Below are 93,803 nucleotides of genomic sequence, written 5' to 3'. Positions count from 1 at the left end.
GTAACGCCGACTACTTCTTCCTCAAAATCAAAGCCGCGTTTCCCGGTAAAGTGCGATGAACCTGAAAAAAGCCCCCGCCGTGGCGGCGAGGGCTTTTTCAATCGACAACGACGAGCGACGGCTCAGGCCAGCTTGCGGTGCTTGGCCTTGGCCGAGCCTTCCGAGGCGCTGCCGAGCCGGCGTTTACGATCGGCTTCATAGTCCTGATAGTTGCCTTCGAGGAAGACCACGTCGTCGTCCTCGAACGCCAGGATATGCGTGGCGATACGATCCAGGAACCAGCGATCATGCGAGATCACCAGTACGGCGCCGGGGAATTCCAGCAGGGCTTCTTCCAGCGCGCGCAGGGTTTCGACGTCCAGGTCGTTGGTGGGCTCGTCGAGCAGCAGGGTGTTGCCGCCTTTCTGCAACAGCTTGGCCAGCTGCAGCCGGTTGCGCTCACCGCCCGACAGTTCGGACACGCGTTTCTGCTGGTCCGACCCCTTGAAGTTGAAGCGGCCGATGTAAGCGCGCGACGGGATCTCGTAGTTGCCGATGGTCAGGATGTCCTGTTCGTTGGAGACTTCCTGCCAGACGGTCTTGTCCGAGTTGAGTTCCTCGCGTGACTGCGTGACGTAGGCCAGGTCGACCGTATCGCCAACGCGAATTTCGCCGGAATCCGGCTCTTCCTCGCCGTTGAGCATGCGGAACAGCGTGGTCTTGCCGGCGCCGTTCGGGCCGATGATGCCGACGATCGCGCCCTGCGGCACCTTCAGCGAGACGTTCTCGTAGAGCGTGCGGTCGCCGTACGACTTGGTCACGTCGTTCATCTCGAACACGAGATCGCCCAGGCGCGGGCCCGGCGGGATGTAGATCTCGTTGGTTTCGCTGCGTTTCTGGTATTCGCGCGACTGGAGTTCCTCGAACTGGCGCAGGCGCGCCTTGGACTTGGACTGCCGCCCCTTGGCGTTCGAGCGCACCCATTCCAGCTCGGACTTGATCGCCTTCTGGTGGGCGTCTTCGGATTTCTGCTCCTGTTCGAGGCGTTTTTCCTTCTGTTCCAGCCACGAGGAGTAGTTGCCCTGCCAGGGGATGCCGTGACCGCGGTCGAGCTCGAGAATCCAGCCGGCGACGTTATCCAGGAAGTAGCGATCATGGGTGACCGCGACGACGGTGCCGTCGAAATCCTTGAGGAAGCGCTCGAGCCAGGCGACCGATTCCGCGTCCAGATGGTTGGTCGGCTCGTCGAGCAGCAGCATGTCGGGCTTGGACAGCAGCAGGCGACACAGCGCCACGCGGCGGCGCTCGCCGCCCGACAGGTTGTCGACGTGGGCATCCCACGGCGGCAGGTTCAGGGCTTCGCCGGCCCGATCCAGCGTGTTGTTGATCTCCCAGCCGTCGACCGCGTCGATGGCTTCCTGCAGTTCGGCCTGTTCGGCCAGCAGGGCTTCGAAGTCGGCGTCGGGCTCGGCGAACGCTTCGCTGATCTCGTTGAAGCGCGCGAGCTGTCCAGCGACGTCGCCCAGGCCTTCCATGACGTTGCCGCGCACGTCCTTGGAGGAATCCAGCTCCGGCTCCTGCGGCAGATAGCCGATGTTGATGCCGGGCATGGGGCGGGCCTCGCCCTCATATTCCTTGTCGACCCCGGCCATGATCCGCAGCAGCGTCGATTTGCCCGCACCGTTGTAGCCCAGCACGCCGATCTTGGCGCCGGGGAAGAACGATAGCGAGATATCGCGCAGGATGTGCTTTTTCGGCGGGACGACTTTGCCCACGCCATTCATGGTGTAGATGTACTGGGCCATAGGATGCGCGTGCAGTGAAAACAAGTAGACCGGCAAGTGTAGCCAAGTTTGGCGGCCGATACACGGATCGTGATTCGCACGCGGGCGTGATGCTAAGAATATAACCAAATGGTCTTGAAACTGCTCTTCAAAATAACCGAATAGCTTTTAAAATCTCCGGCAAGTCATTCATGGCCGACGCAACGGCTGCTACTTCACCCCGTGAGGTTTTGTCTTATGGATATCGATACCGCCAAGGTCAACGCCGAGCTCGCCGGTCGGCATCCGCAGGAAATCGTGAACTGGGCTGCCGGCCTGGACGGTCGCACCATCGTGACCACCAACTTCGGTCCGTACGAGGCGGTGATCCTGCACATGGCCGTGCAGGCGCAGCCGGACATGGACGTGGTCTGGATCGATTCCGGTTATGCCACGCGCAAGACCTATCTGTTCGCCGAGAAGCTGATCAACGATCTCGAGCTGAACGTGCACGTGTTCAATCCGCTGATGTCGGCGGCCCGTCGGGATGCGCTCATGGGCATTCCGGACGTCGACGATCCGCAGCATGAAGAGTTCACCCATCAGGTCAAGCTCGAGCCGTTCGGCCGTGCCATGCGCGAGATGAGCCCGGACGTCTGGCTGACCGCGGTGCGCCGCGATCAGACCGCCTTCCGCCAGGGCATGGACATCGTGTCGCAGGATAAGGCCGGCGGCGTGATCAAGGTCGCCCCGGTGCTGGAATGGACCGAGATCGACATGGAGCGCTATCTCATCGAGCACGGTCTGCCGAACGAAACCAACTACTACGACCCGACCAAGGTGCTGGGCAACCGCGAGTGCGGCCTGCATAACCGCTTCTCGGCCTGATCCGGGCCCGTTTCGGACTCAAAGAGCGCATGGGGGCGACCCATGCGCTCTTTTTTTGCCCAGCGTTTATAGCGTGCGGGGTTTGGAACATCCGCTCCACGATTGGCGGAATGGATTAGCGGCATCCGTGGCATCGAGGCGTAGCAGTATGGCTCTCTTCGTTCCCCAAGGCGTTTATCCGCAGATTGCGCTGATGACACAGATAGCGGTTAACCGTTCGAGACAAGAGGTCTATCGTGGCGTCGTATGACGCTGCGCTTCGTTCCTCAAGGCATTTGTCCGCAGACCTGCACAGATCTACGCAGATGGCGGTTAATCGTTAGGGACGCCAGCTCGGCCGGGGCGCGAAAGACGGTATGCGCTTCGTTCTTTAACGCGTTATTCGAGTCGCAAGCTTCGTTCGATTCCGCTGCTTGTTCGCGCCTCGAATCGGCTATGCCGCGAAAGCAAAACCGAATCTGTGTTGATTTGCGGACAGTTCTCTTCGATGAACGAAGCCGAAAATGCGACGGCGCCCCGCCACAGACGTAGGTCGGCTTAGGCCGCAGGCCGTAAGCCGACATGACCGATCGGGCCATCACTTCTGGAATGGCATCCATGTCGGATTACGCCTCGCTAATCCCGCCTACAAGACTTTGAGCCCGATCGACTCTACAGCTCGTTCGCGCCTCGAATCCTGCTACGTCGCAAAAGCACAACCGCATCTGCGTGAATCTGTGTCGATCTGCGGACCGTGTTCTTGAGGGAACTGCAGCGAGGACGAGGCGTTCAATCCCCAGACTAATGTCAGAAAGCGGGCGACGTGATGCTGATGTCCGGGGGCGTGTTCTTGTCGTCGCCTTCATCGGCGCCGCTGGCCGAGGGTTGTTCGTCGAGTGCGGCCGGCTTTTTATGCCGTTTCTTGTTGGTCATCCAGGTGAGGATGTCGTAGTACGCTCGAATATTGCTGACGTACGCTGCGGCCTGTTTGCCTTGGGCGTAGCCATAACGGGTGTGGGCGAGATAGCGTTTTTCCGTGAGCCAGCCCAGGGCCTCACGTAGATTCACCCAGACGTTCGGGTTACGCCCGGCCCGCTTGAGTAGTCGACGTGCATCGAGGACGTGGCCCAGGCCCAGGTTGTAGGCCGCGAGCGCGAACCAGGTGCGGTCCGGTGGTTTGACGGCCTTGGGGAGTCGCTTGCGCAGCTGCAACAGATAGCGCGTGCCGCCATCGATGGATTGCTGCGGGTTGCTGCGATTGTCGATATCCATGCGCTGGGCGGTGTCGCGGGTCAGCATCATGATGCCGCGGACATTCGTGGGGCTGGCCGCTTTGGCGTTCCAGCGCGACTCTTGATACCCGATGGCGGCGAGTAGCCGCCAGTCGACGCCGTACTGCTGGCCGGCCGCTTTGAAATAGGATTTCCAGTGCCCCAGCCTGTTCTTGACCTGACGCGCGAACTCGGCGCCGCCGACGAAGCCGAGCTGGGCGGCGTGCCCGAAATAGCGGTCGTGCAGGATCTTGATCTGACCCCTGGACTTGGCCTGTTCGAGATAAGCGATCGCTTTGTTGTACAGCCCGTCAGGCCGTCTGCCGCGATCGAGCCCGCGAAACGCCCAGGCCATCTGCTGGCGGATGTGCTGCAGCGTGAAGCCGACGCGCAGTTTCGGATAATAGCGCTGATTCATGGCCACGACGTCGGCGTTGGCCACGGTCGCATCGATATCGCCATGCGCGATGCGCGCCATTAATTCTTCGGTATTGGCCGTGTGATCGACCGTGAAGTGCAGATCGGGATGGCGCTGGCGCAGCCAGTCCGCCAGGGCGGTGTCGTCGGGTAGCACCAGATGCCCCGAGAGATCGGCCAGTTTCTTCGGTTTGTTTTCGTGTTGCCGATAGACCGCGTCGAGCTTGCTGCTGAGATAGGGCGGCGTGAAGCGAACACGCGCGTCGCGTGCCGGGCTGATCGCGAGCCCGGCGCCGATCTGGGCACGGCCGGTTTCCACGGCGTGCATGATGGCCGCCCGATCGGGCACGACCACCATCTTGAGTTTTACACCCAGCGATTTCGCGAAGCCGCGGGCCAGATCGTACTCGAAGCCCTTGGGACCGTGCGGGCCCAGGTAATAAGTGGTGGCGGAGTTGATGGTGGCCACGCGCAGTACGCCGCTGCGTTGAACCTGGGTCAGCGCGTCGGGCCGATGCACGCAGGTGGTCAACAGCGCGCCGCCGCCGATCAGTACGATCAGCGCGAACAGGTGGACGAGACGACGTCCTCGATTTTGATTGGTGGCCGCGCGCCGCGGTCCGGCGCCCGGCCCGCGGGTTGTATCGGGCACGTTCTGAAAATAATTATCGAATCAAGTGTTGGGAAAGCGATCCGGATCGTTTAAGATACGCGACTTCGCAGCCGGGGTCAGTGTTGATACCGACAGCGAAGGAACAACGGAGAGGTACCGAAGCGGTCATAACGGCACCGACTCGAAATCGGTTGGGGGCTAACCGCCCCACGTGGGTTCGAATCCCACCCTCTCCGCCATTTCTCTATCCGATCATCGATCGACTCGCCCCATGGCCAACGCCGATTCCCATCGCCGGTTGTATCGCGTGGCGTTCTACAATCAAGGCGAAGTCTACGAGGTTTATGCGCGCTCGGTATCCCAGGGCGGGCTGTTCGGTTTCGTCGAGATCGAGGCGCTGGTCTTCGGCGAACGCACCACGCTCGTGATCGACCCGGCTGAAGAGAAGCTGGCCGAGGAGTTCTCCGAGGTCAAGCGCAGCTATATTCCCATGCATTCGATCATCCGCATCGACGAAGTCGAGCGGCGCGGCACGGCCAAGATCACCCCGGCCGACAGCGATTCGAAGGTGCGTCCGTTTCCGGTCTATACCCGACAGGGGCCCGGCTCGGGAGGCCACGGCTCCGGCTCGAACACCTAGATGACGGCCATGCGCTTCGCCCTGTTGGGCAGTGGCAGCAAGGGCAACGCGCTGGTGGTCGAGCAGGGCGCCACGCGGCTTCTGATCGATTGTGGCTTTTCCGCGCGCGAAATCGAAAAGCGTCTGGCCCGGCTGGAACTGACGCCTGGCGATATCGACGCCATCGTGATCACCCACGAACACGATGATCACTGGAAGGGCGTATCGCGTTTCTCGCGCGCCCACGATCTGCCGGTCTGGCTGACACCCGGCACCCAGGCGGCCAAACCGGGCAGCGAACTCGCGGCCACCGAGCTGTATTCGCCGCACGAACCGTTCGCCATCGGCGATCTGGAGCTTTTCCCCTATCCGGTGCCACACGACGCGCGCGAACCCGCGCAGCTCGTGATCGGCAACGGCGAGCATCGACTGGGGGTGCTGTCCGATATCGGCCACGTTACGCCGCATGTGCGTGCCATGGTCGACGCCTGCGATGCACTCATCATTGAATCCAATCACGATCCGGACATGCTGGCGGGCGGACCGTATCCGCCCAGCCTCAAGGCACGCGTGGGTGGTCGTCTCGGCCACCTGAGCAATGCCGAGGCCGCCGCGCTGGTATCGGAAATCGATACCGGCGCGCTCCAGCATGTCGTGGTCGCGCATCTGTCCGAATCCAACAATCGCCCGGACCTGGCCCGGGCCGCGCTTGCCGAAGCGCTGGCCTGTACGCCGGACTGGGTGCATGTCGCCAACCAAAACGAGGGTCTGTCGTGGCGGAGTCTGGTCAATCGATAACTGCGGTCGAAATCTATGCCGGCGAGGCCGCGCTGGCGGACTTCGAACGCGAGCGCCTGGTCGCGGGTCTGCGCCGTGCCGGTCTCGATGTGGCCGACGTGGACGCGCGCGCGATCTATATCGCCGCGTTTTCCGAAGAGCCGGACGACAAGACGCATGAGCGGCTGAACCGCCTGCTGGCAGTCGACGGCGATGCACCGCGCGCCGAAGGCGTGGTGGTCGTGCCGCGTCTGGGCACCGTCTCGGCCTGGTCGAGCAAGGCCGAGGACATTGCGCACAATAGCGGCATCAAGACGCTGGTGCGGCTGGAACGCGCGCTGGTCTATCGCTTTGGCGGCGAGGCGCCGAGCACGGCCGCGCTGACCGAGTCCGGTGCGCTGCATGATCCGATGACCGAATCGCTGGTCGACGACTGGGCGCTGCTGAATACGCTGTTCACTGTCCCGGAACGCCGCCGTCTTCGGCGCGTGCCGCTGGCGCGCAAGGGCATCGAGGCCTTGCGCAGCGCCAACCGCGACTGGGGCCTGGCGCTGGCCGAGGAAGAACTCGAGTATCTCGCCGAACAGTACGCCGCGCTCGATCGCGATCCGACCGACGTCGAGCTCATGATGTTCGGCCAGATCAACTCCGAGCACTGCCGGCACAAGATTTTCAACGCGGAATTCACCATCGACGGCGAAACCCAGACCGCCTCGTTGTTCGACATGATCCGCAGTTCCTACAAGGCGGCCCCCGAGGGCGTCTTGTCGGCCTATCGGGACAATGCGGCGGTCGTGGCCGGGCCGGCCGCGACCCGCATGACGGTCGGCCGGGACCGGACCTATCGCCTGGTCGAGGAAGACGTCCATCTGTTGATGAAGGTGGAAACCCATAATCATCCGACCGCGATCGCGCCAGCGCCGGGTGCCGCGACCGGCTCGGGCGGAGAGATCCGCGACGAGGCCGCGACCGGCCGCGGTGGCAAGCCGAAGGCCGGGCTGGCCGGTTTCTCGGTTGCGGATCTGCGGCTGCCGGGCGATATCAAGCCCTGGGAAACCGACGCCGACGCGCCGGGCCATCTCGCCAGCGCGCTCGACATCATGCTCGAAGGGCCGATCGGCGCCGCGCGCTATAACAACGAATTCGGCCGGCCGGCGCTGGGCGGTTATTTCCGCACCTTCCAGTACGAATCCGAGGCCACCGGCCTGCGCGGCTTCGCCAAGCCGATCATGATTGCCGGCGGCATGGGCAACGTACGCCCCGGCCATGTGGAAAAACACGAAGTGCCGGTCGAAGCCTGTCTGATCGTGCTCGGCGGCCCGGCCATGCTGATTGGCCTCGGCGGCGGAGCGGCCTCGTCGATGGCCAGCGGCACGGGCTCGGAAGCGCTCGATTTCGCCTCCGTGCAGCGCGCGAATCCGGAAATGCAGCGCCGTGCGCAGGAAGTGATCGAGGGTTGCATCGCGCTCGGCGAGGACAACCCGATCGCCTCGGTCCACGATGTTGGCGCAGGGGGGTTGTCCAACGCGTTGCCGGAGATCATCGACGCCGACGATCGCGGCGGCTCCATCCGCCTGCGCGATATTCAGTCGGCCGATCCGAGCCTGTCGCCGATGGAAATCTGGTGCAACGAATCGCAGGAACGCTATGTGATTGCGATTCCGGCCGATGCCATCGAGGTGTTCGAGAAACTGGCCGCGCGCGAACGCTGCCCGTATGCGATCGTGGGCCGGGCGACGGCCGAGCCCAATCTCGTGGTCGAGGACGGCGAGGCCGCCACGGCGGAAACCGCGCGTCCGGTCGACATGCCGATGGGCGTGCTGCTGGGGCGTACGCCGCGCATGCAGCGCGAGGCGCAACACGCCACGCCGGCGCTGGCCGCCTGGGATCGCAGCGGCGTGAATATCGCCGAGGCCTTCGAACGCGTGCTCCAGCTGCCGACGGTGGCGAGCAAGTCCTTTCTGATCACGATTGGCGATCGCAGCGTGGGCGGCATGACCGCGCGCGACCAGATGGTCGGGCCCTGGCAGGTGCCGGTGGCCGACGTCGCCGTGACCACCACGGCCTTCACCGGCGATACCGGCGAAGCCATGGCCATGGGCGAGCGCAGCCCGGTGGCGCTGATCGATGCGCCAGCCTCCGGCCGCATGGCGGTGGGTGAAGCGATCACCAATCTGGCGGCCGCCCGGATCGACAAGCTCACCGACGTCCGCTTATCGGCCAACTGGATGGCCGCCTGCGGCGATCCGGCCGAAGACGCCCGGCTGTACGACACGGTGCGTGCGGTCGGCGAAGAACTCTGTAGCGAACTCGGCCTGGCAATTCCGGTAGGTAAGGATTCGTTGTCCATGCGCGCAAGCTGGGACGGCGAGAACGGGCCGCGCACGATGAGCGCGCCGGTCTCGCTCGTGGTCTCGGCGTTCGCACCGACGGTCTCGGCCCGCGCGACGCTCACGCCCCAACTCGTGTCGCCCGAGCGCACCGAAAGCCGGCTGATCCTGGCCGATCTCGGCGCCGGCCGGAACCGACTCGGCGGTTCGGCCGTGGCCCAGGTCTATGGCGCGCTCGGCAATCGTGCGCCGGATCTGGATTCGGCCGCCACGCTCGGCGGGTTCTTTCGTGCCGTGCAGACGCTCGCCGCGGACGGCCGGATTCTGGCGTATCACGACCGCAGCGACGGCGGTCTCGCGGCCTGCCTGGCCGAAATGTGTTTTGCCTCGCGCCTGGGCGTGGATGTCGGGCTTGACGAGCTCGACGGCGATCCGCTCGCGGCCTTGTTCGCCGAAGAACTGGGGGCCGTGCTTCAGGTTGCGGCGAGCGATGTCGATGTCGCGCTCATCACCCTGCGCGATGCGGGTGTGGCAGCGACGGACATTGGCAGTGTGACCTCGACCGACCGCATCGTGGCGCGCCAAGGCGACGCCGAAGTATTGTCGGTGTCGCGGGTCGATGCCCAGCGTCATTGGGCGGCGACCAGCCATGCGATGGCCGCGCTGCGCGACGATCCGGCCTGCGCGGATGCCGAATACGACACGCTGCTGGATACCGCCGATCCCGGATTGCCGGGTAAGCCAAGCTTCGATCCGGCCGAGGATGTCGCCGCGCCGTATATCAACACCGAGCGGCCGAAGGTGGCGATCCTGCGCGAGCAGGGCGTGAACGGGCATAACGAGATGGCGTTTGCGTTCACGCGCGCCGGGTTCGATGCGATCGACGTGCATATGTCGGAGATCGTATCGGGCAAGGTGCGGCTTGCCGACGTGCAGGGCGTGGCGGCCTGTGGCGGTTTCTCTTATGGCGACGTGCTCGGCGCCGGCCAGGGCTGGGCCAAGTCGATCCTGTTCAATCGCAATGCGCGTAAGGCGTTCGCCGATTTCTTCGCCCGTGACGAGACGTTCGCGCTGGGCGTATGCAACGGCTGCCAGATGCTGGCGGCGCTGTCCGAGCTCATTCCGGGCACTGACGGCTGGCCGTCGTTCGTGGCCAATGCCTCGCGCCAGTTCGAGGCCCGCACCAGCGGCGTCGAAATCCTCGATTCCAATGCCGTGCTGCTGGATGGCATGGCCGGCTCGCGCATGCCGGTCGCGGTGGCGCATGGCGAAGGGCATGCCCGTTTCGCCGAGGCCGGCGACCTCGAGCGGCTCGTCGCGGCCGGCCAGGTGGGCATGCGCTACACCGCCAATGCCGGCGGCGCGGCCGAATCCTATCCGGCCAACCCGAACGGCTCGCCGGGTGGGGTCACCGGGCTGTCGAACGCCGACGGCCGTGTATTCATCTGCATGCCGCATCCGGAGCGGGTGACGCGCACGGTCAATCTTTCCTGGGCACCGGAATCTTGGGGCGAGGCCAGCCCCTGGGCGCGTCTGTTCGCCAACGCGCGTCGATTCGTCGGGTAGAAAACGGGCGTCAGGGCCGAGCGGTGCCTCGCCGCTCGGCCCTGACGTTTGACGTGCCCGGCGATCGCCGCGATGAGCCGTGCGCCGATGAGTAACGGCGCGTGGCGTGCTGGGGCGACGCACGAGGCCAGCTCGGAGACGAGCGCGCCCCGGGCCGCGAACGATCGTGCTTGGGCGGCGGCTGTCGCGTGATCTACGATAAAGCGTGAGTCGCGGCGGTGCCGCCTGGGCCCCGTTGGTTGCGTTGTATCGAGGAAACGTAGATGTCCCGTCGATCGAAGATGAAGTGGATCGGTTCGTGTCTGGCCATGGTTGCGGCGCTATGGCTGGCCAGCGCATCGGCGGCCGGTTTGTCGATCCAGTCGTCGGCGTTCAAGAACGGACAGCCGATTCCCAAGCGTTTCAGTTGCAGTGGCGACAACCAGTCGCCGCCTTTGACGTTTGCCGGTGTGCCGCGTAACGCCAAAAGTCTTGCGCTGATCGTAGACGACCCGGACGCGCCGTCGGGCCTGTTCACGCACTGGGTGTTGTACAACATGGCGCCGGATCTGGTGGTGCTGGCGCCCGGCGCCAGCGACCAGCCGCTGCCGGGGCCGGCCGTGACGGCGAAAAACAGCACGCATCACGCGAATTATCACGGTATGTGTCCGCCGCCGGGTGACGGAATCCATCACTATCACTTCAAGTTGTTCGCGCTGGATACGCGCCTGCCGTCGGATCTGGCCAATCGCGCGGCGCTCGTGAAAGCCATGAAGGGCCATGTCATTGCCCATGCCCAGATCGTCGGCACCTTCAAACGACCGTAGCGACCCATCGACGGTAAGCCCGGGCGCGGTGGTGACGCCCGAGCGATGCTGCAGGTTTCCGGACAAGAGCCCCGTATGAGCGTAGACGCCGAACATCCGATCGTTTTCCAGCCGTCGCAAGACGCGATCGAACACAGCCGCCTGGCCGACTATGTCCGCTGGCTGGCCCGGCGCGATGGCATGCCGCGTTTCGCAGTCGACGATTATGCCGGGCTGCATGCCTGGTCGATCGCGGAGCCGGCGTCGTTCTGGGCTAGCCTCTGGGATTATTTCGGCATCGTCGGCGACCGCGGCGAGGGCGACGTGCTGGATACGCTCGAGATGCCCGGCGCACGCTGGTTCACAGGCGCGCGGCTGAACTTCGCCGAAAATCTGCTGCGCGAAGCCATTGCCGGCGATCCGGATCGCACCGCGATCACCGCGCTGTCGGAGGCGCGGGCGCCGATCACGCTGAGCTACGGCGAGCTGTATCGCCAGGTCGGCGCGTTCGAGGCATTCCTGCGGGCCTGCGGCGTACGGGCCGGCGATCGCGTAGCCGGTGTGGTTGCGCATACGCACGAACCAATCGTCGCCTTGCTGGCCTGTGCCAGCCTGGGGGCAATCTGGTCGTCGGCGTCGCCGGACTTCGGCGTGTCCGGCATCGTCGACCGGTTTGCGCAGATCGAGCCTCGCGTGCTCGTGACGGTCGACGGCTACAGCTATGGCGGCAAGATATTCGATCGCGCCGATCGCATTGTCGAATTGCGCGAGCGTATCCCCTCGATCGAACACGTCGTCGTTACCGACAACACGGGCCGCGGGCAGGCGTTGCCGGATGACGCCGATGTCACCCGCTGGGACGACGCGCTGGCCGCGTACGCCGGTGCCGAGCCGAGTTTCGATCGCGGCGCGTTCGATCGGCCGGTTTATATCCTGTTCTCCTCGGGCACCACGGGCGTGCCCAAGTGCATCGTGCACGGCGCGGGCGGCGCGTTGATTCAGCACGTCAAAGAGCAGGTGCTGCACGGCGATCTGGGCCGCGACGATGTCTTTTTCTACTTCACCACCTGTGGCTGGATGATGTGGAACTGGCATGTCTCCGGGCTGTTTACCGGCGCCGAGCTGATCACCTACGACGGCAATCCCGGCTTTCCCGATCTGAACATGCTGTGGGCCATGGCGGCGACGCGCGGCGTGACCCATTTCGGTACCAGTGCGAAATGGCTCGGCGCCTGTCGCAACGCCGGGTTGGCGCCGGGGGGGAGGCATGATTTGTCGGCGCTGCGCGTGATCTTCTCGACCGGGTCGCCGTTGCTCGATGCGGACTACGACTGGGTGTACGCCGAGGTGAAACCCGACGTACTGCTGGGCTCGATTTCCGGCGGTACCGACATCGTGGCCTGTTTCGTCGGCTCCTGTCCGACGCTGCAGGTACGCCGCGGCGAGATTCAGTGTCGCCTGCTGGGCGTGGCCGCCGAGGCGTACAACGAAGCGGGTGAAGCGGTCATCGACGAATGCGGCGAGTTGGTCTGTACTCAGCCGATCCCGTCGATGCCGGTTGCATTCTGGAACGATCCCGATGGTGCGCGCTATCGGGCCGCGTATTTCGAGCGCTTCCCCGGCGTCTGGGCGCACGGCGATTTCATTGCCTTCAGTCAATCGGGCGGGGCGGTAATCTATGGTCGCAGCGATGCCACGCTGAATGTGGGCGGCGTCCGCATCGGCACCGCCGAGATCTATCGTCAGATCGAGCCCATGCCCGAAATCGCGGACTGCCTGGTCGCGGCGCAGGCAACCGGGGAGGACGATCGTATCGTCATGCTCGTGGTGCCGGCCGAAGGCCATGTCGTCGACGATGCACTGCGCGATGCGATCCGCCGCCGCCTGCGCGAACAGGCCAGCCCGCGGCACGTGCCGAAGCTCATCGTCGGTGTCGAGGCCTTGCCCTACACGCGCAGTGGCAAGAAGGTCGAGGTTGCCGTGGCACGCCTGCTTAACGGGCGCGAGGTCGAGCAATCCAGCGCGATCGCCAATCCGGAATCGTTGGTCGCCATCGCCGAACACCCGGAGCTACGTCGTTCGTAAAAAAAGCCGGGCCGTGATTCGGCCCGGCTTCCCGGCGACATGGGCAACGCCGCGGGCGCTCACCGCAGCGGGATAACGTCGTCGAGTGCGCAGAAGTCGATGATCGCCCGCATCTGGGTCGGCGCGTTGGCGAAAACCAGGGGCGAGCCGGCCTGGTCGGCGTCGCGGATCCATTCCAGCAACAACGCCACGCCAGCGCTGTCGGCCCGGGTGACGCCGCTCAGATCGATTACCGTGTCGCGGCCCTGCTCGAACCAGCCGGCCGAATTACGCAGGCGGGTCGGTACGCTCTCGGCATCCAGCTGGCCTTCGACCTGAACGGTGTGCACGTCGCTTTCGCGGGTCTCGCTCACGATGGGTAGCCTAGGAATTACCGTCGTAGCGGTTTTCCAACTGCTCGATGAACTTTTCGAGGCCTTCGCGACGAATGGCCGAATTGAACTGGCCGCGATAGTTGGTCACGAACGACAGGTTGCCGACGCTGCCATCGTAGACTTTCCACTGATCGTCGACTTCGTGCAGCTGTAGGCTCACCGGGGTGTCCTGCCCGTTGGGCGAATGGATCACGGCGTTGAAGGTCACGTTCTTGGCATTGTCCGCCGCGCGCACGGGTTTGTACTCGATCTTCACATTGTCGTTGAAGCCGAGCAGGGCGCTGCCATAGGTCCGGATCAGCATGTTCTTGAACGCGGTCTGGAAGCGCTTGCGCTGCTCCGGCGAGGCCTGACGCCAATAGCGGCCGAGCACCAGTTGCGACATATAGGGCAGATCGATCAGCGGTACCAGGTCGCGGTTGATCAGCGCATGCAGTTCCTGCGGATTGTTGCGCAGCTCGGCGCGACGGCCGTCGAGGTCGTTGAGCACCTTCTGCACGGTTTGCCGGGCGAGTTGTTCCGGCGGCGTCGGGCTGGCGCTGGCCAGAGCCGGCGCCATGAGCGCGACCGTGATAAAGGGGATGAGAACGCGAGTCCAACGCATAGCGGGAGTCCCTAGGCTGATAGATCGTCTAATTTCAAGGAGTTTGTTTCATCGCCCTGAATCTGTCCTGAAGGCCGCCCTGGCGCCGATCGATCGTCGAGGCCGCAGACTCCAGCATAAAGGCGGCCCATCGGCTCAACCACCGGCGCCTTGGGCGGCCGGCGAGCTGGAACCCCCCGCGCCTGGACCGCCGCCCGAACCGCCGCCTCCACTATCGGAGGAGTCGCCGCCGGACATCCGGGTCATGAACTGGCCGATCAGGTTTTCGAGCACGATGGCGGACTGGGTGATGATGAACTTGTCGCCGTTCTTCATGTTCTGTGTCGAGCCACCGGGTCCGACGCCAATGTACTGATCGCCGAGCAGACCGGAAGTGAGGATGGAGGCATCGGAATCCTTCGGGATCTTGTACTGATCCTGGATACGCAGGGTCGCGACCGCGCGATACGTCGTCTGGTCCAGTTTGATATCGGTCACGCGGCCGATGCGCACGCCGGCCAGCTCGACGGGCGCGCCCACCTTCAGGCCGCCGATGTCGTTGAACGCCGCGGTGACGGTATAACCCTCGGCGCTGCCGGTATTGGCCAGATCGCTCACCCGCAGGGTCAGGATGAAGATCGCGGCGATTCCGAGACAGACGAATAACCCGACCAGAAGCTCGACGGCTCTTGATTGCATAGCGTCTTTCCTTCAGCTAACCGCTGAACATTACGGCGGTGAGCATGAGATTGGCGGCCAGAATGGCCAGCGAGGCGATGACCACCGTATTGGTGGTGGCCCGCGAGACCCCTTCCGAGGTTGGCGGCGCGTGATAGCCCTGGAATACAGCAACCCAGGTGATGATGGCGCCGAACACGCCGCTCTTGATGAAGACGTTGAGAATATCGCGGTTGAATTCGACGCTCGACTGGATGCCATTCCAGTAGGCGCCGGCGTCGACGCCCAGCATGTCCACGCCGACGAAATAGCCGCCACCGGCGCCGATGGCCATGACACAGAAGATACAGGTCAGCAGCGGCATGGCTATGACACCGGCGAGAAAACGCGGCGCGACGATACGACGCACCGGGTCGACCGCCATCATTTCCATGCCGGAGAGCTGATCGGTGGCCTTCATCAGGCCGATCTCCGCAGCCAGCGCGCTGCCGGCACGCCCGGCGAACAACAGGCCAGTCACCACAGGTCCGAGTTCGCGGACCACGACCAGTGCCACGGAGGTGCCGAGCGCGTTTTCGGCGCCGAAATCGGCCAGCGCGCGATAGCCCGATAGCGCCAGCACCATCCCAACGAATATACCGGCCACGACCACGATCAGCAGCGACAGTACACCGACCGAATAGATCTGCTCGATCACCAGCCGGGGCTTGGCCAGCAGAGCCGGGAGCGAGGCGATGATGCGGCCGAGAAACAGGGCGCTTCGGCCCAGATCGGCCAGCCAGCCGAATAGCGTGTTGAAAACACGCGTGAGCCGATTCATGTGCGGTCTCCGCCCAGCAGGTCTTCGGCATACGGTGTATCGGCATAATGGAACGGCACCGGGCCGTCCGGGGAGGCCGTGATGAACTGCTGCACCCAGGCCGAGTCGGAATGCCGAATATGCTCCGGATCGCCGTGGTCGATGACGTGTCCGTCCGAAATCACGTAAACATAGTCGGCGATGCCGAGTGTTTCCTTGACGTCGTGACTGACCACGATCGAGGTCAGCCCGAGCACATCGTTGAGGCGACGAATCAGGCGTAGCAGAACGCCCATGGAGATCGGGTCCTGCCCGGCGAAGGGCTCGTCGTACATGATCATTTCGGGGTCGAGCGCGATCGCGCGGGCCAGCGCCACGCGCCGGGCCATGCCGCCCGACAGCTGCGCCGGGGCGAGATCGCGCGCACCGCGCAGCCCCACGGCCTCGAGCTTCATCAGCACGATATCGCGGATCAGACGCTCGGGCAGTTTCGTGTGCTCGCGTATGGGAAAGGCCACGTTGTCGAACACCGAAAGATCGGTCAGCAGGGCGCCGGACTGGAACAGCATGCCCATGCGCTTGCGCTGTTCGAACAAGGTTTTCTGCGACATTCCGGTGACCGACTGGCCGTCGAAATGCACGCTGCCGGAATCCGCGCGCCACTGTCCGCTGATCAGGCGCAACAACGTCGTTTTGCCGGTGCCCGACGGCCCCATGATCGCGGTGATTCGCCCGCGCGCGATGTCGATATCGACGCCTTGATAGATGACGCGGGAGCCGAGCCGGAAATGCAGGTCGCGCACTTCCACCAGATTGTCGGTGGTGCTCGTCGTCGCGGTAGAGTCGGTCATGGGCGAGATTGGGACTCGGATGCGCGCCAGCCTATCAGATCGGCTCGCGTATCCGACGAATCTATGCGGGCCAGCCCGAGTTCGGTGCACAACTGCGCGCCGAGATCATCGGCGACGCGGTCGAGATCGCTCGGCCCGCCCAGATCGGCGATCTGGGTCATGGCCAGACCGTGATAACCACAGGGATCGATACGCGAGAACGGCTCCAGGTCCATATCCACGTTCAACGCCAGCCCGTGATAGCTGTTCGAGCGCGATACGCGCAGGCCGATCGAGCCGATCTTTGCAGCGCCTACATACACGCCGGGCGCATCGCGTTTCGCATAGGCTTCGATATCGTAGCCGGCCAGCGTCGCGATCATGGCGTTTTCCAGCGCCGTGACCAGACTGCGGATGCCGATGCCCAGCCGTTTGAGGTCGAGCATGACATAGGCCATCAGCTGGCCCGGCCCGTGATACGTGACCTGGCCGCCGCGATCGATCGGCACGACTTCGATGTCGCCCGGGGCCAGCACATGTTCGGCGCGGCCGTTGCGGCCCTGCGTGAAAACTGGGGCGTGGTTGAGCAGCCACAACGCATCCGGATCTTCCGAGCCACGCTCGGCGGTAAAGCGTTGCATGGCCTGCCAGACGGGACGATAGGGTTGCGGTTGCCAGCCGAAACGGCGAAGGACGACGGGCGCGGCGCTCACAGCGACATCAGCACCTGCTCGTGATCGCTCAGGTCCTTGTAGATGGCGTCGAGCTGCGCCTTGCTTTTGGCATTGATCGAGGCCGTCACCGCAATATAGCGGCCGCCGCTGGATTCGCGGCTGGATAGATCGCCCGTGGTCAACTCCGGCGCGTGCGCCTTGATCAGGGTGTACACCGTCTGTTCGAAAGCGGTGCCGTGGCGGCCGAAGGCCTTGATGGCGAATTCGCAAGGGAATTCGAGCAGGGTTTCATCGTGGGTATCGGACATGGCTTTACTGTGCCCCGGGGCCAGCGTAGTCGTCCAGCCGCCCGCGACGGGGCGGGCGGCCGGGCGGCGACTTACTGGAACATCATCAGAATGTCGTCGATGAATTGCGTGACATAACCGCCCTCGGCGATCGACTTGCCGGCATACAGCGGCTCTTCCTTGAGCGTTTTGTCGTTGTACTTGATCAACAGCGTGCCCAGACGCTCGCCTTTCTTGATCGGCGCCGTCAGATGGCTCGGCAGCTTGGCGCTGGTCGACAACGAGTCGCGCTGGCCGCGTGGGTAGGCCACGTAGACCGGCCCGTCGGCGACGACCGGCAGTTCACTCTCCGCACCTTTCCAGACGCGGATCTGGGAAATTTCCTTGCCCTTGTCGAACAGCTTGCCGTCGTCGAAGAAACGGAAGCCATAGCTGATCAGCGCCTCGCACTGGCTCTTACGCGCGTTTTCCGAGTTGGTGCCGGTGACCACGGCGATCACACGCATGCCGTGATCCTTGGCCGAGGCCGCCAGGTTGTAGCCGGCCGATTCGGTATGGCCCGTCTTGCCGCCGTCCACCCGCGGATCGGACCACAACAGGGTGTTGCGGTTGTACTGCTTGATGCCGGCGTAGGTGAACGATTTCTCGTGGAAGTACTGGTCGTACAGCTTGGGGAACTTCCGCACGATAGCCGCGTACAGCGTCGCGATGTCGCGCGCGCTCATATAGTGATCCGGATGCGGCAGCCCGTTCACATCCATGAAATGACTGTTCGTCATGCCCAGCTGCTTGGCGTACTGGTTCATGTAGTCGGCAAACGTCGACGTCGTGCCGGCAATGTACTGGGCGAGGGCGACGGCTGCATCGTTACCCGACTGCGTGATCAGACCTTGTAGCAGGTCATCCACCGACACCTTGTCGCCGACCTTGAGAAACATCTGCGAACCGTGGATCTCCCAGGCTTTTTTGGAGACCGTGACCATGTCCGAGGGCTTGAGATTACCCTTCTTGATCTCGTCGAAGACGATATAGCAGGTCATCAGCTTCGTGATGCTGGCCGGTTCGATCCGTTTGTCGGGATTCTTGGCCGCCAGAACCTGGCCCGAATTGTAGTCGACCAGAATATAGCTCTTCGCGCCCAGGGAGGGGGCGCTCGGAATCGGCAGACTATTATTGTCGGCCGCCGACGCGGCGACGCTGACCAGCAGGGCCGCGACGAACAAGAACAGGCGTTGGGCGTGATGCATCAGGCTCGAACTCTTGGCGGACATGTAATGCAGGGGTAACGGCAAAGTTTAGCGTCTTGCTGGCGACGCAGCTAACGTTTGATCTCGCGCACGGGGAACCCGGCGTCGGCGAGCTGCTGTTTCGCTCGCTGCTGCGCAGCCAGCGAATTGAAAGGCCCGACGCGGACACGATACAGCCTCATGCCGGCTGAAGGGGGAATGACCGCTACCGGGCCGGCGCCAGTCGCCCTGGCTTTGGCCTTGGCGCGGCTGGCGTGCCCGGCCGATGAGAAGGCGCCGATCTGCAATGGCGCGGCGTTGGCGACGCGCCGGGAGGATGCGACCGATCCGCTCGTGCGTGGCGTCGCGGCGGGCGCGTTCCGGGCGATAGGCGCGCCGGATGTCGTGTGGCCGGTATCCGCATCCTCGGGCGGATTCTCCGCCCGGCGCAATGGCACCGCAGGGCCGCTCGACGGTTGGCTATCCGGGTCCGGCTGGTTGATCGTGGCCGGTGTCACCGTGCGGATACGAACCGGCGCGCTACCTTCCCCGACGATGCCCAGACGGCGCGCGGCGACATACGACAGGTCGATGATCCGCCCTTTATGGAATGGCCCGCGATCGTTGATCTTGACCACCACCTGTTTGTGGTTGTCCAGGTTGGTGACGCGGACCCAGGTCGGTATCGGCAGGCGTTTATGGGCCGCGGTCATAGCGAACATGTTGTACGGCTCGCCCGAGGACGTACGACCACCGTCGAACTGGCGGCCGTACCAGCTGGCCAACCCGGTCTGGGTAAAGCCCTTGGCACTCTTGAGCACGTAGTAACGCTTGCCGAGCGCGGTGTAGCTGGTCGGGTTGCCGTATTTCGAAGGTGGCACGTTCTTCGGTACCGCGTCGTGGACCTTCGACCAATCAATGTGCGTATCGTCGGGCGGGCCGTCGTTTTGGTAATACCCGCCGCCGCGTGATTTATGCGCTGGCGGGCCGCTGGCGCAGCCGGCCAGCGCCAGCAGTCCGCCAAGAACCACCAGCCCGCTAATTCGGCGCATGGTGCTCACGAGCCCACCGCCGGATGGGTGAAGGCCTCGATCTCGCGGCCGAGCTGATACACCGCCATCGCGTAGAGCGGGCTCGTATTATAAGTCGTGATCACGAAGAAATTATGCTCGGCGAGCCAGTATTCCGGCCCGTGCGGTCCGGTGAACTTGAGCAGGCCGACCCGGGTATTGGCGGTCGGCGAATTCGAGACCTGTACGCCCTGGGCTCGCAACTGGGCCCAACTGTACTTCGGCTTACGCGTACTGGTCTGGATGCCGTCGATGACCTTCGGATCGGATAACTCGGCGGGCTGGGCAATCGGTTCGCCGCGTTGCCAACCGTTCTTGGCTAGATAATTGGCGACCGAGTCGATGATGTCGGCCGGCTCGTGCCACAGATCGCGCTTGCCGTCGCCGTTGCCGTCCACAGCATAGGCCGCATAGCTCGAGGGCATGAACTGACCGAGGCCCATGGCGCCGGCATACGAGCCAACATCGTACGTGCAGTCGAGCTTCTCATCGACGCACAGCGTGATGAATTCGCCCAGTTCCTTGGTGAAGAACGCCGACCGTTCCGGATAGTCGAACGCCAGAGTGGACAAGGCATCGAGCACACGATCCTTGCCGATATAACGACCGTAGCGTGTCTCAACCCCGAGGATGGCGGCGATCATGTAGGCCGGCACGCCGTACTTGGCTTGCGCTTTTTCGAATAATTTGCGGTGGGCGTTGATATAGGCCGCGCCCTGGCGCGCGCGTTTGGGTTGGACGAAGATCGGGCGGTAATCGGCCCAGGTCAGCGTTTTTTCCGCCGGCTTGCGCATCTTGGCGATGATGTCGGGCTTGTACTTCGCCTGTTCGAGCAGTTTCCGCGTGGTGGCCTTCGGAATCCCCTTGTCGCGATGCAGACGATCGATCAGCTTGCGGCCGGCAGCCGACTGCGCGTAGTGGCCGTGCGGCGTATCGGCCAGCGCCGGGGGCGCGGTCAGCGCGAGCGCGATAAGCGGCACCAGGGCCGCGCCCAGCGCTCGTTCGATCGTGGGAATCGTCATGTCGCGAGCAACTTCCGGTGGGTGTGAATCGACATCAGAATGCCGAACGAAGCCAGCAGCATGACCATCGAGGTGCCGCCGAAGGAAATCAGGGGCAACGGAACCCCGACCACGGGCAGCAGCCCGGCGACCATACCCATGTTCACGAACGCGTAGAAGAAGAACGTGAGCGACAGGCTGGCAGCGGTCAGCCGCTGGAATGTGTCCTGGCTCTTGATCGCGATGAACAGCCCGCGCGCCACAATGAAACCGTAGATTGCCATCAGGCCGAGAACGCCAAACAGGCCGGTCTCCTCGGCGTAGACAGCGAATACGAAATCGGTGTCGGATTCCGGCAGGAAGTCGAGATGGGCCTGGCTCCCATTGAGCCAGCCCTTGCCGAACACGCCGCCCGAGCCGATCGCGATCTTGGACTGGGTGATGTGATAACCAGCGCCGAGGGGATCGCGCGCAGGGTTGAGGAACGTCAGCACGCGCTGTTGCTGATAATCATGCAGGTTGAACCACACCAACGGCGCGGCGGCGGCAGCGAGAACCAGCAGCAACAAGATGATGCGCCAGCGCAGTCCGGCAAAGAACAGCGCGAACCCGCCGCCCGCGATGATCAGCAGGGCGGTGCCCAGATCCGGCTGTCGCACGACGAGCGCGACGGGTATGGCCATGATGACGCCGGCGACCAGGATGTCGGTCAACTTGGGTGGCAGGCTGCGATGATGAAAATACGCTGCGATCGTCAGGGGGACGACCAGTTTCGAGATCTCCGACGGCTGAAAACGCACCACGCCGAAGTCGAGCCAGCGCTTGGCTCCCATGGCCGCGTCGCCGAGCACGAGGGTGGCGACCAGCAGAATCACGCCCAAAATGTATACCCAAGGCGCGGCCACCCGATACCAATGCGGTGGCACCTGGGCCAGAGCGATCATCGCGAACAAGCCGATACCCACGCGAACGGCCTGATCGATCACGACGTCCTCGGAACGTCCCGAGGCGCTGTACAACACGAACAGCCCGAGCAAGGCGCAGCACAGCAGCGCGGCGAATAGCTGGACGTCGATGCGCCAGTGCGCCAGCCAGGCGGATAGCGTCGCAGGACGTTCGTGGGCGGTCGTGCTCATGAGTCGGTCTTGGATTTGTTCCCGGAGTAATTGACCTGAAGCGTCTTGCTATCCGGCAGGCTGTCGAGATAACTGTCGATCACACGGCGCGCGATCGGGCCGGCTACGCTCGACCCGCCGCCGCCGTGTTCGACCAGCACCGCGATCGCGATCTTGGGGTGCTGGATCGGGGCGAAGGCGATGAACAGGGCATGCTCGCGCAGCCGATGTGGAATGCTGTCGAGATCGGGCGCGACTTCGTTCTGCGGCAGGCCGGCGACCTGGGCGCTGCCCGACTTGCCCGCGATCGGATACTTGAGATGCTGGCCGACATAGTAGTGGGCCGTGCCGTGGGGATTGTCGACTACGCCTTTCATTGCGTTGATGACGATATCCCAGTGGCGCTTATCTTTGAGTTCGATCGGCGGTAGCGCCTTCGGTTTGTAGTCGGTCGTGGTGTGAGTCTGTGGATCCTTCCAGGCCTTGAGCACATGCGGTTTGTAGGCGTGGCCGCGCTCGGCGATCTCGCTCACCGCCTGGGCCAGCTGCAGCGGCGTGGCGGTCATGAACCCCTGGCCGATCACGGTGATCAGCGTCTCGCCCGGATACCACGGCAGATGTCGATTGCCATGCTTCCATTCGCGTGACGGCATGATGCCGGCGTTCTCGCGCGGCAGGTCGATGCCGGTTTTCTGGCCGAAGCCGAACATCGAGCCGTAGCGGTAGATGTTGTCGATGCCGAGCTTCATGCCGAGCTTGTAGAAATAGACGTCGGAGCTGCGTTCGATCGCCTGGGTCAGATCAATCCAGCCCTGCCCGGAGCGTTTCCAATCGCGGTAGCGGTGATTCGAGCCGGGCAGCGTGATGTAGCCGGGGCACCAAACCTTTTTGTTCGGATCGATGACGCCGGTTTCCAGCGCGCCGATGGCCATGAACGGTTTGACCGTCGAGCCGGGCGGATACTGGCCCTGGAGCGCGCGGTTGTACAACGGCTTGTGCGGATTGTTGAGTAGCCGCGTGTAGTTCGCGTGGCTGATGCCGTCGACGAAAAGGTCCGGGTTGTAGCCGGGCTTGCTCACCATCGCCAGCACGCCGCCGGTGTTGGGGTTGAGCGCGACCACGGCGCCATCCTGGTCGCCCAGCGCGTTGTAAGCCACTTTTTGTAGCGCGGAATCCAGGGTCAGCACGATACTGTCGCCGGCGGTGGCCGGATGCATGTCGAGTTGGCGCAGCGCCCGGCCGGCCGCGTTGGTCTCGACCACGCGCGAGCCCGGGTATCCGTGCAGGCGCGACTCGTAGGACAGTTCGACGCCCGCCTTGCCGATATGCGAAGAGCCGCGGTAGCGTTTTTTGTTGACGTCGGCCAGATCGGATTCGGTGATGCCGCCAACGTAGCCGACTAGATGCGAGGCGTACTTGCCGAGCGGATAGTTGCGCGTAAGACCGGCGCGGATATCCACACCGGGGAAACGATCACGATTGACCTCAAACCGGGCGACCTCGCTCTGCGTCAGGCTTAGCCGGATCGGCGTGCCGCGAAACGAGGGGGTCTGCTTCTCGCGCGAATAGAAGCGCTGCTTGTCGGCCTCGCTGATGTTCACGATCTTCGACAACCGCGCGATGGTCGACTTGACGCTGTCGCTGACCTGTTCGGGCACGATTTCCAGCCGATAGGCCGGTTCGTTATTGGCCAGGAGGTTGCCGTGTCGGTCGTAGATCAGGCCGCGCACCGGGGGCACGACTTCCACGCGCATGCGGTTATCCTGCGAGCGCGTCTCGTAATAGCCGTGCTTGTAGACCTGCAGATAGACCACGCGCGCGATCAGCATGCCGATCAGTATCAGCAGCAACAGACTGGCCGCGACCGTGCGAATAAGAAACAGGCGCCGCTCGGCCGCGTGGTTTTTGATTGCGTCGTCCGCGGCCATATCCGCTCGTCGTTACCCTGATGTTCGGCATGAGACCGTCGTGGCACGATCCACTGCGTGCCTGCGTCGGTTCTGATGTAACCCCTTGTCGACTATCCGACCTCTAATTCGGCGATCCGTTCCAGCAAGAACGCCCAGATCGGCCAGAGCAGTGCCGACGAGAATACCGGAAGCCAGCGCCACCACTGGTTAACGTCCAGCCCGGCGACCCCGTCGATCCAGAACAGCATGAACTCATAAACCGCGAATACGGGCAGCATCAACAGGCTCTGCTGGATCAGCGGAAAGCTCCACAGCAGCTCTCGGCCCTTGACCACAACATAGGCGGCGACGGCCATGGCCAAACCATGCTCGGCGAACGGCGTACCGTACAGAACATCGATGGCGATGCCGGCCAGCCAGGCCGCGATCGGCCCGAATCGCTGGGGCTGATTGGCGGTCCAGAACAGCACCGTCATGGTATAGAACGCGGGCCGGGCTGCGGACATGGTGGCGGGCATGGGCAATAGCGTAATCACCAGCGACACCGCCAGCGTGACCACGATCAGCAGGCTGCTGACGCGCTGGCTGATGATCATTGCGCGGCCTTGTTGTCGCTGGCGCCGCTCGCGTCGTCCTTCGCAGCGGCCGGCGGTTGCCCGGACTTGCCGGCATTGTCCGGCGCCGGCGGATCATCGTTGCTGTTGCTGTTCCATACGAGCAGCGCCTCGCGGCCGCGGTCGAGATCCGCGGTCGGCTTGGCGGTGACGTCCAGGAACTCTTCGCCCGGCCGATGCACCACCTTCGTGACGCGCGCCACCGGGTAATTCGGCGGGTAGCGCCCGCCAAGCCCCGACGACACCAGCAGATCGCCAACCTTGATATCGGCGTTGTTGGGCAGAAAGGGCAGCGTGAGCGCGTTCGAGCGGCCGGTCCCTTGGGCGATGGTCTGTAGTCCCGTACGATTGACCTCGACCGGAATCCCGTTGTTCGGATCGCTGATCAGAATCGCGCGCGAGTCCAGCGGTGTGACGTTGGTGACCTGACCCATGATGCCGTGGGCGTCGATCAGGGCCTGGCCGACGAAGACGCCGTCGGAGCTGCCCTTGTTGAGCTTGACGTACTGGCGATAAGGGTCCGGGCTGACCGCGAGGATACGCGCGATCAGCACGTTCTGGTTAATCGAGCTGGCCGAGGCCAGTAGCGCGCGGATACGTTCGTTCTCGGCCTGGAGCGCGGCCAGCTGCTGCAAGCGGCCCTGAAGCAGCAATACCTTCTGCGACAGCTGCTCGTTTTCCTGGATGAGGTTGCCGCGGTCGAAATAATTCTTGAGGTAATTGGCGGCATCGCCCGGCATTTCGGCGGCCATTTGCACCGGTTCGAGTGCGACCGCGAGGGCACCACGGACCGTGGACAGGCTGTCGTGGGCGTTGTCCACCATCATCAGCACGATCGAAATGATCGCCAGCGCCACGAGTTTCAGCCCGGGCGCAATCCGTCGGCCGAGAAAGCGGGGTTTGTCGTCGTCCGATAGTCCGAGCACTAGCGCCGTCCCGCGTGCACAGGCCGGCGCCGAGCGTCCCCGGTCCGGCGCGCGATAGCGCGGACGGGGCGATCAAACAGGGCAGCAACGCGTAACAGTGGGCTCATCGAGTGAAGACGGGCGTCCCAGAGGAGCGAATATCGAGACGACCGGTCACCCCGATCGTCGCATCAAGTTAGGCTCGCGGCACGGGCCTTGCAACGTCGCCTATTCCAGGGCGAACAGCGCGCCGGACTTGCGATCGATCATTTCCAGCAGAATGCCGCCGCCGCGCGCCACGCAGGTGAGCGGATCGTCGGCGACGATCACCGGCAGGCCGGTTTCTTCGGACAGCAGTTTGTCGAGATCGGCCAGTAGCGCGCCGCCGCCGGTGAGCACGATGCCGCGTTCGGCGACGTCCGAGCCCAGTTCCGGTGGGGTGGATTCGAGCGCCAGCTTGACCGCGGAGACGATGTTGGACAGCGGCTCCTGCAGCGCATCCAGCACTTCGTTGGAATTGAGCGTGAACGAGCGCGGCACGCCGGCGGACATATGCCGGCCGACGACCTCGATCTCCTTGATCTCGTGGCCGGGGAAGGCAGTGCCGATCTGGTGCTTGATCGATTCCGCGGTGGTCTCGCCGATCAGCATGTTGTACTGCCGGCGGACGTAGTTGACGATCGCCTCGTCGAGTTTGTCGCCGCCGGTGCGCACCGATTCGGCATAGACGATGCCGTTGAGCGAGATCACCGCGACTTCCGAGGTGCCGCCGCCGATATCGAGCACCATCGAGCCGCGCGCTTCGCCGATCGGGATGCCGGCGCCGATCGCAGCCGCCACCGGCTCCTCGACCAGATAAACACGGCGCGCGCCGGCGTTGGAGGCCGATTCACGGATCGCGCGGCGTTCGACCTGGGTCGAGCCGTAAGGCACGCACACCAGCACGCGGGTCATCGGGCGCAGGAAGCGTTTGTGGTGCACCTTGCGGATGAAGTGCTGGAGCATCTTCTCGGTGACCGTGAAATCCGCAATCACCCCATCCTTGAGCGGGCGGATCGTGCTGATATGCGCCGGTGTGCGCCCGAGCATGCGCTTGGCATCGGAGCCCACGGCTTCGATGCGCTTGCCGCCGCGCGCATCCGTGCGCACCGCGACGACGGACGGTTCATTGAGCACAATGCCTTGATCGCGCGCATAAACCAGCGTGTTGGCCGTACCGAGATCGATCGAAAGATCGTTGACGAACAGGCCGCGAAAGTTTTCCAGCATGAAGCTCACCGAGCACAGCAAATATGACGCGCGTGGGGCGCACCGGCTATCGACGGGCGTCGACGCGAACTGCCTTCGATGCGCGGTTCGAGCGCGCATGAGACGAAGGCCCCTTTAAAGGTGCGCAATGCTAGCAACGGGGGGCGAGCGCGGCAACGCTCGACTTGTCGAATGCCGTCAACCGGGGGCGCACGATCGTGGCATCTTTTATGCTACGTTCTGCCGCCGCGCGGGTATGGCGCCCGTGTGTTCGAATCCAAAACACGAGATCACCACCGTGAGTCTGACCGCCGATGACGTGCGCAAGGTCGCCCGCCTGGCCCGACTGGGGCTGGACGAAGGCGCCATCGCCGAATATGCGACCCAGTTGTCCAGTATTCTGGACGTGGTCGATCATCTGGAAACCGCCGATACCGACAACGTGGAACCGATGTCGCATCCGCTGGATCTGACGGCGCGTCTGCGCCCCGACGTGGCTCAGGCCACGGTCGATCGCGAGGCGTTCCAGGCGATCGCGCCGGATACCGCCGAAGGCCTGTATCGCGTGCCGAAGGTGATCGAATGATGCACGAGCGTTCCATTGCCGAGTTGATCGCCGCGCGCGCGGCCGGCGAGTTCAGCGCGGCGGATATTACCGCGGCCTATCTCGACCGGATCGATACCCACGCCGATACGCTCAACGCGCTGATCACACGCACCGACGCGGCTGCCCGCGAACGCGCGGCCGCACTCGATGCGCGTGCCGACGGCGCGCTGGCCGGGCTGCCGATCATCCACAAGGACATCTTCTGTACCAAGGGCGTGAAGACGAGCTGTGCGTCGCGCATGCTCGACAACTTCATCGCGCCTTACAACGCGACCGTGGTCGAGCGCCTGCACGCCGCCGGTACCGTGACGCTGGGCAAGGCGAACATGGACGAGTTCGCCATGGGCTCATCCAACGAGAACAGTTTCTACGGGGCGGTGAAAAACCCCTGGAACCTGGACTTCGTGCCGGGCGGCTCTTCGGGTGGCTCGGCGGCGGCGGTGGCCGCGGGCCTGGCGCCGGCGGCGACCGGGACCGATACCGGTGGCTCGATCCGCCAGCCGGCGGCGTTCTGCGGCGTGACCGGCATCAAGCCGACTTACGGCCGGGTATCGCGCTACGGCATGATCGCGTTTGCCTCCAGCCTCGACCAGGGCGGCTGCTTCGCGCGCTCGGCCGAGGATTGTGCGCATGTGCTCACGGCCATGGCCGGCTTCGACGAGCGCGACTCCACCAGCGTCGAACGCGACGTGCCGGACTATGCCAGCCAGCTGACCGGCGATATCTCGGGTCTGACCATCGGCTTGCCGCGCGAATACTTCGCCGAGGGGCTGGAAGCGGGCAGCCGCGAGGTGATCGATGCGGCGATCGACCAGATGAAGGCACTGGGCGCGAATGTCGTCGAAATCGACATGCCGCATACCGATCTGGCGGTCTCGACCTACTACGTGATCGCGCCGGCCGAGGCTTCGTCCAATCTGGCGCGCTTCGACGGCGTGCGCTATGGCTATCGCTGTGCCGACCCGGTCGATCTGGACGATCTGTATACCCGTTCGCGCGCCGAGGGCTTTGGGCCCGAGGTTCAGCGCCGCATCATGATGGGCGCCTATGTGCTCTCGGCCGGCTATTACGATGCCTACTACCTGAAGGCCCAGAAGACGCGCCGCCTGATCGCGGGCGACTTCCACGACGCTTTCGCGAAAGTGGATCTGATCGCCGCGCCGGTCACGCAGGCGCCGGCGTTCCCGATCGGCGAAAAAGCCGACGATCCGGTCGCGATGTATCTCAACGATGTCTACACGCTGCCGGCCAGCCTGGCCGGGGTGCCGGGCATGTCGGTACCGGCCGGCTTCGTGGATGGTCTGCCGGTGGGGCTGCAGCTGATCGCGCCGTGGTTCGAGGAAGGCCGTCTGCTCAACGCCGCCCATAGCTATCAGCAAGCCACGGACTGGCATACCCGCCGTCCGCCGGGCTTTGAATAAAGCTGGCCCAGCCGAGGAATACGCCATGAACTGGGAAGCCGTGATCGGGCTGGAAGTGCATATCCAGCTCGCGACACAGAGCAAGATTTTCTCTTCCGCGCCGACGGCCTACGGGGCCGAGCCGAACACCCAGGCCAACGCGGTCGACGTGGCCATGCCGGGCGTGCTGCCGGTGATCAACGAACAGGTGATTCGCATGGCGACCCTGTTCGGCCTGGCCATCAATGCCGATATCGCGCCGCGATCCGTGTTCGCGCGCAAGCATTATTTCTATCCCGATCTGCCCAAGGGCTACCAGATCAGCCAGTTCGAGCTGCCGATCGTGGCCAACGGCCATCTGGATATCACCGTGGGCGAGGGCGCGACCAAGCGCATCGGTATTACCCGCGCGCATCTGGAAGAAGACGCCGGCAAGTCGTTGCACGACGTGTTCGATCGCGCTACCGGCATCGATCTCAACCGTGCCGGCACGCCGCTGGTGGAGTGTGTCTCGGAGCCGGAGATCTCCAGCGCGGCCGAGGCGGCGGCCTATGCCCGCAAGCTGCACTCGCTGGTGACCTATCTCGGCATCTGCGACGGCAACATGCAGGAAGGCTCGTTTCGCGTGGATGCCAACGTCTCCGTGCGCCCGGTCGGCTCGGCCGAGTTCGGCACCCGCACCGAGACCAAGAACGTCAACTCGTTTCGGTTCCTGGAAAAAGCGATCGAGTACGAGATCGAGCGCCAGATCGACGTGATCGAGGGCGGCGGCAAGATCGTGCAGGAAACCCGCCTGTTCGATCCCACGACGGGCGAAACCCGTTCGATGCGGAGCAAGGAAGAAGCCCACGACTATCGCTACTTCCCCGATCCGGATCTGCTGCCGGTGGCGATCGACGCGGCGTTCATCGAAGCGGCACGCGCCGAGCTGCCGGAATTGCCCGGCGCCAAGGCAGAGCGGTTCGAGGCCGAATACGGCCTGTCCACGGCCGATGCCGCAGCACTCACCGCGTCGCGCGTCTGGGCCGATTATTTCGAGGCGACCGTGGCCGCAGCCGGGGCCGACAAGGCCAAACTCGGCAAGCCGGCCTCGAACTGGATCAATACCGAACTGGCCGGCGTGCTCAACCGCGACGGGCTGTCGATTGGCGAGGCGCCGGTCAGCGCCGCCCAGCTCGGCGGATTGATTGCGCGGGTCGACGACAACACCATCTCCGGCAAGATCGCCAAGCAGGTCTTCGACGCCCTGGTGGCCGGCGAGGGCGAATCCGCCGATGCGATCATCGAAGCCAAGGGGCTGAAGCAGATCACCGACAGCGGCGCGATCGAGTCGTTCGTCGACGAGGCGATCGCCAACAACCCGGATCAGGTCCAGCAGTATCTGGACGGCAAGACCAAGGTCGTCGGCTTCCTCGTCGGCCAGGTGATGAAAGCCTCCAAGGGCAAGGCCAATCCCAAGGAAGTCAACCAGATGATGGTCGAGAAGCTCAACGCGATGGCTTAGGACGGTCTGTTTGCAGTCCGCAAATGAACGCGAATGAGCGCAAATAAAACATTGAACGAAGCGGTTCGGTGAACGAAAGTTCATATCTAAAAATTATGACTTCATTTGCGTTTTTAGCGTTCATTTGCGGACTTGTCTTACGGAAATTGCACTTTCCAGCGACATTTTCTGCGCGGGAGATAAGAGAGTCGATCCGGCACACAGGATTTGCCGAGCGCGTTAGCCTGTAGTGCAGTATTCTGGAGTCCCTTGAAGCCATGCAACAGACGCTGACCTACGACACGCCCGGCCGTTCGACCCGGGACATCACGCGCGATATCGATGCCGTGGTGCGCGATGCCGGCATCGAGACCGGGCTGGCGCATGTGTTCATCAAGCACACCTCGGCCAGTCTGATGATCTGCGAGAACGCGGATCCGACCGTGCGTGAGGACGTCGAGACCTGGATGAGCCGCACGGTGCCGGACGGCGATCCGATGTATGTGCATACCATGGAAGGCCCGGACGACATGCCCGGCCATATCCGTTCGATCCTCACCGGCATGGACGTGACCGTACCGATCACCGACGGCCGACTGAATCTCGGCACCTGGCAGGGTATTTATCTCTACGAACACCGCAGTTCGCGGCATACGCGTCAGGTCGTGGTGACGCTCACCTCGGCCAGTTAGCGCGTTTCAAGCTAGGGCCATTGGACGCCGGTCTGGGCCACGTAGATCGCGTACAGCGAGCTACTGGCGGTGATAAACAAGCGATTTCGCCGCGGCCCGCCGAAGGTGAGATTGGAGACGGCCTCGGGTACGTGGATCTTGCCGAGCAGCGTGCCCTCGGGCGCGAAGCACTGGACGCCGTCGCCCGCGCTGGTCCAGATATTGCCGTCGGTATCCACGCGAAAGCCATCGGACACGCCGGGCTCGACCACGGCGAAGACGCGCGAATTCTCCAGCCGGCCACCGTCGACGACATCGAAGGCCCGGATATGATGATGACCGTTCGGATCGTGCGAGCGGGCGGTGTCGGAGATATACAGCGTTCGTTCGTCCGGTGAGAACGCCAGCCCGTTAGGTCGCACGAAATCGTCGGCGACGACCGTCAGCTCGCCAGAATGCGGGTCGAGACGAAACACGAAACAACCGGCCTGTTCCGATTCGGCCTTGTGGCCTTCGTAGTCGCTCAGGATGCCGTAGGGCGGGTCGGTGAACCAGACGCTGTCGTCCGAGGCCACGACCACGTCGTTGGGCGAATTCAGCCGACCGCCGTTATAGCGGTCGGCCAGTACCGTGACGCGACCGTCGTGCTCGGTCCGGGTGACCTGCCGGCCGCCGTGCTCGCAGCTGATCAGTCGGCCCTGTCGATCGCGGGTATGGCCGTTGGCGTGCCGGCTGGGCTGGCGGAACACGCCGACGTCGCCGGCCGGCGTCCAGCGCAGGATGCGGTCGTTGGGAATATCGCTCCAGAGCACGACGTCCGCATCGGCGATATAAACCGGTCCCTCGCACCATAGCGAGCCGGTATGCAGTTGTTCCAGATGCGCATTCGGCTGCGTCAGATCGTAGAAACGCGGATCGAGATATTCGATCGTGTCGCTCATCGCGCGACTCCCTCGGTTTGGATCAGTGGGTGCTGAGTTTCTCGCGACCGTATAGCAGCAACAGCACGATGATGATCGAGCCGAAGATGATGTTCTTCCCCGCTTCCTGGATCTGGACGGTCGAGAGGACCGACTGCAGCAGCACGACGATCATCGCGCCGGAAATCGAACCCAGATAGCCGCCGGACCCGCCCATGATATTGGTCCCGCCGATGATCACCGCGGCCACCGGCACCAGCAGATAGTCGCTACCCATGCCGAGATAGGTCTGCGACGAATAGCCGGTGAGCATGATGCCGGCAAGCGCGGCACAGAAGCCGGAGATCGCATAGGCGCCGAGATAGACCTTGCGACTGTCCACGCCGGACAGGAACAGGGCCGATTCGTTGTTACCGATGGCATACAGATAACGGCCGAAGCGCGTCTGATGGAGGATCACCAGCGCGAATATCGCAGCCACGATCCACACCATGAGCGGCACCGGAATACCCCAAAGATTGCCGGCGCCCAGCGCCCGGATGAACGGAGGCACATCGACCTTGGGCGGTTGCGCATGGGTATAGACCAGCGTCGCGCCCTGCATCAGCGCATTGGTGCCCAGCGTCCAGACCAGCGAATGGATACGGAATATCGCCGTGCCGATCGAATTGAACATGCCCACCAGCGTGCCCGAGGCCAGCGCGGCGGCGATGGCGACCGGCGTGCTGGTTCCATGGCTGATCAGGGTCGCCATCAGGATCGCCGAGAAGGTCAGATTCCACGGCACCGACAGATCGATCTGGCCGGTGATGATGACCAGCGTCTGGCCGACCGCGATCACGCCGATGAAAGCGCCGATCTGTAGCAGATTGCGGATATTGTCCCACGAGGCGTAGTGCGGATTGATCGCTGCGGCGAGCGCGAACAGCACGACCAGCAGGATATAGGAGATGGTCACGCCCTGGAGCAGCCAGGACGGTAGTGCCACCGCACGTTTGGATTCGGATACGTTGTTCATATCTAGTTGGACATCACGTTGAGCCAGTGCCGCGTGCGCAGCCGCCAGACGTTGGCGGCGGCCAGCACGATCACGAGAATCGCGCCCTGCAGCAGGTTCTGATAGAAGGGCGATACGCCGCTGGCGAACAACACGCTGATCAGCAGCGACAGGAAATAGGCGCCGCAGATCGGGCCGAGCGCCACGCCTCGCCCGCCGCCGAGCACCGCGCCGCCGAATACCACGGCGGCCACCGAGTTCAGCGTATAGCTGGTGCCGATGGTCGGATCGCCGGAGGTCGTCTGGGCGGTCAGGAAGATGCCGGCGCAGGCCGCAAAGAAACCGCCGGCGGTATAGGCCCAGAGCTCGGTCCGGGCGACCGAGATGCCGGACACACGCGCGCCGTTGCGGTTATCGCCGACCGCCTTGATCGCCCGGCCGAGCCGCGAACGCATCAGGGGCACCCAGGCGACACCGACCACCACGAGCAGAAAGATCAGCCCGTACGGCAGATAGCCCCAGGAGCCGGTCAGCGCGTTGGCGAACCCGCTGGGCACGCTCCCGCCTGGCTGTGGACGCACGACCAGGCCGATGCCGGTATAGATATAGAGCGTGGCCAGCGTGACGATGATCGGCTGAATACGCCCGTAGGCCACGATCAGCCCGTTGACGAATCCGGCCAGGGTGCCGGCGAACAGGGTGCCGATGATCACCAGGGTGGCGATCGCCGGGTGGGTACCCATATAAGTGGCCGCGATCGCATTGGTCAGGCCGACCATCGCACCGACCGACAGATCCACGCCGCCCGTCAGCACCACTACGAGCTGCGCGAGGGCGGCCAGCGCCAGCGTGGTGCCCTGGTTGGCCGACATGGTGACGCCGAACGGCGAGAGAATCATCGGCTGGATGTAGGCGAATAGGATCGCCAGCAGCACGAGGCCGATGACGGCGGTCAGGGAACTGTAATAGCGTTCGATGATCACGAGGCGGCTCCGATGTTCCGAGTGGCGGCCGGCTCGGCGTCGGCGCCGGCACGCTCGCGCACGCCCAGCGAGGCGGCGAGGATGGCGTTTTCCGTAATGTCCGTATCCTCGAGGGTTTCGGCGATGCGGCGGTCGTTCATGACCAGCACGCGATGACAAACGCCGACCAGTTCGGACAGTTCGGTGCTGTAGAGCATCACCGCCTTGCCGGCCCGCGCGAGTTCGCCGATCAGTTCGTAGAAGGCACGCTTGGTGCCCACGTCGACGCCGCGGGTGGGGTCGTAAAACAGAAAGATATCGCCGCCGGTCTCCAGCCACTTGGCAATGACCACCTTCTGCTGGTTACCGCCGGACAGCGCGGCGACCGGCGTTTCCATGCTCGCCGCCTTGATCTCCATGCGCTTCATGCCTTCGTCGGCGGTACGGCGTTCGCGCGCGCGGTCAATCAGCCCGCCGCGGCTCAGGTTCTTCAGGCTGGCAAGCGCGATGTTCTCGCGCAGCGACTGGGGCTGGAGCAGACCCTGCGTTTTCCGGTCTTCCGGAATGAGCGCGAATCCGGCCCGGATCGCCTTCCAGGGCGAGCCCAGATTCACGGGCTTGCCGGCAACACGAACGTCGCCGGACAGGCGACGGACCATGCCGAACAACGCCAGCAGCAGATCCCCCTGGCCCTGGCCCTCGAGGCCGGCGATACCCAGGACTTCACCACGCCGCAGCTGAAAACTGATGTCATGCAACAGCTCGCCTGCGCTCAGATGGTCTACGTCGAGCAGAATGTCGTTATCGGTCGGTCGCGGCGCGCGCTCGGGAAACGATTGCTCGATGCGTTCACCGAGCATCAGTTCGACGAGATGACTCTCGTCCATGTCCGCAGCGTCGACCGTACCGACGTTGGTGCCATTGCGGAACACCGTCAGCCGGTCGGCGATTTCGCGGACTTCGGCCATGCGGTGCGAAATGAAGATGATGGCCGTGCCGCGCTCACGCAGCCGGCCCAGCAGATCGAACAGCCGCCGGACCTCTTCCTGGCCGAGCGCCGACGTGCCTTCGTCGACGATCAGCGTCTTCGGGTCGTGGGAGAGTGCCTTGGCGATCTCGACGAGCTGCTGATCGGCCAGCGTCAGCCGCCCGGTTAGCGTGTTCGGTTTGATGTGATCGATGCCGATCTGCTCGAACAGCTCGGTTACCCGGCGGCGGAGTTCGCGACCGCGGATCTGGCCGAGCGGCCCGGTCGGTTCGTGCGCGAGCATGATGTTCTCGGCCACCGTCAGATGCGGCGCCAGGGACAGCTCCTGAAATACGGCGGCCACGCCGAGTTCGGCGGCCCGGATCGGATTCTCGAGCTTGACTGGCTCGCCCGCCAAGCGAATCGTACCCGCGTCCGGCGGCTGCACGCCGCAGAGAATCTTGACCAGGGTGCTCTTACCCGCGCCGTTGGCGCCGAGGAGCACGTGGACCTCGCCGCGACGACAACTGAAATCGGCGTCGTCGAGGGCGATGGTGCCGGCGAAGTGTTTGGCGATGCCGCTCGCTTCGAGGGCCGGCGCATCGTTGAACGCGCCGGATTCGGATGAATCGGCCATGGGAGGGCTCATAGTCGGTTACACAAAAGGCCTCGAAGGGCGGGTGCTTGTCGGCACCCGCCCGTCGTACGGACGGTCGCCGGATCAGTCGATGCCGTGGTAGACCTGTTTGGCGTCGAAGTGCAGACCGCAATCGGGCACGCTCACCCCGTCGAAGAAACTGTCCGGCACGCCGGTGAAGTAATTCTTCCCTTTTTCGAGGTTGTCGTTGGTCACGATATTCAGCGGCGACTGGATCGACTGGGGCACCTTCTCGCCCTGCAATACGCTGAGCGCGACCTTCATCGAGAGCGCGACCAGACCGGCCGACTGGCCGATCGACATCATCGGGAAGCCGTCCTTGGCGGCTGCGAGGCGGAAGCCGTTCTCGGCCTCGCCGGCGATCGGCGGCATCTTGAGCCCGTGCTGCTTGAATGCGTTGACCACGCCGCTGTCGCCGCCTTCGCTCCACACCGCGTCGAACTTGGCGCCCGAGGCAATGGCATTGGCCGTGACTTTCTGGGCCGTGCCGTTATCCCAGTTGCCGTAGACCTCGGTAGTCTTGATGTCGGGGTGTTTGTCGAATACCGACTTGCCGCCCTTGTAGCGCTGCTGGTCGACGAAGGTGCCGGCCACGCCGCGGACCACCAACACATGGCCCTTGCCGCCGGTGTGCTTGATCACGAAATCGGCCCAGCGCTTGCCCATGTCGAACTGGTCCTGGTTGATCGTGATCGCCTTGTCGGTGGTCACGACGTTGTCGAAGGACACCACAAGCACGCCGGCGTTCGCGGCTCGTTCGATGGTCGAATTCAATCCGGTCGGGCTGGCGGCGTCGAGCACGATGGCGTCCACGCCGGACAGGATCATCTGGTTGATCTGCGCGATCTGGGCGTTGACGTCATTGCCGGCGCTGGAAATCTTGAAGTCCTTGATCAGCTTTTTGACCTCCGGACGGTTGGCGTACATCTTCGCGATGGTCGCCATCTCGGCGCGCCATTCGTTGCCGATGTACGAATTGCTGAGCGCGATTCGATACGGCGGCTTTTTGGTATGCGGCCAGGAGAACATCTTGGTGCTGCCGCTCCAGGCCTTGTAGCAGGCCGAGTTGTCGGCCCAGGCCATCGACGGCAGCGCGCCGAGCAGCATGGCCGAACCGAGGCCGCCGGCGGCCTGTACGAGAAGGTCCCTTCGTTTCATATCGTGTCTCCTCCGAGATGCCGAGTCTTTGTTGTGGTGGTGCCGGCATAACGTCGAGCCCGGAGTTCACTCCAGCCTGTCAGCCTGTTATACCAGTCGTGTTATGTCTAACAGCGGGGCTCTCTATGAGCAACATACGCTTTGGTCTTAGACCGCTCGTTTAGGCCCGGCTTGTTGCACGATGCAACTGGCGGCAGAGTGTCGACTTGTCGACGGGTGCTGCGCATCAGCCAGCGTGGGAGCTGGTGCCCTTTGTCCCGAAACCGTACGACGCATCCCGGATGCGTTCTTCGAAGCGAATGCCATGGCCCGATACCAGATCGAACGCACGAAACTTTCCGACCAGGTCACCCGCCAGCTCGAGCACGATATCGTCTCCGAGCACTTCAAGCCGGGGGATCGCCTGCCGTCGGAGCGCGCGCTCATGGCGCAGTTCGGCGTCGGTCGTCCCACGATTCGCGAGGCACTTTTCGCGCTCGAAAAAATGGGGTTGGTCGCGCTGGCCAGTGGGTCGCGTGCCCAGGTAATCCGGCCAACGCCCGCCGTCGTGCTCGAAGGGCTATCCGGCGTGATGGGGCATTTGTTGTCGAGCGTGGCCGGTCAGCATCATTTCCAGGAGGCCCGCGCTGTTTTCGAAACCGCCATGGCCCGCCAAGCGGCAGGGCAGGCTCGCGCGGAAGATGTCGAAGCGCTCCACGCGGCGCTGGCAGCCAATGCGGCAGCGGTTGGTGACGAAGCCGAGTTCAAGCGTACCGATATTGCGTTTCATCGCGTGATCGCGGCGATTCCGGGCAATCCGGTTTATACCGCCGTACACGATGCCATGGCCCAGTGGCTCGACGATCGCCGTGCGGTGGCGCTCGAACAACCGGGGCAGGATCGTATCGCGCTGGCGGCGCACGAACGGATTTTTCAGGCTATCGAGCGCGGCGAGCCGGAAGACGCCGATCTCGCCATGCGCGAACATCTCGACCAGCACTACGGCGTCTATCGTCGTATGCGGGCCGGTAGCCGCGATTACTAATCGACCGGGACGCACCGTCGGGCAACGGTTGTCGTTCGCGTAAGCGGTAGGAAAAAATAGCCGGACTAGCGCCGGCTTATTTTTCTGCGGTGTGTGTCGGGTGGACTGGGCGGACCTCGCGGCGAGCCCGCGATACGGCGCCTACATGGTCGCGCCGAGCTGCCACGGCACGAACTCATTGTCGCCGTAGCCGAATGCTTCGCTTTTGCTGGGTTCGCCCGAGGCCACGGCCAGCATGTGCGCGAAGATACGTTCGCCGCATTCGGCCAGGGTTTCGTCGCCGGTCGCGATCCCGCCGCAGTTGATGTCCATGTCCTCGGTCTGGCGTTCGTAGAGCGTCGTATTCGTGGCCAGCTTGATCGAAGGCGAGGGCTTGGCGCCGAAGGCCGATCCCCGGCCCGTGGTAAAGCAGACCAGGTTGGCGCCACCGGCGACCTGGCCGGTGGCGGCGACCGGGTCGTAGCCGGGGGTGTCCATATAGACGAAGCCCTTGGCGGTCACGCGTTCGGCGTACTCGTAGACATCCACCAAATTGGTGGTGCCGCCCTTGGCGACCGCGCCGAGCGATTTCTCCAGAATCGTCGTGATGCCGCCGGCCTTGTTGCCGGGCGACGGGTTGTTGTTCATTTCGGCGCCTTCGCGGCGGGTGTAGGCCTCCCACCAACGGATGCGCTCAAGCAAGCGCTCGGCGACCTGCGGTGACACGGCGCGGCGTGTGAGCAGATGCTCGGCGCCGTAGATCTCGGGCGTTTCCGACAGAATCGCGGTGCCGCCATGTTCCACCAGCCGATCGACCGCATAGCCCAGCGCCGGATTGGCCGTGATGCCGGAATAGCTGTCCGAGCCGCCGCATTGCAGCGCCACACACAGCTCGGCCGCTGGGATCGGTTCGCGCTTGGCTTGGTTGATTTCCGGGAGCAGTTCTCGGATCAGCGCAGTGGCGCGCTCGATCGTCTGGCGTGTTCCGCCGGTGGCCTGAATGGTCATCGAGCGAACCGGCTTGATCGATCGCAGGCCCTCGATACGTTGTAGCCCACCGACCTGCATTACTTCGCAGCCGAGGCCGAGAAACAGCACGGCCGCCACGTTGGGGTGATCGGCATAGCCCTGCAGCGTACGCTTGAGCATCTCGAAGCCTTCGCCCGAGTCCGCCATGCCGCAGCCGCCCTGATGGGTCAGCGCGATAACGCCGTCTACATCGGGATAGGCGTCGAGTTCGCCGGAAAAACGAAAACCGTCGGCGATGTGCCGCGCGGCGGTGGCCGAACAGTTCACGCTCGATACGATCGCCACGTAATTACGCGTACCGGCCCGGCCGTCGGCGCGACGATAGCCCGCGAACGTGGCCGGTTGCTCGACGAAACGGGTCGGACGGGCGTCCTCGCAGAAGGCATAGTCGGGCGTGACGTCACCCATGGCAAGATTGTGCATATGTACGTGCGTGCCGGCTTCGATCGTCTCCGACGCGAAGCCGATGATCTGCCCGTAGCGCAGTACTGGCTCGCCCGCCGCGATCGCGCGCACGGCAATCTTGTGCCCGGCCGGAATGTTGGACGCGACCGTCACGCCGGCTTCGTCGAGCGTTTCGCCGGCCGCGATCGAATGGCGGGCGATCACCACGTTGTCGTCGTCGTGGAGCCGGATTGTTGGGCCGTCGTTGGCAAGCGATGCGGTCATGGCGGGCCATCTCCTCTGCTTTGTTATGACGCGGCTCGGTCGAGCCGTCTAAAACTTAGGTAGAGCTGTTATACCAATGCAGATCCAAAACCGCTATGTTCGGGGTTGTATTCGACCACCGTACAACGCCGATGCGCGATGAAACCGGTTTGACTTCCGATGTCGTGGATGCCGATGCACTGCGGCGCTGGGCGGCAGAGGTCTTACAGCGCCAGAACCTCGGCGTGGAAGACGCGACGCTGGTCGCGAACTGCCTGGTCCAGACTAGCCTCTGGGGCATCGATACCCACGGCATCGCGCGCTTGCCGCACTATCTGAACCGCCTGGATCGAGGATCGATCGAGGCGAAGCCGGCGCTGAAGATCGAGCGTACCGGGCCGGCCACGGCCTCGGTGGATGGCGGCCACGGGCTCGGCATGGTGGTCTGCGATGCCGCCATGAATCAGGCCATCCAATGCGCGGAGGAGGCCGGGGCCGGAGTGGTTGGGTGTTACCACTCGAGTCACTGCGGCGCGATCGGTCTGTATGGCCGGCAGGCCGCCGCTCGCGGCATGATCGGAATTGCCTTCACGCATTCCGATGCGTTCGTGGCGCCGCATGCGGGCCGGCACGCTTTTCTAGGCACGAACCCGATCTGTATCGCCGTGCCGAGCGCCGAGGGCGAGCCTGTCTGTCTGGATACCGCGACCAGCATTATCCCGTTCAACCGCGTGATGAACGCGCGCCGCGACGGCGTGTCGCTCCCGCCGGGTACGGCGATCGATGCCGAGGGCGAACCGACGACCGACGCCGAGGCGGCGCGTTCGCTGCTGCCGTTCGCCGAGCACAAGGGCTATGCGCTGGGTTTCATGATCGACGTGCTCTGTGGCCTGCTCAACGGCATGACCTTCGGCCCGCATATCGCGGCAATGTACGGCGATCTCGAGGCGCGACGCAATCTGGGCTCGCTGATGATGGCCATCGATCCGGGTCGGTTTTTTGGTGGCGATGCGCTTGCCGTGGAAGTCGCGCGCATGGCGGCAGAGGCTCGGGCGATGCCGGCTCGCGAGGGCGCGGAAGTACTGGCGCCTGGGGATCCCGAGTATCGCTGCGAACGACAACGCCGCCGCGATGGTATCCCCATCGAGCCCGGCCTCGCAGCCGAAATACGCGACTGGTCGCAGCGTCTGCACATCGAGGCGCCGCCGCTGCGGGCCGCGTCCTGACACACGGGGCGGATGCCGCGGGGGGCGTTGTTGCCCGGTCAGGATCCTACGTTTAGCGACGCCAGTCGCGACGACCACGCTCGCCCCGCGCGAAGGCTGGGTCAGCGTTCGAAACAGCGCCGCTTTCCGGCGCCGGCCCGGGCGGAGGCCCGGCCGACCGGGCGTCGGGCGGCTTCAGCCGCGTCCGATATAGGGCATGCCGCTGGCCATAATCGTCATGAAGGGCACGTTGACGTCCGGGGGCAACTCGGCCATGAAGCGGATCGCCGTGGCGACGTTGTCCACTGCCATGACCGGTTCGGCAGCCATGCGGCCGTCGGCCTGCGGTACGCCTTGCGTCATTGCGTCGGCCATATCGCTGGCGGCGTTGCCGATATCGATCTGACCGCAGTTGATGCCGTGGGCGCGTCCGTCCAGTGCGATCGAGCGGGTGAGGCCGGTGATGGCATGCTTGCTGGCGGTATAGGGCGCCGAGCCGGGGCGCGGCACATGCGCGGAAATCGAGCCGTTGTTGATGATGCGACCGCCGGCCGGCGATTGGCGTTTCATCAGTCGATACGCCGCCCGGGCACAGAGAAAAGCGCCGGTGAGATTGACGTCGACCAAGGCGCGCCAGTCCGCTTCCTCGATATCGCCGAATTCCGTGCTGGGGATGTTCAGCCCGGCGTTGTTGAACAACAGATCGAGCCGACCGAAGCGTTGCTCGATTTGCGAGAACAGATGATCGACCGCGACCGAATCGGCAACATCGGTCGGCACTACCAGCGGATCGCCAGCTAGTTCGCCGGCCAGTTCTGCCAACGGCGCCTCACGGCGACCGACGAGCACGAGCTCGAATCCGATGTCGTGGAGCGCGAGGGCACAGGCGCGGCCGATGCCGCGCCCCGCGCCGGTGACCAGGGCGACCTTTGTTGTCATTTGCGTACCTGCGATAGCTGGGTCGAACGAGTCGGCTCAGGGTATCGCAGCCGAATGCGCCGTGGCCGCTCGTTAATGCCGGAAGTGGCGCATGCCCGTGAACAGCATGGCGATGCCGGCTTCGTCGGCGGCCGCGATGACTTCATCGTCGCGGATCGAGCCGCCCGGCTGGATTACGGCGGCGACGCCAGCTTCGGCCGCGGTGTCGATGCCGTCGCGGAAGGGGAAGAAGGCATCGGAGGCCATCACGGAACCGGCGACCTCGAGCCCGGCGTCTGCGGCTTTCTGGCGCGCGATGCGGGCAGAATCCACGCGGCTCATCTGGCCGGCGCCAACGCCCACGGTCGCGCCGTCGCGCGCATAGACGATGGCATTGGATTTCACGTATTTGGCCACGCGCCATGCGAACAGCAGATCCTGAAGCTGTTCGCCGGTGGGCTCGGTCTTCGTGACGGCCTTGAGCTGGCTGCGGTCGAGCAACTGGTCGTCGTCGTCCTGAACCAGCAGGCCGCCCGCGATCGGTTTGACCACGAGCCCGCCTTTATCGCTCTTGCGCCACGGCCCGGTGATGAGTACGCGCAGGTTCTTCTTTTTCGAGAACACGGCGAGCGCGTCTTCAGTAATCGCCGGGGCCAGGATGACCTCGGCGAACTGGTTGGACACGATCGCCTCGGCGGTGTCTGCGCCGAGCTCGGCGTTGAAGGCCAGAATACCGCCGAACGACGAGACCGGATCGGTCGCAAAGGCGCGCCGGTAGGCGCTGGTGAGATCGGGAGCGACGGCCACGCCGCACGGATTGGCATGCTTGACGATGACGCAGGCCGGGGCCTGATCGAAGGCCTTGACGCAAGACAGCGCGGCATCGGCATCGGCGAGGTTGTTGTAGGACAACGGCTTGCCCTGCACGACCTTAGCGTCGACCAGGCTGGCCTCGGTATGCCGGCCGTCAGCATAGAGTGCGGCGCGCTGATGCGGGTTCTCGCCGTAGCGCAGATCCGTACGCTTGGTGTAGACCGGCGCATAGCGGGCGGGCAGCGCGTCGGCCTGGGCGTTGCCCGGCGATGCGTCTTCACCGGCCAGATAGGCGGCAATGGCACGATCGTAGCCCGCGGTGTGGGCGAAGCCCTTGGCGGCGAGCCGGCGGCGCGTGGTCTCGCGGGCGCCGCCGTGTTGGGCCAGGTCGTCGAGCACGGCCGCGTAGTCGGCGCCATCGACCACGAGCGTCACGTCGGCGTGATTCTTTGCCGCGGCCCGTAGCATGGCCGGTCCGCCGATATCGATGGTCTCGATGGCGGTCGCGCGATCGGTATCCGGCTTGGCGATGGTCTGCTCGAACGGATAGAGGTTGACCACCACCAGATCGATCGGCGCGATCTCCTGTTCGGCCATGACCGCATCGTCGGTGCCACGTCGGCCCAGGATGCCGCCGTGGATCTTCGGGTGCAGCGTTTTTACGCGGCCGTCCATGATCTCGGGCGCGCCGGTATGCGACGACACGTCGGTGACCGTCACGCCGGCCTCACGCAGCATGCGTGCGGTGCCGCCGGTCGACAGAATTTCGACGCCGTGATCCTCGGCCAGCGCGCGGGCGAAGTCGGCCACGCCGGTCTTGTCGGAGACGCTGATCAAAGCGCGGCGAATCGGGGCGACGGTATCAGTCGAGGTCATGGCGTTAAGATCGTTGCAGACAAAAAAACCCGCGGCGCGGGTCGGACGAGCGCGCCGCGAGGCGGGTGATTAATCGAGATTGTAACTGCGCAGTTTCTTGCGCAGCGTGCCGCGGTTGATGCCGAGCATGGTCGCGGCCTTGGATTGGTTGCCGCGGTTGTATTCGAGCACGCGCTCCAGCAGCGGGCGTTCGACCTGCTCGAGCACCATGCGATACAGGTCGGTCGGGGGCGCACTGCCGTTCAACGACTCGAAATAACGGTCGAGACTCGCCCCGACGTAGTGACTCAGCGGCTGAGCGTTGTCATCGTCGGCGTCGGCTTGGCGCATCCGTGTCATCAGCCTAGTGGGAACAGCGCGGAACTATAACGGCAATCGCGGTCCAGCAAAAGCCGACTATTGGCGGTGTCGGGACGCAGCGACAGCCCGCTGGCCCACCAGTCGGGCCCAATCGTCTTCCACGACCGGGGCCTCGAACGTGAATGCGGGGTCGTACGCGGCCATGACGTCGTCGATCTGGCGCGTGAGCAAGCCCGCCAGCACTACCGGCGCGCCGGGCGCGGCCAGCTCGGTGAGCGTCGGTGCGAGCGCGATTAGCGGCTTGGCGAGAATATTGGCCAGCACGATATCGAACGGACTGCCGTCGATTGCATCCATCGGCGGCGTCTGGATGACATCGGACACATCGTTGCGGGCGGCATTCTCGCGCGTGGCACGCACTGCCTGATCGTCGATGTCGACCGCCACCACTTCCGTCGCGCCCAGTCGCGCGGCCGCGATCGCCAGGATGCCGGAGCCACAGCCGTAATCGACCACGCGCCGGCCGGTCAGATCCTGTGCGGCGAGCCATTGCAGGCACAGTCTGGTAGTCGGGTGCGTGCCGGTGCCAAAAGCCAGGCCGGGGTCCAGACGAACGATGATGGCATCGTCATCGGCGTCCACCTCGGCGCTATGCGGCGCGATCCAGAGCCGATCGCCGAACACCAGCGGCGGGTGCTCGGCCAGCCACGCGCTGGCCCAGTCCTGGTTTTCCAGCGTTTCGGTCGCGATTTCGACGTCGTCACCGAGCGCCTCCGTCATCGCGGCCACGATGGGCTCGGCCAGCGTGCCCTGGGTGAACAGGCCGACCACGCGGGCGCGCTGGAATGCCGGCTGGCTGTTCGGGCTTTCCTCGACGGTCAGATCATCGCCGGCATCGAGTTCCGTCACCGCCTCGGCGTCGAATTGCTCGAATACCGCTTCGGCGAGCTGGGTCCGATGGGTGGTGACGGTGATCTGCAGCCAGGCGATGCTCACTCGCTAGCCCTTGCCCAGACGTTCGCGGATCTTCTTCTCGAGCCAGTGGATCGACACGCCACCGGCGGCGAAGTCCGGATCGTTCATGATCCACTCGTGCAGCGCCAGGTTGGTGTGAATGCCTTCCACGACCATTTCCGACAGCGCCATATCCATGCGCGCCCGGGCCGCGTCACGCGTATCGCCGTGCGCGATGAGCTTGCCGATCAGCGAATCGTAATACGGCGGCACGGTATAGCCGGCATACATATGGCTGTCCATGCGAATACCGGGGCCGCCGGGGGCGTGGTACTGCGTGATCTTGCCGGGCGAGGGTGCGAACGTCTCCGGATGCTCGGCGTTGACGCGGCACTCGATGGCATGCCCGCGAATGACGATATCGTCCTGCGTATAGCGCAGCTTCTCGCCGGCGGCCACGCGTAGCTGTTCGGCGACCAGATCCACGCCGGTGACCATTTCGGTGACCGGATGCTCGACCTGGATACGCGTGTTCATTTCGATGAAATGGAACTCGCCGTTCTCGTACAGGAACTCGAACGTGCCCGCGCCGCGGTAGCCGATGCGCTTGCAGGCCTCCACGCACAGGCCGCCGATGTGCTCGCGCTGCTCGGGCGTGATGCCCGGCGCCGGCGATTCCTCGACCACCTTCTGGTGACGACGCTGCGGCGAGCAGTCGCGCTCGCCCAGGTGAATCGCGTTGCCGTGCGTGTCGCACAGCACCTGGACTTCCACATGCCGCGGCAACTCCAGGTATTTCTCCATGTAGACCTGCGGGTTGCCGAACGCGCTGGCCGCCTCGCGCCGCGCCATGTCGACCGCGCCGGCCAGATCGTCCGGCTCGTAGACCACGTGCATGCCGCGGCCGCCGCCGCCGCCCACGGCCTTGATGATGACCGGATAACCGATGCGATCGGCGATCTCGCGGTTTTCCACATCGTCGGCGGTCAGCGGCTTGCCCGAGCCGGGCACGCAGGGCACGCCGGCCGCCATCATCTCCTGAATGGCCGACGTTTTATCGCCCATCAAGCGGATGGTTTCGGCTTTTGGCCCGATGAAAGTGAAGCCCGACTGCTCGACCGACTCGGCGAAATCGGCGTTCTCCGAAAGAAAGCCGTAGCCCGGATGGATCGCCGTGGCGCCGGCCACTTCGGCCGTGCTCATCAGCGTGGCCATGTTCAGATAGCTCGCAGCGGCCGAAGGCGGACCAATGCACACCGCCTCTTCGGCCAGCAGTACGTGCTTCTGATCGCGATCGGCCGAGGAGTAGGCGGCAATCACGGGGATATCGAGCTGACGACAGGCGCGCAGGATGCGTAGCGCGATTTCGCCGCGGTTGGCGATGAGAACCTTGTCCAGCATGTGTGAACCTCGGGTCAGGTCGGGACGCGCAACAGACAGACGTTCCGCGCCGACGCGTTGTGCTTGCGGGTGTAGCCGTAGGTTCGCGGCAAGTGCCGCGCGCGGCGCTCGAGAAATGCGCCGCGGCGCTGCATCACTTGATCACGAACAACGGCTGATCGTATTCGACCGGCTGACCGTTCTCGACCAGGATCTCGCTGACGGTACCGGAAATTTCGGCCTCGATCTGGTTGAGCATCTTCATCGCTTCGATGATGCACACCGTATCGTTTGGGCCGACTCGGTCGCCGACTTCGACGAACGATTTGGCGTCGGGCGCCGGGGCGCGATAGAACGTGCCGACCATGGGCGAACGGATAATATGCCCCTCGTGGGCGGGTTCGCTGCCGCCGCCTGCCGGCGCGGCTTCGGCGGCCGACCCGTGATCGGCTGCCGGAGCCGGCGGCGGGGCCGTCATGTAGGCGGCTGGCGGCGCGCTCGGCTGGCTACCGGCCGGCGGATAACGACCGATGCGGACCGACTCTTCGCCCTCGGTGATTTCCAGCTCGGCGATGCCGGAATCCTCGACCAGCTCGATCAGTTTCTTTAGTTTTCGGATATCCATGGCGTGTCGATTCGCTCCTGTCGGCACGGCGCGCCGGTAGCCCCGGCGACTTGGGGTGTCACTAAAACGGCTGCCGTGCGCCTTCCCGCGTGTGTCTGCGACAAAGTGTGCCGCATGGTCGGGCGTGGCACAACTAGCGTAAGGTCGATCGCCGCCGTTCGCCGCCGTATTGTCGGACATTCGCCGACGTTCGGACATTTTGTATGGCGTGATCACAGCGCATCAATGCACGTCGCGGCCCGGATCGCCGCGGTTTTGTGTCGGCTTCGACGCCGAATGGGGGCAATCGGCACAGAATGGTGCGCTTTTCCGGCCACACGAGCCAATCGACGCAAGATGCCCGACGTTCGGGCCGGAATCGGTGTCGCGATGTGCGGCTTGCGGCTTGCTGCATGCGTGTTCGAGCCGCTTCCGGGACGTTGGCTGCCCGCAGGCTGAGGTGTCGATCTTGCGCGTGCATCGCGGTGCCACCGGGCTGCGCTCGAGCACACGCATGCTGCGCGAGTACCATGATGACCGATCGCGACTGCCGGGGACGAACAAACGAGGCGCGTCACGGCGGCAACGCGTGAGTCATGCTTCAGCCGTCTATGGTGTGGATCGCGTCGATCAAGCTCGTTTTGTCGACCGTGCCGACCAGACGACGGCTGGGTTTGTCCGCCGTCGCACCGCCCGAGTAAAACAGCAGTGTGGGCGGGCCGAAGACGTTAAGATTCTGCAGGCGCTCTCGTTGTGCCGGGTCGTAGGCGGTGACGTCGAACTGGATGGCGGCTACCCGGGACAGCGCCTGTCGCACCGACGGGTCGGCGAATACGGTGTGCTGCATGCGCACGCAATCCACGCACCAGTCGGCATAGACATCGACCACGGCCGGGCGCCCGGCGCGGCGCGCGGCCGCCAGCGCCTGCGAAAGCTGGGCCGGCGTGGTCACCTGCTCGAACGGTGATGCCCGGGTGGCCGCCGTGCGATTGCCGGAGGCAACGCCGGCCAGGGGCGCCGTAGGTCGCCCGTCGCCGATCGACCAACCCGCGCCCGCCAGAGCCGCGTAGCCGAACAGCGCGGCCACCGCCATGCGTTTGAGTACGGTGGTGGTGGTCGAGATCGTCGCGCGGGTCGACAGATAGGCACCGTACGCCAGGGCCAAGGCGCCCCAGGCGGCGAGCGCGATGCCCGGTGCGGCCAGGCGCAGCGCCAGCCAGAGCCCGATGGCGGCCAGCAGTACGCCGAAGAAAACCCGGATTTCAATCATCCAAGGGCCACTGCGCGGCAATACGCCGACGCCGAATACCGCAAGCGCGATCAGGGGCGCGCCGATGCCGAGCCCCAGACAAAACAAGGCAAGCGCGCCGGTCAGCACGTTGCCGCTCGACGAGATATACAGCAGCGCGCCGGCCAGCGGTGGCGCGAGACAAGGCCCGGCGATCAGCGCGGCCAGAAACCCCAGAGCGGCCGCGCCGGTCAGCCCGCCGCCGATATTCAAGGCAGCCAGACGCGATCGCACACCGGCGGGGATCTGGAGCTCGAACCAGCCGAAACTCGCGGCGGCCAGGATGGCGAATAGCGCCGCGAACGGCAGCAATATCGTCGGCCGTTGCAGCCACGCCTGCAGATTGGCGCCAAAGTAGCCCGCGATCAGCCCGAACAGACCGTACGCCAGTGCCATCGCGAAAACATAGGCGCCCGTGAGAGCGGCCGCGCGGCGGCGCGAATGATCGCGGGTGCCGAGCATGCCGGCGACGATGGGAATCATCGGCAGGATGCAGGGCGTGAACGCCAGTCCGATGCCGAGCACGAAGAACAGTGCCATCGTGTACCACAGATCGGCCCGGCCGAGCGCGGCAGCAAGGTCGGCGCTGCGGTCGCCGGTATCCGCCGGGGCCGCGGTATCGTGGCGCGTCCGAGGCTCGGCCTGCGCGACGGCGGTCTCCGACGGCGGGGGCGGCAGGGTCAGCGTGTCGTGTTGCGGCGGATAACACAGCCCGACGTCGGCACAGCCTTGATAGGTCACCTGCAATCGGGCGCCCGGTGGTTGCGGGCCGATCATCGGAATACTCACCTGCAATCGATGGCGATAGGTCTCCACCGAACCGAAGTAGGGATCGCGATGTTTGTGCCCGGGCGGTATCTGCGGCGTGCCCAGCCGGGCGCTGCCGCCGTCGACCAGCTTGAAGTCCAGCGCGTGGCGATACAGATACGTACCGTCCGCGATCCGCCAGGACACGACCAGCATATGCGGGCCCGATCGCTGGATGCTGGGTTGAAACGCTTGATCCGCCGGCAGCGGTGATTCGTCCGCATGCGCCACACGCAGGCCGGCGCCGGCGATCAGCAGTACGGCAAGGAACAGCGCGAGCGCGACAGCTGCGCCGAACGGCGATCGGCGCATCAACGCGTCTGGTCGAGTAGCCAGTTCATATAGGCCGGCGCACCGTCGACGATCGGCAGGGCGATGCGCTCGGGGACGTCGTCGGGATGCAGTTCGGCCAGCCGGGCATCGATGGCATCGAGACGCGCCCGCCGTGTCTTGATCACCAGCAGCCATTCGGCATCGGTTTCCACTTGGCCTTGCCAGCGATAAACCGATTCCACGCCGGACACGATATTCACGCAGGCGGCCTCATGATGCTCGATCAGTGCGGCCGCGATCGCGCGGGCGGTCTCGTTATCGGGCGTGGTGACGTATACAACGACGGCATCGTCTGTGGTGTCGGTCATGGTTCGGCTCCGTGATCTTGAGCGGGCACGGGTTCGTGACCATATACCACGCGTCGGGGGCGGTCGATGGCCGCGCCGATGCAGTGCGAGCGTGCGCTGCTACAATCGCGTCCACGCAATAAAAGGAGAACGTCATGGGTCTGAGATTGGGCGATACCGCGCCGAACTTCACCGCGGATACCACGGAAGGCGAAATCGATTTTCACGAGTGGCTCGGCGATAGCTGGGGCGTACTGATGTCGCACCCGGCCGATTTCACGCCGGTGTGCACCACCGAAATCGGCGCCACCGCCAAGCTGTCCGACGAGTTTGCCAAGCGCAATGCCAAACCGATTGTCGTGTCGGTCGATTCGGTCGAAGACCACAAGGCCTGGTCGAAGGACATCGAGGAAACCCAGGGCTGTGCGCCGACCTTCCCGATCATCGGCGATACCGACCGCAAGGTGGCCGAGCTCTACGACATGATCCATCCGAACGAGGGCGATACCTCGACGGTGCGCAGCGTGTTCGTGATCGATCCGAACAAGAAGATTCGTCTGACGCTGACTTATCCGAAGAGCGCCGGTCGCAACTTTGCCGAGATTCTGCGCGTTATCGATTCGCTGCAGCTGACCGATAATTACAAGGTCACCACGCCGGCCAACTGGCAGAACGGCGACGACGTGATTATTTCGCCGGCGCTGTCGAACGAAGAAGCGAAGCAGTATTTCCCCGAGGGCTGGAACGAACTCAAGCCCTATCTGCGGATGACCAAACAGCCGAATCGCTGATTCCGCGTTCGATCCGCTGGTTCAAAAAACGGCGTCTCCGGGCGCCGTTTTTTTGTGCGCGGCGCAGACGCGACGGTATATTGAGGCGCCTTTTATTTACCAGCCGGAGCGATCATGGCCGCCGACGACAATCAGCCCCAACCGAGGCGCCGCCGCAGTGAGGTGATCACGCAGGGCACGTCGCGCGCCCCAAACCGCGCGATGCTCCGCGCGATGGGTTATACCGACGAAGACTTCAACAAGCCCATCGTCGGCATCGCCAACGGTTACTCGACTATCACGCCCTGCAACATGGGACTGAACGCACTCGCAGGCCGCGCTGAAGAAGCGCTCGAAACCGGCGGTGCCAAGTCGCAGATGTTCGGCACCGTCACGGTGTCCGACGGCATCTCGATGGGCACGCCGGGCATGAAGTATTCGCTGGTCTCGCGCGAAGTGATCGCCGATGCGGTCGAGACCGCGGTTCAGGCCGAAGCGATGGACGGCGTCATGGCCATTGGTGGCTGCGACAAGAACATGCCGGGCGCGATGATTGCCATCGCGCGCATGAACGTACCGGCCATCTTCGTTTACGGCGGCACGATCAAGCCGGGACACCTCGACGGCGAGGACCTGAATCTGGTCTCCGCGTTCGAAGCGGTCGGGCAGTATGCGGCCGGTCAGATCGATGAGCAGCGCCTGCATCAGGTGGAATGCAATGCCTGTCCGGGGGCGGGCTCCTGTGGCGGCATGTACACCGCCAACAGCATGTCGTCGGCCTTCGAGGCGATGGGCATGAGCCTGCCGTATTCCTCCACGATGGCGGCCGAGGACGCCGAGAAGGCCGACAGCGCGGCCGAGTCCGCGCGTGTCCTGATTCAGGCGATCGAGAAGGACATCAAGCCGCGCGACCTGCTCACCAAGAAAGCATTCGAGAACGCGATTACGCTGATGATGGCCGTGGGCGGTTCCACCAACGCCGTGCTGCATCTGCTGGCGATTGCCCAGGCGGCCGAGGTCGATCTGTCGCTCGACGACTTCGAGCGTATCCGCGCCAAGGTGCCGGTGTTCTGCGACCTCAAGCCCTCGGGACGGTTCGTGGTCACCCAGCTGCATGGCGCGGGCGGGATTCCGCAGGTGATGAAGATGCTGCTCAATGCCGGGCTGCTGCACGGCGATACGCTGACGATCACCGGAGCGACGCTGGCCGAGACGCTGGTCGATGTGCCGGATGAGCCGCCGACGTATCAGAAAGTGATCCTTCCGATGGAGCAGGCGCTGTATAAGTCCGGCCATCTGGCGATCCTGCGCGGCAACCTGGCCGAGGAAGGTGCGGTGGCGAAGATCACCGGCCTGAAGAAACCGGCGATCACCGGTCCGGCGCGGGTGTTTGATTCGGAAGAAGAGGCCATGGCGGCGATTCTTGATGAATCGATCGTCGCTGGCGACGTCGTGGTGATCCGCTACGAAGGCCCGAAGGGTGGCCCTGGAATGCGCGAGATGTTGTCGCCCACCTCGGCGCTCATCGGGCGCGGTCTGGGTGAGAAGGTCGGCCTGATCACCGACGGCCGCTTCTCGGGCGGCACCTACGGCATGGTGGTCGGCCATGTCGCGCCGGAAGCCGCGGTCGGTGGCGGCATTGCGCTGGTCGAGGAAGGCGACACCATCATCATCGATGCCAACGAGCGCAAGCTGCATCTCGATGTCGACGACGACGAGCTGCAGCGCCGGCGTGCGGCATGGGCACCGCGTCCACCGAATGCCACGCGCGGTGTGCTGGCCAAGTACATGCGTCTGGTCGGCAGTGCTGCGAAAGGCGCGGTCACCGATCAGCCGTTCGAGGACTGAGGCCCATAGCCAGAGCCGAGTGCGAATTCGGCTCGCGGGATCAAAAAAGGCCCGACGATCGATGATCGCCGGGCCTTTTTGCTGTGCACTTTGCTATGCGGTCAGTCGCGAGGTTCGGTGAGCCCCTGCATGGCCTGCAACGCCTTGCGGGCGATGATTGGCCGGGCCGCATCGTAGACCAGCCGGCGCATGCTCGGGCTGGCGGCGATGATCACGCCGGCCGACAGGGCGCCGACCACGGCAATGCCGCTATTGGCTTTCGCCCATTCGGTCGCCCGATCGCCGATTACGGGCCGAAGCTGTTCCTCGATCCGGTTATCGGTGCTGCGATGGGGCGCCAGCCGTTTCGATCGAGCGCGGAGCCGGCCGACGATCACCGCAACCAGCGTGCACACCAGGATCAGGCCGAGCAGGCCCCCGCCGACAATGAGCGCTGCCACGCCCGCGCCAAGCGGCGGGGCAATCAGCCAGAACACGCCGAGCGCGAGGAATACAATGCCGGCGAGTGCGATCAGCATCGCCAGCCACGCCATCATGTGCAGCGATACGGCTGCCGCAATTTTGCTTTTCACGCTCAAGACGGGAAACCTAGCGAAGCAGCTTGCCCAGCACCAGGCCGATACCGAAGGCGGCAAATACACTGGTGAACGGGCGGGCTTCGATTTCGGCGCCGACTTCCTTGCTGCGCTTGCTGGCTTCGCTACGCAAATCGTCGTAGGCATGGCGTGCCTGATTCACGCCGTCCTGATAGCGCTTCTCGCCGGAATGACGAACATGTTCGGCCAGTTCGCGCAGGTCGCTGCGCAGGGCCTCGAGATCTTTCTTGAGGGCGTCGGTATCGCTCATGGGCCAATCCTGTCGTTCATAGCCGTATGGGAAATCCCAGCATAGCGGGCTGATGCAGGGGATGCCATACGTTGGATCACCCAGTCGACAGTTGCTCGATCGGCCTGTTCAGACGAGCGCAAAAAACCGTTCGGCGTTCGCCGTGGTGAGTTGCTCGATGTATTCCGGCGCCACGCCGCGCGCGGCGGCCACGCTGTCCCGCACCCAGGGCAGATTGGCCGGTTCGTTGCGCCGGGTTTTGGGACGGGGGCGGATCGTACGCGGCATGAGATAGGGGCAATCGGTCTCGATCATCAAACGGTCGTCCGGGATATCGGCCGCGGCGTCGTACAGATCGGCGCCGCGGCGCTCATCGCAGATCCAGCCAGTCACGCTGACGTACAGATCTTCGGCCAGATAATCGGTCAGCACGTCGCGCCCGTCGGTAAAGCAGTGCACCACGGCACGCGGCAGATGAGGCAAATGTTCGCGCAGGATAGCGATGAAATCGGCATGCGCGTCGCGCTGGTGCAGAAAGACCGGCATGCCGTGTTCGGCGGCGATGGCGAGCTGTTCGGCGAACACGCGTTGCTGGACATCGCGCGGACTGATGTCACGAAAATAATCGAGCCCGGTTTCGCCGATCGCAACGATATCGCCGGCGGCCGCGGATTCGCGCATTATCGCGGCCAGTTCATCGTTCCAATCGCTGGCATGATGCGGATGCAGGCCCGCGGTCGCGAAACAGCGGCCCGGGTAGCGTCCAGCCAGATCAATGGCGGCCCGATTGCTCGCGAGATCGCTGCCGGTGATGATGCAGCGGGTCACGCCGGCCTCGGCCGCGCGGTCGAGTACCGCGTCGCGGTCGTCGTCGAAGCTTTCGTGGGCGAGGTTGGCCCCGATGTCGATCATGGTCATGCAAGCGCTACGGCGGAACAATCAGGCCGCGTAGTGTAGCGCGCCCGGCAAGCGCCCCGGTCGGTCGTTGCCCCGGGCTTTGCTACACTTCCGCTTCGCCGGTACGGGGGCGACTCAAACACCTGCCCACATCATATTTCGAGGGATGCAATGCTCAATCGTATGACGCGCCGGCTCGTCGTCGCGAGTCTGCTCGGTACGACCCTGCTGTTCTCCGTGGCGGCCAGCGCGGCCACGCAATACGTGAGTGATCAACTGTCGATCAACATGCGTAGCGGTCCGGGCACCAAGTACCGGATCGAGAAACTGCTGGATGCTGGCGACAAACTCGATACGCTCGGTTCCTCGTCCAACGGCTGGACACGGGTGCGGACGTCCTCGGGCAACACCGGCTATGTGCTCACCCGCTTTCTGTCCGATCAGCCGGCCGCGCGCGATCAGGTCGCCGACCTCAAAAACCAGGTCAACCAGCTGCAATCGGACAACGCCGATCTCAAGAAGGAGCTGGCACAGGCGCTGCACGGCTCGGACAAGCTGGGCGAGCTCAAGCGCAACCTGGTGGACGAAAACAAGAAGCTGAAATCGCAGCTGCAGAATATCCGGGAGACCTCGGCCGATGCGATTCGCATCAGCAAGGAGAACGAAAAATATCGCAAGCAACTGATGAGCCTGCGCTCGGATGTCGATCGCCTCAAACACGAGAACCAGGCGTTGCAGTCGCGCCGCGAGGGCATGAAGATCGGCGCGCTGATTCTGTTCGGCGGTATTCTGCTGGGTCTGTTGCTGCCGATGTTCCGACGTCGGCGCGGCAAGGGCAGCTGGGATTCGCTCTGACAACGGCGATACGCCGCGTCGTGCCCACAACTTGATACGCGCCTGACAGGCCGATGGAACACCATCTTTCGCTGTTGCTGATTTCGATCATTGCGCTCGGCGTGTTCTCGCAGTGGATCGCGTGGTGGCTGCGCATGCCCGCGATCGTGCTGTTCCTGGTCTCCGGTGTGGTGGCCGGGCCGGTGCTGGGGTGGATGCATCCGTCCGAGGACATCGGGCCGGTGCTGTCGCCGATCGTGGGCCTCGCGGTCGCCGTGATCCTGTTCGAAGGCGGACTGTCGCTGCGTTTGCATGAATTCAAGGAGGCCGCCTCCGGCGTACGACGGCTGGTCACCCTAGGTTCGATGCTGGCTTGGGGGCTGTATTCGACCGCCGCCTACTTAGTCGGCGCGCTGAGCCTGCCGGTGTCGCTGCTGTTCGGCGCCATTCTGGTGGTCACCGGCCCGACCGTGATCATTCCCATGCTGCGCCAGGCCGGATTGAACCGGCGCACGGCGTCGTATCTGAAGTGGGAAGGCATCATCAACGACCCGATCGGCGCGCTGCTCGCGGTTCTGGTGTTCCAGTACTTTGTGCTGTCGGGGGCCTATCCGGGCGGCGGGGCCCAGGTGTTCTTCGAGCTGGGCCTGGCGATCCTGATTTCGCTAGCGCTTGGTGGCGGGGTGGCGTGGCTGCTGGGCTGGGCGTTCAACCATATCTGGGTACCGGAATATCTGAAGGCGCCGTTGACCATTGCCTGCGTGCTCGTGATCTACGGTCTGGCCAGCGAGATATTCGCCGAGGCCGGATTGCTCGCGGTGACCGTGATGGGCATGGTGCTCGGCAACATGAACGTCGCCGGCATGGCCGAACTGCGGCGGTTCAAGGAGTACGTCACCATCCTGTTGGTGTCGTCGGTGTTCATCGTGCTCACGGCCGATCTCGATCCGAAGGTGCTGCGTCATCTGGATTGGCATGCCGCCGCTCTGGTCGCGGTGGTGCTGTTCGTCGCCCGGCCGGTGGCAGTGTTCCTGGCTACGATGTTCACCGACATGGAATGGCGCGATCGCTTGCTGGTGGGCTGGATCGCCCCGCGCGGCATCGTGGCCGCGGCCGTGGCCGGTGTGTTCGCGCCGACGCTGATCCAGGCCGGCTATGGCGGCGCCCAGCAACTCCTGCCGCTGATCTTCGCCATCGTGTTCGCGTCGGTCATTCTGCACGGCTTTTCGTTGGGCCGGATCGCGCGCTGGCTGCGGCTATCGGTGGAGCCCAACGGCGTGCTGATTGTCGGCGCGTCGCCGTGGTCGACCGAACTCGCCAGAGCTTTGTCCAATGAGCTGCATGTCCAGGTGCTGCTGGTGGATTCGTCCTGGCATCGCCTGCGTACGGCGCGGCTGGCGGGCGTGCGTGTGCTCTACGGCGAAGTGCTGTCCGAGACCATCCAGCAATCACTGGAACTCAACGAGATCGCCTGCATGCTGGCGGCGACCAGCAACGATGCCTACAACGCGCTGGTGTGTTCGCATTTCTCCAACAGCCTGGAACATGATCGCGTGTTCCAGCTGCCGATGTATGCCGCCGACGAAAACAACGATTCCAAGGTCGTCGCGCGTCCGCTACGCGGCCGGCCGGCCTTCGACGAGTCCGCGCAGTACGAAGAACTCTGGCGCCATCATTTCCAGAACTGGCAGTTCTACAAGACCAAGTTGACCGAGAACTACGGCTACGACGATCTCAAGCGCGACCGCTCGCCGGAGGCGATTCCCATTGCCGTACTGCACGACGACAAGACGCTGTTGTTGTCGCCGGCCGCCGGCGGCGCGCGGCCGGATATCGGCGATACCATCATCTATTACGCCCCCAAGCGAACCGACGAGGATCGGCGCCGGGCCCGCGCCGAACGCGCCGAGGCCGCGAGCATCCGCTCGGCGGCAGGCAACGGGGCATCCGAAGAAAGTGACAAGGAGTCTTCATGAGCAAGCTGGCGTGGCCGGACGAGGGCAGTGCAAGCGGATTCATCGACGGCCCGGACGGGGCGCTGGAGGTCGATGTCGAGCTGCCCCGAGGCGAGCCGCGAGGGTTCATCGTTGTGGCCCATCCGCACCCGCAGCAGGGCGGCACCAAGGACAACAAAGTGGTCTACATGACGGCTCGTGGTGCGCGCGAGGCCGGCTTCGCGACCCTGCGCTTCAACTTCCGCGATACCGGGCGCAGCGAAGGCACCTACGATGAAGGCCGGGGCGAGCAGGACGATCTGCGCGCGGTGCGCGACTGGGCCGCCGAGCATTCGGGGCTCGCACTCGGCGGGTTGGCCGGGTTTTCCTTCGGTTCGGCGGCCGCGCTGCGTGTCGCGGCCGCCGATGGGGCCCCCAATCTCGTGACCATCGGCTTGCCGTCGGCTTACTTCGACGAGGCGTTGCCGCGGCCGGATTGCGACTGGCTCGCCCTGTTCGGTGATCAGGACGACGTGATCGACGTGCACGCCTCGATCGCGGCGGTGAGGAAACTTGAACCGGCGGTTGATGTCCAGGTCATGGAAGGTGCGGGCCATTTTCTGCACGGACGCCTGAGTGATCTGCGCAAGCGGGTCGAGACGTTCTGGGCCGGCCGATAAACCGCGAAAGGAATACACCGATGGGATTGTTCGATCGACTGAAGGAGGCGATCCAGCCGCACGATGCCGCCGCGCGCGACCCGCAGCGCGCCCAGCAGATCGCGGCCTCCGTACTGTTGCTGGAAATGGCGCATGCCGACAACAACCACGACCCGGCCGAATACGATGAGATCCGGCGCCAGCTCAAGGCGCATTTCGGCTTGTCCGACGGCGAGGTCGAGGAGCTGATCGCCGCCGCGGCGCCAAAAGCGCGGGCCTCCGTCTCGCTCTACGAGTACCTCAAGACCCTCAACGAGGGGCTCGATATGGACGAAAAACGCGAGGTGCTGGAAATGCTGTGGCGGGTCGCCTATGCCGACAACGAGCTGGATGCCCATGAAGAGCATCTGCTGCGCGATCTGGCCGAGTTGCTCTATCTACCGCACGAACAGTTCATCAAGGCCAAGTTCGCGGTGACCGGCGAGTCGATCTAAGAGCCTATTCCAATAGGACGGCGTGGGCTGCGCTGCTCTAGCTGCCGCCGCGCAGCTGATACAGCGCGATTTCGCCCAGCAGATTCGGCGCCAGGCGCATCGCGGCATGCGCCCGGTGCGCGTGGTTCACGAAATGTCGCCGCACGATCTCCACGCGCTTGGTGGCACACAGCTGCTCGAAGTCGCGCACCGTGCACAGATGGATGTTCGGCGTGTTGTACCAGCGATTCGGCAGGGCGCGCGATGACGGCATCACGCCGTACCAGGACAGGCTCAGGCGCATGCGCCAGTGGGCGAAGTTGGGGAATGTGACGATCGAGTCGCGGCCGATACGCAGCATCTCGTCGATCAGCACGTGGGGCTGCTGGACTTCCTGGATCGCCGAGCTCATCACGACGTAATCAAAGCTGTCGTCCTCGAACTGACCGAGGCCGGCGTCGAGGTCGAGCTGGAGCACGTTCACGCCGGCCGCGATCGAGGCGATGACGTTGTCCGGGTCGATCTCCAGCCCGTAGCCGCGCACATTCTTGGTGGCCTCGAGATGAGCGAGCAGGGCGCCGTTACCGCAGCCCAGATCGAGCACGCGCGTGCCTGGGGCAATCCAGTCCGAAATGAGCGCCAGATCGGCGCGAAGGCCGTCGCGGGTCGGCGTGCTGAGCGTATTCATGCGCCGACCTCGGCCGCGACGCGGCTCATGTAAGCCTTCATGGTGTTCGCGTAGTGCGGCATGGTCAGCAGAAAATCGTCGTGGCCGAGATCGGACTCAACCTCGGCATAGGCGACCTGCTTGCCGGCGTCGACCAGCGCATCGACGATCTCGCGCGAGCGGGCCGGGGCGAAGCGCCAGTCGGACGTGAACGAGATGACCAGAAAACGCGCCGTGGCCGGCTCGAAGGCCTCGGCCAGCCGGCCGCCGGTTTCGTAGGCCGGATCGAAATAATCCAACGCCTTGGTCATCAGCAGATAGGTGTTGGCGTCGAAACGCGTCACGAATGATTCGCCCTGGTAGCGCAGATACGACTCGACCTGGAACTCGACGTCGAAGCCGTAGTTGATTCGCCCGGCGCGCAGGTCGCGTCCGAACTTGGCGCGCATGGCATCGTCGGACAGATAGGTGATATGGCCGAGCATGCGGGCCAGCATCAAACCGCGGCGCGGAACCACACCTTTTTCGTAGTAACGGCCTTCGTGGAAATCGGGGTCCGTGACGATGGCTTGGCGCGCAATTTCGTTAAAAGCGATGTTTTGCGCCGACAGCTTCGGCGCTGAAGCAATCACCACGGCGTGCGCCACCCGGTCGGGGTAGTCGATCGACCACTGCATGACCTGCATGCCGCCGAGGCTGCCGCCGACGACCGCGGCCCAGCGATCGATGCCCAGATGCGCGCGCAGCAGGTTCTGCGAGCGCACCCAGTCGCCGACCGTGACCACCGGAAAATCCGGGCCGTAATGGCGTCCGGTTTCGGGGTTGGTGCTGCCTGGGCCGGTCGAGCCGTTGTAGCAGCCGAGATTGGCCGATGACACCACGAAGAAGCGATTGGTATCGATCATCTTCCCGGGGCCGATGCACTTGTTCCACCAGCCCGGCTTGGCGTCGTTTTCGCTGTGATAACCCGCGGCGTGGTGGTTGCCCGACAGCGCGTGGCAGATCAGCACCGCGTTGGAGCGGTCGGCATTGAGCGTGCCGTAGGTTTCGTAGACCAGATTGAACTGCGACAGCTGCTTACCGCAGTCGAGGTCCAGCGGGTCGTCGACGTGCAGCGTCTGTGGCTCGACGAGTCCGATCGAATGGGCGGTGGCCTCCATCGACATCGTCCTAACGGAACAGCCCCGGCAGCGGCAGCAGGCGCGAGACGACTTCCAACGCGATGATGACCACCAGCGGCGACAGATCGAGCCCGCCGATGGTTGGGATCACGCCGCGCACCGGCCGCAGCAGTGGTTCGTTGATGGTGAACAGAATCGCGGTCGCGGGCGAATACTGGTTCGGCGAAATCCAGGACATCAGGGCCTGGATCAGGATGGTGAAGAAATACAGATTACAGACCAGCGTGGCCATCTTGAGGATGGCCCAGGCCACGGAGGGCAGCAGCTGCGGCCCGAAGCCGGGCGCGCCGAGCGCCAGATCGATCTGAATCAGGATGTAGGACAGAATCAGGCCGAACACGAGGGCCGGCACGTCCCAGTTGCGCCAGCGCGGGATCACGCGGCGCAGCACGTTCACCGGCGTGCGCGTTGTCTGCCACACGAACTGCGAGATCGGGTTGCGAAAATCAGCGTGGACCAGCTGCAGGATCACGCGCAGCAGCACCACGATGATGTAGAGCGACAACACCGTATCGACGAGGAACAGCAGCGCGTTGTTGGTGTGATCGATCATCAGTAGGGTCTGTTGTTGTTTCGTACCAGGCCGCGCCAAGCGCTGTTGTGCGGCAAGACGAGGCGTAGCGAGCGTGGTGTAGCCATCCTACGCGAGAGAGTTACAACGCTGTATTGCCGCACAACAGCGCTCGTCCCTTCGGCTTGGGTCGCAAATCGTGCCCCGCGGCGTTGCGAATCTGAGGCTTCGCGTGCCCAGAGTCGGCGACTCGCGTCTTGCCGGACACGATTTGCGGTCTCCAGCACGGTACTCGGACGAAGCATCAGCAGACCCTATCCGTCGGACAGATCGCGGGCGAGCTCGGATGCGCGGTCGCTTGCCGCGTGCATGGCGCCGGCCACGAGCTTGTCGAGGTCGCCGGCTTCGAAATGGTTGAGCGCAGCCGCCGTGGTACCGCCCTTGGAGGTGACCTTGGCCCGCAGGGTGGCCGGGTCGTCGCCGGATTCGGTGGCCATGCGGGCCGCGCCGAGCGCGGTTTGGAGCACGAGTTCACGCGCGGCGGTTTCATCCAGCCCGAGGTCGCGTGCGCCGGCAATCATCGCCTCCATGAAGGCAAAGAAATAAGCCGGACCGCTGCCGGACGTCGCGATCACGGCATCGATAAGCGACTCGTCGTCGACCCAGGCGTTGATGCCGGCGGTGGCCATGATGTCGTCAGCGAGCTGACGCTGCTCGGTGGTGGCGACTTCGTCGGCATACAATCCGGTCGCGCCCACGCCCAGCAGCGACGGGGTGTTGGGCATACAGCGTACGTACGCGAAATCGGCACCGAGCCACCGGCGCAGGGCGGACAGTGGGATGCCGGCAGCGATCGACAGAATCAGTGGCCGCGCATCCTCGAATACGGGCGCCAGCGCGCGCGCCGTCTCGGCCATCACCTGCGGTTTGACCGCGAGCACCACGGCGTCGGCAGCGCGCAGATGCGAGCTCTCGGCCTGCGCGACGGTCTGGACGCCGTATTGCTCGCTCAGGCGTTCGCGCTTGTCGGCGTTGTGATCGACCACGGTGATGGCGTCGCCGGACCAGCCGGCATGGCGCAGACCGCTGATCAGGCTGGTCGTCATGTTGCCGCCGCCAATGAATACAATGCTCTGCATCATGCCCCTCGCATTGTGGGACCGTAGGCTGTTATCGACCGCGTATCGAATGCTCGAATGGCGCGGCCGGCCCTGGCCATGATCATGGATCCGCCGCCGACTCGAATAGGGGCGCCGGACTTGACTGCCTAAATGGCGGGCATGATACGCCAAGCAACGGGATGCGGGCGAGTGGTCGTGGTCGCGGCCGCGTCAAAGGTTTAGCATGGGGCGTTTTTCCAAGCCGTGTGCGCCATGAACAGTAGCCTTAAACAGACCGCTCTCAGCGGTTCGGCCCCGGCCGTCGATGTCGGCGATGCCGAGTATCTCAAGCGGATCAATGCGGCGCGGGTCTACGACGTGGCGATTGAAACGCCGTTGGTCGAGGCCGCCCAGTTGAGCGCGCGGATTGGCAATCGGCTGTTTCTCAAGCGCGAGGATCTCCAGCCGGTGCATTCGTTCAAGCTGCGCGGCGCCTACAACAAGATCTCGCATCTGACCGAAGAAGAGAAGGCGCGCGGCGTGATCTGTGCGTCGGCCGGCAATCATGCGCAGGGCGTGGCGCTGGCGGGGCGTAATCTCGGCATTCGCGCGGTGATCGTCATGCCGCGGACTACGCCGCAGATCAAGGTGAGCGCAGTCGCGGGATTCGGCGGCGAGATTGTCCTGCACGGCGACGGCTATGACGAAGCCGCGGCGCATGCCGCTGAACTCATGGAACGTGACGGGCTGGTCTACATCCACCCGTATGACGATCCCTACGTGATCGCCGGGCAGGGCACCATCGGCATGGAGATCGTGCGCCAGCATCCACAGCCGATCCACGCCGTGTTCGTCTGCGTCGGCGGCGGCGGCATGCTGGCCGGCGTGGCGGCGTATATCAAGAGCGTGCGCCCGGATATCCGCGTGATCGGGGTGGAGCCCGAGGATGCGGCCAGCATGGGGGCGTCGTTGGCCGCTGGCGAGCGTGTCGCGCTGGACGAGGTCGGCCTGTTCGCCGACGGCGTGGCGGTAAAGAAAGTGGGCGAGGAAACCTTCCGCGTCTGCCAGCGCCACGTCGATGCGATGATGACTGTCTCCATCGACGAGATGTGTGCCGCGATCCGCGATGTGTATGAAGACACGCGCGCACTCACCGAGCCGGCCGGGGTGCTGGCCGTGGCCGGCGCGAAGAAATACGCGGCCGAAACCGGCATCGAGAACGAAGACCTGGTGGCCATCACCTCCGGCGCCAACGTCAATTTCGATCGCTTGTCCTACATCGCTGAACGAGCGGAGCTGGGCGAACAGCGCGAAGCTTTGCTCGCGGTGACCATGCCGGAGAAACCCGGCTCGTTCCTGCAGTTCTGTCGCACCATCGGTGATCGCTCGATTACCGAATTCGGCTATCGCTATGCTGACGACAGTCGTGCGCAGATCTTTGCCGGCATCAAGCTTACCAACGGTATCGCCGAACGCGACGCGCTTATCGATACGCTCCAGAACGCGGGCTACGACGTGTTGGATATGTCGCGCAACGAGATGGCCAAGCTGCATGTACGCCACATGGTCGGCGGTCGTGCGGCCGGCGCGGGCTCAGAGGTGCTGTTCCGGGTCGAGTTCCCGGAGCGTCCCGGTGCGTTGCTACGTTTCCTGGAGGCCATGGGCGATCGCTGGAACATCTCTCTGTTCCACTATCGCAACCATGGTCACGCCCACGGGCTCGTGCTTCTGGGCATCCAGGTTGCGCTCGAGGATCGTGCGGCCTGTCGCGCCGCGCTCGATTCCATCGGCTACGATTATGCCGAGGAAACCGACAACCCGGTCTATCAGCGCTTCCTGCAGGCCGGCTGACGCTCTCTCCAAGGCGAATCGATGTCCGAATCCAACTCGAAGACGGTCGTACTGGCCGCGCTGACCGGTAATTTTTTGATCGCGGTCAGCAAGTTTGTGGCCTCCGCTTTCACCGGCAGTACGGCGATGCTGGCCGAGGGCATTCATTCGGTGATCGATACCGGCAACCAGGGGTTGTTGCTGTACGGCATGCGCCGGGCCAAAAAACCGCCGGATGCCAAGTATCCGTTCGGCTATGGCAAGGAGATCTATTTCTGGAGCTTCATGGTCGCGGTGCTGTTGTTCACACTCGGTGCCGGTATCTCGATCTATGAGGGCGTGGAAAAAGTTCTGCACCCCCACCCGATTGATCATCCACTGGTCAACTACGGCGTGCTCGGCCTGGCGGTACTGTTCGAAGGCACCAGCTGGCTGATTGCGGCCAAGGAATTTCGGCGTGTGAAGGGCAGCTGGGGTGTGCTCGAAGCGGTGCGCCGCGGCAAGGACCCGAACAAGTTTCTCGTCCTGTTCGAGGATACAGCCGCCATTGCAGGTTTGTTATTGGCCGCGGGCGGGTTGGCGCTGGTCCAGGTGACCGGTATCGAGATTTTCGATGGCCTCGCCTCGATCGGCATTGGCTGCATCCTGGCATTTTCGTCGGTCTGGCTGGCGGTCGAGACCAAGGGATTGCTGATTGGTGAGGCGGCCAACAAGTATGTTGTGCAGCAGATCGAAACCATCGTCAGCCGGCATCCGTCGGTCGCCCGCGTCAACGAAGTGCCGACGATGCATATCGGGCCGGAATACGTGCTGGCCAATATCAGTCTGCGCTTCAAGGCTGGCTTGTCGGGCGAAGAACTGCAAAATGCCATCGCCGATATGGATCGCGAAATCAAGACCGAATGCCCCACGGTGAAACGCATCTTCATCGAGGCCGAGCATGAGGCCGATCGGCCGCCGTCGCATGCCGATGCGCCCGATACGAACAAGGACGATCTGCGCGCCTGACCATGACCAAGCCGGCTTCGCCAGCAGCGGCGGTGCCGCGACGTGTATGCATTCTGCGACTGTCTGCGCTCGGTGACTGTGCCAACGTCGTGCCGGTGGTGCATACGCTGCGAGCGGCGCGTCCCGACATGGAAATCGGCTGGGTTATCAATCGGACGGAAGCGGGTCTGGTGGCGGATCTGCCGGGTGTGGAATGCTTGGTCTACGACAAGCACGGCGGCCGTTCGGCCTTCAGAGCATTGAAGCGTCAACTGGCCGGCCGGCGTTTCGATGCGCTGCTCGACATGCACGCCAGTTGGCGGGCCAATCGAATCAGTCGGTTGGTATCGGCCGAGCGACGCATTGGATTCGACAAGCGACGTGCTCGCGACGCCCAGCGCCTGTTCGTGCGCGAGCGGATTCCTGCCATCGCCAGCCGGCACGTCGTAGACGGATTTCTGGCGTTCGCGGCGGCGGTGGGCGCCGAGACGCCGGTGCTCGACTGGCGGGTGCCGATTCCCGACTCGGATCGCGAGCACGCCGCTGCGCTGCTGGACGTCGCGCGCGATACGCGCCCGATTTTATTCATCAGCCCCTGCTCGAGCCACGGCATGCGTAACTGGGCCGCTGATCGCTATGCCGCCGCGGCCGACCACGCAATCCGGGCGCATGGGATGCGCGCTGTGCTGGTCGGCGGGCCGAGCGCGGCGGAACAGGCCATGGGCGATTCGATCGCTGCCGCGATGCAGGAGTCGCCGACCAACCTCGTCGGGCAGACGAACCTCAAACAGCTGCTGGCATTGTTCGAACATGGGCGGATTCTGTTGACCCCGGATTCCGGCCCGGCACATATGGCCAACGCCACCGATATCGCCACCATCAGCCTGCACGCGGCGACCGACCCGCGTCGCAGCGGCGCCTACCGCTCGCGCGAGCTATGCGTCGACTACTTTGCCGAGGCAGCGGCGCGTTACCGCGACAGTACACCGGATGCGCTGAAGTGGGGAACGCGGATCGAGGACGATGCCGGCGTGATGGGGTTGATTCCGGTCGGCGCGGTTACAACGCGTATCGATCAAGCGATGACGCAGGCCTGAGTGCGTCGGCCGGAGTGCCTCGACAAAACGAGCCATCGCGAGCCATGTTGCTAACGCGATTGCAACATCGCCGCCATTTTTTCGTGGATCAGGTTTACGGCCTTCAAGGGGCGAAGCATGACCTTGAAGTCGGTGATCAGGCCGGCTTCGTTCCACTGGATCATATCGACGCCGTTGATCTGGATGCCGTCCAGAATCAGTTCGAATTCAAGCACGGCGTCGTGATCGCCCCGCAGCTCGCGCACGTAATGAAAGCTGTCGGTACCGAAGACCCGCAAGGCGGCGCTTAGATAGGCCTTGGTCACCGCCTTGCCGACCTGCGGCGTGTGTACGACCGGTGAATGAAATACGGCCCCGTCGGCGAGCAGGGCGTCGAGGCCATCGGCACTGCGGCGTTCAACGAGATCGTGCCAGGCGGCAATCGGGTCTTGGGTCATAATCGAACCTGCGGTGACGCAACGCGCACGCTGCAAACAGTTATTCCGGCGGCTGATTTTCCAGATCGAGAATGAAGTCCCAGTGTTCCTTATCGACCGGCATGACGGATAACCGGTTGCCCTTGCGCACGAGCGGAAAATCGCCGAGTTCGTCGGCGTGGTCCTTGATTTCGGATAGCGGGATTACGCGATCGAGTTCGCGCTCGTAGGTCACGTCCACCCGATACCAGCGGGGCTTGGCCGGGTCGGATTTGGGATCGTAGTGGGGATCCTGGGGATCGAAAGCGGTGTCGTCCGGATAGCCCTCGCGCGAGATGCGCATGATGCCGACCACCCCGGGCACCTTGGTGTTGGAGTGATAGAAGAAGGCTAGGTCGCCCTCGCTCATGTCATCGCGCATGAAGTTACGCGCCTGGTAGTTGCGAACCCCGTCCCAGCCTTCGGTCTGCTGTGGGCGGTTCTTCAGATCCTCGATGCTGAATTCATCGGGCTCGGACTTCATCAGCCAGTAGCGCATGCTTTTTCCTGCTCGTGATTGCGATGGCTTCGATTCTAGAGGGCAAGGGCACGGCACGCGAGGGACAGGGCCGACGCGCGGCCGGCGCGGGCTTTGCATGCGCGCCAGCCCGTGCATCGCCTGCAGTGCAGAGAGCTGCCGGGTCGCTGCCGGTTATCGATACGGCCGATATACGCGGTCTTCGGTGACGACGGCGGCCAGATCGACGTCCCAGAGCTGGGGCTCGATCGTGTCGAGACGCTGGCATTCGAAAGCCAGGCCAATGCGTGTCGGACTGGTGTAGGGACGAGTGCGCACCGGCGCCAACGTTCGGTCGTAGAAACCGCCGCCCAGGCCGATCCGATGCGCGGCCGCGTCGAAACCCGCGAGCGGCATGATCAGGACGTCAAGCGCGTTGACCGGGTAGCTCCAGCCGCTGGGTTCGCGTACGCCGAGGGCGGATCGCCGCCAGCGCGATGCCGGGCGCGCTGGTACAAACCGTAGGATATCGCCGACTACGCGCGGATAGCAGACCGTCGGGGGCGACGAGCCGAGCAAGGAAACCAGGGGACGGGGATCGATTTCGCTGGCCAGCGGCCAGTACAGGCCGATGCGTCGTGCGCGTCGCACGGCGGGCAGGCGGGCCAGCCGTCGGCTGGCTTGGAGCGAAGCCTGTCGACGGTCAGCGGCGCTCAGCTTTTTACGAGCAGACAGAGCGGTCTTGCGCTGATCGGCGACTCGGGCCATGGGTAGGCGATCGGAAAATGGGAGCCGACATTCCCGCGCGTGCCGTCAGTCGTCCACTATCCTTGAGACAAGCGCTCAAGTGGGGCGGTCTGCGACGCATTAGGTTTCCCGCAGCAAGGCGGGCATACTCACCTGCGCCGGTTCCCACCCCTGGTTAGGTAATTAGGCTCAAGGGGAACCGGGAGACCGTCGAACACCGCAGGAATGCCGGTACGTACATGGTACGCCCCGGCCGGGGCCGTGACAAACAAACGATGCGGTTTATCCCGAGGAGTCGAGCGCCGATTCGATGCGCAACTGCAGTTGCGAAAGTCGTTCGGTCATTTCCTCGTCGCTGCCGGCCAGCCCGGCCTCGCGTCGTTCCAGGTCGCGCTGTAGATCGAGCAGATCGCGCGCGATGTTGAGCGCGGCCATGATGGCAATACGCTCGGTGCCCAGTGTTTTGCCCTGACGTTGGATAGCGCTCATGCGTTTGGACAGATGTTCGGCCGAACGCAGCAACGCTTCCCGTTCGCCCTCGGGGCAGGCGACCGAATAATCACGCCCGAGAATACGGACCGTCAGCGCGGTCTGTGTCTTGTCTGTACCCATGATGTCCGCCCGTGCCATATGTCACGCCCCCGCGGGGACACGAAGAGTCGTTCCCTTGCGATTAAACCGGTTGTCGCGCGTGTTTGCACGCGTTCCGGTGCGCCGATTGGTCGTGCGATACGGTGCCAGAAGCGCTTCAAACATTGTGCGCTTCGGCCTCAAGCGCTCTGATGCGTTCGATCACGCCATTCAAACGTTCCCGAATTTCCTGATTACGTTGGTACTCGGCCTCGTGGGCGGCCTTGAGCGCGTCGTAATCCGCCTGCAGGCGTTGATACGCGGCCAGCAGGGCGTGGACCTGCGCTTCGAAGTCGGCGAGATCGAACTGGCTCATGACGGGCTCCTGCAACTTGTCCGAGTATAGCGATGCGGCCAAGACGTATAAAACAAGGCCGACGCGGTGGTTGACCTGTGCGTTAAAACCGGTGCCATTAGGGCCTCGGTGTGTTGTATCGCCGAGTAAGCGCCCGGCGTCCGCTTATAGCCGCCAAGAACCACGGTCGACACGGGCCGCGTTGACGGGTCAGCTTGCCTGTGCGGACATGAACTTGGCCTGTTGCACCATGGTTCACGTCGCGCCCCGGGGGATCGGTAGGCCCTTGTCGCCGACACAAGCTGAGGCACCGATAAGATGACCGTTCGAGAAGCCCGGGCAAGAAAAAAGCCCGGCTATCGAGCCGGGCTTTTTCTCACGGGCGCGTGTAGCGTCCGATTGCTTGGGCCTACTGAATCAACAGGAACAGCGCGCCCTGGCCGCGACGGACGTGCAGCAGGAGCTGCTTGGTGTCCGGGCCGGCCAGCTTGTGCAGCTGGGAGACGCTGCTGATCTGCTGGCGGTTGACCGAAGTGATCACGTCGCCGGGCTGCAGACCAGCCTGAGCGGCCGGGCTGCCGGGCTGAACGTTGGTGACGACCACGCCCTGCACATCGCCGGACAACGGATTGTTGTCGGTCAGGGGGCCGAACTGGGCGCCGGCCAGGTTCTTGTTCAGCGACCCGCCGGTGCTCGCATCGCCCGCGCCCGTCATTTCGGATGCCTTGGCCAGGGTGGCGTGGACCTGTTCTTTCTTGCCGTCGCGCAGCAGGTCGATGGTCACCTTGTCACCCGGCGAACGCAGGCCAATGGCGTTCTGCAGGTCGGAGAAGTTATCGATCTCCTTGCCGTTGACCGCGGTGATTACGTCACGCTGCTTGATACCGGCCTTGGCCGCCGGGGAATCCGGCATGACCTGGGCAATGACCACGCCCTGGTCGATGTTCAGCCCGAAGGCCTTGGCCAGGTCCGGCGTCAGATTCTGACCGACCACGCCCAACATGCCGCGCTTGACCTTGCCGTACTTGATGAGCTGCTGATAAACGGTTTTGACCAGATTCGACGGGATGGCGAAACCGATACCGATGTTGCCGCCCGACTGCGACAGGATCTCGCTATTGATGCCAACCAGCTGACCCTTGAGGTTGAGCAGGGCACCGCCCGAGTTGCCCGGGTTGATCGACGCATCGGTTTGGATGAAGTTCTGGTAGCGGCTGCCTTGTTCACCTTCCGGGTTGCCGATATGGCGGCCGAGGCCGGACACAATGCCGGAGGTTACGGTCTGACGCAGGCCGAAGGGGTTGCCGACGGCAACGACGAAATCACCGACGCGGAGTTTGTCGGAGTTGGCAAGATTGATCTGGGTCAGGTTCTTGGCCTTGATCTGGATGACCGCCAGATCGGTGGCGGGATCGGTGCCGACGATCTTGGCTTTGAACTGACGATTGTCGCGCAACCGAACCTCGATCTTCTGCGCATTACGGACCACGTGATTATTGGTCACGATATAGCCCTTATCCGCGTTGACGATCACGCCCGAGCCAATCGCCGTCGGGTGCTCCATCTGCTGTTGTTGCGGCGCGTTGAAGAACTGGCGGAAGAACGGATCGTTGAACAGCGGGTTATTCGGCGCCTGCTGCGCCTTGCCGGTCACCACCACGTTGACTACCGCCGGCAATGTCTTGTCGAGCATCGGCGCCAGCGACGGATCGTCGCCGGACAGCATGCCGCTGGGAATCGAGGCCTGAGCGCTCGTGCCCAACAGCGCCAGAATCAGAATGAAGAAGGCGCGATAGCGCAGAGATGCGAGTTGTGTCATAGGTCCTTACTCGTCGGTGTCACCAAACGACCGGCGGTGCCGGCCACGTCCCCAGCCTTCTGACCGTCTTGGCGGCTGCGAGTTTCATCACCAGCCGAAATCAATGCGTAGACCGCCCGATCTCGGCCCGTGTGAGCCCCTGTTCGTGAAGGGTTTTAGCGAGCACGCGGCTGGTCTGCCCCGTCAATCGCGCGATCAGCCCCTGGGGGGTATGGGTGGCAATCGTAAAGACGTCGCGCCCGTCGCGGGCGGCGCCGAGCATCACGGCATCGCTGGTGGCGATGTCATCGACCAGGCCTTTTTCGAGCGCCTGGCTGCCGTACCAGTGCTCGCCGGTGGCAACGCTATCGATATCCAGATCGGGGCGATGCCGGGCCACGAACGTTTTGAACAGGCCGTGCGTGTCTTCCAGTTCTTCACGAAATTTCTCGCGGCCGGCCTCGGTGTTTTCGCCGAACACGGTGAGCGTTCGCTTGTAGTCGCCCGCCGTGTGCATTTCGAAATCGATGTGCTTGTCCGACAGCCAGCGATGGAAGTTGGGCAGCTGGGCGACCACGCCGATCGAGCCGATGATGGCGAACGGCGCGGCCACGATGCGATCGCCCACACAGGCCATCATGTAGCCGCCGCTAGCGGCGACTTGGTCGACGGCAACGGTCAGACGGATGCCGGCATCGCGTAGGCGCACGAGCTGTGAGGCGGCCAGACCGTAGCTGTGAACCATGCCGCCGCCCGATTCCAGGCGCAGAAGCACCTCGTCGTCGGATTCGGCGACCTGGAGCAGGGCGTTGATCGACTCGCGCAGCCCATCGACCGCCGAGGCCCGGATATCGCCGTCGAAATCCAGCACGAACAAGCGCTGCGGCGGGTGTTTCTTGCCGAGCTTCTCGGCTTTCTGCTTTTGCTTGGTCTCTTTCTTTCGCTGCTTGGCGCGGGCCTTTTTTTCCGCGTCGTTGAGCAGGGCATCGGACAGCGTATCCGCCATCCGCTCCAGGCGATCGTTGACGCGTTCCACCACGAGCCGACGGTTCTTCTCGCGTCTCAGGCTGATCGCGCTGGAGGTCAGCACAATGACGACGATAGCGATGGCCGCGACCAGGGTGGCGGCCTTGGCCAGAAACAGGCCGTAGTTCAGGCCGAAAGTGGCGAGCCAGTGCATAGCGTGCTCCATGGTTCGGCGCCGCGCGAAGGCGCCGGATCAGGGCCAGTTCAGACCCAGCCGGCCAGTTCCTCGCGAATCAGGCGCGCGAACATCTCGATATGATCGTCGCGATCGTTGAGCGCCGGAATATACCGTAATGATTCGCCGCCGGCTTGTTCGAAATAGCCTCGATTCTCCTCGCGGATCTCTTCGAGCGTTTCCAAGCAGTCCGAAGAAAACCCGGGGCAAATCACGTCGACCGTATTGATCTCAGGGTCCGCGCCCCAGGTTTTCATGGTTTCGTCCAGGTAAGGCTGGAGCCAGGGCTCGCGACCGAAGCGCGACTGGAAGCAGACCTTGTACTCGTTACGCGACAGGCCCAGTTCGGCGGCCAGAAGTTGTGCCGTGATGCCGCAGTCGCGCGGGTAAGGATCGCCCTGCTTGACGTAGCGCTTGGGGATGCCGTGGAACGATATCACCAGCTTGTCGGCACGGCCGTGCTCGGCCCAGTGCTCGCGCACCGAGGCCGCCAGAGCGGCGATGTAACCCGGGTCGTCGTGATAGCGATTGATCTGACGTAGGGCCGGCGGTTCCGGCCAGTCCTCGAGCACCTCGCTAACCTTGTCGAAGGTTGTGGCGACCGTCGTCGCCGAATACTGCGGGTAGGCGGGCAAGACCAGTATTTTGCGGCAGCCGGCGGCGTGCAGCGCTTCCAGCCCCGATTCGATCGACGGGTTGCCGTAGCGCATGCCGAGCGCGACATGCACCGGGCGCTCCAGATCGGCATCCAGTCGGGCCTGAATGCCTGCGACCTGACGGCGTGCATAGACGAGCAGGGGCGAGCCTTCGTCCATCCAGACCGAGCGATAGCCTTTGGCCGACTTCCGCGGGCGGAACGTGAGGATGATGCCGTAGAGAATCGGCAACCAAGCGGCGCGATTCAGATCGATCACGCGTCGATCGCTGAGAAACTCGCGAAGATAGCGCCGTACCGCGGGCACCGATGTGTCGTCCGGGCTGCCCAGGTTAGTGAACAGGACGCCGACCGGGGCGGGGTCATTACGGCGCATCATCGGTCCTCGCTATCGTTTGGGTCTTGGCGATACGTTAGGGTAATCGTTTGTGGATGCAAGGTGGTCATCAGAGGCCGAACAGGCCCTGGACCAGAATCCACACGATACCGATCGGTGCGATATAGCGTATGAAAAACAGCCAGATCGGGGCCCAGCCCGCGGCGATCCGGCCGTGATTCGATAGTTCATCCACTGCCGCCCGGCGTACCACCCAGCCGACGCAAAGCGCCGTCATGAGGCTGCCGATCGGCAGCGCCAGATTGCTGGTCAGAAAATCCATCAGCTTGAAAATCGTAAGCCCGAACAACTGGATGTGATGCCAGATGCCGAACGACAGCGACACCGGTATGGCGAGTGCAAAACAGAAGCTGGCGCCGATCACGGTGGCGTTGGCGCGTTTCATGCGGTATTCGTCGACGAAGAAACTCACCACCGGTTCGAGTAGCGAAACCGACGACGTCAGGGCGGCCAGAATAAGCAGAAAGAAGAAGCCTATACCGAACAAATTGCCGGCCGGCATAGCGGCGAATACGGTGGGCAGCACCTTGAACGTGGTGCCTGGCCCACCGGCGTCGGGGGTAATGCCGGCCGAGATCATCGCGGGAATGACCATCAAGCCGGCCAGTAGCGAGACCATTGTGTTGAGCGCGACGACCGACAGCGCATCGCGCCCCAGATCCTGCGTATCGGCCATGTACGAGCCGTAGGTGATCATTCCGCCGACGCCCAGCGATAGTGTGAAGAACGCCTGGCCCAGGGCAGCCGAGATTAGATGGCCGTCGATGGCGGACCAGTCCGGGTGCAGGAAGAAAACGAGTCCGCGCCCGGCACCGGGCAGGGTCAGCGATCGCACCATCAACAGAATCAGGATGATGAACAACAGCGGCATGAACAGTTTGGCCATTCGCTCGATACCCCCGGCCACGCCGCCGATCACCACGACGGCGGTCAGGAGGACGAACAGTGCCGCATAGATCAACGGTACGATCGGGCTCGACACCAGATGGCCGAACAAGGCGTTGAGTTCGCCGCTGCTCGCTGTCGTGAGTGTGCCCTCGACGGCGTAGACGAAATACGCCATCGCCCACCCTGAAACCACGACATAAAACGAAAGAATGACCAGGGCCGTGACCACGCCGAGTGCCCCCACGGCCGGCCAGGCACCGCCGGCGAGTTTTCGGAACGCGCCGATCGGGTTGCGCTTGGCCATGCGTCCGAGAACCAGTTCGGCCAGCAGCAGCGAGATGCCGAACACGAAGACGCAGACGAGATATACGACCAGAAATGCGCCGCCGCCGTGAGAGGCGGTCATGTACGGGAACTTCCAGATGTTGCCGAGCCCGATGGCCGAGCCGGCCGCTGCCATGATGAAGCCAAAGCGCGAGGCCCAGCCGCCGCGGGTTGGGGCGCTCATGCGAAGCGGGCCCCGGGTGATGACGTCAGCGGAAGGTTTCTGCGGGACATGCGACGGCAATGAACGCGGATTGATCCCGCGAAGGCTAAAGGCAAAACCGCCCCCAGGCCAGCCGCCGTGCCGACCCGGGGGCGATCAGCGCAGCCGCCGATCAGGGTTTTTCGAGGATCGCGGTCACACCCTGACCGCCGGCCGCGCAAATGGAAATGAGCCCGCGCCCCGATCCGGCTTCGTCGAGAATCTTGGCCAGCGTCGCGACAATGCGCCCGCCGGTGGCGGCAAACGGATGACCAAGCCCGAGTGAGGAGCCCTTGACGTTGAGCTTGGACATATCGATCGATCCCAGCGGCTCGCTGCGGCCAAGACGTTCGGTGCAGTAACGCTTCGATTCCCAGGCCTTGAGCGTACATAGGACCTGCGCCGCGAACGCCTCGTGGATTTCATAGAAATCGAAGTCCTGTAGCCTCAGGCCGGCGGCGTCGAGCATGTCGGGGACTGCGTACGTCGGCGCCATGAGCAGGCCCTCGCCGCCGTCGACATAGTCCACGGCCGCGGTACGCGAGTAGGGCGTGAAATAAGCCAGGATCGGCAGGCCACGTTCCTTGGCCCATTCCTCGCTGGCCAGCAGCACGCTGGAGGCCCCATCGGTCAGCGGTGTCGAGTTGCCGGCGGTCAGCGTCCCGCTTTCCTTATCGAACGAGGGCCGGAGCTTCGATAGTTTTTCCATGCTCGAATCCGGGCGCAGGTTGTTGTCGCGCTCGACGCCCAGATAGGGGAACACGAGATCGTCATAGAAGCCATCGACGTAGGCCTGGGCCGCGTTCTTATGACTGGCGAGGGCGAGCTCATCCTGGGCGCGCCGTGAAATCTTCCATTCCTTGGCCATGAGCTCGCAGTGTTCGCCCATCGACATGCCGGTGCGCGGTTCGGTCACCCCCGGCAGGTTCGGGACCAGATGACGCGGGCGAAGCTGGGTGAACAGCTTGGCGCGCTCGGTGCCGGATTTAGCGCGGTTGATGTCGAGCAAGATCTTGCGCAGTTCCTCGTTCACTGCGATGGGGGCGTCCGAGGTGGTATCGGTGCCGCCGGCGATACCCGACTCGATCTGGCCCATGGCGATCTTGTTGGCCAGCAGGATCGTGGTTTCCAGACTGGTGCCGCAGGCCTGCTGGACGTCGAAGGCCGGCGTATGTGGGTCCAGGTCCGTGCCAAGCACAGCTTCCCGGGTGAGATTGAAGTCGCTCGAATGCTTGAGCACGGCGCCGGCGGCGACTTCGCCGATCCGCTCACCGGCCAGACGATATTTCTCCGACAGCGCCTTGAACGCCGCGGTCAGCAAGTCCTGATTCGACTGGTGCGAATAGGCCGTATTCGAGCGGCAGAAGGGGATTCGCGCACCGCCGACGATGGCGACGCGACGCATGGTGGACTCGGCCATGAAACCTCCGGTATCGCCGAGGGATGGCTCGGCATGACGTGATTCGTGTCGAACGATACTGCCTCAGCTCAGTTCCGACAAGGCGTCGTTTCAGTTTTGCCGGCGGTCGCTGGTTGTTAAAAATTTGTGCCCCCGGTCTTGAAAGGGGGCCGCAAGCCCGCATCAATGGCGGTGATCAAGATTGCCAATCGGCAGTCGAGGTGGCGGCAACGAGCCGTCGGGCAATTTCAATCAACAACCTTCACAGTTTCGAGGAGAAGGGTGGCATGAATATCCGTCCTCTACATGACCGCATCGTAATCAAGCGGATCGAAGAAGAGCAGAAGACGGCCGGGGGCATCGTCATTCCCGATTCGGCGGCCGAGAAGCCGCAGCGCGGCGAAGTGGTCGCGGTGGGTAACGGCAAACCGCTGGACAATGGCGAGGTCCGCAAGCCGGAAGTCAAGGTCGGCGACACGGTGATGTTCGGCAAGTTCTCGGGTACCGAGATCAAGGTCGACGGCGAAGAAGTCGTCGTGATGCGCGAGGACGACGTCCTGGCGGTGCTGGGTTAACAGCCCTCTGGCGCATCCATCAGTCAACCACCAATCAACGAATCAAGGATAACGAGCAATGGCTGCTAAGGAAGTACGTTTCGGCGAAGACGCACGTCAGCGTCTGGTCCGCGGTGTGAACACCCTGGCCAACGCGGTGAAGGTTACGTTGGGTCCGAAGGGCCGCAACGTGGTGCTCGACAAGAGCTTCGGCGCGCCCACCATCACCAAGGACGGTGTCTCCGTCGCCAAGGAAATCGAACTCGAAGACAAGTTCGAGAACATGGGCGTTCAGATGGTCAAGGAAGTCGCTTCCAAGACCTCCGACGTCGCCGGTGACGGCACGACGACCGCCACGGTTCTGGCCCAGGCCATCGTGCGCGAAGGCGTGAAGGCCGTTTCTGCGGGCATGAACCCGATGGACCTCAAGCGCGGCATCGACAAGGCCGTCGACGCGGCCGTCGAAGAGCTCGCCAAGCTGTCCAAGCCCTGCGACGACGAAAAGGCGATCGCCCAGGTCGGTTCGATCTCGGCCAACTCCGATGAAGAGATCGGCAAGATCATCGCCGATGCGATGAACAAGGTCGGCAAGGAAGGCGTGATCACCGTCGAGGAAGGCTCCAGCCTCTACAACGAGCTGGACGTCGTCGAAGGCATGCAGTTCGACCGTGGCTACCTCTCGCCGTACTTCGTCACCGATAACCAGACGATGACGGCCGAGCTGGATAACCCCTATATCCTGCTGTTCGACAAGAAGATCTCCAACATCCGCGACATGCTGCCGCTGCTGGAGAACGTCGCCAAGGCCAACCGTCCGCTGGTGATCGTCTCCGAAGACGTCGAGGGCGAAGCCCTGGCGACGCTGGTGGTCAACAACATGCGTGGCATCGTCAAGGTCGCCGCCGTGAAGGCGCCGGGCTTTGGTGACCGTCGCAAGGCGATGCTGGAAGACATGGCGATCCTGACCGGCGGCCAGGTCATCTCCGAAGACATCGGCATGACCCTGGAAAACGCCACGCTCGAGCACCTCGGCGAGGCCAACAAGGTCCAGATCTCGAAGGAAAACACCACCATCATCGATGGCAAGGGTTCCAACGACGACATCGAAGGCCGTATCAAGCAGATCCGCGCGCAGATCGAGGATTCCTCCTCGGACTACGACAAGGAGAAGCTGCAGGAACGCGTGGCCAAGCTCGCCGGCGGCGTGGCGCTGATCAAGGTCGGCGCGGCGACCGAAGTCGAGATGAAAGAGAAGAAGGCACGCGTCGAAGACGCCCTGCACGCGACCCGTGCGGCCGTCGAAGAAGGCATCGTGCCCGGCGGCGGCGTGGCCCTGCTGCGTACGCTCAAGGCCATCGAAGGCGTCAAGGGCGCCAACGACGACCAGGAAGCCGGCATCCGGCTGCTGCGTCGCGCGGTCGAAGAGCCGCTGCGTCAGATCGTGTTCAACAGCGGCGGCGAGCCGTCGGTTGTGGTCAACGAAGTGCTTTCGCACGAAGGCAACTACGGCTACAACGCGGCCACCGGCCAGTACGGCGATATGGTCGAGATGGGTATCCTCGACCCGACCAAGGTCAGCCGTACCGCGCTGCAGAACGCGGCCTCCATTGCCAGCCTGCTGCTGACCACCGAGGCCACCGTGGCCGACGTCCCCGAGGACGACGACAAGGGTGGCGCCGATATGGGCGGCATGGGCGGCATGGGTGGTATGGGCGGCATGATGTAAATCATTCCGTCTCGCCCAAAGCGAGTCCGAAAAAGCCCCGCCTTGTGCGGGGCTTTTTCTTGGGTACGGTTCGGCCGCGGTCGTTTGCTGCCATCCAGCGTTACATTGCACTATCCGAAGGCGTTGTTAACGATAGGCGCTGCCTTGCCCGGCGTCGTGAAGTAAGCCGGGTACCCGTATATTCGACGCGCGAGATGCCCGGTTGCCGCGGGCGGATGAAGTGGGAGCCGTACCCTTGAATACCGAACACATCGATGCCTGCGACCCGCGTGAACTCAGCGACTTTGTCGGACGCTGGTGCGAGGGCAACACCGACGCGTTCGAGCGCTGGCAAGCTGAGGGCGTGCTGACCTCGGACGAAGCGCTTGCCATCGACGTGCCCGGCTGGGCCGCCGGTGCTGGCGACACGACGGCCGAAATGGCGCTGCGTGGAGCCCGTAACGCCTATCTGGCGGCGATCGCATGGCGCGATTTGATGGGCGTGGATGCGCTGGACACGGTTTTGGACCATTTGTCCGAATTGGCCGATCAATGTATCGACTATGCGCTGAGCGAAGCCGAGCGCGCGGTCGCCGAACGTCACGGCATGCTGCGCGATCGCGATGGTAGGCCGGTGCGCTTGATCGTGATTGGCATGGGCAAGCTCGGCGGGCGCGAGCTGAATTTCTCATCCGACATCGATCTGATCTTTGCTTACGACGGCCGTAACGAACCGGAAGTCGAGGGCGATCTCGATGCGGCGGGTTACTGCCGCCGTGTCGCACAGCGTTTAATTCAGCTGTTGTCGACGGCCTCGGGCGGCGGTTTCGTCTATCGTGTCGATACGCGCTTGCGGCCGTTCGGCGATGCCGGGGCGCTCGTGGGCTCGATCGGCGCCATGGAGCAGTATTACCAGGCGCATGGCCGGGAATGGGAGCGTTATGCCTGGATAAAGGCGCGCGCCGTGGCCGGTGATATCGACGGGGGGCAACGTCTTATCTGCACATTGCGCCCGTTCGTGTACCGGCGTTATCTCGATTACGGGGCGTTCGAATCCATCCGCGAGATGAAGTCGATGATCGATGCGCAAGTTGCGCGTCGGGATTCCCAGTCCAACGTCAAACTCGGCTACGGCGGTATTCGCGAGATCGAATTCCTGGCCCAGGTGTTCCAGCTCGTGCGCGGCGGTCAGGAGCCGGAACTGCAGGACAATCGGCTGCGGCCGACGCTAGCCAAGTTGGCCGATAGCGGCCATCTCGAGCCGGACACCGCCGAGCGGCTCGACACGGGGTATGTCTTTCTTCGTCGGCTGGAGAACCGGCTGCAGATGGTCGATGACCAGCAGACGCACGACTTTCCCGACGACGAGGCCGAGCGCGATCGACTGGCACGCGCCATGCAGATGTCGGATGGCGAGGCGCTCGCTGCGGAGACCGAGCGTGTGCGAAGCGAAGTGCACGCGTTGTTCGAGCAGGTCTTCGCCTCCCCGGAATCCAAGGATCGCGCCCAGGCCAGCGACCGCGAGCATGCAGCTCTCGATGCGCTCTGGAAACAGACACTGTCCGAAGCCGAGGCCGACGATCTGCTCGAGCGTTATGGAATCGAGGACCCGGCCGCGGTGCGCCAGGCCCTGGCCGACCTCAAGGATCAGCGGCGATATCGTATTTTGGAAGCACGCGGCAAACGCTGGCTCGGCGAGCTGATTCCGGCCGTTATCGTGGCCGCGGCTCATACCGATGTACCCGAGCGATCGGTACGTCGCACGCTGGCGGTCATCAGCGAGATCATTGGGCGCAGCAATTACATCGCGCTGCTGGTGGAATATCCGGCGGCGTTGTCCACGCTGATGCGTTTGTGCGGGGCCAGCGAATGGATTGCCGACTGCATCGCCGAGCAGCCGGCCCTGCTCGATTCATTTCTCGACCCGCGCCAGCTCTATCGCCCGCCGCGTCGCGCCGAATTGGTCACGGAGCTGGCCGAAGATCTGGCCGCGTTCGAGATATTGGATTTGGATCAGCGCATGAATGCGCTGCGCCGGTTCACGCAGAAAGCGAAGCTGCAGGTTGCGGCGGCCGATGTAACCAACGCCATGCCGTTGATGATCGTCTCTGATCATCTCACCGCGCTCGCCGAAGTGGTGCTGGAGGCGGCGCTCGACATGGCGTGGGCGCAGATGAGCGATCGCTATGGCGAGCCGCGCCTCGAAGATGGCCGGTTGGCGCCGTTTGCAGTGGTCGCCTACGGCAAGCTCGGCGGTCTCGAACTGGGCTATACCTCGGATCTGGATCTGGTGTTCGTCTATGACAGCCCATCGGAGGCCGCGACCGAGGGCGGGGCACGCGAGCTGACCCACCAAGTATTCTTCACCCGGCTCGCGCAGCGTTTGATTCATATCCTATCGACGGCGACGCCGGCCGGCCGGGCTTACGAGATCGACATGCGGCTGCGGCCCTCGGGTAACGCCGGGCTGATGGTCACGCATATCGACGCTTTCGCTCGCTATCAGCGCGAGCAGGCTTGGACCTGGGAACACCAGGCGCTGGTGCGTGCCCGCCCGGTTGCCGGCGATGAAGCGCTCGGCAACCGGTTCGTCGCGCTCCGACGCGAGTTGCTGGCGGCCGAGCGCGATCCGGCGCGGCTGGCGGCTGAGGTCCGCTCGATGCGGCGACGCATGCGCGAGGTCAAGGACGAGACTACCGACGCGCGCTGGGATGTGAAGCAGATGCCGGGCGGGCTCATCGATATCGAATTCATGGCCCAATACGCCGCGCTGGCGTACGGCCACGATTGTCCGGAGCTCGTGATCTTTACCGACGCGATTCGTATCCTTGAAACCATGGAATCGGCCCAGCGTGCGAGCTACGACGACATTCGCACCATGACCCGCGCATATCGGGATTATCGGCGTGTCGTGCATGCCGCCGCCTTGCAGGGCCAGCGCGCCATGATCGATCGCGACAGTCGGCGCGAGCCCGAACGTGCGGCGGTCGCCGATCTCTGGGCGCGCTGGATCGACACCCCTGCGGATCGCGCGGCGGAAGATGGCGGCGAAGCCGAAGGGCAGGCTGGATGAACCGCATCGCGCCGGGCGCGCGCTTGCTCACCCCTATGAATCGGGCCCGCGGCTTTCGCGGCGGCGAGCGGCAGACCGAACTGCTGATCCGCGAGCTGGCGGGCCACGGCATGCGCCCACGCTTTATCAAGCATGGGCGGCAAACGGGTTGCTCGTGCCAGCGGGCGATGCGTACGCTCTTGCGCGGGCCGTACACAGGCTGCGCGACGATCCGACACGGGCGAAACGGCTGGCGGCGACCGGTCGCGAGCGCGTCGCCGGTTATACTGCCGCGGCCATGGCCGCGCGTTACCGCCGCTGGTATGCGGAGATCGGCGCGCACATGACGGGTTTGTCGCAAGGGGATCGAGCGAAATGATCATTGTGACCGGCGCTGCCGGCTTCATTGGCAGCAATATCGTGGCTGGGCTCAACGCCCGTGGCGTTCGCGACATCCTGATCGTCGATGACCTAGCCGATGGCCATAAATGTCTGAACCTGGCCGATCTCGACTTTGCCGATTACCTGGAATACGACGAACTCGAACGCCGCATGGCGGCCGACGACATGCCCGGCGGCATCGATGCGGTATTCCACGAAGGTGCTTGTTCCGACACCACGGAATGGGACGGGCGCTATGTCATGGCGCGCAACTTCACGTATTCGAAAACGCTGCATGCCTGGTGCCAGCGCCATCGGGTGGCGTTTCTTTATGCGTCGTCGGCGTCGGTCTACGGCATGGGCCCGGATTTTGTCGAACGCCGCAACGCCGAGAAACCGCTCAATATGTATGCGTTTTCCAAGTTTGCCTTCGACCAGTACGTACGGGCACAAGGACGAGCGCGCCGCTCGCAGGTCGTCGGGCTGCGTTATTTCAACGTCTATGGCCCGCGCGAAGGCCACAAGGGTCGAATGGCGAGCGTGGCACGGCACTTTTCGAACCAAATCGCGGAGGATGGCGAGTGCCGCCTGTTCGCGGGTTCGGACGGCTATGGCAGTGGCGAACAGCGGCGCGATTTCATCCATGTCGACGACGTGGTCGCGGTGAATCTGTGGTTGCTCGACAACCCGCAGGTGTCGGGCATCTATAACTGCGGCACCGGCCGCTCCCAGACGTTCAACGATGTGGCCGACGCCGTGATCGCTTGGCATGGCCGCGGCGAGAAACGCTATATCGATTTCCCGAAGTCGCTGGTTGGGCGTTATCAGAGTTTCACCGAGGCCGATATGGCCGCCTTGCAGCAGGCGGGCTACCCGAACACGTTCATGCCGGTAGAAGAGGGGGTGCCGCGTTATCTCGATTGGTTGGCCGCTCGGCGTACTGCGTGAGCATGCAACGCAAGCTGCTGTTTGGTGCCGATTTCGCCGATTACCCCATCATGCAGGAGATGTTGCTCGGGTTTGCCCAGCAACACGATGTTCTGATCGGTGGCCGTTCAGGGCGGGCTGATACGGCGGGTCGGGGCCACGACTTCGCATATTTCGATTGGCAACCCTATCAACGCGTCGACGAGGTGCCGCACACCGCGGGTGCCAACGAGGTCGTCGATGCGGTCATGGAAATAGAATATGCCGAGGCATGGCGGCAGTTTGCGCGAGCGTTGGACCGAGTGTTTCTCGACCCGTTGCCGGCACGCGAGGCCGAGCGGTATTTCTGGGCGTTAGTGGGTGGACTCGAGGCGTGGATTTCGGAGCGGGCGTCGACTCTTGTGGTTTGGTTCGCCCATACGCCGCACTTCCCTTGGCATATCGTGTTCTTTCACGTATGTCGGCGCCTGAAGGTGCCGGCTTATATCTTTAAACGAACGCAGCTGCCGGACGGTATGTTTTTCGATACCGACCTGGTTTGCGGACGTGCGCCGTTGCCGCCGGCGGCGGCAGGCTTGTCGGCAGATGCATGGCTCGACACGCTGGGCGAAGTGTCGGGGCGGCTCAAGCGGTCGCATGAAATCAACCGCCGGGCGGAATCCGCGGCGTATCGCTCCATGGGGCTCGGGCTCAAGTGGAAGCTGATACGCCGGTATTATCGGGCGCGGCATGGTTATCGGCATCATCACTATTTCCGCCAACCCTGGTGGCGTTTGTATCGCTATGCGTTGCGGCGTGATCGCGAACGGCGAGCCGATCTATCGTATTTGACTCGGCATGCCCGGCGAGACGCCCCGTCCGCCCCCTATATCTATTTCGCCCTGCATTACCAACCCGAACGCACCACGGTGCCGGAGGCGGGCTTTTACCACGATCAACTCCGAGCTATTACAGCGCTGGCGCGGGCGATGCCGCGTGACTGGATCTTGGTGGTCAAGGAGCATCCGCGTCAGTTGGGCGATCGCCGGCCGGATCTGCGTTGTCTGCATTACGGGCGCCAGCCGCTGTATCAGGGTATTGCCGAACTCGGCAATGCCGTGCTCATGGATGCATTCGCACCCGCGGATGGGTTGATTGCCGGAGCCGAGCTTACGGCTTCCTGCAATGGGTCTTCCGTATTCGAAGGGCTCAAGCACGGCATCCCGGGGCTGACTTTCGTGCCGACGTGGCACTCGGCCTGTGCCAGTGCGCCAGCGATTGGCGATATGAAGGCATTGCCCGGAATGATGAACGAGCTCGCGGCAAAAACACCCGAGCAGGTGCGAGCGGACCTCGCGCAGTTTATCCGCGACGAAAGCCGGCATTGGTTTGTCGGAGCCAACGATGATCGGGCGGCGCAATTATCAGCGCGAGATCGTAACGTTCTGGTGGCGTCCATGCGTACCGAAGTTCAGGCCCTCCTAAGTCCGAAAACATGACCAGCGCCCAATACTGGCCATCGACGGACATCGTTCGACTTAGAGCGCATTTCAAAACCCATGTTTTAAGTGGTTGAAGCAGATCATCGCGCATCCGAGAACCGTCAAGGCGTAGTGAATGTCAGCCCGACGCTCGTACCGGATAGCTAACCGTCTGAATCCGTTCAACCAGGCGAACGTACGCTCGACAACCCAGCGATGGCGTCCGAGCCTTTGACTAGCTTCCACACCCCGCCGCGCGATACGGGGCCGAATGCTGCGTCGGTGGCACGCGCGACGGCAATGCCGGTGATCGTAGGCCTTGTCGGCATGCAGCTTCCGAGGTCGATAGTGTGGGCGACCCCGTCGCCCTTGAATGGGTGGTATGCGATCCAACAACGACGCCAATAGCTGGCAATCGTTTCGGTTGGCCCCGGACAGCTGGACGGCCAGAGGTCGGCCATACCGATTCGTCACGAGGTGTCGTTTGCTCCCAGGGCGGCCGCGGTCGACCGGGTTGGGACCGATGGCCGATCCCCCTTTTTAGCCGCCAGGCTGGCGCTGTCGACGCAGGCGCGGGACCAGTCCAGCCGATCAGCCTGATGCAGCTGCTGCAACAACACCTCGTGCAGCCGATCCCAGACCCCCGCCTGTTGCCAGTCCCGGAGTCGACGCCAGCACGTCACACCTGAGCCGCAGCCCATCTCCTGGGGCAGCATGTGCCAAGGAATGCCCGAGCGCAGTACGAACAGAATGCCGGTCAGCGCCGCCCGATTGGAAATCGGCGGGCGACCGCCGCGCGCGCTCACTTCAGGCTCCGGCAATAGCGGCTCCACAATGGCCCAGAGTTCGTCGGATACGATCTTCGAGGTCATACCTGAACGCTATAAACGCAATCGTTCGCCTTCAAGTTTTGAAACAGGCTCTTAGGCCCTGAACGTTGCTGACAACTGGAGCCACATCAAATCGAAAAAGGCGCCCGGTTGATATCGCGCCGCGACGAAACGGCAACAGGCCCTAATGCTTGTCGGCGAGCAAGAACTCGACGAGCCGGAAATCGAAGGGCGTATCGATGCTCACCATGTCCTCGGTGATCAAGCCGGCCGTGTTCGCGCCCATGATGTTGCGTTGCTCGACGAGACAGTCGCGAGTGAAAGCATAGGCGGCACCGTTGCGGTGATAGAGCGCATCCAGCTGTTGGCGCGCGATGATCTGGCCGCCGTCCTGGCTGTAATAGCCGAGTTGGTCGTCCGTTAGCGTCAGTTGTTTGCGTGGATGGTATTTCGAATCGGTTTCGGAGACGGTCCAGACTGCATCCCGCCCTTCGTCGATCAGTTTGCGGTAGGTGTCGCGAACGTGCGCGGCGGTGCGCATGGGCGATGTCGGCTGGAGCATGAGCACGATGTCGTAGCGTTGCCCATCGCGTTGTTCGGTCTCGTTCAAGGCATGCGTGAGCACGTCGAGATCGCCAATCCGGTCGCCGGACAGCGCCGGTGGCCGACGCCAATCGGCGGCCAGGCCGGATGCCTCGGCGATTCGGGCGATTTCGTCGTGGTCGGTGGAAACGACCGCGCGGTCGATCTCCGGCAACTCTGATATCAGATGGCCGACGCGGGCCACCAGCGGGATGCCCTGGATCGGCTGGATGTTTTTCAGCGGTACGCCCTTGCTACCGCCGCGCGCGGGTACGACCGCCAGAATCTTGTAGTCGGCGTACATGATTACGGCGTGCTCCGGTCTGCTACGATCGCATCGATAAGCTCGGGTACACCACTCAGGTCCGGCACGAGATGCGTGGGTCTTACCGTTAGGCGGTGAGCCGGGCGGCCGTGGTCCTCGGTCTCGAGCTCAACGCCGATGAAATGACAACCAAACGACGCCGCCGCTATGCGATCGTCTTCGCCATCGCCGATCATGACCATGGCGGTCGGTTCGAGAGCCGTCTGTCGTGCAATGCGATTCAGGTTGTCGATTTTGCTGTCCGGGCCGCCCAGAACCGCCTGAAAGCGTGTGTGCATGCCGCGCTTTTCGACGATCGGGAGCAGACCGTCACTTGGGGTGGCGGAATTGATGAACAATGCGAGACCCCGTGCGGCCAGTCGGTCCAGCGTGGCCTCGGCGCCCGGCACCCAGTCGCAGCGCGTCACCTCACGGGTCACGATGTCAGCATAGGTGGCAACGAAAGTCGGGCCGTCCGGGATGTGATCGAACCCCTCGGCCCGTAATTGGCGCGACAGCTCGGCAAAGATTTGGTGCCGGTTGGCCCCCGGATGCGTGTGGCGCAGCGCCATCACGCGCTCCGGGTCCAGGCCGTGGGCTTCGGCCGTCTGCTGAAACGCGTCGTATTTGATTTGATTCGACAGCACTAGCGTACCGTCGAAATCAAAGACCACGGCCTTGATCAAAGCCGCCACCAATTAGCCGTCGATTGCCGAGTTGGGCTCGGCCTCGGCGGATGCTTCGTCTTCAGCGGCGCGCCGCTGCGGCGGCCAGATCTCGTTTTCCGCCTCGTCCTCGTCACGCAGGGTGAAGCGGCCCCAGTGGTCGACGATCGTTTTGCGTGCGCTGCGTGGCATGCGGTTGATGCGCTTGTCCTTGTAGAACGAATCGTCGTTTTTATGTGTCGACGAGATTTCTTCGAAAATCACGCCGGTCTCGGTCCAGAAGTGATGCCATACCCCGGGTTGTACGACCGCGGTTTCGCCCGGCGAGAGCACTTTGTGATGGCCGTCGACCTCCAGATGCAGGGTGCCGTGGACAATGATGAAGGTCTCGTCCTTGAGCTTGTGAAAGTGGGCCGGGTGATATTGGCCGGGCAACTGCGCGACGATCTTCTTGCAGTACTTGCGATTGACCACGTCGATGAGAACCGCGCCAACTTCGCGAAAATTCTCGACGCCGTGGTGATGCGAGTATTCCACCTTGAAGTCCGAGTTCAGCGGTATACGCGCCTCGTTGAGCATCGCCTTGATCTGATGCAGCGATGACTGAATGACCTTGCGGTCCGGGTCGCTGGGAATATCGACGTTGCTGAAGGCCACCGCGCCATTGGATTCCACGGCTTGTTTGACCGTCGTGCCCGGTTTGAAGCGGCCCGAGGTCAGTTGGCCATCCTGCAGCGGCATGGCGAAAAAGACATCATCCATCGTTAATTGCTGTCCCGGCGCCAGCGGTTCGCGGGCATAGACGCCGCGTTGCAGCGCTGCCAGCGCATCGCGCTCGGCCTCGGTATGCCGGGTTTCGCGGGTATCGTCGCCGCATAGGGCCACGGCTTTCTTGTAAGCGGCCAGCCAGGCCCTGACCTGATCCGGGTCGGCGGAATAGGCATTAAGTTGAGTGACCGGCCCATCGACGACACCGACATGTTTTTCGAACATGCGCGCGCCCTTGGCATAGGCGGCGATCACGACATCGGTGTCGCCCGGATCCTCGTGGGTCGACCAGCCGATCGTGGTATCGCGATAACGTTCGCGCAGGCGATCGATCTGGTTGAGTTGGCAGTGCTCGTCCGGGGTGGGATACAACGCCACGCAATGCATCAGCGCATGATCGATACCGCGGTGATGGCAGAAGCTCGAGATGTTGTCGATGGCCGCAATATCCTGGCCGCCCGTGGAGACGATCACCGGGAGGTTGGCCTCGGAAATCCGTTCGAGCAACGGCCAGTCCTGGCACGAGGCACTGGCGACCTTGATGATGTCGAAACCCATCTCCTCGATCACGTCCACCGACGCTTCATCGAACGGCGTGCACATGGTCAGCAGATTCTGGGCGCGGGCCGCGTCGAACATCGTCTGGAATTCGTCGCGCGACAACTCGGTCGATAAAAACCGCTGGATATGCTTGGGTTCGCTGGCCTCGCGATAGTCCGGATGGATGAACGTATCGAGTTGCCGGAACTGGAATTTGATCGCCGCGCGGACCCCGTATTCGGCGGCTGCGGCGCCCATTTCGCGAATGATCCTCAGGCCATGCTCGACGTCGCCTTGATGGTTGTTGGCCATCTCGAACACGAACAGGTCATTGAAATCATAGGACTGACGCATGCGGGCGCTCCTCTTGTTGCTCTGCGGTGACGCGCTCAGGCGCCGGCCATGCCGCGAATGTCGTAGGGTTCGGCTTCATCGAGACGCACGACCCGTTGCTCCCGGTGCGAGCGGTGTGCCGCCGCAATCACCATCATGGTATCCAGCCCGCGCGACAGTTCCAGCGGCGAGGTCGATCCATCCTGCACATGTGTATTGATGTGATCGAGCTCGGCAATGAAATCGTCGGGCCGGCTCTTGGTGAACTTCTCTGTTTCGGGAGCCGAATTCCCCGAGCCGTGGATGACGGCATCGGCCCCCGGGGCATATCCGGCCGCCCATTCGACGTAACCGGTGCTGCCTTGCAGTCGGGCCCATTTACGCGTGGGCTGGGTGACCACATCCTGAACCACGCGCCCGCGCAGCCCGTGTTCGGTGGTCAAGTGCAACGCCGCCAGCCGGTCGTATTCCGCGGCGCCGTCGGTGACAATATCGAGCAGCGCCGAGACTTCGACCACGCGCCCGGCGCCCACCACGTGGGCCATGTGCTGCCAGAGATTGAGCGCATGCGAGTGTTCGCCCAGCGCGCCGCCGCCGCGTCGCCAGTAGCCGAGATAGCTGTCGGCGGGGCCGTCCAGCCAGGGGTGGGCCGCAAAGATGCCGCCCCAGTACTCGCGGAATTCCACATCCAGCGTGGTGACAGTTCCGACCGTGTCGGTACCCGCCAGTTCATCAAAGCGTTGGGTCGCAAGGCCGACGACGTGATCATAGCCGACGAACACGCGCACCCCCGCTGCACGGGCACGTTCGAACACCTGGCGATCGAGTTCGGATTCCGGCGTGCTGGCCGGCTTTTCGATCAGAATCGCCTTCGGGCCCTCGTCGATGGCGGCAAGCGCCAGGGGCATATGCGCATCCGGCGGTGTGCCGATGATGATGAGGTCGTGTTGGCCAGTCGGCGCATCGGCGGGATCGTACAGCTCGATTGCCTCGTCCCACTGGCCATAGCGGCTGGGGTAGATATCGTGCCGTGTGCGCTCGAGTGCCGCCGGATCGGGGTCGCAGATCGCGACTGACCAGCCGAGCGAGCGCGCCGCGTGGGCCATATGGTTGCCGATCGAACCGGCACCGTAGATCTTGACTTTGTCCATGGTCGCGTGGGGTAGCATGGTGAACGGAACTTCGCGAGCAGCGCGAAGGCGAACGAGAATAGCAGCCGCGGCGACTGGCGGTCAGGCCATCCACTACACACAAAGGGCACGATGAAGATTTTCGGTCTGACCGTGTTGAAGGACGAAGGCGATATCGTAAGCCAGACACTGACCGAGGCACTTGCCTGGTGTGACCGTATCGCCGTGCTCGATAACGATAGCGACGACGATACCGTGGCCAGGGTCGAAGCGGTCGCGGCCGCCCATCCGAACCGCATCGAATTCATAGGCCGCTATACCGGGGCATTTCATAACGATCTGCGCATGATCCCGTTCTACCGCTTGTTTGACGAAGCAACCACCAAAGACTGGTGGTGCCGGCTCGACGGGGACGAGTTCTATCCACACGATCCGAAAGCCTTCCTGGCAGCTCTATCGCCTTTGGAGTGCCGGGTGAACGCGATCAACCTGTTCTACGAATACACCGATATCGATTGGGCGGCCTGGCAGGCCAATCAGGAGACGCTGGCCGATCGCCAGCGCCCGATCCAAGAGCGGCGACGCTATTATCGTGCGGCCTACGAAGAACTGCGCTTCATGCGGCATCATCCGAAACTGAAATGGTGCGGCAGGGCGCATTGGCCAACGCCGCGGGGGCCTTTAGCGCGCGAGCGAATCATCATGCAGCATTTTCGAGCCCGAGATCCGGAGCAGTTGAAGCGTCGACTGGCGATACGACAGGTCGCGGCGGAACGCGGCCAGCGTAAACCCGATCATCACTGGCGGGTCGCTGCCGCAGACTGGCAGAGCCAGATTGTTGACCATCGGAGCTGCTACTACGATGACCATTCCGGCACATTCGAGTATGACGCCCATCGTTTTTCCGATCCGCCGGGCAAGCGTTTTGGTCAGAATTTACGGCGCGCGGCGATGGCGCTGGGTTGGCGAACCTGAACGTGCGCCTTCTAAGTCAGGGGCTGGCGCCCTCGTAACCTACGGTCGATCTTCTATAATCGACAGCCATGTTCAGGCACATAATGGTTCGCAACGGCATCGTCGCGGCTCCGTGATATGAAAAATCTGTTTCGTACCAACAAACAGGGTCACAACAAGGCGTTGTGGAACTATTTCGTTAAAAGCACGCCCCGGCGCCGCCAATGGTACGCCGCGCGCCTCGGCGCCAAGCAGGGGGCATCGCTGGATGCACGTCAACGCTTGGCCAAAGAGCTGGCGGCCTCCGGCGGCGGCTATGAGATTCCGCTCGAGAACGGGTTCGCCGTGTTTTCCCCCGGCACGTTCGCAGAAGTCGATGACATCGTCGGAACCGTGCGCGAGATTATCGCCGCACGTGAAGCCGAGGTCGCCCCGGGCAACAAGGATTTCTTGCAGCAGGGATATCTAGACGTTGCCCATCTTACCGACGAGTCGCCGTTTTTACGCTTTGCCCTGCGCGAAGACGTGATTGCGGCCATCGCGGGTTATCTCGGTGTGGTCCCGGTTCTCGCCAAGATCGACGTCTGGAAATCCGATAATTCCCCGTCGCAGCACCACGCCAGCCAGCTCTATCACTGCGACTGGGACGATACGGCTCAGCTCAAGATTTTCATCTACGCCAGCGATGTGGATATCGCGAGCGGCCCTCTGACGCTGATGGAAGCTGAAGCCTCGGATAAGCTGCGGTCGTCGATCGGATACACCTATGGCCGCAAGGGCTATCGCGTGAACGATGAGGTTGCCAATCGTGTGGTTGGTCGTGATCCACAGCATGAGATCACCGGCGTAGCGGGCACCTCGGTGTTCGCCGATACCAGCCGCTGTTTCCACTATGGTAGCCGCGTACAAGAGGGCGGTCAGCCGCGCCTGGTGGGGTTCTTCCAATTCGTGACTCCTACCAGTTTCCTATTCCCGCCGGGTGGTTATCAGCAGGTGGCGCCCTATCGCGGGCTGGCACGCGATGATCATTCCGAACTCGTTCGAATGGTGCTGGGCGCGATCTAGGCGCGAACTAAGAGATGAGCCGGCGCGCGAAGCGCTGAAGCGACGCTCACGTACGAAGGGCTCATGAGTCGAATTTGTCATCTCAATCTGGCGCGCGGTTATCGAGGCGGTGAACGCCAGACTGAATTGTTAATTCGCGAGCTTGCGCGCCGTGGTGTGGCCCAGAGGCTGATCGCTCGGCGGGGCCAGCCGCTCGCCGAGCGCCTGGTTGATCTGTCGGATCTGGAGATCGTTCCCGTTCGTAAGCCGTTCGCGATGCGCGTGACCAGTGTGCGAGGGGCCGTGCTGCATGCCCACGAAACCCGGGCGGCGCAGTTGGCGTGGTGGCGTTGGCGTGTGGCAGGTACGCCTTACATCGTCACGCGCCGGATCGGCAAGCGGCCGAGCGCGAATGTCGTGACCCGGGCGATTTATCGCGATGCGGCGGCCTGTGTGGGTGTGGCCGGATCGGTGGCGCGTGAAATCGCGGATTACGCGCAGCGCGATGTGGCGACGATCTATAGTGCGCTGTCCGATCTGCCAGTGGATCGGGGGCGTTCGCAGGCCCTGCGCAAGCGTTGGGGGGATGCGTTCGTCGTGTTGAATGTGGCGGCCCTCGTCGATGCCCAGAAAGGCCAGTCGCATTTGATCGAGGTCGCGCGTCGAGCCGCTTCAGAGCGGCCGGGCATGCATTTCGTTCTGGCCGGCGCAGGGCGCGATCGTACGGCTTTCGAACGCCAGGCGCGTGGGCTCGCGAACATCGAGTTCGCCGGTTTCGTCGACAACGTCGGCGACTATTTAGCTGCTGCCGATGCGTTCGTATTGCCATCGCGCCATGAAGGGATCGGCGGCGCCGCTTTGGACGCGATGCGCGCGGGCTTGCCGGTCGTGGCCTCGGCAGTCGATGGGTTGCCAGAGTTCGTCGACGACGGTCGTAACGGCTTGTTGGTTCCGCCCGGCGATGAAAACACTTTGTTCAACGCGCTCATCCGTCTGCGGGACGAGCCCGAGCTGGCGCGGGCTCTGGGGGCGGCGGGTCAAAGCACAGCCGCCCGTTTTTCGGTGGCGCGTATGGCCGATGCATACCAGGCGCTGTATGCGCGTATCGCAGATGTTTAGGCCCGATCCGGTTCTATACCAGCACGCCCTTGGCGAGGCGCCCGACTGGGTGGGCGCGGTGGCAGAATCCGTAGGAGCCACGCGCCTAATCGAGCAGGGTTTCCGGGCCAGAATCGATGGCGAGCGGATCGCCGATAGCGAGGCCGGCGTCGCGCTCGTTGCCAGCGATCGCGTGCTGCACTGGTTGGACGATGCCGCCATCGACCGCGCCCTGGATGCCGCGTTCCGGGTCGCCTCGTTTGGCGTGTTTCGCATTGCGACCCGCTATTCGGCTGGCCCGCTGGTCGGTGGCAGGAACGAATTTGCCAGCGTGCACGACGCCGAATGGTGGTGCCAACGGCTTGCCGCGGTGTTCGGTCATGCCGAGACGATCGAAAATACGCCGCGCGAATACTGTGTGATCGTCACCGCTCCGGTTGATGCGGCCTTGGCCGCCAGGGTGGCGGATCTGCAGCGGCGAGCCAAACGCCGAGCGACCTGGGCGCGCCGCCGACAGCGATTGGCTGGCCGCCTCTGGCGTTTGGTGCGCGGCACTGTGTCGGAACGGCGCCTGTTGCGGGAACTGGCCGGTAAGCATGTGGCACTGGTCGGCAATGCCGTCTCGCTGGCCGAGCGCGACTATGGGACGGCCATCGATGCCGCCGATGTCGTAGTGCGCTGTAACCGGGGCATTCTGGTGGCGGAATATTCACACGGCAGCCGTACCGATTGGGTGGTGACCGGCTTGCCGATCAGTCGAGCAACCGCCGAGTCACGCGGCATCCAGCGCATGGTCTGGGTCAGTCGCCGGGCCAAGATGATGCGTAACATTCCGGCCTGGATGTTCGCCTCCGGACGGCTGCATATGTTTTCCAAAGCACGCGATGTTCATCTGGCACGCGAGTTGGGTAAGATTGCGTCTACCGGCATGAAGGCTATCGATTTGCTTGCGGCCTCGGATTGCGCGCGCCTCGATATTTACGGCTTCGATTTTGGCGCTTCCCATTCGGCCAGTCAGCCCACGCGCCCGATGTCCCCCGATCATGATTTCGACGCCGAGCGGCGGCGCGCGCTGTCGCTGATCGAAGCCGACGCCCGACTGCATTGGCACCCGTGATGTCCGTTGCCGGAAAAACTGGGTACGCGGCGCAATAGGCGGCTACCGCACGCCTGTCCCCTAAACGGAGCATCGAACGAGTGTGATCGAGGTCTGTTTCCATACGTATCCCGAAGGCTGGCCATGGACGCGGCGATCACGGCGGCGCTTTAGACGCAAGCGCCACAAGATAGAGTGGTCCATCGCACTGCGTCGTGGCTTCAAGAAACACGGCATCAAAACTCGACTGCATCGGCCGGGTGCACCGCTTGACGCCGATGTACATGTCTTCTGGGGCTGGCATGAACCCGCCATGTTTGAGCGCCTGCGGGCGAACGGGCAGCACGCGCTGATTATCGAACGGGGTTTTCTGCAGCCGCGTCGGGAGTGGGCGAGTCTGGCTTTCGACGGTCTGAATCGGCGGGGCCGCTACGCTGGCCCGGCGGACGACGGCCAGCGGTTTGCTCGTTATTTCGGTCATCAACTGGCGCCGTGGCAAGCGCACTCATCCGATCGGGTTCTGTTGATCGGGCAGGTGCCGGGCGATATCTCTCTCGACGGTATCGACGTGGCGCAGTGGGCCGCCGATCGGGCCGCGCGTCTGACTGCGCTCGATAAGCACGTGGTATATCGCCCACATCCGCTCAAGCCGACGCCTTGCCCGCCCGAGGCGGCGTTGTCGGATTGCGATCTGGCGACTGAGCTGGCGGCCGCCGGCCAAGTGGTGACCTATAGTTCCACGACCGGCGTGGAATCCGTGCTGGCCGGAGTGCCGGTGGTGGTCGAAGGGCCGGGGTCGATGGCTTGGCCCATGGCTAGTCATGCAATCGAGGCGCCGTTGGTGAGACCGGATCGGCAGGCCTGGTGTTGCGACCTAGCCTGGAAGCAGTGGCAGCACAGCGAATTGGCGGACGGGCGAGCCTGGGAGCATGTACGCCACGCGGTCGGGCTGTGACGATGGCGTGGCCGGCCGCTTAGCCTATTGGGATAGGCTCTTGGGGTCGACGGTTGATCATCCGCTATCATCGGACGCTATCAATCGCCGGCTGACCCTAAAGCGCGTGGCTCGAGTTCTATATATCGGTCGTTACTATCCGGATATCGGCGCCGGCCCCATCACGCGTCTGCGGCGTAAGAAAAATCGCTACCGCAAGTTGCGCGGGCAGTGCGGATTCATGCGTTCGGCGTTGCACGCCAGCTTTGACGTGACCGAGGCCCGGCTCGAGTGGCTGAAGCGCCATGCCCGCGAGGTGGCCAAGCGTTTTGATTATCTGATCGTATGCAGCAAGTCGGATTCGTCGGGCGAAGGTGTCAACGTACGCGAGTTCGATTTTATCGCCGGGATCGACGGGTTGCCCAAGGCGTTTTTCATCAGTAATCCTCAAGCAGGTTTCATGGTCGACGATGCCTGCCTGGACTGCTTCGATGTCGTGTTCAAGCGGGAGCACTACGCGGATTTGAACCGCTACGCGATTGCCGATCGCAATCGCGACAAGATCCGTCTGGCTTGGCTGGCCTGTCCGTTGATCCCCTCGCGGCGCCACAACGTGGCCCGGCTCGACCCCAGGGCTTTCGGCTATGCCGAGCCGAGTACCGACTGTCGCCACGACGTCTGCTTCTACGGTACGCAAAGCTCGCGCCTGCGGCCTGAAGTCTGGCGTCGCGTACTGGCGTCCGATCTGGATGCGATCGGCGGGATCCAGGGGCATGATATCGACCCGGATGTGGCCGCCGATGTAGCCGTGCCGGCCGTTGATGCCGAGCGCTATGTCGAGACGATTCGCGAATCGCGGGTCAACCTTGCCCTCGATGGCCTCGGCGAATTCACGCATCGGCATTGGGAGCTGTGGCTGCTGGCGGCGTTTTGTTTGAGCAGTCCCTCGATCCGGGCCTTGGCGCTACCGGGTGGGGCGCGCGAGTACGAGCATTTCGTCTGCTTCGACGATCTGGACGATATGATCGATAAAATCCGCTATTACGCCACCCATGAAACCGAACGCCAGGCGATCGCCAGCTCAGGTCGACGTCTGTTCGAGCAGACTTTCGATTTCAAGGCCTATGGCCGATTTGTTGCCGAGCAGATGGACCGGGCGAGCACTGTTTAGCAGCGCTGTCCATGATTTAGGCCGAGCGTTCGCCGCGGGTGTTGTCTCTAGCGAGCCGAACGCCGGTGGATTCGGCGCTGTCGTCGATGGTCAAACTGCGTAGCACCTCGGCCACGGAAGCGCGCAGTCGTTCGCGGGTAAAGGCCGAACGCGCCACGGCGCGATCGTCGTTGGCGCCAAGAAACCACCAAGGCGCATGAGCGATCAGAAATTGCTGATAGTCGTTGCGAACTTCGTCGGTGGGCTTGGCCAGGAGCTGCGGTACGGTCTCGGCCACGCTTTGTGCATCGGCGCAGAAGGGGCCGCTTGGACAGTCCGAATGCCAGGTGCGGGCAAAGGTCAGGCCCGGAATGCCCGCCTGCATGCCTTCGAAGACCGCTGAGCCGGTGCAGGAAGCGGTGAGCTTCGCGCCGCCGATTAGTGTTGCCGAGTCGACGAATGCATGAACCAATATGGCATTGGGAATCCGTCGGATCGCCTCGTAAAGCGGGGTGCGTACTGAACTGGCCCCTGATTTCTGGACAGTGCGATAAGTGGCAAGCTGCTTCGCAAGAGCCATC

General features: G+C 63.6%; 86 protein-coding genes, 1 tRNA gene and 1 other RNA gene. 33 read left to right on the top strand and 55 right to left on the bottom strand.

Annotated elements, in window-relative coordinates; all coding sequences use genetic code 11:
• Window positions 1-122: 122 nt before the first annotated feature.
• A complete protein-coding gene (ettA, locus tag C41B8_RS10425; protein WP_037337519.1) occupies window positions 123-1,784 on the bottom strand; it encodes an energy-dependent translational throttle protein EttA in 1,662 nt (553 codons plus the stop codon).
• A 216-nt stretch (window positions 1,785-2,000) separates the two neighbouring features.
• On the opposite strand from ettA, the gene C41B8_RS10420 reads away from it, so the two are divergent.
• The gene (locus tag C41B8_RS10420; RefSeq protein ID WP_037337516.1) at window positions 2,001-2,630 is read left to right on the top strand and encodes a phosphoadenosine phosphosulfate reductase domain-containing protein; all 630 of its coding nucleotides are present in this window, start codon (window positions 2,001-2,003) and stop codon (window positions 2,628-2,630) included.
• A 786-nt stretch (window positions 2,631-3,416) separates the two neighbouring features.
• On the opposite strand, the gene mltF is transcribed toward C41B8_RS10420, so the two are convergent.
• Entirely contained in the window at window positions 3,417-4,949 is a 1,533-nt protein-coding gene (gene mltF / locus C41B8_RS10415; RefSeq protein WP_051883378.1) for a membrane-bound lytic murein transglycosylase MltF, read from the bottom strand.
• A gap of 108 nt (window positions 4,950-5,057) precedes the next feature.
• On the opposite strand from mltF, the gene C41B8_RS10410 reads away from it, so the two are divergent.
• The 6 genes from C41B8_RS10410 (at window position 5,058) to C41B8_RS10385 (ending at window position 13,072) form a co-directional block, all read left to right on the top strand.
• A tRNA-Ser gene (locus C41B8_RS10410) sits at window positions 5,058-5,149 on the top strand.
• A gap of 32 nt (window positions 5,150-5,181) precedes the next feature.
• The gene (locus tag C41B8_RS10405; protein ID WP_037337514.1) at window positions 5,182-5,550 is read left to right on the top strand and encodes a DUF1820 family protein; all 369 of its coding nucleotides are present in this window, start codon (window positions 5,182-5,184) and stop codon (window positions 5,548-5,550) included.
• The gene (locus tag C41B8_RS10400) at window positions 5,551-6,327 is read left to right on the top strand and encodes an MBL fold metallo-hydrolase (RefSeq protein ID WP_198025150.1); all 777 of its coding nucleotides are present in this window, start codon (window positions 5,551-5,553) and stop codon (window positions 6,325-6,327) included.
• The gene (gene purL, locus C41B8_RS10395; RefSeq protein ID WP_051883377.1) at window positions 6,303-10,202 is read left to right on the top strand and encodes a phosphoribosylformylglycinamidine synthase; all 3,900 of its coding nucleotides are present in this window, start codon (window positions 6,303-6,305) and stop codon (window positions 10,200-10,202) included. Before C41B8_RS10400 ends, purL begins: the two co-directional genes overlap by 25 nt.
• Before the next feature lie 263 nt (window positions 10,203-10,465).
• The gene (locus tag C41B8_RS10390) at window positions 10,466-11,008 is read left to right on the top strand and encodes a YbhB/YbcL family Raf kinase inhibitor-like protein (RefSeq protein ID WP_198025149.1); all 543 of its coding nucleotides are present in this window, start codon (window positions 10,466-10,468) and stop codon (window positions 11,006-11,008) included.
• 75 nt (window positions 11,009-11,083) lie between these two features.
• Window positions 11,084-13,072: an acetoacetate--CoA ligase gene (locus C41B8_RS10385; protein WP_037337582.1), complete on the top strand. Its 1,989-nt coding sequence runs from the start codon at window positions 11,084-11,086 to the stop codon at window positions 13,070-13,072.
• A 59-nt stretch (window positions 13,073-13,131) separates the two neighbouring features.
• On the opposite strand, the gene C41B8_RS10380 is transcribed toward C41B8_RS10385, so the two are convergent.
• The 15 genes from C41B8_RS10380 to C41B8_RS10310 all read right to left on the bottom strand — a co-directional run bounded on the left by C41B8_RS10380 (window position 13,132) and on the right by C41B8_RS10310 (window position 26,407).
• Window positions 13,132-13,425 carry an STAS domain-containing protein gene (locus tag C41B8_RS10380; protein WP_037337511.1) on the bottom strand — a complete coding sequence of 98 codons (294 nt, stop codon included), beginning with the start codon at window positions 13,423-13,425 and terminating at the stop codon, window positions 13,132-13,134.
• 10 nt (window positions 13,426-13,435) lie between these two features.
• The gene (locus C41B8_RS10375; RefSeq protein ID WP_084188811.1) at window positions 13,436-14,050 is read right to left on the bottom strand and encodes an MlaC/ttg2D family ABC transporter substrate-binding protein; all 615 of its coding nucleotides are present in this window, start codon (window positions 14,048-14,050) and stop codon (window positions 13,436-13,438) included.
• A 135-nt stretch (window positions 14,051-14,185) separates the two neighbouring features.
• A complete protein-coding gene (gene mlaD / locus C41B8_RS10370) occupies window positions 14,186-14,728 on the bottom strand; it encodes an outer membrane lipid asymmetry maintenance protein MlaD (RefSeq protein WP_037337510.1) in 543 nt (180 codons plus the stop codon).
• A 16-nt stretch (window positions 14,729-14,744) separates the two neighbouring features.
• Window positions 14,745-15,527 (bottom strand): lipid asymmetry maintenance ABC transporter permease subunit MlaE, encoded by a 783-nt coding sequence (mlaE, locus tag C41B8_RS10365; RefSeq protein ID WP_037337507.1) that lies wholly within the window; start codon window positions 15,525-15,527, stop codon window positions 14,745-14,747.
• On the bottom strand, window positions 15,524-16,357 hold the full coding sequence (locus tag C41B8_RS10360; RefSeq protein WP_051883374.1) for an ABC transporter ATP-binding protein: 834 nt from the start codon (window positions 16,355-16,357) through the stop codon (window positions 15,524-15,526). Before C41B8_RS10360 ends, mlaE begins: the two co-directional genes overlap by 4 nt.
• A complete protein-coding gene (gene lipB, locus C41B8_RS10355) occupies window positions 16,354-17,049 on the bottom strand; it encodes a lipoyl(octanoyl) transferase LipB (RefSeq protein ID WP_051883373.1) in 696 nt (231 codons plus the stop codon). The genes C41B8_RS10360 and lipB overlap by 4 nt, the downstream gene beginning before the upstream one ends.
• Window positions 17,046-17,318 carry a YbeD family protein gene (locus C41B8_RS10350; protein WP_037337504.1) on the bottom strand — a complete coding sequence of 91 codons (273 nt, stop codon included), beginning with the start codon at window positions 17,316-17,318 and terminating at the stop codon, window positions 17,046-17,048. Before C41B8_RS10350 ends, lipB begins: the two co-directional genes overlap by 4 nt.
• A 71-nt stretch (window positions 17,319-17,389) precedes the next feature.
• The gene (locus tag C41B8_RS10345) at window positions 17,390-18,589 is read right to left on the bottom strand and encodes a D-alanyl-D-alanine carboxypeptidase family protein (protein ID WP_232226040.1); all 1,200 of its coding nucleotides are present in this window, start codon (window positions 18,587-18,589) and stop codon (window positions 17,390-17,392) included.
• Between the two features lie 26 nt (window positions 18,590-18,615).
• Entirely contained in the window at window positions 18,616-19,575 is a 960-nt protein-coding gene (locus C41B8_RS20675) for a septal ring lytic transglycosylase RlpA family protein (protein ID WP_198025148.1), read from the bottom strand.
• A 5-nt stretch (window positions 19,576-19,580) separates the two neighbouring features.
• Window positions 19,581-20,615: a lytic murein transglycosylase B gene (gene mltB / locus C41B8_RS10335; protein ID WP_037337499.1), complete on the bottom strand. Its 1,035-nt coding sequence runs from the start codon at window positions 20,613-20,615 to the stop codon at window positions 19,581-19,583.
• Window positions 20,612-21,730, bottom strand: a complete 1,119-nt coding sequence (gene rodA / locus C41B8_RS10330; protein WP_051883370.1) for a rod shape-determining protein RodA — start codon at window positions 21,728-21,730, stop codon at window positions 20,612-20,614. The genes mltB and rodA overlap by 4 nt, the downstream gene beginning before the upstream one ends.
• Complete coding sequence (gene mrdA / locus C41B8_RS10325) at window positions 21,727-23,637, bottom strand: penicillin-binding protein 2 (protein WP_084188809.1); 1,911 nt, start codon at window positions 23,635-23,637, stop codon at window positions 21,727-21,729. Before mrdA ends, rodA begins: the two co-directional genes overlap by 4 nt.
• Before the next feature lie 92 nt (window positions 23,638-23,729).
• On the bottom strand, window positions 23,730-24,215 hold the full coding sequence (gene mreD, locus C41B8_RS10320; RefSeq protein ID WP_051883369.1) for a rod shape-determining protein MreD: 486 nt from the start codon (window positions 24,213-24,215) through the stop codon (window positions 23,730-23,732).
• Window positions 24,212-25,159, bottom strand: a complete 948-nt coding sequence (gene mreC, locus C41B8_RS10315; RefSeq protein ID WP_084188807.1) for a rod shape-determining protein MreC — start codon at window positions 25,157-25,159, stop codon at window positions 24,212-24,214. The genes mreD and mreC overlap by 4 nt, the downstream gene beginning before the upstream one ends.
• Before the next feature lie 207 nt (window positions 25,160-25,366).
• On the bottom strand, window positions 25,367-26,407 hold the full coding sequence (locus C41B8_RS10310; RefSeq protein WP_037337496.1) for a rod shape-determining protein: 1,041 nt from the start codon (window positions 26,405-26,407) through the stop codon (window positions 25,367-25,369).
• 277 nt (window positions 26,408-26,684) lie between these two features.
• On the opposite strand from C41B8_RS10310, the gene gatC reads away from it, so the two are divergent.
• The 4 genes from gatC (at window position 26,685) to C41B8_RS10290 (ending at window position 30,568) form a co-directional block, all read left to right on the top strand.
• Window positions 26,685-26,972: an Asp-tRNA(Asn)/Glu-tRNA(Gln) amidotransferase subunit GatC gene (gene gatC, locus C41B8_RS10305; RefSeq protein WP_037337562.1), complete on the top strand. Its 288-nt coding sequence runs from the start codon at window positions 26,685-26,687 to the stop codon at window positions 26,970-26,972.
• Entirely contained in the window at window positions 26,972-28,414 is a 1,443-nt protein-coding gene (gene gatA, locus C41B8_RS10300; protein ID WP_037337493.1) for an Asp-tRNA(Asn)/Glu-tRNA(Gln) amidotransferase subunit GatA, read from the top strand. The genes gatC and gatA overlap by 1 nt, the downstream gene beginning before the upstream one ends.
• A gap of 25 nt (window positions 28,415-28,439) precedes the next feature.
• A complete protein-coding gene (gene gatB / locus C41B8_RS10295) occupies window positions 28,440-29,897 on the top strand; it encodes an Asp-tRNA(Asn)/Glu-tRNA(Gln) amidotransferase subunit GatB (RefSeq protein ID WP_037337491.1) in 1,458 nt (485 codons plus the stop codon).
• A gap of 257 nt (window positions 29,898-30,154) precedes the next feature.
• Window positions 30,155-30,568 carry a secondary thiamine-phosphate synthase enzyme YjbQ gene (locus C41B8_RS10290; protein WP_037337489.1) on the top strand — a complete coding sequence of 138 codons (414 nt, stop codon included), beginning with the start codon at window positions 30,155-30,157 and terminating at the stop codon, window positions 30,566-30,568.
• An 11-nt stretch (window positions 30,569-30,579) separates the two neighbouring features.
• Here the strand turns inward: C41B8_RS10290 and C41B8_RS10285 are convergent, their stop codons facing one another.
• From C41B8_RS10285 to C41B8_RS10265, 5 genes are all read right to left on the bottom strand, one after another.
• Window positions 30,580-31,488: an SMP-30/gluconolactonase/LRE family protein gene (locus tag C41B8_RS10285; protein WP_037337486.1), complete on the bottom strand. Its 909-nt coding sequence runs from the start codon at window positions 31,486-31,488 to the stop codon at window positions 30,580-30,582.
• Window positions 31,489-31,510: 22 nt separating this feature from the next.
• Window positions 31,511-32,485, bottom strand: coding sequence for an ABC transporter permease (locus tag C41B8_RS10280; protein WP_037337483.1), 975 nt, complete (start codon window positions 32,483-32,485; stop codon window positions 31,511-31,513).
• A 2-nt stretch (window positions 32,486-32,487) separates the two neighbouring features.
• Window positions 32,488-33,447 carry an ABC transporter permease gene (locus tag C41B8_RS10275; protein WP_051883368.1) on the bottom strand — a complete coding sequence of 320 codons (960 nt, stop codon included), beginning with the start codon at window positions 33,445-33,447 and terminating at the stop codon, window positions 32,488-32,490.
• A complete protein-coding gene (locus C41B8_RS10270) occupies window positions 33,444-35,030 on the bottom strand; it encodes a sugar ABC transporter ATP-binding protein (protein ID WP_051883367.1) in 1,587 nt (528 codons plus the stop codon). The genes C41B8_RS10275 and C41B8_RS10270 overlap by 4 nt, the downstream gene beginning before the upstream one ends.
• An 84-nt stretch (window positions 35,031-35,114) precedes the next feature.
• On the bottom strand, window positions 35,115-36,209 hold the full coding sequence (locus C41B8_RS10265) for a sugar ABC transporter substrate-binding protein (RefSeq protein WP_051883366.1): 1,095 nt from the start codon (window positions 36,207-36,209) through the stop codon (window positions 35,115-35,117).
• A 304-nt stretch (window positions 36,210-36,513) separates the two neighbouring features.
• On the opposite strand from C41B8_RS10265, the gene nanR reads away from it, so the two are divergent.
• Window positions 36,514-37,233: a transcriptional regulator NanR gene (gene nanR / locus C41B8_RS10260; RefSeq protein ID WP_037337480.1), complete on the top strand. Its 720-nt coding sequence runs from the start codon at window positions 36,514-36,516 to the stop codon at window positions 37,231-37,233.
• A gap of 141 nt (window positions 37,234-37,374) precedes the next feature.
• Here the strand turns inward: nanR and C41B8_RS10255 are convergent, their stop codons facing one another.
• Window positions 37,375-38,910 (bottom strand): UxaA family hydrolase, encoded by a 1,536-nt coding sequence (locus C41B8_RS10255; RefSeq protein WP_037337478.1) that lies wholly within the window; start codon window positions 38,908-38,910, stop codon window positions 37,375-37,377.
• Window positions 38,911-39,041: 131 nt separating this feature from the next.
• Between C41B8_RS10255 and C41B8_RS10250 the strand changes: the two genes are divergently transcribed.
• Window positions 39,042-40,115: an Ldh family oxidoreductase gene (locus C41B8_RS10250; protein WP_037337475.1), complete on the top strand. Its 1,074-nt coding sequence runs from the start codon at window positions 39,042-39,044 to the stop codon at window positions 40,113-40,115.
• Window positions 40,116-40,289: 174 nt separating this feature from the next.
• Here C41B8_RS10250 and C41B8_RS10245 read toward each other — a convergent pair whose 3' ends face one another.
• The 8 genes from C41B8_RS10245 to cutA all read right to left on the bottom strand — a co-directional run bounded on the left by C41B8_RS10245 (window position 40,290) and on the right by cutA (window position 48,675).
• Window positions 40,290-41,033 (bottom strand): SDR family oxidoreductase, encoded by a 744-nt coding sequence (locus tag C41B8_RS10245; protein WP_037337472.1) that lies wholly within the window; start codon window positions 41,031-41,033, stop codon window positions 40,290-40,292.
• A 72-nt stretch (window positions 41,034-41,105) separates the two neighbouring features.
• Window positions 41,106-42,701: a bifunctional phosphoribosylaminoimidazolecarboxamide formyltransferase/IMP cyclohydrolase gene (gene purH / locus C41B8_RS10240; RefSeq protein ID WP_037337470.1), complete on the bottom strand. Its 1,596-nt coding sequence runs from the start codon at window positions 42,699-42,701 to the stop codon at window positions 41,106-41,108.
• Between the two features lie 69 nt (window positions 42,702-42,770).
• Window positions 42,771-43,031, bottom strand: coding sequence for a DNA-binding transcriptional regulator Fis (fis, locus tag C41B8_RS10235; protein WP_037337550.1), 261 nt, complete (start codon window positions 43,029-43,031; stop codon window positions 42,771-42,773).
• Between the two features lie 66 nt (window positions 43,032-43,097).
• On the bottom strand, window positions 43,098-43,997 hold the full coding sequence (gene prmA, locus C41B8_RS10230) for a 50S ribosomal protein L11 methyltransferase (RefSeq protein ID WP_051883365.1): 900 nt from the start codon (window positions 43,995-43,997) through the stop codon (window positions 43,098-43,100).
• A 3-nt stretch (window positions 43,998-44,000) separates the two neighbouring features.
• Window positions 44,001-45,356: an acetyl-CoA carboxylase biotin carboxylase subunit gene (accC, locus tag C41B8_RS10225; RefSeq protein WP_037337467.1), complete on the bottom strand. Its 1,356-nt coding sequence runs from the start codon at window positions 45,354-45,356 to the stop codon at window positions 44,001-44,003.
• A gap of 133 nt (window positions 45,357-45,489) precedes the next feature.
• Window positions 45,490-45,960 (bottom strand): acetyl-CoA carboxylase biotin carboxyl carrier protein, encoded by a 471-nt coding sequence (gene accB, locus C41B8_RS10220; protein ID WP_037337464.1) that lies wholly within the window; start codon window positions 45,958-45,960, stop codon window positions 45,490-45,492.
• A gap of 580 nt (window positions 45,961-46,540) precedes the next feature.
• Window positions 46,541-48,346 carry a protein-disulfide reductase DsbD gene (gene dsbD / locus C41B8_RS10210; protein WP_051883364.1) on the bottom strand — a complete coding sequence of 602 codons (1,806 nt, stop codon included), beginning with the start codon at window positions 48,344-48,346 and terminating at the stop codon, window positions 46,541-46,543.
• The gene (cutA, locus tag C41B8_RS10205; protein WP_037337459.1) at window positions 48,346-48,675 is read right to left on the bottom strand and encodes a divalent-cation tolerance protein CutA; all 330 of its coding nucleotides are present in this window, start codon (window positions 48,673-48,675) and stop codon (window positions 48,346-48,348) included. The genes dsbD and cutA overlap by 1 nt, the downstream gene beginning before the upstream one ends.
• 134 nt (window positions 48,676-48,809) lie before the next feature.
• Between cutA and C41B8_RS10200 the strand changes: the two genes are divergently transcribed.
• Window positions 48,810-49,445 (top strand): peroxiredoxin, encoded by a 636-nt coding sequence (locus C41B8_RS10200; RefSeq protein WP_037337456.1) that lies wholly within the window; start codon window positions 48,810-48,812, stop codon window positions 49,443-49,445.
• A gap of 114 nt (window positions 49,446-49,559) precedes the next feature.
• Window positions 49,560-51,272 carry a dihydroxy-acid dehydratase gene (gene ilvD, locus C41B8_RS10195; protein ID WP_051883363.1) on the top strand — a complete coding sequence of 571 codons (1,713 nt, stop codon included), beginning with the start codon at window positions 49,560-49,562 and terminating at the stop codon, window positions 51,270-51,272.
• A 101-nt stretch (window positions 51,273-51,373) separates the two neighbouring features.
• Here the strand turns inward: ilvD and C41B8_RS10190 are convergent, their stop codons facing one another.
• The 3 genes from C41B8_RS10190 to C41B8_RS10180 all read right to left on the bottom strand — a co-directional run bounded on the left by C41B8_RS10190 (window position 51,374) and on the right by C41B8_RS10180 (window position 53,015).
• Window positions 51,374-51,844, bottom strand: a complete 471-nt coding sequence (locus tag C41B8_RS10190) for a hypothetical protein (protein ID WP_232226039.1) — start codon at window positions 51,842-51,844, stop codon at window positions 51,374-51,376.
• A 16-nt stretch (window positions 51,845-51,860) separates the two neighbouring features.
• Window positions 51,861-52,118 (bottom strand): ElaB/YgaM/YqjD family protein, encoded by a 258-nt coding sequence (locus C41B8_RS10185; RefSeq protein WP_037337450.1) that lies wholly within the window; start codon window positions 52,116-52,118, stop codon window positions 51,861-51,863.
• A 108-nt stretch (window positions 52,119-52,226) separates the two neighbouring features.
• The gene (locus C41B8_RS10180) at window positions 52,227-53,015 is read right to left on the bottom strand and encodes a TatD family hydrolase (RefSeq protein ID WP_037337447.1); all 789 of its coding nucleotides are present in this window, start codon (window positions 53,013-53,015) and stop codon (window positions 52,227-52,229) included.
• 150 nt (window positions 53,016-53,165) lie between these two features.
• On the opposite strand from C41B8_RS10180, the gene C41B8_RS10175 reads away from it, so the two are divergent.
• From C41B8_RS10175 to C41B8_RS10160, 4 genes are read left to right on the top strand one after another with little or no spacing between them, the layout of a single operon-like run.
• Entirely contained in the window at window positions 53,166-53,849 is a 684-nt protein-coding gene (locus C41B8_RS10175; protein ID WP_037337444.1) for a TIGR04211 family SH3 domain-containing protein, read from the top strand.
• A gap of 53 nt (window positions 53,850-53,902) precedes the next feature.
• Complete coding sequence (locus tag C41B8_RS10170; protein WP_037337442.1) at window positions 53,903-55,804, top strand: cation:proton antiporter; 1,902 nt, start codon at window positions 53,903-53,905, stop codon at window positions 55,802-55,804.
• Window positions 55,801-56,442, top strand: coding sequence for an alpha/beta hydrolase (locus tag C41B8_RS10165; protein WP_037337439.1), 642 nt, complete (start codon window positions 55,801-55,803; stop codon window positions 56,440-56,442). The genes C41B8_RS10170 and C41B8_RS10165 overlap by 4 nt, the downstream gene beginning before the upstream one ends.
• A gap of 20 nt (window positions 56,443-56,462) precedes the next feature.
• Window positions 56,463-56,915, top strand: a complete 453-nt coding sequence (locus C41B8_RS10160) for a tellurite resistance TerB family protein (protein ID WP_051883362.1) — start codon at window positions 56,463-56,465, stop codon at window positions 56,913-56,915.
• 37 nt (window positions 56,916-56,952) lie between these two features.
• On the opposite strand, the gene metW is transcribed toward C41B8_RS10160, so the two are convergent.
• From metW to proC, 4 genes are all read right to left on the bottom strand, one after another.
• Window positions 56,953-57,582 (bottom strand): methionine biosynthesis protein MetW, encoded by a 630-nt coding sequence (gene metW, locus C41B8_RS10155; protein ID WP_037337437.1) that lies wholly within the window; start codon window positions 57,580-57,582, stop codon window positions 56,953-56,955.
• On the bottom strand, window positions 57,579-58,727 hold the full coding sequence (gene metX / locus C41B8_RS10150) for a homoserine O-succinyltransferase MetX (RefSeq protein ID WP_037337434.1): 1,149 nt from the start codon (window positions 58,725-58,727) through the stop codon (window positions 57,579-57,581). Before metX ends, metW begins: the two co-directional genes overlap by 4 nt.
• A gap of 4 nt (window positions 58,728-58,731) precedes the next feature.
• Window positions 58,732-59,295 (bottom strand): YggT family protein, encoded by a 564-nt coding sequence (locus C41B8_RS10145; RefSeq protein ID WP_037337432.1) that lies wholly within the window; start codon window positions 59,293-59,295, stop codon window positions 58,732-58,734.
• Between the two features lie 272 nt (window positions 59,296-59,567).
• Window positions 59,568-60,395, bottom strand: a complete 828-nt coding sequence (gene proC, locus C41B8_RS10140) for a pyrroline-5-carboxylate reductase (protein ID WP_037337430.1) — start codon at window positions 60,393-60,395, stop codon at window positions 59,568-59,570.
• Between the two features lie 231 nt (window positions 60,396-60,626).
• Here proC and ilvA point away from each other — a divergent pair, with 231 nt between their 5' ends.
• From ilvA to C41B8_RS10125, 3 genes are read left to right on the top strand one after another with little or no spacing between them, the layout of a single operon-like run.
• Entirely contained in the window at window positions 60,627-62,204 is a 1,578-nt protein-coding gene (gene ilvA / locus C41B8_RS10135) for a threonine ammonia-lyase, biosynthetic (protein WP_084188803.1), read from the top strand.
• A gap of 21 nt (window positions 62,205-62,225) precedes the next feature.
• Window positions 62,226-63,191 (top strand): cation diffusion facilitator family transporter, encoded by a 966-nt coding sequence (locus C41B8_RS10130; RefSeq protein ID WP_037337427.1) that lies wholly within the window; start codon window positions 62,226-62,228, stop codon window positions 63,189-63,191.
• A 2-nt stretch (window positions 63,192-63,193) separates the two neighbouring features.
• On the top strand, window positions 63,194-64,267 hold the full coding sequence (locus tag C41B8_RS10125; protein WP_037337425.1) for a glycosyltransferase family 9 protein: 1,074 nt from the start codon (window positions 63,194-63,196) through the stop codon (window positions 64,265-64,267).
• Window positions 64,268-64,317: 50 nt separating this feature from the next.
• On the opposite strand, the gene C41B8_RS10120 is transcribed toward C41B8_RS10125, so the two are convergent.
• The 11 genes from C41B8_RS10120 to C41B8_RS10075 all read right to left on the bottom strand — a co-directional run bounded on the left by C41B8_RS10120 (window position 64,318) and on the right by C41B8_RS10075 (window position 73,736).
• Window positions 64,318-64,704 carry a nuclear transport factor 2 family protein gene (locus C41B8_RS10120; RefSeq protein WP_037337423.1) on the bottom strand — a complete coding sequence of 129 codons (387 nt, stop codon included), beginning with the start codon at window positions 64,702-64,704 and terminating at the stop codon, window positions 64,318-64,320.
• Between the two features lie 40 nt (window positions 64,705-64,744).
• Window positions 64,745-65,221, bottom strand: coding sequence for an EVE domain-containing protein (locus tag C41B8_RS10115; protein ID WP_037337421.1), 477 nt, complete (start codon window positions 65,219-65,221; stop codon window positions 64,745-64,747).
• 153 nt (window positions 65,222-65,374) lie between these two features.
• Window positions 65,375-65,947: a 5-formyltetrahydrofolate cyclo-ligase gene (locus C41B8_RS10110; RefSeq protein ID WP_037337417.1), complete on the bottom strand. Its 573-nt coding sequence runs from the start codon at window positions 65,945-65,947 to the stop codon at window positions 65,375-65,377.
• A gap of 26 nt (window positions 65,948-65,973) precedes the next feature.
• A non-coding RNA gene (ssrS, locus tag C41B8_RS20110) (6S RNA) lies at window positions 65,974-66,155 on the bottom strand.
• A gap of 53 nt (window positions 66,156-66,208) precedes the next feature.
• A complete protein-coding gene (locus C41B8_RS10105; RefSeq protein ID WP_037337531.1) occupies window positions 66,209-66,538 on the bottom strand; it encodes a cell division protein ZapA in 330 nt (109 codons plus the stop codon).
• A 136-nt stretch (window positions 66,539-66,674) separates the two neighbouring features.
• Window positions 66,675-66,872 (bottom strand): hypothetical protein, encoded by a 198-nt coding sequence (locus C41B8_RS10100; protein ID WP_037337414.1) that lies wholly within the window; start codon window positions 66,870-66,872, stop codon window positions 66,675-66,677.
• Between the two features lie 388 nt (window positions 66,873-67,260).
• Window positions 67,261-68,670: a DegQ family serine endoprotease gene (locus C41B8_RS10095; protein WP_037337412.1), complete on the bottom strand. Its 1,410-nt coding sequence runs from the start codon at window positions 68,668-68,670 to the stop codon at window positions 67,261-67,263.
• Window positions 68,671-68,770: 100 nt separating this feature from the next.
• The gene (sohB, locus tag C41B8_RS10090) at window positions 68,771-69,829 is read right to left on the bottom strand and encodes a protease SohB (protein WP_037337410.1); all 1,059 of its coding nucleotides are present in this window, start codon (window positions 69,827-69,829) and stop codon (window positions 68,771-68,773) included.
• Between the two features lie 50 nt (window positions 69,830-69,879).
• Window positions 69,880-70,884 (bottom strand): ferrochelatase, encoded by a 1,005-nt coding sequence (hemH, locus tag C41B8_RS10085; RefSeq protein ID WP_037337407.1) that lies wholly within the window; start codon window positions 70,882-70,884, stop codon window positions 69,880-69,882.
• A 67-nt stretch (window positions 70,885-70,951) separates the two neighbouring features.
• On the bottom strand, window positions 70,952-72,298 hold the full coding sequence (locus C41B8_RS10080; RefSeq protein ID WP_037337404.1) for a sodium-dependent transporter: 1,347 nt from the start codon (window positions 72,296-72,298) through the stop codon (window positions 70,952-70,954).
• Window positions 72,299-72,449: 151 nt separating this feature from the next.
• On the bottom strand, window positions 72,450-73,736 hold the full coding sequence (locus tag C41B8_RS10075; protein ID WP_037337402.1) for an acetyl-CoA C-acetyltransferase: 1,287 nt from the start codon (window positions 73,734-73,736) through the stop codon (window positions 72,450-72,452).
• Window positions 73,737-74,002: 266 nt separating this feature from the next.
• On the opposite strand from C41B8_RS10075, the gene groES reads away from it, so the two are divergent.
• From groES to C41B8_RS10045, 5 genes are all read left to right on the top strand, one after another.
• On the top strand, window positions 74,003-74,290 hold the full coding sequence (gene groES, locus C41B8_RS10070; RefSeq protein WP_037337400.1) for a co-chaperone GroES: 288 nt from the start codon (window positions 74,003-74,005) through the stop codon (window positions 74,288-74,290).
• A 58-nt stretch (window positions 74,291-74,348) separates the two neighbouring features.
• Window positions 74,349-75,995: a chaperonin GroEL gene (gene groL / locus C41B8_RS10065; RefSeq protein ID WP_037337398.1), complete on the top strand. Its 1,647-nt coding sequence runs from the start codon at window positions 74,349-74,351 to the stop codon at window positions 75,993-75,995.
• Between the two features lie 235 nt (window positions 75,996-76,230).
• Complete coding sequence (gene glnE / locus C41B8_RS10060; protein WP_198025145.1) at window positions 76,231-79,047, top strand: bifunctional [glutamate--ammonia ligase]-adenylyl-L-tyrosine phosphorylase/[glutamate--ammonia-ligase] adenylyltransferase; 2,817 nt, start codon at window positions 76,231-76,233, stop codon at window positions 79,045-79,047.
• Window positions 79,048-79,401: 354 nt separating this feature from the next.
• The gene (gene rfaD / locus C41B8_RS10050) at window positions 79,402-80,355 is read left to right on the top strand and encodes an ADP-glyceromanno-heptose 6-epimerase (RefSeq protein WP_037337391.1); all 954 of its coding nucleotides are present in this window, start codon (window positions 79,402-79,404) and stop codon (window positions 80,353-80,355) included.
• On the top strand, window positions 80,352-81,812 hold the full coding sequence (locus C41B8_RS10045) for a hypothetical protein (RefSeq protein ID WP_156962499.1): 1,461 nt from the start codon (window positions 80,352-80,354) through the stop codon (window positions 81,810-81,812). The genes rfaD and C41B8_RS10045 overlap by 4 nt, the downstream gene beginning before the upstream one ends.
• Window positions 81,813-81,863: 51 nt before the next feature.
• Here the strand turns inward: C41B8_RS10045 and C41B8_RS20105 are convergent.
• The 5 genes from C41B8_RS20105 to C41B8_RS10020 all read right to left on the bottom strand — a co-directional run bounded on the left by C41B8_RS20105 (window position 81,864) and on the right by C41B8_RS10020 (window position 86,967).
• A protein-coding gene (locus C41B8_RS20105) for an IS5 family transposase (protein WP_156962498.1) occupies window positions 81,864-82,666 on the bottom strand; the annotation gives its coding sequence in 2 pieces (ribosomal slippage) (window positions 81,864-82,336 and window positions 82,336-82,666; 804 coding nt in all).
• Between the two features lie 142 nt (window positions 82,667-82,808).
• The gene (locus tag C41B8_RS10035) at window positions 82,809-83,510 is read right to left on the bottom strand and encodes an acylneuraminate cytidylyltransferase family protein (RefSeq protein ID WP_037337385.1); all 702 of its coding nucleotides are present in this window, start codon (window positions 83,508-83,510) and stop codon (window positions 82,809-82,811) included.
• 2 nt (window positions 83,511-83,512) lie between these two features.
• Entirely contained in the window at window positions 83,513-84,205 is a 693-nt protein-coding gene (locus C41B8_RS10030; protein WP_198025144.1) for an HAD family hydrolase, read from the bottom strand.
• Window positions 84,206-84,208: 3 nt separating this feature from the next.
• Window positions 84,209-85,837, bottom strand: a complete 1,629-nt coding sequence (locus C41B8_RS10025; protein WP_084188799.1) for a D-lyxose/D-mannose family sugar isomerase — start codon at window positions 85,835-85,837, stop codon at window positions 84,209-84,211.
• 35 nt (window positions 85,838-85,872) lie between these two features.
• Window positions 85,873-86,967, bottom strand: a complete 1,095-nt coding sequence (locus C41B8_RS10020; RefSeq protein ID WP_037337379.1) for a Gfo/Idh/MocA family protein — start codon at window positions 86,965-86,967, stop codon at window positions 85,873-85,875.
• Between the two features lie 111 nt (window positions 86,968-87,078).
• Here C41B8_RS10020 and C41B8_RS10015 point away from each other — a divergent pair, with 111 nt between their 5' ends.
• From C41B8_RS10015 to C41B8_RS09990, 6 genes are all read left to right on the top strand, one after another.
• Window positions 87,079-87,921: a glycosyltransferase family 2 protein gene (locus C41B8_RS10015; RefSeq protein ID WP_037337376.1), complete on the top strand. Its 843-nt coding sequence runs from the start codon at window positions 87,079-87,081 to the stop codon at window positions 87,919-87,921.
• Window positions 87,922-88,038: 117 nt separating this feature from the next.
• Window positions 88,039-88,965, top strand: coding sequence for a hypothetical protein (locus tag C41B8_RS10010; protein WP_037337374.1), 927 nt, complete (start codon window positions 88,039-88,041; stop codon window positions 88,963-88,965).
• 63 nt (window positions 88,966-89,028) lie between these two features.
• Window positions 89,029-90,063, top strand: coding sequence for a glycosyltransferase family 4 protein (locus tag C41B8_RS10005; protein ID WP_037337372.1), 1,035 nt, complete (start codon window positions 89,029-89,031; stop codon window positions 90,061-90,063).
• Window positions 90,056-91,159, top strand: a complete 1,104-nt coding sequence (locus C41B8_RS19620) for a glycosyltransferase family 29 protein (protein ID WP_198025143.1) — start codon at window positions 90,056-90,058, stop codon at window positions 91,157-91,159. Before C41B8_RS10005 ends, C41B8_RS19620 begins: the two co-directional genes overlap by 8 nt.
• Window positions 91,160-91,451: 292 nt before the next feature.
• A complete protein-coding gene (locus C41B8_RS09995) occupies window positions 91,452-92,093 on the top strand; it encodes a hypothetical protein (protein WP_156962497.1) in 642 nt (213 codons plus the stop codon).
• Window positions 92,094-92,199: 106 nt separating this feature from the next.
• Window positions 92,200-93,243: a glycosyltransferase family protein gene (locus tag C41B8_RS09990; protein ID WP_198025142.1), complete on the top strand. Its 1,044-nt coding sequence runs from the start codon at window positions 92,200-92,202 to the stop codon at window positions 93,241-93,243.
• Between the two features lie 16 nt (window positions 93,244-93,259).
• Here the strand turns inward: C41B8_RS09990 and C41B8_RS20670 are convergent.
• Window positions 93,260-93,803 (bottom strand): hypothetical protein (locus C41B8_RS20670; RefSeq protein ID WP_037337364.1); only part of this gene is annotated, 544 nt, incomplete at its 5' end.

Source organism: Salinisphaera hydrothermalis C41B8 (assembly GCF_000732535.1).
Taxonomy (GTDB): domain Bacteria; phylum Pseudomonadota; class Gammaproteobacteria; order Nevskiales; family Salinisphaeraceae; genus Salinisphaera; species Salinisphaera hydrothermalis.
Note: the sequence above shows the minus strand (reverse complement) of the source record. Positions and strands in the feature narration are given on the sequence as shown.

Bases quoted from the DNA above. Each gene is read 5' to 3' on its own strand.
- ettA (WP_037337519.1), bottom strand. From the start codon at position 1,784: ATGGCCCAGTACATCTACACCATGAATGGCGTGGGCAAAGTCGTCCCG.
- C41B8_RS10420 (WP_037337516.1), top strand. From the start codon at position 2,001: ATGGATATCGATACCGCCAAGGTCAACGCCGAGCTCGCCGGTCGGCAT.
- C41B8_RS10405 (WP_037337514.1), top strand. From the start codon at position 5,182: ATGGCCAACGCCGATTCCCATCGCCGGTTGTATCGCGTGGCGTTCTAC.
- C41B8_RS10400 (WP_198025150.1), top strand. From the start codon at position 5,551: ATGACGGCCATGCGCTTCGCCCTGTTGGGCAGTGGCAGCAAGGGCAAC.
- C41B8_RS10390 (WP_198025149.1), top strand. From the start codon at position 10,466: ATGTCCCGTCGATCGAAGATGAAGTGGATCGGTTCGTGTCTGGCCATG.
- C41B8_RS10385 (WP_037337582.1), top strand. From the start codon at position 11,084: ATGAGCGTAGACGCCGAACATCCGATCGTTTTCCAGCCGTCGCAAGAC.
- C41B8_RS10375 (WP_084188811.1), bottom strand. From the start codon at position 14,050: ATGCGTTGGACTCGCGTTCTCATCCCCTTTATCACGGTCGCGCTCATG.
- mlaD (WP_037337510.1), bottom strand. From the start codon at position 14,728: ATGCAATCAAGAGCCGTCGAGCTTCTGGTCGGGTTATTCGTCTGTCTC.
- mlaE (WP_037337507.1), bottom strand. From the start codon at position 15,527: ATGAATCGGCTCACGCGTGTTTTCAACACGCTATTCGGCTGGCTGGCC.
- C41B8_RS10360 (WP_051883374.1), bottom strand. From the start codon at position 16,357: ATGACCGACTCTACCGCGACGACGAGCACCACCGACAATCTGGTGGAA.
- C41B8_RS10350 (WP_037337504.1), bottom strand. From the start codon at position 17,318: ATGTCCGATACCCACGATGAAACCCTGCTCGAATTCCCTTGCGAATTC.
- C41B8_RS20675 (WP_198025148.1), bottom strand. From the start codon at position 19,575: ATGCGCCGAATTAGCGGGCTGGTGGTTCTTGGCGGACTGCTGGCGCTG.
- mltB (WP_037337499.1), bottom strand. From the start codon at position 20,615: ATGACGATTCCCACGATCGAACGAGCGCTGGGCGCGGCCCTGGTGCCG.
- rodA (WP_051883370.1), bottom strand. From the start codon at position 21,730: ATGAGCACGACCGCCCACGAACGTCCTGCGACGCTATCCGCCTGGCTG.
- mrdA (WP_084188809.1), bottom strand. From the start codon at position 23,637: ATGGCCGCGGACGACGCAATCAAAAACCACGCGGCCGAGCGGCGCCTG.
- mreD (WP_051883369.1), bottom strand. From the start codon at position 24,215: ATGATCATCAGCCAGCGCGTCAGCAGCCTGCTGATCGTGGTCACGCTG.
- C41B8_RS10310 (WP_037337496.1), bottom strand. From the start codon at position 26,407: ATGCTGGAAAACTTTCGCGGCCTGTTCGTCAACGATCTTTCGATCGAT.
- gatA (WP_037337493.1), top strand. From the start codon at position 26,972: ATGCACGAGCGTTCCATTGCCGAGTTGATCGCCGCGCGCGCGGCCGGC.
- gatB (WP_037337491.1), top strand. From the start codon at position 28,440: ATGAACTGGGAAGCCGTGATCGGGCTGGAAGTGCATATCCAGCTCGCG.
- C41B8_RS10290 (WP_037337489.1), top strand. From the start codon at position 30,155: ATGCAACAGACGCTGACCTACGACACGCCCGGCCGTTCGACCCGGGAC.
- C41B8_RS10285 (WP_037337486.1), bottom strand. From the start codon at position 31,488: ATGAGCGACACGATCGAATATCTCGATCCGCGTTTCTACGATCTGACG.
- C41B8_RS10280 (WP_037337483.1), bottom strand. From the start codon at position 32,485: ATGAACAACGTATCCGAATCCAAACGTGCGGTGGCACTACCGTCCTGG.
- C41B8_RS10270 (WP_051883367.1), bottom strand. From the start codon at position 35,030: ATGGCCGATTCATCCGAATCCGGCGCGTTCAACGATGCGCCGGCCCTC.
- C41B8_RS10265 (WP_051883366.1), bottom strand. From the start codon at position 36,209: ATGAAACGAAGGGACCTTCTCGTACAGGCCGCCGGCGGCCTCGGTTCG.
- nanR (WP_037337480.1), top strand. From the start codon at position 36,514: ATGGCCCGATACCAGATCGAACGCACGAAACTTTCCGACCAGGTCACC.
- C41B8_RS10255 (WP_037337478.1), bottom strand. From the start codon at position 38,910: ATGACCGCATCGCTTGCCAACGACGGCCCAACAATCCGGCTCCACGAC.
- C41B8_RS10250 (WP_037337475.1), top strand. From the start codon at position 39,042: ATGCGCGATGAAACCGGTTTGACTTCCGATGTCGTGGATGCCGATGCA.
- C41B8_RS10245 (WP_037337472.1), bottom strand. From the start codon at position 41,033: ATGACAACAAAGGTCGCCCTGGTCACCGGCGCGGGGCGCGGCATCGGC.
- purH (WP_037337470.1), bottom strand. From the start codon at position 42,701: ATGACCTCGACTGATACCGTCGCCCCGATTCGCCGCGCTTTGATCAGC.
- fis (WP_037337550.1), bottom strand. From the start codon at position 43,031: ATGCGCCAAGCCGACGCCGACGATGACAACGCTCAGCCGCTGAGTCAC.
- accC (WP_037337467.1), bottom strand. From the start codon at position 45,356: ATGCTGGACAAGGTTCTCATCGCCAACCGCGGCGAAATCGCGCTACGC.
- accB (WP_037337464.1), bottom strand. From the start codon at position 45,960: ATGGATATCCGAAAACTAAAGAAACTGATCGAGCTGGTCGAGGATTCC.
- dsbD (WP_051883364.1), bottom strand. From the start codon at position 48,346: ATGCGCCGATCGCCGTTCGGCGCAGCTGTCGCGCTCGCGCTGTTCCTT.
- cutA (WP_037337459.1), bottom strand. From the start codon at position 48,675: ATGACCGACACCACAGACGATGCCGTCGTTGTATACGTCACCACGCCC.
- C41B8_RS10200 (WP_037337456.1), top strand. From the start codon at position 48,810: ATGGGTCTGAGATTGGGCGATACCGCGCCGAACTTCACCGCGGATACC.
- ilvD (WP_051883363.1), top strand. From the start codon at position 49,560: ATGGCCGCCGACGACAATCAGCCCCAACCGAGGCGCCGCCGCAGTGAG.
- C41B8_RS10185 (WP_037337450.1), bottom strand. From the start codon at position 52,118: ATGAGCGATACCGACGCCCTCAAGAAAGATCTCGAGGCCCTGCGCAGC.
- C41B8_RS10180 (WP_037337447.1), bottom strand. From the start codon at position 53,015: ATGACCATGATCGACATCGGGGCCAACCTCGCCCACGAAAGCTTCGAC.
- C41B8_RS10175 (WP_037337444.1), top strand. From the start codon at position 53,166: ATGCTCAATCGTATGACGCGCCGGCTCGTCGTCGCGAGTCTGCTCGGT.
- C41B8_RS10170 (WP_037337442.1), top strand. From the start codon at position 53,903: ATGGAACACCATCTTTCGCTGTTGCTGATTTCGATCATTGCGCTCGGC.
- C41B8_RS10165 (WP_037337439.1), top strand. From the start codon at position 55,801: ATGAGCAAGCTGGCGTGGCCGGACGAGGGCAGTGCAAGCGGATTCATC.
- C41B8_RS10160 (WP_051883362.1), top strand. From the start codon at position 56,463: ATGGGATTGTTCGATCGACTGAAGGAGGCGATCCAGCCGCACGATGCC.
- metW (WP_037337437.1), bottom strand. From the start codon at position 57,582: ATGAATACGCTCAGCACGCCGACCCGCGACGGCCTTCGCGCCGATCTG.
- metX (WP_037337434.1), bottom strand. From the start codon at position 58,727: ATGTCGATGGAGGCCACCGCCCATTCGATCGGACTCGTCGAGCCACAG.
- C41B8_RS10145 (WP_037337432.1), bottom strand. From the start codon at position 59,295: ATGATCGATCACACCAACAACGCGCTGCTGTTCCTCGTCGATACGGTG.
- proC (WP_037337430.1), bottom strand. From the start codon at position 60,395: ATGATGCAGAGCATTGTATTCATTGGCGGCGGCAACATGACGACCAGC.
- ilvA (WP_084188803.1), top strand. From the start codon at position 60,627: ATGAACAGTAGCCTTAAACAGACCGCTCTCAGCGGTTCGGCCCCGGCC.
- C41B8_RS10130 (WP_037337427.1), top strand. From the start codon at position 62,226: ATGTCCGAATCCAACTCGAAGACGGTCGTACTGGCCGCGCTGACCGGT.
- C41B8_RS10125 (WP_037337425.1), top strand. From the start codon at position 63,194: ATGACCAAGCCGGCTTCGCCAGCAGCGGCGGTGCCGCGACGTGTATGC.
- C41B8_RS10120 (WP_037337423.1), bottom strand. From the start codon at position 64,704: ATGACCCAAGACCCGATTGCCGCCTGGCACGATCTCGTTGAACGCCGC.
- C41B8_RS10115 (WP_037337421.1), bottom strand. From the start codon at position 65,221: ATGCGCTACTGGCTGATGAAGTCCGAGCCCGATGAATTCAGCATCGAG.
- C41B8_RS10110 (WP_037337417.1), bottom strand. From the start codon at position 65,947: ATGGCCCGAGTCGCCGATCAGCGCAAGACCGCTCTGTCTGCTCGTAAA.
- C41B8_RS10105 (WP_037337531.1), bottom strand. From the start codon at position 66,538: ATGGGTACAGACAAGACACAGACCGCGCTGACGGTCCGTATTCTCGGG.
- C41B8_RS10100 (WP_037337414.1), bottom strand. From the start codon at position 66,872: ATGAGCCAGTTCGATCTCGCCGACTTCGAAGCGCAGGTCCACGCCCTG.
- C41B8_RS10095 (WP_037337412.1), bottom strand. From the start codon at position 68,670: ATGACACAACTCGCATCTCTGCGCTATCGCGCCTTCTTCATTCTGATT.
- sohB (WP_037337410.1), bottom strand. From the start codon at position 69,829: ATGCACTGGCTCGCCACTTTCGGCCTGAACTACGGCCTGTTTCTGGCC.
- hemH (WP_037337407.1), bottom strand. From the start codon at position 70,884: ATGATGCGCCGTAATGACCCCGCCCCGGTCGGCGTCCTGTTCACTAAC.
- C41B8_RS10080 (WP_037337404.1), bottom strand. From the start codon at position 72,298: ATGAGCGCCCCAACCCGCGGCGGCTGGGCCTCGCGCTTTGGCTTCATC.
- C41B8_RS10075 (WP_037337402.1), bottom strand. From the start codon at position 73,736: ATGGCCGAGTCCACCATGCGTCGCGTCGCCATCGTCGGCGGTGCGCGA.
- groES (WP_037337400.1), top strand. From the start codon at position 74,003: ATGAATATCCGTCCTCTACATGACCGCATCGTAATCAAGCGGATCGAA.
- groL (WP_037337398.1), top strand. From the start codon at position 74,349: ATGGCTGCTAAGGAAGTACGTTTCGGCGAAGACGCACGTCAGCGTCTG.
- rfaD (WP_037337391.1), top strand. From the start codon at position 79,402: ATGATCATTGTGACCGGCGCTGCCGGCTTCATTGGCAGCAATATCGTG.
- C41B8_RS10035 (WP_037337385.1), bottom strand. From the start codon at position 83,510: ATGTACGCCGACTACAAGATTCTGGCGGTCGTACCCGCGCGCGGCGGT.
- C41B8_RS10025 (WP_084188799.1), bottom strand. From the start codon at position 85,837: ATGCGTCAGTCCTATGATTTCAATGACCTGTTCGTGTTCGAGATGGCC.
- C41B8_RS10020 (WP_037337379.1), bottom strand. From the start codon at position 86,967: ATGGACAAAGTCAAGATCTACGGTGCCGGTTCGATCGGCAACCATATG.
- C41B8_RS10015 (WP_037337376.1), top strand. From the start codon at position 87,079: ATGAAGATTTTCGGTCTGACCGTGTTGAAGGACGAAGGCGATATCGTA.
- C41B8_RS10010 (WP_037337374.1), top strand. From the start codon at position 88,039: ATGAAAAATCTGTTTCGTACCAACAAACAGGGTCACAACAAGGCGTTG.
- C41B8_RS10005 (WP_037337372.1), top strand. From the start codon at position 89,029: ATGAGTCGAATTTGTCATCTCAATCTGGCGCGCGGTTATCGAGGCGGT.
- C41B8_RS19620 (WP_198025143.1), top strand. From the start codon at position 90,056: ATGTTTAGGCCCGATCCGGTTCTATACCAGCACGCCCTTGGCGAGGCG.
- C41B8_RS09995 (WP_156962497.1), top strand. From the start codon at position 91,452: ATGTTTGAGCGCCTGCGGGCGAACGGGCAGCACGCGCTGATTATCGAA.